Source organism: Dokdonia sp. PRO95 (assembly GCF_000355805.1).
In the GTDB taxonomy this organism is placed as follows: Bacteria; Bacteroidota; Bacteroidia; order Flavobacteriales; family Flavobacteriaceae; genus Dokdonia.
Window position 1 is genome coordinate 2655868 of sequence record NZ_CM001837.1, and the last position, 115343, is coordinate 2771210.

General features: G+C 37.2%; 115 protein-coding genes (1 of these 115 running past the window's edge). 49 read left to right on the plus strand and 66 right to left on the minus strand.

Translation table 11 applies throughout. From position 1 onward, the window contains the following. The first annotated feature begins 2 nt into the window (after positions 1 to 2). Positions 3 to 1808 carry an AraC family transcriptional regulator gene (locus D017_RS11990; protein WP_035336762.1) on the plus strand — a complete coding sequence of 602 codons (1806 nt, stop codon included), beginning with the start codon at positions 3 to 5 and terminating at the stop codon, positions 1806 to 1808. A 97-nt stretch (positions 1809 to 1905) separates the two neighbouring features. On the opposite strand, the gene D017_RS11995 is transcribed toward D017_RS11990, so the two are convergent. Then, positions 1906 to 3453, minus strand: coding sequence for a PglZ domain-containing protein (locus tag D017_RS11995; RefSeq protein WP_035336763.1), 1548 nt, complete (start codon positions 3451 to 3453; stop codon positions 1906 to 1908). 118 nt (positions 3454 to 3571) lie between these two features. Here D017_RS11995 and D017_RS12000 point away from each other — a divergent pair, with 118 nt between their 5' ends. The 12 genes from D017_RS12000 (at position 3572) to D017_RS12055 (ending at position 15569) form a co-directional block, all read left to right on the plus strand. Continuing rightward, the gene (locus tag D017_RS12000; protein WP_051583900.1) at positions 3572 to 4795 is read left to right on the plus strand and encodes an HD domain-containing protein; all 1224 of its coding nucleotides are present in this window, start codon (positions 3572 to 3574) and stop codon (positions 4793 to 4795) included. A 21-nt stretch (positions 4796 to 4816) separates the two neighbouring features. Next, a complete protein-coding gene (gene lpxD, locus D017_RS12005; RefSeq protein WP_035336764.1) occupies positions 4817 to 5842 on the plus strand; it encodes a UDP-3-O-(3-hydroxymyristoyl)glucosamine N-acyltransferase in 1026 nt (341 codons plus the stop codon). Beyond that, positions 5835 to 7241: a bifunctional UDP-3-O-[3-hydroxymyristoyl] N-acetylglucosamine deacetylase/3-hydroxyacyl-ACP dehydratase gene (locus tag D017_RS12010; RefSeq protein ID WP_035336765.1), complete on the plus strand. Its 1407-nt coding sequence runs from the start codon at positions 5835 to 5837 to the stop codon at positions 7239 to 7241. The genes lpxD and D017_RS12010 overlap by 8 nt, the downstream gene beginning before the upstream one ends. A 1-nt stretch (position 7242) precedes the next feature. Beyond that, positions 7243 to 8025, plus strand: a complete 783-nt coding sequence (gene lpxA / locus D017_RS12015; RefSeq protein WP_035336767.1) for an acyl-ACP--UDP-N-acetylglucosamine O-acyltransferase — start codon at positions 7243 to 7245, stop codon at positions 8023 to 8025. Between the two features lie 179 nt (positions 8026 to 8204). Further along, positions 8205 to 8771 carry an elongation factor P gene (efp, locus tag D017_RS12020; RefSeq protein ID WP_035336768.1) on the plus strand — a complete coding sequence of 189 codons (567 nt, stop codon included), beginning with the start codon at positions 8205 to 8207 and terminating at the stop codon, positions 8769 to 8771. A gap of 68 nt (positions 8772 to 8839) precedes the next feature. Continuing rightward, positions 8840 to 9775, plus strand: a complete 936-nt coding sequence (locus D017_RS12025) for a UDP-3-O-(3-hydroxymyristoyl)glucosamine N-acyltransferase (protein WP_035338247.1) — start codon at positions 8840 to 8842, stop codon at positions 9773 to 9775. Beyond that, positions 9775 to 10176, plus strand: a complete 402-nt coding sequence (locus D017_RS12030) for a nuclear transport factor 2 family protein (RefSeq protein ID WP_035336770.1) — start codon at positions 9775 to 9777, stop codon at positions 10174 to 10176. Before D017_RS12025 ends, D017_RS12030 begins: the two co-directional genes overlap by 1 nt. 72 nt (positions 10177 to 10248) lie before the next feature. Further along, a complete protein-coding gene (sucD, locus tag D017_RS12035; RefSeq protein WP_035336772.1) occupies positions 10249 to 11124 on the plus strand; it encodes a succinate--CoA ligase subunit alpha in 876 nt (291 codons plus the stop codon). A 213-nt stretch (positions 11125 to 11337) separates the two neighbouring features. After that, positions 11338 to 12084, plus strand: coding sequence for a 3-oxoacyl-[acyl-carrier-protein] reductase (fabG, locus tag D017_RS12040; protein ID WP_035336773.1), 747 nt, complete (start codon positions 11338 to 11340; stop codon positions 12082 to 12084). 62 nt (positions 12085 to 12146) lie between these two features. Then, positions 12147 to 14180, plus strand: a complete 2034-nt coding sequence (locus D017_RS12045) for a hypothetical protein (RefSeq protein WP_035336774.1) — start codon at positions 12147 to 12149, stop codon at positions 14178 to 14180. 20 nt (positions 14181 to 14200) lie between these two features. Continuing rightward, complete coding sequence (locus D017_RS12050) at positions 14201 to 15016, plus strand: prohibitin family protein (protein ID WP_035336775.1); 816 nt, start codon at positions 14201 to 14203, stop codon at positions 15014 to 15016. 103 nt (positions 15017 to 15119) lie between these two features. Beyond that, positions 15120 to 15569 carry a PepSY-like domain-containing protein gene (locus tag D017_RS12055; protein ID WP_035336776.1) on the plus strand — a complete coding sequence of 150 codons (450 nt, stop codon included), beginning with the start codon at positions 15120 to 15122 and terminating at the stop codon, positions 15567 to 15569. Positions 15570 to 15603: 34 nt separating this feature from the next. Here the strand turns inward: D017_RS12055 and D017_RS15025 are convergent, their stop codons facing one another. Further along, positions 15604 to 16227, minus strand: coding sequence for a hypothetical protein (locus tag D017_RS15025; RefSeq protein WP_051583901.1), 624 nt, complete (start codon positions 16225 to 16227; stop codon positions 15604 to 15606). Position 16228: 1 nt separating this feature from the next. Further along, positions 16229 to 16939: an OmpA family protein gene (locus tag D017_RS15030; RefSeq protein WP_051583902.1), complete on the minus strand. Its 711-nt coding sequence runs from the start codon at positions 16937 to 16939 to the stop codon at positions 16229 to 16231. Between the two features lie 284 nt (positions 16940 to 17223). On the opposite strand from D017_RS15030, the gene hisG reads away from it, so the two are divergent. From hisG to D017_RS12100, 7 genes are read left to right on the plus strand one after another with little or no spacing between them, the layout of a single operon-like run. Next, positions 17224 to 18084, plus strand: coding sequence for an ATP phosphoribosyltransferase (gene hisG / locus D017_RS12070; protein WP_035336777.1), 861 nt, complete (start codon positions 17224 to 17226; stop codon positions 18082 to 18084). A gap of 12 nt (positions 18085 to 18096) precedes the next feature. Next, on the plus strand, positions 18097 to 19380 hold the full coding sequence (hisD, locus tag D017_RS12075) for a histidinol dehydrogenase (RefSeq protein ID WP_035336779.1): 1284 nt from the start codon (positions 18097 to 18099) through the stop codon (positions 19378 to 19380). Positions 19381 to 19412: 32 nt separating this feature from the next. Next, the gene (gene hisC / locus D017_RS12080) at positions 19413 to 20459 is read left to right on the plus strand and encodes a histidinol-phosphate transaminase (RefSeq protein WP_035336780.1); all 1047 of its coding nucleotides are present in this window, start codon (positions 19413 to 19415) and stop codon (positions 20457 to 20459) included. Beyond that, positions 20459 to 21595, plus strand: a complete 1137-nt coding sequence (gene hisB / locus D017_RS12085) for a bifunctional histidinol-phosphatase/imidazoleglycerol-phosphate dehydratase HisB (RefSeq protein WP_035336781.1) — start codon at positions 20459 to 20461, stop codon at positions 21593 to 21595. The genes hisC and hisB overlap by 1 nt, the downstream gene beginning before the upstream one ends. Next, on the plus strand, positions 21595 to 22176 hold the full coding sequence (hisH, locus tag D017_RS12090; protein WP_021778957.1) for an imidazole glycerol phosphate synthase subunit HisH: 582 nt from the start codon (positions 21595 to 21597) through the stop codon (positions 22174 to 22176). The genes hisB and hisH overlap by 1 nt, the downstream gene beginning before the upstream one ends. After that, complete coding sequence (gene hisA / locus D017_RS12095; RefSeq protein ID WP_035324881.1) at positions 22173 to 22895, plus strand: 1-(5-phosphoribosyl)-5-[(5-phosphoribosylamino)methylideneamino]imidazole-4-carboxamide isomerase; 723 nt, start codon at positions 22173 to 22175, stop codon at positions 22893 to 22895. Before hisH ends, hisA begins: the two co-directional genes overlap by 4 nt. Before the next feature lie 11 nt (positions 22896 to 22906). Further along, entirely contained in the window at positions 22907 to 23422 is a 516-nt protein-coding gene (locus D017_RS12100; protein ID WP_035336782.1) for a DinB family protein, read from the plus strand. Here D017_RS12100 and D017_RS12105 read toward each other — a convergent pair. The 4 genes from D017_RS12105 to D017_RS12120 form a co-directional block, all read right to left on the minus strand. Continuing rightward, complete coding sequence (locus D017_RS12105; RefSeq protein WP_035336784.1) at positions 23419 to 24264, minus strand: alpha/beta hydrolase; 846 nt, start codon at positions 24262 to 24264, stop codon at positions 23419 to 23421. The genes D017_RS12100 and D017_RS12105 overlap by 4 nt on opposite strands. Before the next feature lie 5 nt (positions 24265 to 24269). Continuing rightward, complete coding sequence (locus D017_RS12110; RefSeq protein WP_035336785.1) at positions 24270 to 24629, minus strand: cupin domain-containing protein; 360 nt, start codon at positions 24627 to 24629, stop codon at positions 24270 to 24272. A gap of 1 nt (position 24630) precedes the next feature. Further along, positions 24631 to 25176, minus strand: a complete 546-nt coding sequence (locus D017_RS12115) for a hypothetical protein (protein WP_035336787.1) — start codon at positions 25174 to 25176, stop codon at positions 24631 to 24633. A gap of 91 nt (positions 25177 to 25267) precedes the next feature. Then, positions 25268 to 26803, minus strand: coding sequence for a helicase HerA-like domain-containing protein (locus tag D017_RS12120; protein WP_035336788.1), 1536 nt, complete (start codon positions 26801 to 26803; stop codon positions 25268 to 25270). 125 nt (positions 26804 to 26928) lie between these two features. Here D017_RS12120 and D017_RS12125 point away from each other — a divergent pair, with 125 nt between their 5' ends. Both D017_RS12125 and D017_RS12130 read left to right on the plus strand, forming a co-directional pair. Continuing rightward, positions 26929 to 27414, plus strand: coding sequence for a RidA family protein (locus D017_RS12125; RefSeq protein WP_035336790.1), 486 nt, complete (start codon positions 26929 to 26931; stop codon positions 27412 to 27414). A 21-nt stretch (positions 27415 to 27435) separates the two neighbouring features. After that, positions 27436 to 28563: a hypothetical protein gene (locus tag D017_RS12130; protein ID WP_035336791.1), complete on the plus strand. Its 1128-nt coding sequence runs from the start codon at positions 27436 to 27438 to the stop codon at positions 28561 to 28563. 61 nt (positions 28564 to 28624) lie between these two features. Here D017_RS12130 and D017_RS12135 read toward each other — a convergent pair whose 3' ends face one another. Further along, positions 28625 to 29026, minus strand: a complete 402-nt coding sequence (locus D017_RS12135; protein ID WP_035336792.1) for a PUR family DNA/RNA-binding protein — start codon at positions 29024 to 29026, stop codon at positions 28625 to 28627. A 73-nt stretch (positions 29027 to 29099) separates the two neighbouring features. Further along, on the minus strand, positions 29100 to 30857 hold the full coding sequence (locus tag D017_RS12140; RefSeq protein WP_035336793.1) for an ABC transporter ATP-binding protein: 1758 nt from the start codon (positions 30855 to 30857) through the stop codon (positions 29100 to 29102). Between the two features lie 214 nt (positions 30858 to 31071). Here D017_RS12140 and D017_RS12145 point away from each other — a divergent pair, with 214 nt between their 5' ends. The 3 genes from D017_RS12145 to yajC are packed head-to-tail and all read left to right on the plus strand — an operon-like array spanning position 31072 to position 32793. Continuing rightward, complete coding sequence (locus D017_RS12145; RefSeq protein ID WP_035336795.1) at positions 31072 to 31983, plus strand: transcription antitermination protein NusB; 912 nt, start codon at positions 31072 to 31074, stop codon at positions 31981 to 31983. A gap of 46 nt (positions 31984 to 32029) precedes the next feature. Then, positions 32030 to 32488, plus strand: coding sequence for a DUF1573 domain-containing protein (locus D017_RS12150; protein ID WP_035336796.1), 459 nt, complete (start codon positions 32030 to 32032; stop codon positions 32486 to 32488). 5 nt (positions 32489 to 32493) lie between these two features. Continuing rightward, positions 32494 to 32793 (plus strand): preprotein translocase subunit YajC, encoded by a 300-nt coding sequence (yajC, locus tag D017_RS12155; RefSeq protein ID WP_035336797.1) that lies wholly within the window; start codon positions 32494 to 32496, stop codon positions 32791 to 32793. Between the two features lie 367 nt (positions 32794 to 33160). Here the strand turns inward: yajC and D017_RS12160 are convergent, their stop codons facing one another. From D017_RS12160 to D017_RS12185, 7 genes are all read right to left on the minus strand, one after another. Further along, positions 33161 to 33742, minus strand: coding sequence for a superoxide dismutase family protein (locus D017_RS12160; RefSeq protein WP_035336798.1), 582 nt, complete (start codon positions 33740 to 33742; stop codon positions 33161 to 33163). An 81-nt stretch (positions 33743 to 33823) separates the two neighbouring features. Next, positions 33824 to 34570 (minus strand): hypothetical protein, encoded by a 747-nt coding sequence (locus D017_RS12165; RefSeq protein WP_035336799.1) that lies wholly within the window; start codon positions 34568 to 34570, stop codon positions 33824 to 33826. A 5-nt stretch (positions 34571 to 34575) separates the two neighbouring features. Continuing rightward, the gene (locus tag D017_RS12170) at positions 34576 to 35079 is read right to left on the minus strand and encodes a hypothetical protein (protein WP_035336801.1); all 504 of its coding nucleotides are present in this window, start codon (positions 35077 to 35079) and stop codon (positions 34576 to 34578) included. A 176-nt stretch (positions 35080 to 35255) separates the two neighbouring features. Then, entirely contained in the window at positions 35256 to 36470 is a 1215-nt protein-coding gene (locus D017_RS12175) for a bifunctional alpha/beta hydrolase/OsmC family protein (RefSeq protein WP_035336803.1), read from the minus strand. A gap of 227 nt (positions 36471 to 36697) precedes the next feature. Further along, positions 36698 to 36883, minus strand: coding sequence for a DUF2490 domain-containing protein (locus D017_RS15540; protein WP_343215436.1), 186 nt, complete (start codon positions 36881 to 36883; stop codon positions 36698 to 36700). Positions 36884 to 36897: 14 nt separating this feature from the next. Beyond that, complete coding sequence (locus D017_RS12180; RefSeq protein ID WP_262485444.1) at positions 36898 to 37380, minus strand: DUF2490 domain-containing protein; 483 nt, start codon at positions 37378 to 37380, stop codon at positions 36898 to 36900. Between the two features lie 2 nt (positions 37381 to 37382). Next, the gene (locus tag D017_RS12185; protein WP_035336805.1) at positions 37383 to 40577 is read right to left on the minus strand and encodes a hypothetical protein; all 3195 of its coding nucleotides are present in this window, start codon (positions 40575 to 40577) and stop codon (positions 37383 to 37385) included. Between the two features lie 249 nt (positions 40578 to 40826). Between D017_RS12185 and D017_RS12190 the strand changes: the two genes are divergently transcribed. The 3 genes from D017_RS12190 (at position 40827) to D017_RS12200 (ending at position 44153) form a co-directional block, all read left to right on the plus strand. Further along, positions 40827 to 41420 carry a fasciclin domain-containing protein gene (locus D017_RS12190; protein ID WP_035336806.1) on the plus strand — a complete coding sequence of 198 codons (594 nt, stop codon included), beginning with the start codon at positions 40827 to 40829 and terminating at the stop codon, positions 41418 to 41420. Between the two features lie 87 nt (positions 41421 to 41507). Beyond that, positions 41508 to 42629, plus strand: coding sequence for a VWA domain-containing protein (locus D017_RS12195; protein WP_035336807.1), 1122 nt, complete (start codon positions 41508 to 41510; stop codon positions 42627 to 42629). A gap of 57 nt (positions 42630 to 42686) precedes the next feature. Next, positions 42687 to 44153, plus strand: a complete 1467-nt coding sequence (locus D017_RS12200; RefSeq protein ID WP_035336808.1) for a sigma 54-interacting transcriptional regulator — start codon at positions 42687 to 42689, stop codon at positions 44151 to 44153. A 149-nt stretch (positions 44154 to 44302) separates the two neighbouring features. Here D017_RS12200 and D017_RS12205 read toward each other — a convergent pair whose 3' ends face one another. The 5 genes from D017_RS12205 to D017_RS12225 form a co-directional block, all read right to left on the minus strand. Continuing rightward, on the minus strand, positions 44303 to 44683 hold the full coding sequence (locus tag D017_RS12205) for a LysM peptidoglycan-binding domain-containing protein (protein WP_021778981.1): 381 nt from the start codon (positions 44681 to 44683) through the stop codon (positions 44303 to 44305). A gap of 61 nt (positions 44684 to 44744) precedes the next feature. Further along, entirely contained in the window at positions 44745 to 45554 is an 810-nt protein-coding gene (locus D017_RS12210; RefSeq protein WP_051583903.1) for a head GIN domain-containing protein, read from the minus strand. Beyond that, the gene (locus D017_RS12215) at positions 45551 to 46639 is read right to left on the minus strand and encodes an acyloxyacyl hydrolase (protein WP_035336812.1); all 1089 of its coding nucleotides are present in this window, start codon (positions 46637 to 46639) and stop codon (positions 45551 to 45553) included. Before D017_RS12215 ends, D017_RS12210 begins: the two co-directional genes overlap by 4 nt. Before the next feature lie 78 nt (positions 46640 to 46717). After that, positions 46718 to 47293 (minus strand): hypothetical protein, encoded by a 576-nt coding sequence (locus D017_RS12220; protein ID WP_035336813.1) that lies wholly within the window; start codon positions 47291 to 47293, stop codon positions 46718 to 46720. A gap of 3 nt (positions 47294 to 47296) precedes the next feature. Next, entirely contained in the window at positions 47297 to 47986 is a 690-nt protein-coding gene (locus D017_RS12225; protein WP_035336814.1) for a Sir2 family NAD-dependent protein deacetylase, read from the minus strand. A gap of 55 nt (positions 47987 to 48041) precedes the next feature. Here D017_RS12225 and D017_RS12230 point away from each other — a divergent pair, with 55 nt between their 5' ends. Together D017_RS12230 and D017_RS12235 are read left to right on the plus strand one after the other, a co-directional pair. Next, positions 48042 to 48701, plus strand: coding sequence for an RNA methyltransferase (locus tag D017_RS12230; protein WP_035336815.1), 660 nt, complete (start codon positions 48042 to 48044; stop codon positions 48699 to 48701). Positions 48702 to 48802: 101 nt separating this feature from the next. After that, complete coding sequence (locus D017_RS12235) at positions 48803 to 49438, plus strand: peroxiredoxin-like family protein (protein ID WP_035336816.1); 636 nt, start codon at positions 48803 to 48805, stop codon at positions 49436 to 49438. A 100-nt stretch (positions 49439 to 49538) separates the two neighbouring features. On the opposite strand, the gene D017_RS12240 is transcribed toward D017_RS12235, so the two are convergent. The 5 genes from D017_RS12240 to rlmH all read right to left on the minus strand — a co-directional run bounded on the left by D017_RS12240 (position 49539) and on the right by rlmH (position 54343). After that, positions 49539 to 50348, minus strand: a complete 810-nt coding sequence (locus D017_RS12240) for a carboxypeptidase-like regulatory domain-containing protein (protein ID WP_035336818.1) — start codon at positions 50346 to 50348, stop codon at positions 49539 to 49541. 86 nt (positions 50349 to 50434) lie between these two features. After that, entirely contained in the window at positions 50435 to 52351 is a 1917-nt protein-coding gene (locus D017_RS12245) for a DEAD/DEAH box helicase (RefSeq protein WP_035336819.1), read from the minus strand. Between the two features lie 168 nt (positions 52352 to 52519). Beyond that, positions 52520 to 53098 carry a non-canonical purine NTP diphosphatase gene (locus D017_RS12250; RefSeq protein ID WP_035336820.1) on the minus strand — a complete coding sequence of 193 codons (579 nt, stop codon included), beginning with the start codon at positions 53096 to 53098 and terminating at the stop codon, positions 52520 to 52522. Beyond that, on the minus strand, positions 53098 to 53718 hold the full coding sequence (locus tag D017_RS12255; RefSeq protein ID WP_035336823.1) for a short-chain dehydrogenase: 621 nt from the start codon (positions 53716 to 53718) through the stop codon (positions 53098 to 53100). The genes D017_RS12250 and D017_RS12255 overlap by 1 nt, the downstream gene beginning before the upstream one ends. A 151-nt stretch (positions 53719 to 53869) precedes the next feature. Then, on the minus strand, positions 53870 to 54343 hold the full coding sequence (gene rlmH, locus D017_RS12260) for a 23S rRNA (pseudouridine(1915)-N(3))-methyltransferase RlmH (protein ID WP_035336824.1): 474 nt from the start codon (positions 54341 to 54343) through the stop codon (positions 53870 to 53872). Between the two features lie 81 nt (positions 54344 to 54424). Between rlmH and nadC the strand changes: the two genes are divergently transcribed. The 5 genes from nadC (at position 54425) to priA (ending at position 59995) form a co-directional block, all read left to right on the plus strand. Further along, complete coding sequence (gene nadC, locus D017_RS12265; protein WP_035336825.1) at positions 54425 to 55285, plus strand: carboxylating nicotinate-nucleotide diphosphorylase; 861 nt, start codon at positions 54425 to 54427, stop codon at positions 55283 to 55285. Continuing rightward, the gene (locus tag D017_RS12270; protein WP_035336827.1) at positions 55285 to 56232 is read left to right on the plus strand and encodes a YihY/virulence factor BrkB family protein; all 948 of its coding nucleotides are present in this window, start codon (positions 55285 to 55287) and stop codon (positions 56230 to 56232) included. Before nadC ends, D017_RS12270 begins: the two co-directional genes overlap by 1 nt. A gap of 40 nt (positions 56233 to 56272) precedes the next feature. Further along, entirely contained in the window at positions 56273 to 56836 is a 564-nt protein-coding gene (locus D017_RS12275) for a chalcone isomerase family protein (RefSeq protein ID WP_035336829.1), read from the plus strand. A gap of 106 nt (positions 56837 to 56942) precedes the next feature. After that, positions 56943 to 57371 carry a DUF2147 domain-containing protein gene (locus D017_RS12280; protein ID WP_035336830.1) on the plus strand — a complete coding sequence of 143 codons (429 nt, stop codon included), beginning with the start codon at positions 56943 to 56945 and terminating at the stop codon, positions 57369 to 57371. A 167-nt stretch (positions 57372 to 57538) separates the two neighbouring features. Next, positions 57539 to 59995: a primosomal protein N' gene (priA, locus tag D017_RS12285; protein ID WP_035336831.1), complete on the plus strand. Its 2457-nt coding sequence runs from the start codon at positions 57539 to 57541 to the stop codon at positions 59993 to 59995. 8 nt (positions 59996 to 60003) lie between these two features. Here the strand turns inward: priA and D017_RS12290 are convergent, their stop codons facing one another. Next, positions 60004 to 60798 carry a hypothetical protein gene (locus D017_RS12290; RefSeq protein WP_051583904.1) on the minus strand — a complete coding sequence of 265 codons (795 nt, stop codon included), beginning with the start codon at positions 60796 to 60798 and terminating at the stop codon, positions 60004 to 60006. Positions 60799 to 60920: 122 nt separating this feature from the next. Next, positions 60921 to 61622 carry a LytTR family DNA-binding domain-containing protein gene (locus tag D017_RS12295; protein WP_035336832.1) on the minus strand — a complete coding sequence of 234 codons (702 nt, stop codon included), beginning with the start codon at positions 61620 to 61622 and terminating at the stop codon, positions 60921 to 60923. Positions 61623 to 62071: 449 nt separating this feature from the next. Between D017_RS12295 and rpsF the strand changes: the two genes are divergently transcribed. The 4 genes from rpsF (at position 62072) to D017_RS12315 (ending at position 63756) form a co-directional block, all read left to right on the plus strand. Next, entirely contained in the window at positions 62072 to 62413 is a 342-nt protein-coding gene (rpsF, locus tag D017_RS12300) for a 30S ribosomal protein S6 (protein ID WP_035336833.1), read from the plus strand. A gap of 3 nt (positions 62414 to 62416) precedes the next feature. After that, positions 62417 to 62713 (plus strand): 30S ribosomal protein S18, encoded by a 297-nt coding sequence (gene rpsR / locus D017_RS12305; protein ID WP_013752085.1) that lies wholly within the window; start codon positions 62417 to 62419, stop codon positions 62711 to 62713. A 14-nt stretch (positions 62714 to 62727) separates the two neighbouring features. Beyond that, complete coding sequence (gene rplI, locus D017_RS12310) at positions 62728 to 63180, plus strand: 50S ribosomal protein L9 (protein ID WP_035336834.1); 453 nt, start codon at positions 62728 to 62730, stop codon at positions 63178 to 63180. A gap of 99 nt (positions 63181 to 63279) precedes the next feature. Further along, positions 63280 to 63756 carry a DUF6495 family protein gene (locus D017_RS12315; RefSeq protein WP_035336835.1) on the plus strand — a complete coding sequence of 159 codons (477 nt, stop codon included), beginning with the start codon at positions 63280 to 63282 and terminating at the stop codon, positions 63754 to 63756. A 94-nt stretch (positions 63757 to 63850) separates the two neighbouring features. Here the strand turns inward: D017_RS12315 and D017_RS12320 are convergent, their stop codons facing one another. Continuing rightward, positions 63851 to 65161: a DEAD/DEAH box helicase gene (locus D017_RS12320; protein ID WP_035336836.1), complete on the minus strand. Its 1311-nt coding sequence runs from the start codon at positions 65159 to 65161 to the stop codon at positions 63851 to 63853. A gap of 280 nt (positions 65162 to 65441) precedes the next feature. Between D017_RS12320 and D017_RS12325 the strand changes: the two genes are divergently transcribed. Continuing rightward, on the plus strand, positions 65442 to 68663 hold the full coding sequence (locus D017_RS12325; protein WP_035336838.1) for a TonB-dependent receptor: 3222 nt from the start codon (positions 65442 to 65444) through the stop codon (positions 68661 to 68663). A gap of 79 nt (positions 68664 to 68742) precedes the next feature. On the opposite strand, the gene D017_RS12330 is transcribed toward D017_RS12325, so the two are convergent. The 9 genes from D017_RS12330 to clpB form a co-directional block, all read right to left on the minus strand. Beyond that, positions 68743 to 69390 (minus strand): hemolysin III family protein, encoded by a 648-nt coding sequence (locus D017_RS12330; protein WP_035336839.1) that lies wholly within the window; start codon positions 69388 to 69390, stop codon positions 68743 to 68745. After that, positions 69390 to 70118 (minus strand): TlpA disulfide reductase family protein, encoded by a 729-nt coding sequence (locus tag D017_RS15035; protein WP_225969304.1) that lies wholly within the window; start codon positions 70116 to 70118, stop codon positions 69390 to 69392. The genes D017_RS12330 and D017_RS15035 overlap by 1 nt, the downstream gene beginning before the upstream one ends. Positions 70119 to 70252: 134 nt before the next feature. Further along, positions 70253 to 70591: a DUF5713 family protein gene (locus tag D017_RS12340; RefSeq protein ID WP_035336841.1), complete on the minus strand. Its 339-nt coding sequence runs from the start codon at positions 70589 to 70591 to the stop codon at positions 70253 to 70255. A 330-nt stretch (positions 70592 to 70921) separates the two neighbouring features. Then, the gene (locus tag D017_RS12345; protein ID WP_035336842.1) at positions 70922 to 71224 is read right to left on the minus strand and encodes a type II toxin-antitoxin system RelE/ParE family toxin; all 303 of its coding nucleotides are present in this window, start codon (positions 71222 to 71224) and stop codon (positions 70922 to 70924) included. Continuing rightward, complete coding sequence (locus D017_RS12350) at positions 71224 to 71442, minus strand: hypothetical protein (protein WP_035336843.1); 219 nt, start codon at positions 71440 to 71442, stop codon at positions 71224 to 71226. The genes D017_RS12345 and D017_RS12350 overlap by 1 nt, the downstream gene beginning before the upstream one ends. A 314-nt stretch (positions 71443 to 71756) precedes the next feature. Then, entirely contained in the window at positions 71757 to 72023 is a 267-nt protein-coding gene (locus D017_RS12355; protein ID WP_035336844.1) for a nucleotidyltransferase domain-containing protein, read from the minus strand. Further along, positions 72016 to 72405, minus strand: coding sequence for a hypothetical protein (locus D017_RS12360; RefSeq protein WP_035336845.1), 390 nt, complete (start codon positions 72403 to 72405; stop codon positions 72016 to 72018). Before D017_RS12360 ends, D017_RS12355 begins: the two co-directional genes overlap by 8 nt. After that, positions 72402 to 73079, minus strand: coding sequence for an HNH endonuclease signature motif containing protein (locus D017_RS12365; RefSeq protein WP_035336846.1), 678 nt, complete (start codon positions 73077 to 73079; stop codon positions 72402 to 72404). The genes D017_RS12360 and D017_RS12365 overlap by 4 nt, the downstream gene beginning before the upstream one ends. Positions 73080 to 73302: 223 nt before the next feature. Beyond that, positions 73303 to 75909, minus strand: a complete 2607-nt coding sequence (gene clpB / locus D017_RS12370; RefSeq protein ID WP_035336848.1) for an ATP-dependent chaperone ClpB — start codon at positions 75907 to 75909, stop codon at positions 73303 to 73305. A gap of 231 nt (positions 75910 to 76140) precedes the next feature. On the opposite strand from clpB, the gene ytxJ reads away from it, so the two are divergent. Further along, positions 76141 to 76533, plus strand: coding sequence for a bacillithiol system redox-active protein YtxJ (gene ytxJ, locus D017_RS12375; RefSeq protein ID WP_021779014.1), 393 nt, complete (start codon positions 76141 to 76143; stop codon positions 76531 to 76533). On the opposite strand, the gene D017_RS15215 is transcribed toward ytxJ, so the two are convergent. The 13 genes from D017_RS15215 to uvrA all read right to left on the minus strand — a co-directional run bounded on the left by D017_RS15215 (position 76530) and on the right by uvrA (position 93352). After that, entirely contained in the window at positions 76530 to 76679 is a 150-nt protein-coding gene (locus D017_RS15215) for an SsrA-binding protein (RefSeq protein ID WP_081804690.1), read from the minus strand. The two genes, ytxJ and D017_RS15215, sit on opposite strands and share 4 nt — an antisense overlap. 68 nt (positions 76680 to 76747) lie before the next feature. Continuing rightward, positions 76748 to 77932 (minus strand): hypothetical protein, encoded by a 1185-nt coding sequence (locus D017_RS12380; protein WP_035336849.1) that lies wholly within the window; start codon positions 77930 to 77932, stop codon positions 76748 to 76750. Between the two features lie 534 nt (positions 77933 to 78466). Continuing rightward, complete coding sequence (locus D017_RS15545) at positions 78467 to 78592, minus strand: hypothetical protein (RefSeq protein WP_013752102.1); 126 nt, start codon at positions 78590 to 78592, stop codon at positions 78467 to 78469. Between the two features lie 400 nt (positions 78593 to 78992). Next, positions 78993 to 81392 (minus strand): M56 family metallopeptidase, encoded by a 2400-nt coding sequence (locus D017_RS12385; RefSeq protein WP_035336850.1) that lies wholly within the window; start codon positions 81390 to 81392, stop codon positions 78993 to 78995. Between the two features lie 4 nt (positions 81393 to 81396). Next, entirely contained in the window at positions 81397 to 81750 is a 354-nt protein-coding gene (locus D017_RS12390) for a BlaI/MecI/CopY family transcriptional regulator (protein ID WP_035336852.1), read from the minus strand. 215 nt (positions 81751 to 81965) lie between these two features. Further along, the gene (locus tag D017_RS12395) at positions 81966 to 83243 is read right to left on the minus strand and encodes an amidohydrolase (protein WP_035336853.1); all 1278 of its coding nucleotides are present in this window, start codon (positions 83241 to 83243) and stop codon (positions 81966 to 81968) included. A 16-nt stretch (positions 83244 to 83259) separates the two neighbouring features. Beyond that, the gene (locus D017_RS12400) at positions 83260 to 85089 is read right to left on the minus strand and encodes a Xaa-Pro dipeptidyl-peptidase (RefSeq protein WP_035336854.1); all 1830 of its coding nucleotides are present in this window, start codon (positions 85087 to 85089) and stop codon (positions 83260 to 83262) included. 13 nt (positions 85090 to 85102) lie between these two features. Continuing rightward, positions 85103 to 86380 (minus strand): amidohydrolase, encoded by a 1278-nt coding sequence (locus D017_RS12405; protein ID WP_035336855.1) that lies wholly within the window; start codon positions 86378 to 86380, stop codon positions 85103 to 85105. A gap of 39 nt (positions 86381 to 86419) precedes the next feature. Then, positions 86420 to 87739 (minus strand): M28 family metallopeptidase, encoded by a 1320-nt coding sequence (locus D017_RS12410; protein WP_035338257.1) that lies wholly within the window; start codon positions 87737 to 87739, stop codon positions 86420 to 86422. Between the two features lie 192 nt (positions 87740 to 87931). After that, complete coding sequence (locus D017_RS12415; RefSeq protein WP_035336856.1) at positions 87932 to 88726, minus strand: sugar-binding protein; 795 nt, start codon at positions 88724 to 88726, stop codon at positions 87932 to 87934. A 34-nt stretch (positions 88727 to 88760) separates the two neighbouring features. Next, complete coding sequence (locus tag D017_RS12420) at positions 88761 to 89621, minus strand: hypothetical protein (protein ID WP_035336858.1); 861 nt, start codon at positions 89619 to 89621, stop codon at positions 88761 to 88763. Positions 89622 to 89671: 50 nt separating this feature from the next. Next, positions 89672 to 90511, minus strand: coding sequence for a hypothetical protein (locus D017_RS12425; RefSeq protein WP_035336859.1), 840 nt, complete (start codon positions 90509 to 90511; stop codon positions 89672 to 89674). 45 nt (positions 90512 to 90556) lie between these two features. Next, positions 90557 to 93352, minus strand: coding sequence for an excinuclease ABC subunit UvrA (gene uvrA, locus D017_RS12430; RefSeq protein WP_035336861.1), 2796 nt, complete (start codon positions 93350 to 93352; stop codon positions 90557 to 90559). A gap of 249 nt (positions 93353 to 93601) precedes the next feature. On the opposite strand from uvrA, the gene D017_RS12435 reads away from it, so the two are divergent. Next, positions 93602 to 94186, plus strand: a complete 585-nt coding sequence (locus tag D017_RS12435; protein WP_035336862.1) for a sigma-70 family RNA polymerase sigma factor — start codon at positions 93602 to 93604, stop codon at positions 94184 to 94186. 238 nt (positions 94187 to 94424) lie between these two features. On the opposite strand, the gene nth is transcribed toward D017_RS12435, so the two are convergent. Then, positions 94425 to 95096 (minus strand): endonuclease III, encoded by a 672-nt coding sequence (nth, locus tag D017_RS12440; RefSeq protein ID WP_035338259.1) that lies wholly within the window; start codon positions 95094 to 95096, stop codon positions 94425 to 94427. A gap of 210 nt (positions 95097 to 95306) precedes the next feature. Between nth and bcp the strand changes: the two genes are divergently transcribed. Next, positions 95307 to 95762, plus strand: a complete 456-nt coding sequence (gene bcp / locus D017_RS12445) for a thioredoxin-dependent thiol peroxidase (protein ID WP_035336863.1) — start codon at positions 95307 to 95309, stop codon at positions 95760 to 95762. 75 nt (positions 95763 to 95837) lie between these two features. Here the strand turns inward: bcp and D017_RS12450 are convergent, their stop codons facing one another. Both D017_RS12450 and D017_RS12455 read right to left on the minus strand, forming a co-directional pair. Further along, on the minus strand, positions 95838 to 96263 hold the full coding sequence (locus D017_RS12450) for a hypothetical protein (protein ID WP_035336864.1): 426 nt from the start codon (positions 96261 to 96263) through the stop codon (positions 95838 to 95840). Next, positions 96263 to 97720, minus strand: a complete 1458-nt coding sequence (locus D017_RS12455; RefSeq protein ID WP_035336865.1) for a hypothetical protein — start codon at positions 97718 to 97720, stop codon at positions 96263 to 96265. The genes D017_RS12450 and D017_RS12455 overlap by 1 nt, the downstream gene beginning before the upstream one ends. A gap of 126 nt (positions 97721 to 97846) precedes the next feature. On the opposite strand from D017_RS12455, the gene D017_RS12460 reads away from it, so the two are divergent. Further along, on the plus strand, positions 97847 to 98638 hold the full coding sequence (locus tag D017_RS12460; protein ID WP_035336866.1) for an MBL fold metallo-hydrolase: 792 nt from the start codon (positions 97847 to 97849) through the stop codon (positions 98636 to 98638). Positions 98639 to 98641: 3 nt separating this feature from the next. Continuing rightward, the gene (locus D017_RS12465; RefSeq protein ID WP_035336867.1) at positions 98642 to 99133 is read left to right on the plus strand and encodes a hypothetical protein; all 492 of its coding nucleotides are present in this window, start codon (positions 98642 to 98644) and stop codon (positions 99131 to 99133) included. A gap of 74 nt (positions 99134 to 99207) precedes the next feature. Here the strand turns inward: D017_RS12465 and D017_RS12470 are convergent, their stop codons facing one another. From D017_RS12470 to D017_RS12505, 8 genes are all read right to left on the minus strand, one after another. Beyond that, entirely contained in the window at positions 99208 to 99849 is a 642-nt protein-coding gene (locus D017_RS12470) for an alpha/beta fold hydrolase (RefSeq protein ID WP_035336868.1), read from the minus strand. Between the two features lie 71 nt (positions 99850 to 99920). After that, complete coding sequence (locus D017_RS12475) at positions 99921 to 100250, minus strand: hypothetical protein (RefSeq protein ID WP_035336869.1); 330 nt, start codon at positions 100248 to 100250, stop codon at positions 99921 to 99923. Then, complete coding sequence (locus tag D017_RS12480; RefSeq protein WP_035336870.1) at positions 100250 to 101503, minus strand: dihydroorotase; 1254 nt, start codon at positions 101501 to 101503, stop codon at positions 100250 to 100252. Before D017_RS12480 ends, D017_RS12475 begins: the two co-directional genes overlap by 1 nt. Next, complete coding sequence (locus D017_RS12485; RefSeq protein WP_035336871.1) at positions 101500 to 103431, minus strand: BatA domain-containing protein; 1932 nt, start codon at positions 103429 to 103431, stop codon at positions 101500 to 101502. The genes D017_RS12480 and D017_RS12485 overlap by 4 nt, the downstream gene beginning before the upstream one ends. A 40-nt stretch (positions 103432 to 103471) precedes the next feature. Continuing rightward, positions 103472 to 104665, minus strand: a complete 1194-nt coding sequence (locus D017_RS12490) for a GAF domain-containing sensor histidine kinase (protein WP_035336873.1) — start codon at positions 104663 to 104665, stop codon at positions 103472 to 103474. A gap of 85 nt (positions 104666 to 104750) precedes the next feature. Beyond that, positions 104751 to 105515 carry a TIGR02757 family protein gene (locus D017_RS12495; protein ID WP_035336875.1) on the minus strand — a complete coding sequence of 255 codons (765 nt, stop codon included), beginning with the start codon at positions 105513 to 105515 and terminating at the stop codon, positions 104751 to 104753. Between the two features lie 58 nt (positions 105516 to 105573). Continuing rightward, positions 105574 to 106239 carry an ABC transporter ATP-binding protein gene (locus tag D017_RS12500; protein WP_035336876.1) on the minus strand — a complete coding sequence of 222 codons (666 nt, stop codon included), beginning with the start codon at positions 106237 to 106239 and terminating at the stop codon, positions 105574 to 105576. Between the two features lie 51 nt (positions 106240 to 106290). Next, the gene (locus D017_RS12505; protein WP_035336877.1) at positions 106291 to 108756 is read right to left on the minus strand and encodes a DUF5916 domain-containing protein; all 2466 of its coding nucleotides are present in this window, start codon (positions 108754 to 108756) and stop codon (positions 106291 to 106293) included. Positions 108757 to 108886: 130 nt separating this feature from the next. On the opposite strand from D017_RS12505, the gene folE reads away from it, so the two are divergent. Both folE and D017_RS12515 read left to right on the plus strand, forming a co-directional pair. Further along, positions 108887 to 109483 (plus strand): GTP cyclohydrolase I FolE, encoded by a 597-nt coding sequence (gene folE, locus D017_RS12510; RefSeq protein ID WP_035336878.1) that lies wholly within the window; start codon positions 108887 to 108889, stop codon positions 109481 to 109483. Positions 109484 to 109534: 51 nt separating this feature from the next. Further along, entirely contained in the window at positions 109535 to 109846 is a 312-nt protein-coding gene (locus D017_RS12515; protein WP_035336879.1) for a hypothetical protein, read from the plus strand. A gap of 94 nt (positions 109847 to 109940) precedes the next feature. Here the strand turns inward: D017_RS12515 and D017_RS12520 are convergent, their stop codons facing one another. Continuing rightward, on the minus strand, positions 109941 to 110324 hold the full coding sequence (locus D017_RS12520; RefSeq protein WP_013752154.1) for a hypothetical protein: 384 nt from the start codon (positions 110322 to 110324) through the stop codon (positions 109941 to 109943). A gap of 110 nt (positions 110325 to 110434) precedes the next feature. Here D017_RS12520 and D017_RS12525 point away from each other — a divergent pair, with 110 nt between their 5' ends. Both D017_RS12525 and D017_RS12530 read left to right on the plus strand, forming a co-directional pair. Continuing rightward, complete coding sequence (locus tag D017_RS12525) at positions 110435 to 110944, plus strand: DUF6155 family protein (RefSeq protein ID WP_035336881.1); 510 nt, start codon at positions 110435 to 110437, stop codon at positions 110942 to 110944. A 140-nt stretch (positions 110945 to 111084) separates the two neighbouring features. Then, positions 111085 to 112608 carry a DEAD/DEAH box helicase gene (locus D017_RS12530; protein ID WP_035336883.1) on the plus strand — a complete coding sequence of 508 codons (1524 nt, stop codon included), beginning with the start codon at positions 111085 to 111087 and terminating at the stop codon, positions 112606 to 112608. Positions 112609 to 112710: 102 nt separating this feature from the next. On the opposite strand, the gene D017_RS12535 is transcribed toward D017_RS12530, so the two are convergent. The 3 genes from D017_RS12535 to D017_RS12545 form a co-directional block, all read right to left on the minus strand. Beyond that, on the minus strand, positions 112711 to 114027 hold the full coding sequence (locus D017_RS12535; protein WP_035336884.1) for a dipeptidase: 1317 nt from the start codon (positions 114025 to 114027) through the stop codon (positions 112711 to 112713). A 73-nt stretch (positions 114028 to 114100) separates the two neighbouring features. Further along, the gene (locus tag D017_RS12540; RefSeq protein WP_051583906.1) at positions 114101 to 114589 is read right to left on the minus strand and encodes a CAP domain-containing protein; all 489 of its coding nucleotides are present in this window, start codon (positions 114587 to 114589) and stop codon (positions 114101 to 114103) included. Positions 114590 to 114693: 104 nt separating this feature from the next. After that, positions 114694 to 115343, minus strand: partial view of a hypothetical protein gene (locus D017_RS12545; protein ID WP_035336885.1) — the 3' portion only. 631 nt of this gene lie beyond the right edge of the window; only the last 650 of its 1281 coding nucleotides appear in the window; the start codon falls outside the window, past its right edge; its stop codon occupies positions 114694 to 114696.

The following is a 115343-nucleotide window of genomic DNA, read 5'->3' on the forward strand; positions in this document are numbered from 1 at the left end:
TTATGTGCTCTTTTTTCTCTATAAGTGCACAGGAGCTTCCATACCTATCAGATATTGCTGTACCCGACTCTATAACTGTAAAAAGTTATCCTGTCTTGAGAGCTGATTTTTTTGCTCTTTTTAAAGATGATATGACATCAGTTGATTCATTGGAGCTAGAATTAAAAGGGAAGGAGCTTATAAAACGAGCAGCACGAAGTAAGAATAAATCTGATGTTGTTAAAATTTATCTTGTTTTAGCTGAATTAAGAAATAATGATTTTGATTTATTTGATTATATATTAAATTTTACTGAAGAAAATAATTTGCTCGTTTTGTATGAAACAGCTCTGTTGAGTAAGGCAATATCATATTATTATAATGATCAAATCGATATGTCTTTGCAGTTAGCAGAAGAGGCGTATAAATATTCTGAAGAATCCGGAAATTTATCTAACAAATGGACTTTGAAGAATTTTATTGGGGTATTACAGATAAATTATGGAAATGTAAGTCGCGGTATTTCAAATTTAAAGGAAGTAGAGTCTATTTTCACAACTGGAAAAGTTAAGAATATTCACATCTACAATAGTGATTCTCAGAATAAGAATATTCTTGCTTCCGTTAGATATTCTATTGCATCTTCTTACTTTGATATAGATAGTCTAGATGCTGCAAGCGATTACATAGAAAAAGTGAAGATTTATGCTGATACTGATAATGATAAAGAGTATCAGAACACTTACTTAGGGCTTAAAGGGGCTATTTTAATCAAACAAAAAAAATACCTAGAAGGGTTAGATGTAACCAATCAATATATTTCTAATGACTATGAAAAGGGAGATGATGAGTTGTCACATTCTTATGCTATGAAAGGTATTGCATATGAAGGTTTGAATTTAGACGAAAAGGCAACTACTTCTTTCCTTAACGCTGATAGCCTTTTTGTAGCTGCAGGATCTGATTATCACTATGATGAGCTCAAGCATACGTTTAAATATTTGCTTAATCATTATAAGATAGAAGGAAACACCAACAAGCAAATAGAATATCTAAATAAACTGATTGTCTATGAGGAAACGGTAGGTAGTCTTAAAGAATCTGTGACTAACGGGGTTGCGTCTATGTATACTATCCCAGAGCTTACAGCTGAGAAGGAGCTTCTAATAAATAAACTAGAAAAGGAAAAGACAATAAGTAATGCAGGTATTATTCTATTTATAATCTTGAGTTGCATAGGAGTTATCGTAGCGATTTTTCAATACAGAAAAAGACTTATTTATAAAAAGAGATTTGATAATCTTAGAGTAACGCTTGAGGAGCGCATTAAAAACGAGGAGTCATCTCCTATAAATGATTCAAGTGCGACTGAGAAAATTATTAAAAACCTTGTACCAATATTAAAGTCTACACAAGCAGATAAAATTAAAGCTGGTCTCAAAAATTTTGAGGACACATTACTGTTCACAGAGGAAAACATCACACTTAAGAGTCTAGCTCTCCAAGTAGGTACTAATTCATCATATCTGTCTAAGTATATTAATGATGAGAAATCAGAGAACTTCTCTGTTTATATCAATGACTTGCGCATTAATCATGTGCTTAAACTGCTCTATAGTTCTCAGAAAATAAGAACGTACACAGTGAGTGCGCTAGCCAAAGAGGTTGGTTTTTCTAATCCAAAATCATTTTCAAACCACTTTAAACGTATCACTGGGCTTTCGGTGACCTACTTTATTAAAAATTTGGAGGAAATTAAAGAGAGTCCTTCAAAAGAAAAGGATGATAATGTGATAGATTTTTTAGAGCGAATTAATAAAACAGGCTAAGTAGCTTTTGTCTCCATACATAATCATAAAAAAACCACAGCTTATATTGCTGTGGTTTTTTTGTTTGTGTTTACGCTTTCGCGAAAGCGTAACATCTCTATTTAGGTTCAAGCACCACAAAAGGAATCACCATCTCCTCAAGGCTTACGCCTCCATGTTGATAGGTGTTTCTGTAATAACTTACGTAATGGTTAAAATTATTAGGGTAAGCAAAAAATAAATCTCCTTTTGCAAAAATGAATGAACTACTCATATTAATAGTAGGTAAGTGTATCGTGCGAGGATCTTCGGCAGCGAGTACGTCCTTATCTTCATATGTAAGACTTCTTCCGGTTTTGTATCGCAGGTTGAGGCTTGTATTTTTGTCCCCTATAACTTTTGATGGATTTTTGACATTAATGGTACCGTGATCTGTAGTAAGAATTAGTTTCATGCCTAACTCTTGCACCTGCTGTATCATCGTGAGGAGTGGTGAATTTTTAAACCAGCTCTCTGTGAGTGATCTATAAGCCTTGTCATTGCTAGCAAGCTCTTTAATTACCTCCATTTCCGTCTTAGAGTGCGATAGCATATCTACAAAGTTGTAAACGACTACCGTGAGATCATTGTCTTTTTGCGATTTAAAATTATCAGCTAGTTTTTTTCCATTTTTTAAATTGGTGATTTTGTGATATTCCCAGTTTAGGTCAAGACGTAGCCTTTTAAGTTGTGCCTCTAGAAAATCTGCTTCATGCATGTTTTTTCCTCCCTCATCTGTGTCATCAAGCCATAAGTCTGGATGCTTTTTTTTCATTTCTTCTGGCATAAGTCCAGAAAATATAGCATTACGCGCATACTGAGTTGCTGTAGGCAAAATACTATAATAAGGTTCTTCTTCTATTTTTTTATAATGAGCATTAAGGTGTGGCTCAAAAGCCTTCCATTGGTCATAACGCATGTTATCTATAACAATGAATAGGGTAGGAGTGTCTTTTGTAAGGTGTGGTTGTACTTTGTCTTTAAATAAGGTATGAGACATTGTAGGCCCTTCGTAGCCATTGAACCAATCTGGGTAATTTTTGTCTATAAATTTACAGAACTGATTATTTGCTTCAGATTTTTGAGATTCTAAAATCTCAAACATTCCCGTATCTTCTATTCCCTCAAGTTCCATCTCCCAGTAAATAAGCTTTTGGTAAAGCTCAGACCACTCTTCAAAACTATTTACCATAGATAAATCCATAGCAATCTTGCGAAATTCTTGCTGATACGAAGAGGTAGTTTTCTGACTTATTAATCTACTATGATCAAGATTTTTCTTTAAACTTAATAATATCTGGTTAGGATTTACGGGTTTGATAAGGTAGTCTACTATTTTAGAGCCTATTGCCTCTTCCATAATATACTCTTCCTCACTTTTTGTAATCATAACCACGGGTACATTCTCACGTTTATTCTTGATTTCGCTTAAAGTTTCTAGACCGGATAAGCCTGGCATATTTTCATCAAGAAAAATGATGTCAAAGTTTTGCTCATCTATCATTTCTACGGCTTCGGCGCCATTATCACAAGTTGTTACGCTATAATTCTTTTTCTCAAGAAATAAAATATGTGGTTTGAGTAAGTCAATTTCGTCATCTACCCAAAGTATTTGTATGTTGCTCATATAATTAGTTAAGTATGTTAGTCTTCAAGAGGCCCCTAGTTTGCAAGGCGAAACCTTATATTTGTACGTATTACGCTTTCGCGAAAGCGTAAATTATAGAAATCAAAAATTTTTAATATTGAAGTCTCCCAAAGTTACAATTATTAACGACCCTATTTATGGGTTTATTACTATACCTAATGGTGTAGTCTTTGATTTGATACAACACAAATACTTTCAGAGACTTCGACGTATTACACAGATGGGGTTATCATATCTTGTCTATCCTGGAGCACATCATACTCGTTTTCAACATGCGATAGGGTGTCTTGGTGTAATGCAAAAAGCCATAAAAGTCCTTGAAGACAAAGGCGTTGAGATATCAGCCGAAGAAAAAGAAGGCGTATTTATCGCAATCTTACTTCACGATATAGGTCATGGTCCTTTTTCTCATGCAATGGAACACAGCATTGTAGAAGGTGTGAGTCATGAGCATATTTCTACCTTATTTATGGAGGCGCTCAACAAGGAGTTTAACGGAAGTTTAACGCTAGCAATAGAAATTTTTAAGGGGTCTTATCACCGCTCATTTTTAAATCAGTTGGTTTCTGGTCAGTTAGATATGGATCGCACTGATTACTTAAAGCGTGATAGCTTCTATACTGGAATGGCTGAAGGCAATATAAACACTGAGCGTATAGTTGCAATGCTTAATGTGAAGGATAACAAGCTTGTAGTAGAAGAAAAAGGCGTGTATACCGTAGAGAAGTTTCTTGTAGCTAGAAGGCTCATGTACTGGCAGGTATACCTACATAAAACAGGGATTGTAGCAGAGCAGTTGATAACAAGGGTGCTTAAGCGCGCAAAAGAACTCTCCCATAATGGCACCGTGCTATCTTCAAGTAACGCTTTGCAGTATTTTTTACAACATAGAATAGACAGCGATACTATTAAAAATAGTCTTGATACGTTTGCCCAGCTAGATGATTATGACATTGTATCTGCTATGAAAGAATGGTGCTCCCATGATGATTTTGTGCTTTCTGAGTTGTCTAAGGCAATTATAAATAGAGATCTTTTGAATGTAAAAATTAAAAAGAAACCTTTTGCAGCATCTAAGCTTGAGCAACATAAGTCGTCGTTAATGCAAAAGTTTGAGATAACAGAACATGAGGCATCTTACTTTGTATTTACAGGTACGATATCAAACCAAGCTTATAATTATGAGAAGGGGGGAATTAATATTCTACTTAATAATGGTAAGATTGTAGATGTAGTGAAAGCTAGTGATCAATTGAGTTTAAAGTCACTTACTAAAGAAGTAGTTAAAAACTATCTCTGTTACCCAAAACCTAAACGTTAATTTTTCCTATTTTTGTCATCCATGAAATTTACCGCAAACCAAATCGCAGGAATACTAGAAGGAACTATAGAAGGTAATCCTGATGTAGAAGTATCAAAGCTCGCAAAAATAGAAGAAGGAATCCCAGGATCTCTTACGTTTCTTGCGAATCCTAAGTATACATCATTTATATATACTACCGAGGCAAGTATTGCCATTGTAGGAAATGATTTTGAAGCAGAACAACCTGTTAAGCCCACGCTTATACGAGTAGAAGATGCATACAAGTCATTTTCAAAACTACTAGAATATTATAATCAAGTAAAGCTTAATAAATCGGGAATAGAGCAGCCTTGTTTTATTTCTGAAACAGCCACTTATGGTGACGCACTTTATCTAGGTGCTTTTTCATACCTAGGAGAGAACGTAACTATAGGGAATAACGTAAAAATTTACCCTAACGTTTATATAGGAGATAATGTAACTATAGGAGACAATTGTGTGCTTTTTGCAGGATCAAAGGTGTATTCTGACAGTGTTATAGGTAACACGGTCTACATACACAGTGGTGCAATTGTAGGTGCAGATGGTTTTGGCTTTACGCCCAATGAAAAGGGAGAGTATAGTAAAGTGCCTCAAACAGGTAATGTGATTATAGAGGATCACGTAGATATAGGGGCAGGAACTACTATAGATCGCGCAACATTAGGATCTACGGTAATTAGAACAGGTGTTAAACTTGATAACCAGATTCAAATTGCACATAATGTAGAGATAGGTTCTCATACAGCTATTGCAGCACAAACAGGTGTTGCCGGTTCTACAAAAATAGGTAAGCATTGCCTTATAGGTGGTCAAGTAGGTATCTCTGGACACCTAACTATAGGAGATAATGTACGCATACAGGCACAATCTGGAATAGGAAGAAATATAAAAGATAACGAAGTGCTACAGGGATCTCCATCATTTAATTATTCTGATTGGAATCGTTCATACGTTCACTTCAAGAATTTACCAAAAATCGTACAAACGGTAAACGAATTAAAAAAACAACAAAATAATGAGTAACGCTAAAGCACAACAACGTACGATAGCTAAAGAAATAAGCTTACAAGGTGTGGGTCTGCATACAGGTGCAGATGTACTTATGACCTTTAAGCCAGCTCCAGAAAATCACGGCTATAAATTTAAACGCCTTGATCTTGAAGGAGAGCCAGTACTTAATGCAGATGCTTCTCTTGTAACTAATACACAACGAGGAACAAACCTTGAAAGAAACGGCGTTTCTATTCAGACCACAGAGCACGTACTTGCTGCTTGTGTAGGTCTTGAGATAGATAACCTTCTTATAGAACTTAACGCTTCTGAGCCTCCTATTATGGATGGTTCTTCTAAGTTTTTTGTAGAAGCACTTGAAGAAGCTGGTATTTTAGAGCAAGAAGCTGTACGTGATGAATATATCGTTAAGGAAATTATTACATATCTAGACGAAGAGTCTGGAAGTGAAATTATTTTAATGCCTGCAGATGAGTATCAAGTGACTACTATGGTGGACTTTGGTACTAAAGTGTTAGGTACTCAAAATGCAAGCATACAGCACATTTCAGAATTTAAGGAGGAAATTTCAGATAGTAGAACCTTTAGCTTTCTTCATGAAATAGAGATGTTACTTGAGCACGGCCTTATTAAAGGTGGAGATCTCAATAATGCGATTGTATATGTAGATAAGGAATTATCTCCTAGTACAATGGAAAAGTTGAAAGTAGCTTTTAACAAAGATGATATTGCGGTTAAACCTAATGGTATTTTAGATAACCTCACTTTACACCATGCTAATGAAGCGGCACGTCATAAATTACTTGACGTGATAGGTGATCTAGCACTTGCAGGAACGAGAATACGTGGTAAAATCATTGCAAATAAGCCTGGACACTTTGTAAACACCCAGTTTGCAAAGAAGCTTCAGAAAATTATTAAGAATGAACGTCGTAACTATTTTCCAGATGTAGATTTACACGCTACACCTGTAAAAGATGTAAATCAAATCATGGAGATGCTTCCACATAGGCCTCCATTCTTGCTCGTAGATAAAATTTTAGAGCTTACTAAAGAGCATGTGATAGGAGTGAAGAATGTCACAATGAATGAACCATTCTTTGTGGGTCACTTCCCTGGATCTCCAGTGATGCCTGGCGTACTTCAAATAGAAGCGATGGCTCAAACGGGAGGTATTTTAGTATTGAGTACCGTTCCAGATCCAGAAAACTACCTCACTTATTTGCTCAAAATAGATAAGGTAAGATATAAACATCAGGTGGTACCTGGTGATACCCTTATTTTCAAATTAGACCTAATGTCACCTATACGTAGAGGAATCTGCCAGATGCAAGCTCGCGCTTATGCAAATGGTAAACTTGTCTCAGAAGCCGAAATAATGGCACAAATAGTAAAAGTAAAAAATCTCTAGTATGAATCAGCCATTAGCATATGTGCACCCAGGTGCAAAAATTGCAAAGAATGTAGTTATAGAACCATTCACAACGATACATAATAACGTTGTAATAGGTGAGGGTAGCTGGATAGGGTCTAACGTGACCATTATGGAAGGCGCGCGCATAGGGAAGAACGTAAGTATCTTTCCTGGAGCAGTAATCTCTGCAGTGCCACAAGATAAAAAGTTTAATGACGAAGATACTGTTACCATTATAGGTGATAACACTACAATACGTGAGTGTGTGACTATTAATCGTGGTACCTCAGACCGTATGAAAACTCAAGTAGGAAACAATTGTTGGATTATGGCATATTGCCACATTGCACATGATTGTATCGTGGGTGATAATTGTATTTTTTCTAATAACAGTACACTCGCTGGTCACATTACCGTAGGTGATCACGTAGTGCTAGCTGGGATGGCTGCAATACAGCAGTTTTGTACGATAGGGAGCCATGCTTTTGTAACTGGTGGGTCTTTAGTGCGTAAGGATGTACCTCCTTTTGTAAAGGCAGGTCGTGAGCCGTTAAGTTATGTAGGTATTAACTCTATAGGACTACGTCGTCGCGGATTTACCACAGAGAAAATTCGTGAAATACAAGATATTTTCCGCATCTTGTATCAAAAGAATTACAATAACTCACAAGCGGTAGCTATTATAGAAGCAGAGATGGAAGCCACTCAGGAGCGAGATGAAATATTGCAATTTATACGCAACTCTCAACGTGGTATCATGAAAGGATACTTTAACTCATAAGTTTTCTTTTACGCTTTCGCGAAAATTTGACAACACGACAATCATGCTTTGACCAAACATAGGTCAAGCTGAGAAATTCATAAAACGGAGAGATTGATAATCTTTTCATATTTTCGCGAAAGCGAGATTAACTTTTAAATAAATAAGAATTCTGTATTTGCAGATACTTAACACTACATATGGCAACAACATCAGACATACGCAACGGACTTTGTATTAATTACAATCACGATATTTATAAAATCATCGAATTCTTACATGTGAAGCCAGGTAAGGGACCTGCTTTTGTAAGAACAAAAATGAAAAGTGTAACCTCAGGTAAAGTTCTTGATAATACATTTTCGGCTGGTCATAAGATTGATGAAGTACGTGTAGAAACACATAAATTCCAGTTTTTATATAATGATGCAGAGGGATATCACTTCATGAATACAGAAGATTATACGCAAATTGCTTTGCAAGAGACTGCGCTAGATCGTTCTAACTTATTGAAAGAAGGAGAAGTTGTTACTGTGTTAATTAATACAGAAGATAATGCACCACTTTCTGTAGATATGCCAGCATCTGTAATTCTTGAAGTAACACACACAGAACCTGGTGTGAAAGGAAATACGGCTACTAATGCGACAAAGCCAGCAACTGTTGAGACAGGAGCAGAAGTAAACGTTCCTTTGTTTATAAATGAAGGTGACAAGATAAAAATAGAAACCGACAAAGGGACCTATAAAGAACGCGTTAAGGAATAGATAATTTACCTACCAACTTATTATATAAATCCCGTCAAATGACGGGATTTTCTTTTATATTCGTAATCGTGAAATTTAAAAAACAACATACACTTCAAGAAATAGCAAATCTTCTTAACGTTACTTTTGTGGGTGATCCTTTGTTTCCAGTATTGGGCATGAATGAGATCCATGTAGTAACTCCAGGAGATATTGTTTTTGTAGATCATCCTAAGTATTATGATAAGGCACTGCAAAGTGCTGCGACTATTGTTCTTATAAACAAGGAGGTAGCTTGTCCAGAAGGCAAAGCACTCCTTATATCAGACGATCCTTTTAGGGATTTTAATAAGCTTACTGATCACTTTAAGCCTTTTAAAACTGCAGCAGCTGCCATTGCAGATACAGCAACTATAGGTGAAGGAACCGTCATACAGCCCAATGTTTTTGTAGGTAACCATGTAGTTATAGGTGATAATTGTACTATACATCCTAATGTATGTCTGTATGACAATACTATCATAGGAGATAACGTTACCATACATGCTGGAAGCATACTAGGTGCAGATGCTTTTTATTACAAGAAGCGTCCAGAAGGTTTTGACAAACTTAAATCTGGTGGTCGTGTTGTAATAGAAGATCATGTAGATATAGGAGCTGGGACAACTATAGACAAAGGCGTTACTGGTGATACTACTGTAAAGAAAGGGACGAAAATTGATAATCAAGTTCATGTAGGGCATGATACCGTTATAGGAGAACGTGTGTTGATTGCTGCTCAAACTACCATAGCTGGTTGTGTAGTCATAGAAGACGAAGTAACTTTATGGGGACAAGTGGGAGTTACCAGTGGTATATCCATAGGAAAGAAGGCAATCATCTCTGCTCAGAGTGGAGTAAGTAAATCTCTTGAAGGAGAAAAAAGTTATTTTGGGTCTCCAGCTGGAGACTTCAGAACAAAATATAAAGAGCTTGCAGCGTTGAGACAAGTGCAAGAATTATTAGAAAAACTAAAGCAACAATAATGGCTAAGAGTAATAAGAAAATCGTAAAAGAGTTTTATAGCTCAGACTTTTTTAATGACACATCTGCTTTTGATGAGTATATTCATCCTGATATGCAGCTTTTTTGGAATGCAAAGACTGGCTACAATCACATGGAAATAGCAGGTTTAAAGGAAATGGCAGCAGAGGCTGGTAAATCTTTTGACGCAGTACGTCCAGAGATTACACACCTTCTTTCTAAAGAAGATCAGGTAGTGATAAGGTTTACTTATTTTGTGACTACCATCGAGCAACCAGATACAGAGCAGCCTATGGCACATTTCATGGCTATATGGGAAATGAAGGATGGTTTGATGTACAGAGGGTATCAAATGAGCCAACCAGCAGAGGAAGCAAAAGAGAGCATGAAATCTTGGAAGTAAATTTCATTGTTTTTACTTCATAATACTTAACCAAACTGTTATTTTTGCAGTGCAAAATTTTAAAACAAACCGATGAGCGTTTTAGTTAATAAAGATTCGAAAATAATTGTTCAAGGATTCACAGGTAGCGAGGGAACTTTCCACGCGGGCCAGATGATTGATTATGGAACAAATGTAGTAGGTGGTGTAACTCCAGGAAAAGGAGGGCAAACACATCTTGATAAGCCTGTTTTTAATACCGTTCAAGAAGCAGTAGAAAAAGTAGGAGCAGATACTACTATTATTTTTGTACCGCCAGCATTTGCTGCAGATGCAATTATGGAAGCTGCAGATGCAGGTATCAAAGTGATTATTACAATTACAGAAGGTATTCCTGTTGCAGATATGATTAAAGCTTCAGATTATATTTCTACAAAAGAATGTCGCCTTATAGGGCCTAACTGTCCAGGAGTTATTACTCCAGGTGAGGCAAAAGTAGGTATCATGCCAGGTTTTGTATTTAAGGAAGGTAAAGTAGGTATTGTTTCAAAATCTGGAACACTTACTTATGAAGCTGCAGACCAAGTTGTAAAACAAGGTCTTGGTATTACAACAGCTATCGGTATAGGTGGTGATCCAATTATTGGGACAACTACAAAAGAAGCTGTAGAGTTACTTATAAATGACCCAGCAACAGAAGCTGTCGTAATGATAGGTGAGATAGGAGGTCAACTAGAAGGTGATGCTGCAAAGTGGTATAAAGAAAGCGGTAGCAAGAAGCCAGTAATAGGTTTTATCGCAGGTGAGACTGCACCAGCTGGACGTACTATGGGGCATGCAGGAGCAATTGTAGGTGGATCTGACGATACAGCACAAGCTAAAAAAGCAATTATGAGAGAATGTGGTATTCACGTTGTGGATAGCCCAGCAGAAATAGGTAAAAAAGTTGCCGAAGTTTTAGGTAAATAATTTTACGATACATTATAAAAAAACCTCCTTTTTTAGGGAGGTTTTTTTGTTTCTAGTCGGTGTCGTAATTCTTATATTTGAGTAAGGAAAATTAGGGTTCTATGCTTTCGCGAAAGCGTAAAGATTCAGCCTAACATTTAGACTAATTAGATCAATAAAAACAACCTGAGACAGTAATCTTAAAATTTATCTGTCCATTCATAGCATTTATATATGAAAATATTAGAAGGAAAAACCGCTATCATCACTGGTGCTAGCCGTGGAATAGGAAAAGGAATAGCAGAAGTATTTGCACAACATGGAGCAAATGTTGCTTTTACATACAGTTCGTCATCTGCAGCGGCAGATGAACTAGAGAAAAGTCTAGAAAATACAGGTGTAAAAATTAAAGGATATAAAAGTAACGCAGCAGATTTTGAGCAGGCTCAGGAGCTTGTGAAGAATGTACTTGAAGATTTTGGAACTATTGATATTCTTGTAAATAATGCAGGTATTACTAAGGATAATCTTCTTATGCGTATGTCTGAAGAGGATTTTGATAACGTTATAGAGGTGAACCTTAAGTCTATTTTTAATATGACTAAAGCGGTACAGCGCACGATGCTTAAAGCTCGTAAAGGAAGTATCATTAACATGAGTTCTGTAGTAGGCCTAAAAGGAAATGCCGGTCAAGCAAATTATGCTGCCTCAAAGGCTGGAATGATAGGTTTCTCTAAGTCTATGGCGCTTGAGCTAGGTTCTCGTAACATACGTACAAACGTGATTGCTCCTGGATTTATTGAGACGGAGATGACAGGAAAACTAGATGAAGCTACTGTAGATGGATGGAGACAGTCTATACCATTAAAACGTGGTGGAAGTCCAGAAGATATAGCAAACGCTTGCGTATTTCTTGCTAGTGATATGAGTGCATACATTACAGGTCAAGTTATCAATGTAGATGGAGGTATGCTTACGTAATTTACCAGCTAACTAAGCACTACTAATCATCAAGTATTTTGAGATAAGAATTACCACAACATTTGCAAAAAGAAACATTATTACTAATTATTGGAGCTGCTATTCTCGCCTTGGGAATAGCGGTCTTCCAGTACTTTTATAAGGCAAAATATAAGACCGGTCGGAATAAGGTTTATGGACTTATTAGGTTTTTATCTGTTTTTGGATTGCTTCTTCTTTTAATAAACCCAACCTATAAGCAGGTTACGTATGTTACTGTAAAGCCATCACTTGCGGTGGCCTTAGATAATACTTCAAGTATTAGACATTTGGGATATGATGATGAAAGTGAAGATTTAGTATCACGCTTTCGCGAAAGCGAATCTTTAAACAACACTTTTGACGTACAGTTTTATAGTTTTGGTCAAGAATTTAAACGTTTAGATACTTTAGATTTTAAAGAAAAGCAGACTAGTATTTCTAACGTTCTCCATAGTCTTGAGGACATTTACGGAACAGAAATAGCACCAGTAATCCTACTCACCGATGGAAATCAAACCTATGGTGAAGCTTATCAATACACTTCAAAAAACCTTAATCAGCAGATATATCCCGTAGTTTTAGGAGATACAGTTACCTATGATGATCTCAAACTGGGGCAGGTAAACGTAAATAGATATGCGTATATCAATAACAAGTTTCCGGTAGAGATTTTTGCCTCTTACAACGGTAACAATACTGTAAACTCGCAATTAACGGTAAGCTCTGGAGGTAAAGTACTGCATTCTGAGCGAGTTGCTTTTAGTCCACAAAGGAAATCACAGGTTTTTAATTTATTACTACCCGCAACCAGCGTAGGAGTGAGGCAATATAGTGTGCAGCTAACCGCTACTGCATCAGAAAAAAACACAAAAAACAATAGTAAGAATTTTGCAATTGAAGTTATTGATCAAAAGACAAATGTTCTTATTGTGAGTAACATTGTGCATCCAGATGTGGGTATGCTCAAAAAAAGTATAGAGAGTAACAGATTGCGCACGGTTACTTTTTCAAATGCAGTAGAAAGCATAAATAAGCTCAATGATTACGAGTTAGTAATATTGTACCAGCCAGATGCTAGTTTTAAAAACGTGTACGAGCAACTTGAAGGATTATCAAAAAATAGTATTACAATCGGTGGAGCAAATACAGAGTGGAATGCTGTAAATACCTTCCAGAATACCATTAATCAAGAGGTTACTGGACAGCAGGAAGAAGTCCAAGGAGCGCTCAATGTGAATTTTTCTGCTTTTGTGATAGAAGATATAGGATTCTCAGACTTTCCGCCGTTAAAGACAAGCTTTGGAGATGTTAACTTTAAGACAGAAGTAGATGTCGCACTGACCCAAACTATAGGATCTTTAAATACAGAAAATCCACTTATAGCAACTACTGATACAAATGGACATCGTGAAGTTTTTATTTTAGGTGAAGGATTATGGAGGTGGCGAGCACAAAGTTTTATAGATAATAGCAGCTTTGAAAAATTTGATAATCTTATTGATAACCTTGTACAGTATGCCGCGTCTAATAAGAAAAAAAGTCGCCTTAATATAGACTATGATTCTTTCTATTATGGTAACGGTGATGTTACTTTATACGCTCAATATTTTGATAAAAACTACACTTTTGATTCACGAGCGCGTCTATCAATACGTGTAATTCATGCGGATACTAAAAAAGTGACAGACATCCCTTTGTTACTTAAAAAGAACACGTACCAAGTAGCTATGAACAATCTCGAGCCTGGTAACTATAAGTTTACTGTATCTGTTATAGATCAAGGCCTAGCTCGTTCCGGAAGTTTTACGATTATTCCTTTTGATATAGAGCAACAATTTTTAAATGCAAATGTAACAGACCTACGTGCTTTAGCGTCTAATACAGAAGCAGCTCTTTATACGAGTGCAATGGGAGATCAGCTTATAGACAATCTCGTGCGAGATACTCGATACAAACCGGTACAGAAAAGCACAGAAAAAATTGTACCTTTAATTGACTGGAAATGGTTGTTATTTATGATAGCTTCACTACTTTCTATTGAGTGGTTTATGCGCAAGTATAACGGACTTACTTAAACAAAAATTCAAAAAAAAATATGGAAAAATTACCAAAGATTGGAGTGCCTATAGTGATAGGTATTATTATTTTATTAGTACTAATAACAAAATCTGCTGTAACTATAGATTCTGGAGAGGCAGGGGTGTTATTTAAAACATTTGGCAATGGTGTGGTAACAGATGAGCCTCCTATGAGTGAAGGTTTTCATCTAGTAGCGCCTTGGAATAAGGTATACGTCTATGAGGTAAGACAGCAAGAACTCTTTGAAAAAATGAAAGTGCTTTCTTCAAACGGATTAGAGATTCAAATTGATGCCTCTGCCTGGTATGAACCAGTATATGATCAATTAGGAAACTTACATCAATCTCTAGGACAAGATTATTTGCAAAGAGTAATACAGCCTGCTATTAGATCTGCTGCCCGTAGTGTGGTAGGTAGATATACTCCAGAGCAATTATACTCGAGTAAAAGAGATGCTATTCAAGACGAAATTTTTGCAGAAACTAAGACTATATTGTCAAAGCAGTATGTACAACTTAATGAGGTATTAGTAAGAGACGTAACGTTACCTATCACTATAAAAGAAGCTATTGAGCGTAAACTAAGACAAGAACAAGAATCTCTTGAGTATGAGTTTAGACTTGTAACAGCTTCAAAAGAAGCAGAGAAAGTACGTATTGAAGCGCAAGGTAAAGCAGATGCAAATAAGATTTTAAGTGCATCTTTAACAGATAAAATTCTTCAAGATAAAGGGATTGATGCTACTATCGAGTTATCTAAATCACCTAACTCTAAAGTGGTGGTTGTAGGATCTGGTGATTCTGGACTACCTTTAATTTTAGGAAATAATTAGAATACAACATAAAACTATAAGAAAGAGTTAAGAATACGCTTTCGCGAAAGCTTATATCTTTACAATCCACGCGAATTCACGTGTGGATTGTAAAGATTTTTTTATGTATAGATATCAGAAAATACTTTTCTTGTTTGGATTCATACTTGCTATAAGCTGTGGTCAAAACGTAGAAAGTCAAAATAGCAAAAAAGGTTATGCGCCTGAAGCAGTAAAGAAAACGTTTCAAGCAAAATATCCAGGAGAGAATGATCCAGACTGGCACGTTGATTCAAATGGGAATTATGAATCTAGGTTTAGAATTGATGGAGTACGTCACAGAGCAGACTTTAGTCCTAACGGTTTATGGATTGAGACAGAGGTAAGTATCGAGAAGGACGATTTACCTAAAGTTGTTCAAATAGCGATAGATGATAATTACTCAGACGAAGAAATAACAGAAATAGAACGCGTTCAAAGCGCCGAAAAAGGATTGTTTTACGATGTAGAGTTTAAGAGGAAAGGAAAGAATATGGATATTGAGTTTAATGAGTCAGGAGTTAAGATTAATTAAGACTAGACATCAATAGTAGTCATAAAAAAACCACCTAATAGGTGGTTTTTTTATATTTCATCTTTTTTTTTGAGTCGTTTGCATCGTCGGCCAACTGTTCCTTTAATCTGATGGCTTTGGCTACCCAGCGATCATTTTTAATTCTATCTGGGAAGAACTTAATGAGTTTAGTGATAATTTCAATATCTTCTTTAGTTAAGCGGCTTATTTGATCAAATGTATAAATCCCTAATTCATTTAATTTGGCTTCTGTATAAGGTCCAATACCTATTATTTTTTGAAGTTCATTTTTATCAGATGCTTGAGCCGTGCCTATTCTTTCAAAATTAATAAGGTCCGTGTAGTCTTTCTCTACTAGTTTCTCAGAAATTACTTCCTGAGAAAAGGCTCGACTTCTCACTTTTATGTGATCAAACTCTTCATCCATTCTGTCTTTTCTAAAAACACCATCAGCTTTACGATCTAACTCATCCTGTAAGCTATTAACAGTTTCTTTTAGAGTATTTATGCGCTCATTTTGAGCCTCGAGACTCTTTTTAAGAACAATTTTGCTATATAAATGAGAACCTATATACCCAATTAGAAAAGCAACAAGGGTCATCACAAACGTTTCTAAGTATGCAACAGGTATTGATATAGCGTCTTGTGATACTGTCATGTTAATCTACTATAATTTCTATTCTGTTATTTTCTTGTCTGCCAGATAAGGTTTTGTTAGTTGCAATTGGTTCTTCCTCACCTCGAGAAGTTGCTGTTATTTTGCGCCTTGGTATACCTCTTCTTGCTGTAAGGTACCATTTTACTTGTCTGGACATTTTGAGCCCTTGATTAAAATTGTCGACACTACTTCCCACATTATCAGTATGGCCTAGTATGGTAACTTTTTTATCTGGATTTTCTTTTAGAATCTTTTTAAGTTCTGTCGCATATACTACTAATTCCTTATCAAGTATAAGATCTGTATTATTATAACGAGGGTAAAAGACATTGCTAGAAAAAGAAGATCCCATAAATGAGTTAAGCTCTTTTTCTAACTCTAGTATAGGTTCGTCGCTAGTGATGTCTATCGTGTCACTAATTGCGATAGATTTTTGAATTTCTTCTGCAAGCAGGGAAGAGGTTTCGTGTTCAATTCCATATAGATCTAAACTGTCTCGAGCAAAACTGTTAGTAGGTGAGTCTGATTTTGTGGCAATAACAACGGGTGGTTCTTGATCTTTTGTTTTAGGGGTGTTTTTTTCTAAATTATCTTTCTCGTTAACAATTTGTTGTACAGAACTGTCACTCGTAGCCTCTCTAGTACTTACAAAGTAAATACAACCAGAAGTCCAAATTAAAAAAACGAAGAATGCCCCAAAAAATCCCTTCATTGATAATGTTAAGCAAGCGCTATTGTCTTTAATAAACGCTAACTTCAAAGTTACAGAAAAGTTGTCGATGTTAAGAAATAATTAAATCAGGTTATCCACTTGTTTTTAACAAAAGACTTCTTAAATTTGCTACAGAAATGAAATTGAACAAAACACATCATCACCACACTACAGCAATCGCTCAAGCGAGGTAGTTTGGTATGTAAATAAATCATATAAAACCCGTTTGAGATACTCAAACGGGTTTTTTCTTTTTTGGGTACTTTAAACACAAACCAACAAAAATGAGTCAAAAAATTAGAATTGCTATTCAAAAGTCTGGACGTCTTAATGAGGAATCACTACAACTATTAAAAAATTGTGGTGTTTCTATTGATAACGGTAAAGATCAACTCAAAGCAACTGCTAGAAATTTTCCGCTAGAAGTTTTATACTTACGTAATGGTGATATCCCACAATACCTAAGAGACGGAGTGGTAGATATCGCAATACTTGGAGAAAATACTCTTATAGAAAAAGGAAAGGATCTTCCTATTATAGAGAGACTAGGTTTTTCAAAATGCAAGGTGTCACTAGCAATCCCAAAAGGACAAGAATACAACTCTGTAAAAGATCTTGAAGGTAAGCGCATTGCAACTTCATACCCTAATACAGTAAGAGAATATCTAGCCGAAAAAGGTGTAAACGCAGAGCTACACATCATTAATGGTTCGGTAGAAATTGCTCCAAATATTGGACTTGCAGATGCTATCTGTGATATAGTTTCTAGTGGTAGTACATTATTTAAAAATAATCTTAAAGAAGTAGAGCAAATGCTCACTTCTGAGGCTGTTCTTACTGCATCACCTACTATTTCTGATGAGCGTAAGGAGCTATTAGAAACACTTAAATTCCGTATACAATCTGTACTTGCAGGACAACGTAGTAAGTATGTACTTATGAATGTGCCAGACGCAAAGCTTGATGATGTTATCGCAATGCTTCCAGGTATGAGAAGTCCTACGGTTTTACCACTAGCACAAGAAGGCTGGAGTAGTGTACACTCAGTGATAAATAAAGATAGCTTTTGGGATGTGATAGATAATCTCAAAAAAGCAGGTGCAGAAGGAATACTTGTATGCCCAATCGAAAAAATGGTGCTATAATTTTACGTTGCTATGAATAAGATTTATAATCCAGAAAGAAGTGAGTGGGCAGAAATTTTAAAAAGACCTACTCAAACTGTAGATGATATAGAAGCCACCGTTACCGATATTTTTAAGGAAGTAAAGGAAAAAGGAGATACTGCGGTAGCAAAGTACACAAGCATCTTTGATAATGTGACTCTTGAAAGCACTGCAGTGACTGATACAGAAATAGAGGAAGCGCAAGAGCTTATATCTACCGAGTTAAAGGAAGCCATACAACTTGCAAAAGGTAATATTGAACGTTTTCACACAGCTCAAAAAACAGAGAGAGTAGCTATTACTACTACAGAAGGTGTAGATTGCTGGCAAGAAAAAAGGCCTATTCAAAAAGTGGGTCTTTATATACCGGGAGGTACAGCGCCATTATTTTCTACTATCTTAATGCTTGCAACGCCAGCAAATATCGCTGGTTGTAAAGAGATAGTATTATGTACACCACCAGATAAAGAAGGAAAGGTAAACCCTGCCATTCTTTATACAGCAAAGCTGAGCGGAGTTACAAAAATATTTAAAGTAGGAGGTATTCAGGCTATTGCTGCGATGACCTTTGGTACAGAGAGCGTTCCTCAAGTTTATAAAATATTTGGACCAGGTAATCAGTTTGTGACTGTTGCAAAGCAGCTTGCTACAAAGCACGGTGTAGCTATAGATATGCCAGCAGGCCCATCAGAATTACTTGTTGTGGCAGATGATGCTGCTCAGGCAAGTTTTGTAGCTTCAGACTTATTAAGTCAGGCAGAGCACGGTGTTGATAGTCAGGTGATCTTGGTTTCTACATCAAAGGATTTGATAGACGAGGTAGAAAAAGAAGTAGAAGAGCAGATGAGTACGCTTTCGCGAAAGCGTATTGCTGAAAAAGCTATTGATAATAGCAAGCTCATTTATGTAAAAGATGATGAGACGGCACTCGCGCTGATAGATGAATACGGTCCAGAACACTTTATAGTTTGCACCTCAAATGATGACTACTATGTAGATAATATAGGGAATGCGGGGTCTGTTTTTATAGGCAACTATACGCCAGAAAGCGCTGGAGATTATGCATCTGGTACAAACCACACCTTACCTACAAACGGTTATGCTAAGCAGTACAGCGGTGTAAATCTAGATAGTTTTATGAAGTCTATGACATTTCAAAAAATATCTGAAACTGGAATAAAAAATATAGGTCGTGCTATAGAACTTATGGCAGAGGCAGAGGGTCTTGATGCTCATAAAAATGCGGTAACTCTTAGACTTAACGCAATAAAATAAAGCAGTAAAGATTATTAAGTACGTATAGCACAATGAACAAATTTGACATAAATAAGCTCGTAAGAGCAAATGTTGCAAGAATGAAACCGTACTCTTCTGCGCGAGATGAGTTTACAGATTTTGATAAAGAAATGGTTTTTCTAGATGCAAATGAAAATCCGTTTGATAATGGTGTAAACCGTTATCCAGACCCGCAACAGCGTAGTTTAAAGAGTTTGGTAGCCTCTCAAAAAAAGGTCTCAGAATCTCAGATTTTACTAGGTAACGGAAGCGACGAGGTGCTCGATCTTATTTTTAGAGCATTCTGTAATCCTGGAGTAGATGGTATTATTACGGTACCACCTACTTACGGTATGTATAATGTACTGGCAGGTACAAATGACGTAGCAAATACAGAGGTACTTCTTACCGAAGATTTCCAACTGGATACTAAAGGTATTCTGAATGCTGTGAGTGATACTACAAAGCTCATTTTTATATGCTCACCAAATAATCCTACGGGTAATATGATCAAACCTGATCTTATTATTGAGGTTTTAGAAAACTTTAATGGGTTAGTAGTTCTTGATGAGGCATATATAGATTTTGCAGCAGCAGAGAGTTGGATATCACAATTAGAAAATTATCCTAACCTGGTAATCACCCAAACGCTTTCTAAGGCTTACGGTCTTGCTGGTATACGCCTAGGTTTATGCTTTGCAAGTAAAGAAGTTATTGCGATTCTTAATAAAATCAAGCCTCCTTATAATGTAAATGCATTAACGCAAGATCGCGCTTATGATAGATTGAGCGATTTACGTATGATTTATAATGAGGTAGATATCTTAATTGATAATAGAAAAACACTAGCAGCTGTGCTTAAAGAGGTGGCTTTTGTAGAAAAAGTATATCCGTCTGACGCAAACTTTATTTTAACTAAAGTAGACGATGCAAACAAGCGTTATAACCAGCTTATAGAAAAAGGAATAGTTGTGCGCAATCGCAGCACACAGGCGCTTTGTGAGAACACACTACGTTTTACAGTAGGGACCAAAGAAGAAAATACAACACTAATAAACGCATTAAATACAATACAGTAATGGCAAAAAAAGTACTTTTTATCGACCGCGATGGTACAATGATTAAAGAAACGGTAGATGAACAAATCGATGCGTTTGAAAAAATGATTTTTTACCCTAAGTGTTTTACTTGGTTAGGTAAGATTGCTCAAGAGCTCGATTATGAGTTAGTGATGATTACAAATCAAGATGGTCTAGGTACAGATTCTTTTCCAGAAGATACATTCTGGCCAGTGCACAACTTCATTATGAAGTCTTTTGAAAATGAAGGTGTTGTTTTTGATAATGTATTTTTAGATAGAACTTTTCCGCACGAAAATAAAGACACTAGAAAGCCTGGGACCGGTTTACTTACACAATACTTTTCTGAGGAGTATGATCTCAAAAACTCTTTTGTAATAGGTGATAGACTTACAGATATGCAACTAGCGACAAATCTGGGAGCTAAAGGAATCTATATCAATGATAACACAAACCTCGGTACTGGTGAAATTACCATCTCTGAAGATGAGCTCAATAAAGACATTGCGCTAGAGACAAACGACTGGCAAAAAATATACGAGTTTTTAAAATTAGAAAGTCGTGTTGCTACGCTTACGCGAAAAACTAATGAGACAGACATAAACATAACCCTTAACCTAGATGGTACGGGTAAATCTAACATAGATACAGGTCTAGCTTTCTTTGACCATATGCTTGACCAGATAGCGCGTCACGGGCAAATGGACCTTGATATTCAAGTAAAAGGAGACCTAGAAGTAGATGAGCATCACACTATAGAAGACACGGCAATCGCACTAGGAGAAGTGTTTGCCATTGCTTTAGGTAATAAATTAGGAATAGAGCGTTACGGTTTTTGCTTGCCTATGGATGACTGTCTTGCACAAGTTGCTATAGATTTTGGCGGTAGAAACTGGCTCGTATGGGAAGCAGATTTTAACCGTGAGATGATAGGTAAAATGCCTACGGAGATGTTTTACCACTTCTTTAAATCATTTACAGATGGTGCAAAGGCAAACCTAAATATCAAAGCCGAAGGAACAAACGAGCACCACAAGATTGAAGCTATCTTTAAGGCATTTGCAAAAGCGATTAAAGTAGCTGTAAAGCGTGATGCAGATAAAATGATTCTTCCATCTACAAAAGGAATGTTATAATGAAAATTGTGATCATTAATTATGGCGCTGGAAACATCCAGAGCATAAAATTTGCGATAGAGCGTCTTGGTTATCAAGCCGTTTTAAGTGATAGTGAAGAAGAAATACGTAGTGCAGATAAAGTCATTTTTCCTGGAGTAGGAGAGGCGAGTAGCGCTATGAGTAAATTACGAGAGACTGGTCTTGATAAAGTGATTCCTACACTCACACAGCCTGTGCTGGGTATCTGTCTGGGTATGCAATTAATGTGTACAGGTTCAGAAGAAGGAGATACTATAGGACTTGATATTTTTAATGTAGATGTAGTACGCTTTCGCGAAAGCGTAAAAGTCCCACAAATACAGTGGAACACCATTAACAATCTATCATCACCACTTTTTAATCAAGTAGCCGAAGATTCTTTTATATATATGGTGCACAGTTTTTATGCTCCCGTAGTAGAAGATACAATTGCGACTACCACGTACGGACTTCCTTACAGTAGTGCTCTTGCCAAAAATAATTTTTATGGAACTCAGTTCCACCCAGAAAAAAGTAGCGCTGTAGGAGAGCAAATACTTAAAAACTTTTTAGAATTATGAGAATAATACCCGCTATAGATATCATAGATGGTAATTGTGTGCGTCTCTCAAAGGGAGATTATAACACAAAGAAAATATATAATGAAAATCCGCTGGAGGTTGCAAAGCAGTTTGAGGCACACGGTATCACGCATTTACACCTTGTAGATTTAGATGGTGCAAAAAGCAAGCACATTGTAAACCATAAAATCCTTGAGCAAATAGCTACAAAGACTGCTTTAAAAGTAGACTTTGGAGGAGGTCTTAAAACAGATGAAGATTTGCGTATAGCCTTTGAGAGTGGAGCTTCTCAAATAACAGGTGGTAGTATAGCTGTAAAAAATCCAGATACGTTTAAAAGTTGGTTGTCAAAATTTGGCAGTGATAAAATTATCTTGGGAGCAGATGCTCATCATCGTAAAATTGCTATTTCTGGCTGGCTAGAGGAGTCTGATGATGATGTGGTGGAGTTTATAAACGCTTATCAAAAAGAAGGTGTCTCTTATGTAATCTGTACAGATATAAGTAAAGATGGTATGCTAGAAGGGCCTAGTTTTGACTTATATCAAGAAATACTTGCTAGCACACCAGACTTAAAACTTATAGCTTCTGGAGGAATTTCTACCTTTGACGAGTTGCCAAAGCTTGCAGAGATGGGCTGTGAGGGAACCATTATAGGGAAGGCAATCTATGAGAATAGAATCTCATTAAAGCAACTAGAAGATTTTATACTAAGTTAGAACGTTTAGATATGATTAATACCTGGCATCAAGATTTTAAGGACAATGCTATTTTTAGACTAGAAGAGAATGTGCGTATGATAAGTATTGCGCTTTCTAAGGTGGTAGAAGAGGAGCTGTGGACAAAGCAAAACCAGAGTCTCAATACACTTGGTAACCAGTTATTACATATCTGTGGGAATATGACACAATATATCGTTTCTGGACTAGGCGGTAATCCAGATGAGCGTAATAGAGAAGAGGAGTTTAGTACTGAAGATGGTTTTACAAAAGATGAGTTGCTACAACGACTTTTACTTACGGTTCAAACTTCTACTACTATTATTGATGATGCTACACCAGAAAATCTTTTAAAAAAGAGAAACGTACAAGGTTTTGAGCTTTCTGGTACTGGTATCGTATTACACGCAGTTGAGCACTTCTCATATCACACGGGGCAGATCGCTATGCAAGTAAAACTTGTTATAGACCAGCCCCTTGGGTTTTATGAGGGAATGAACTTAAACACTCTTAATGAAGAAGATTAAAAATCTTTCTTTAAAAATTTAATAATTTCAGATCTTACTTCCTCTTGATAGAGTGAGTGACCAAAACCTTCGGTCTCAATGTAGGTGCTTCCTTTCCAGTTTTTATGAATGTTTTGTGAGGCAGATACAGGAGTGATTTTATCAAACTTATCGTGGATTATTAAAGCAGGTAGGGTAAGCTCTTTTGCAAAAGCTGCACCAGAAAAACCTTTAAAATCGAAACCAAATAACTCCTTTACGAGCTGTTCAAGAGAATTCATCGTTCTATTGTTGAGTCCAAGTATAGCTCTATAACCTACCATTATCTCACTAAGCTCTGATGCAGATCCTAGTATTACTGCAGATGTAAATTGTGTAGGTTTATAAGTATACTGATGAAAAACCGTAGCTAGCCCACCTATAGAGTGCCCTATAATATGGTCCGGTTGGTATCGTTGTACAGCTTCTTCTATCGCTTTTGCATAACGAGGGACATTGAGGAGCGTCCCTGTAGAGTTACCGTGAGCCGGTGCATCTATGGCATAGATGTCATAGTTTTCTTGCTGTAGTTCTTCCACTAGTTTAAACCAGCGATGCGTGTTGCTCTCCCAGCCGTGTATGAGAAGTACTTTTTTACCAGTGCCTTCCCAGCGATATGCTTGTAAATCGCACGATCCAGAAGTAAAGCGCTCATAGGTAGCCTTATTAAGGTAATCTATTTGCTCACCATAAGGTTTTCCTTTGCGCGGAGTACAAAATATATTAAAAGCTTGCTGTGCCGCAGCTTTAGGGTTTGTTATACTTAGTGCGTTGATTTTTGCTCCTATTAATTTAGGAATAAATCTTTGTAAAGTCTTTTTCAAAATTTTTATTCTTCTCGGTGAACAGAATCTGGTGAAAACGCAGGAGTACAAATAGCCATATACTCACACTCTGCATCAAAGGGATTGCTGTATTGCACTCTCGTGTTACGATCGATTTTGATACTTTGCCCTGCGTGCAGTACAATAGTGTCTCCGTCTATGATAAACTGTTTTTTACCTTTTATGATATACGTGTACTCATCAAACTCTGGAGTTTGAAATGGCTCACTCCACCCAGGTGGAGCAATCATATGAGCGATGCTTATATCATTATTACCATCTGTCGCTTTTCCCCAGTGCTCCTCTATGGTTTTACCATCTGTAGTAGGCACAATAAAAGGGCTTTTTTGAATCTTATAACTCATATTACCAGCTTATTTGGACATATTTGATAGGAGCGTCATCCGGAATTTGGGAGAGCTCTACTTTAGATTGTGTGTCAAACATAAGCTCAGATGGAAGGTGCTTTTTATCAATTGTAAAAAAGATGTCATTATCCTCGATAAGCACCACAATAGTAGAGATTAAGTTATCTATGCGTTTAATCTTATAACCGTCTTGAATATCCTTAAAGGTACTTTTGGTTGTAACGCCTTCAGTTGTTTTATAGCGCTCATCATATACTCGGATATAGTTAATGGTCGCATCACTTTCACTTGAGCTTGGACCTAGTTCGAGTAGCTTTTTACCTCCTTTTTCAAATACAGTTACATATCCTTGTGGCGTCCTAAAATCTGTACTTCCACTGGCATCTACAAGACTGTCATTTACAAAAGTTGTTTTTAGTTCGCTAACCTTCGTTGTTTTCGTAAGAGGTCCAACAGTCTCATTAGAGATACTGAAGTTGCCAGAATTGCTACAACTTGCTACAATAAGGCCTAATAGTGATAATGTTATAAAGTGTTTTTTCATAAAATATGGATGCACATTAAGTGCAATAAGTGATATTATTTATTTTAAAACTAACGTTAGATTAGTTTAAAACATTTTAAGAATTTGTAATTTATTTGAGCATTTTACCAAGTATACCAAATACTCCACGTATTACTGTAGCACTTGTAAGTACCTTGATTAACGCTTTTGCACCAGCGCTTTGTGTACTTTTTGAACTAGATGATCTCGAAGAGCTTTTCGTTGCTTTTGCTCGCTCTTTTTTTGCTTTTTCCTTTGCTTCAGATTCGTTTGCTTTATCAATCTTTTTCTGTAAAAGTTCGTAAGCACTCTCACGATCTGTGAGTTCGCTATACTTTTCTACAAGCTCAGATCTGTCGTTGAGACTATTAATTTCTTTTTGAGTAAGCACGTCCATACGGGACATAGGAGCACGTAACATGGTTGCCGCAAGTGGAGTAGGGCGACCTTTTTCATCAAGAGCAGATATTAATGCTTCACCTATACCTAACGATGTTAATACAGACTTGGTATCGTAATATGGAGAATCTGGATAGTTTTCGGCAGTAAGTTTTATTGCTTTTCTATCTTTTGCAGTAAAGGCACGTAAAGCATGTTGCACTTTTAGACCTAGCTGACTCAATACTCCATCTGGAATATCTGTTGGGTTTTGTGTTACAAAATAAATCCCAACTCCTTTAGAACGTATTAATTTTACAATACTCTCTATCTGGCTATGCAGTGCTTTTGAGGCTTCTTTAAAAATAAGATGCGCTTCGTCTATAAAAATTACAAGCTCTGGCTTACCGCTATCACCTTGCTCTGGAAAGGTAGAGTAAATCTCTGCTAGCAAACTTAACATAAATGTAGAAAACAGTTTAGGTCTATCTTGAATATCGGTAAGACGAATCACGTTTATAACGCCACGTCCATCCTCTGTTTTTCTTGTAAGATCATCTGTGTCAAAAGACTTCTCCCCAAAAAAGATATCTGCTCCTTGTTGTTCTAGTTCTACTATTTTACGCAAGATAGATCCAGAAGAAGCTGGAGATATTCTCCCATAATTTTCTTCTATTTCTGCTTTTCCTTCTTTAGTTGCGTATTGTAAGATTTTTTTGAAATCTTTTAAATCTAGTAAAGGCAATTTATTATCATCACTATATTTAAAAAGAATAGAGATGATACCAGATTGTGCCACCGTAGCATCAAGTATACGAGAGAACAGTACAGGTCCAAACTCACTTACCGTAGCTCTCAGGCGCACGCCATTTTGCTCAGATAGCGTGAGTAGTTCTACAGGAAAGTCTTTGGCCTCAAAGGGAACACCAATTTTAGCATGGCGCTCATCTATCTTTACGTGACCAGGACTTGCTTTTGCAATACCAGAGAGATCCCCCTTCATATCCATCAAAAGGACAGGGATACCTTTGTCAGATAAGTTTTCGGCTATTATTTGTAGTGTTTTCGTTTTACCAGTTCCGGTTGCTCCGGCTATAAGCCCGTGGCGGTTTAAAGTTTTGAGAGGCACTTTTACGTGCGCATTTGTAATAGTCTCGCCCTCTAGCATTGCAGCTCCCATCGTTATAAAGTCTCCCTTAAACGTGTTACCGGCATTTATAAATTCTAAAAATTCTTGTTTTTTATCCATATTGGTGGGTTGTTAGTGCGCTTTCGCGAAAGCGCACTACATCATGTACTCTAAAGCTTAAAAATACATAATCCTTAAAAAAGGTTCTCATCTATATGTACATTTATTGTCTAAAAACAATCTATATGAAAAGCCTTCTCTTAAGCGCCTTGAGTTTATTACTTCTAATATCTTGTCAAGAAAGACAATCTCTTATAAGACAAGTGCCAGAAACCAAAATTGAAATTAATGAAAAACCGGTCTTTCATAAATCTCATGAAATTACAAAGAAAGACGCACCTTTTTCTGACGTCGTACAAGTGGGCAGTATGTATTTTTTATCTGGTCAAATTGGTTTAAATCAAAAAAACCGAACATTAGTACCAGGAGGAATAACAGCCGAAACAACCCAAACTTTAGAGAACATAAAAGAGGTGTTAGCACAACACGATATGGATATGACTAATGTGGTTAAGGCACTCGTGATACTTGATAATATAGAAGATTTCAAAGCCTTTAATGAAGTATATACATCTTATTTTCCTCAAAAGCCTGCTAGAACAACCTTTGCTGCCGAAGCTCTTGCGCTAGGGGCAAAAATTGAAATAGAGGTGGTTGCTGTTAAAAAATAATAAGTACCTTTTAGAAAAAAAATGAAGTTATTAGCCAGGTTCTCTTCCATACTCATATGTCTCACATTCTTGAACTGTGATAATGACGATTCGTTTTCTTCAAATAATATAGATGAGCGAGTAATACTACCTGAGATTGCAATAATAGGGGATGACCTCACTACTGGAGAAAATTTTAATCTTGTAGAATGGACCGCATCTTATGAAGATATGACTACTAAAGATCTTCAGGAAACGATTGGGTTTGAGTTTGGCTTCTTGCAAAGTACCATAGGGACAGAATTTGCATTTGCATTAGATTTTCCAACAACATCCTATGTGTTTTATGATATTGTTACAGGTGGTATGAGAAGTGTAACAGATTTTTTTAACCCTGAGAATGCTACAAATAATTTTTATACTGTAAATACTGGTCAAAGTTTGCTCACCTATTATCTCGATGCTACGAGTAGTTGTTGTGACATTTATATACAGAGCTTTAATCAAATATCTGGTGCAAGTTCTGAGTCTTATTTGGGTAATGCAGATGTTGCGCCTGTGCAGTTTAATGTTTTTGCTGGTGGTGATAAATCTTTTGCCATAGGAGTAGATACTTTTACGGGAATACGTAAATTATTTGTAACTAGCGCCATAGATGGAGAGCGCCTAGGTGTTATAGATGTGAGTGAGTATGGTGGATTTATGTATAATGATGTGCGAGATGAGATGTACCTCTTTAGTTTTAACGAGGACGTGTTAACTCATGTTGTTCTTGACGTGAGCACCTTTATAACAAGTGAACTTTCTTCCTTTCCTTTAGGATTAAGCATAAGTGAAGGCTATAATGAAGCCCAGTTCTCTCAAAATGAAATGGTTTTTAAGGAGTTTGACGGGATTACGTCTAGCATTTACACTTATGACACCAATACCATAGAAACTTATGACAGTACGGATTTAATAAACAGAATTTTTGAAGAAACAGGTCGAGGGATCAATATTGTAAATACGTCAATAGATATTAATACAAGCACCTACGTGGTGATGGGAACCTATACTGAGGACAATAGTACACACGGTATGGTGGTATTGATGAGCTTAGATAAGGATGTGTTACTCACGTTAGATACAGGTAATGTGAGACCTCAACAAGTGATTTTCTTAAGAGATTAATAAAAAAAACACCACTTCGTGAGAAGTGGTGTTTTTACTGTATAACTACTTTAGTAATTTATTAAATATCATCAAAGCTTACATCTGTAAACTTCTCCGGGCTCATGTGGCTAGGTTTCTCTGAAGAAACAGCTCCTGAGTCTACAACTTCTGTTGGCTCTGGGCGTGAGTAATCATTCTGGTGACGGTCTGATATTACTTCTTCTCCTTTTTCATCAAGAATGTATGAAGTCATATCATTTAAGTTTTCTGTAAAACCAGCAAAATCTTCTTTGTATAAGTAGATTTTATGCTTCTTAAAATGGAAAGAACCATCGTCATTTGTAAACTTCTTGCTCTCTGTAATGGTAAGGTAATAATCTCCTGCCTTCGTAGATCTTACATCAAAAAAGTAAGTGCGTCTTCCAGCTCTTAAAACTTTTGAGAAAATCTCTTCATTGTCACGTCCTTCGTAATCACTCATAATATTCCTTATTGTTTGGATTGTGTTTATCTACTTCAAAAATGATAAAAAATTAGCCATTGCCCAATTATTTCTACATTTCTTTTTCGTCTAGTTGTTTTACGTAAAGTTCTTTATAGTAGCCTTCTCGCTCTATTAGTTGATTATGAGAACCTTGCTGTGTGATTTTCCCATCTTCTATGATAAGAATTTGATCGGCATTTTTTGCAGATGATATTCTGTGACTTACGATAATTGTAGTTGTATCGGTCGTTAGTTTCTCAAGATTATTAAGAATTTCTTCTTCAGTCTCTGTATCTACTGCGCTTAAACAGTCATCTAGAAGTAATATTTTTGGGTTTCCTATAAGAGCTCTGGCAATGGATACACGCTGCTTTTGGCCTCCAGAAAGTGTGATTCCACGCTCTCCTAAAATAGTGTCATACCCATTTTTAAAATCAATGATGTTGTGGTGTACAGATGCCGCTTTCGCGAAAGCGTAAACCTGTTCATCACTAGCGTCTGTATCGCCAAACTTGATATTCTCACCTATGGTATCAGAAAACAAGAACGCATCTTGAGGTACATATCCTATTTCTGAACGCAAATCATCAAGATTAACGTTTTTCATAGCATAGCCGTCTATTTGAATTACACCGCCTGTGACGTCATATAACCTCCCTATAAGTTCTAGAATAGTTGACTTTCCAGAGCCTGTAGGACCTATAATCGCTAGAGTTTTTCCAGGTTTTATTGAGAATGAAACATCTTTTAATGCTGTGATATTAGTGTCATCATAGGTGAATGTAACCTCTTTAAACTCGATAGCGCCAGTAATAGGTGTGTGGCTACTTACATTATTCTGAATTTCAGGTGCTATTTCTAAAAATTCATTAATACGTATTTGTGAAGCTTCGGCTGCTTTAATTATAGAGGTTACCCATCCTACGGTTGCTACTGGCCACGTAAGCATGTTTACATACATGATAAATTCTACTAGCGTACCTAAATCTTTTATGGTACCGTCTATATATTGTTGTCCTCCCACAAAGATCACTATGAGATTACTAGCACCTATTAACCCTATCATAAGAGGGAAAAAGAAAGCTTGTACTTTTACGAGATCTAAGTTTTTCTCTTTGCTATCTTCACTAAGCTGTGCAAAATCTTTAAAAGTATTTGCCTCTAGCGTGTAAGCTTTAATCACAGAAATCCCGCTAAAGGATTCTTGAGTAAACGTTGTAAGTTTTGAGAGATACTCTTGAACGATAGTACTCCTTACGTGTATCGCGCGACTTAGTTTATATATAGCAATAGACAGTATAGGTAAAGGAATAAGAGTGTAAGCGGCTAGGGAAGGAGCCATTCTTACCATATAAGGTATTACAACAGCAAATAAAACGAGTGCTTGCAAGAGGTACATGATTGCAGGACCTACATACATACGTACTTTAGTCACATCTTCAGAGATGCGATTCATGAGGTCTCCGGTTCTGTTCTGCTTGTAAAAGCCTAAGCTTAGTCTCTGGTATTGCTGGTATACATCATTTTTAAGATCGGCTTCTATAAAACGAGAAACTACAATAATAAGCTGTCTCATTAAGAAGGTAAAAAAACCAGATAGCACGGCTGCTCCTAATAATAGGCCCAATTTAAAGAGCATAGATTTTTTTAGACCAGCGAGATTATTTTCTCCAGCATTGATGTAAGTCTCTACGTCGTTTACAATGTCACCTACGATATCCACATTAAAAACGGCAAAGACACGAGCCGCGATCACTATAAAGAAACCGGCTATAAGACGCCATTTATATCGTAAAAAATACTTGTTAAGAGATTTTAATGCACCCATCGCCGTACTGCAATTTTTTTGAAGCGCTAAGGTCGGTTTTTTTTAAGACCTATGCGAGCCAAATTTTACTACAACATAATCGATAAAACATGGAGATACTTTTAGAAATACTGTATTTTTGCACCGATTTTAAAAATGATCTTTTTTCATTTTATAACTATATTAAAAGTTCTTTGTCGCTATGTTAAACAGACGCCATATCCGTGTCAAAGTAATGCAAACCATCTACGCACTAAGTAGTAAGGAGCATTTTGATCTTCAACAAGAAGATAAATTTACAGTGGAGAGTATGAACCAGATGTATAATCTGTATCTCTTAATGCTAGATTTGATGGTGGAGGTTCACGCTTTCGCGAAAGCGGAACAAGAAAAATTCTCTAAAAAGATTCTAGCAACCGAAGAAGAAAAAAATCCCAACACAAAGTTTATCCAAAACCAAGTGCTTGTCAAACTATCTGACAATGCAGAGTTGCGCGATGAAATAAGTAAGCGCAAACTGAAAAACTGGAGAATAAACGATGAGTATGTAACACTTATTTATAACGAACTTATAAATAGTGAGTTATATGCCTCTTATATGGAACAAGAAGAGTCTGATTTTAAATTAGATAAAAAGTTCCTTGTTGCTGCCTACACAGAGATCATTGCTCCTAATGATAAGCTATATGATTATATAGAGGATGCTCGTCTTACTTGGATAGATGATATACCTATGGTAAACATGGCTGTATTAAAGCGTATAGGGAAGATGAAACCTGCATCTCCAGAATCTATGTTGCTTCCAGTACTCTTTAAGAATGATGAGGATTTACTATTTGGAACTACCTTACTAGAGAAAACCGTTGCCAATGAGGAGTTTTTATCTTCTGAAATTTCTGCAAACACACCTAATTGGGATAAAGAACGTATCGCAGATGTAGATATGGTATTGATAAAAATGGCACTTTGCGAATTTTTGAAATTCCCTACCATTCCTGTGAAAGTAACTATCAATGAGTACCTTGAGATTGCAAAGGAATACTCAACACCTAAGAGTAGCATTTTTATAAACGGAATCCTTGACAAGCTCGTAAAACAGTATGAGTCAGAAAAAAGGTTAAAGAAAGAGGGTAGAGGTTTGAAATAACTAAATTTTCTTATTTTTACATATCATTATTTAATAAAAAACAACAATGAAAAAAGGTTTATTAGTATTAGGAGTACTTTCGGCTATGTTATTTACTTCATGTAAGGAAGATGCGGCTAGCAAAGTAAAAGAAGAAAATGTAGAAGTTGCTGCAGCAAGAGATGCACAGGCTACTGTTTATCCAGTTATAGCTTTTGATGAATCTGAATTTGATTTTGGAAACATTGAAAAAGGAACAACTGTAGAGCACAAATTTACATTTACAAACACTGGTAAAGCACCATTAGTAATTGTAGATGCAAAGAGCTCTTGTGGTTGTACTATACCAGAATATTCTAAAAATCCAGTAGCTCCAGGAGAAAAAGGAGAATTACTTGTAAAATATAACGGTAGTGGTGCAAACCAGGTAACTAAAACCGTTACAATCAAAGCAAACACTGAGAAAGGTACAGAAACTGTACTTATCAAAGCATTTGTAAACCCTGCTGCAGGAGCAGCTAAATAAGCAATATGGGCGAAGGAATGCAGGGCATACTAGGCCCACTTTTACTCTTTACGGTATTTATAGTATTTTTTATTGTATTGCCACAGCGTAAAAAAATTAAACAAGAAAAGAACTTTGATAAAGATCTTAAGAAAGGAGATCGCGTGATCACTAAAAGTGGTTTACATGGTAAAATTCTTGAGCTTAACGATAACGGTACTTGTGTATTAGAAACAATGTCAGGTAAGATGAAATTTGAGAGATCTGCACTATCTATTGAGATGAGTCAGGCCTTAAATAAACCTGCTGGAGAAGTTAAGAAGTAATCTTATCAAAAGAACTTATTATAAAAAAAGCCCTCGCATTTGCGAGGGCTTTTTTGTTTTTAGAGTCGCGTCCTTAAAAAAGTGAAAAGTTATCCTTAGAATAAGAACAACTTTTTGAAAATCAAGATGTATTTGACTCACCTAAAAAGGCAATGTTCTGTACTTTGAGTTTATGAGGAAATGAGATAAGTCATATCATTAAAGTTCGTGCTTATTAAAAATGCAGTATACAATTAGCAAATGGAGCTTAATTAAGGTTTTAAAACATGATGATATGTGACATTCTTAGATATGCCCTCGCAATTGCGCATAAAAAAGCCTCACCATGATGGTGAGGCTCTTAATATAACTTTGTGAGTGACCTTTCTTATTTAATAATCCCTCCACAAGAGATGCGCTTACCTGCAGCACCACTAGGTTGCGATGTAAAGTCATCTGTACCTTGGTGTACAATAATTGCTTTACCTACGATATCTTTTTTTGGATCTCCACAACCTATACACCACTGGTCTGTGCTCATTGTGATGGTTCCATTTCCGCTTTCATCGGCAGGGAAGTTTCCTATATCACCTTTATGATATCCCTCTGTTGCGCCCCACTTACCGTGTTGCTCGTTTGTAGGATTCCAGTGTCCTCCTGTAGATTTTCCATTTTCGCTAGAGCAATCTGCACTCTCGTGTATGTGTATTGCGTGCATACCCTCGTCAAGACCACCTATAACGGCTGTAAAATTTACTTGGCCGTCTTCTTCTTTAAACACTACGCTACCTGTAGCTTTGCTGCCACTTTTAGGTTCAAGTTTCATTATAACTTTTTGAGCTACGGGTGCAGCAGGAGCTTCTACTTCGACAGCTACTTCTTCTACTTCTTCCACTTTCTTTGCATCTTTCTTACAACTTGCTAGGGTAGCAGTAGCTAGTATTGCTAGAGTAATATACTTCAATTTCATAATTTTAGATTTTGTGATTAGTATTTATAACCTCTAAGATACCAAGGCTAGCTTAGAAATACTAAACATTTATAAAACCTTTTAGATACTTATAGTACTCAGTGCTGGTGTATCGGTAATATTCTGAGGGTTTAGTGCATATTGAAATACACCGCTTTCACCTACTGCAATAAGCAAGTCACCTTGAATGATTACATCAAATGCCAGTTTATCAATACTATGCACTAGTACAGATTCTGCAGGGTTTGAAACATCAAATATTTTAATTTCATCATCACATACGATAAGGTAATCACCATAAAGGCCTAATCCTTTTGGGAATGTGAGCTGGCGAACGTTAACAAGCATAGGATTGAGCACATCAGATACGTCATAAACCTCTAGCTGATTTACAAAACCATTGCAACCTAAGTCACTCCATAAGGTTACAAATGCATATTGGTCATTTGCTACCACGGGATCACAAGAAGTGAAGTGCTGTACAGAAGATAATTGTTCTGGAAACTCTGGATTATTTACACTATAAATAAACATCCCATTACGAGAACCTATATAAAGATAATCCCTGTAGCTGAATAGTGTTTCAATATCAAAACCTATGCGTACCGTATTAACCAGTACTGGCTCTGTGGTATTTGCAATATTAAATACATTAAGATCTTCATTATCTACCGTATAGAGGTAGTTGCCTTTTATAACAAAGGTTGCAAGTGAGCCGCCTTGACCTACACTATCTGCTGTGCTCAAAGATTCACCACTGCTATTTCCGTCAGAACTACATCCTAATGCAACTATCACTAGGGCAATTATGTATATATACTTTTTCATCTTATTTAATCTTCAAGTTCGTAATCAATGATAATTTCTCCATCTGGGATGTCGTGTATAAATCCATCTGGAGATATTTTAGGAGGAAATACCTCTCTAATGCGCTTTGTTACTTGCAAGTTTGCTGTTTGTTTATCATAAGTAGCCGCAATAAGGTCTACAGCTTGATTGATGTAATACACATTATTTTTAATTGCGAGATCTGTTGCTCCAGGTGCCTTTATATAGGCAAGAGCAATAGGTGAAGATGGATTTTCATTATCAAAAATGTGAAAACCCTTGTTCTTTTCGTTTACAAATAGTAAACCATTAAGAACATAAATTTTACCTGAGTTTACAATGGTTCTAGCGTCTTCAAGAGTGACGCTTGCTTCAAACGTAGGGCGATCAAGTGTAATCGCATCATAGTTTGTTAATAGGTCAATGGTATCTACATCATCACTGTTTCTGTCTGTTACACAGCTCAGTAGTGAGAAAGATACGAGTAGTAGGATACATACGTGTTTCATATAATATAGTTTTGCATAAGATGCAGTAACTATCTATACGTTGCGTGTGCTAAGTAATAGTTTACAATTTAGTAACCTATGTGGTAAAAAAGTTCGAAATGAACTTGAGATTCTTTTCGAACTTTTGGCATAATTAATATTGGTTTACGTGAATACGCTTTCGCGAAAGCGTAATTCTAACTAAGCGTTGTTATTACCTGTGTCTCGCTATGAAGGGTTTTGTGTACTGGGCATTTGTCTGCAATTTGTAAAAGACGATTGAGCTGCTTCTCATCAAGATCTGACGTTATTTTAATCTCACGATGAAAGGTATCAATCTTTGCCGAAGGGTTATCTTCACAAGCAACACAATCTTGAGCGTGCGTTTTACTGTAACTGGTGTGTACCTCAACGTTTTCTACAAGCCACTTTTTGCGCTTTGCATACATCTGTATGGTCATTGCGGTACAGGCAGAAAGACTACCTGCGAGTAACTCATACGGGGTAGGACCATAGTCGTTTCCGCCTACGCGTACCGGCTCATCTGCCTTCATATGGTGATTACCTAATTTTAGTAAGGTTGTAAAGCCCTCCTCGTCATCTAGGCTTGCCACCACTTGAAAGGTGGTTTTTATGGTTTCTTGAACAGGTTGCGGTATATATCTCGCGGCCCATCCAGCAATTATTTTACCTACGTAAGCTGCATTTTCTTTATCAATAAGTAAGTGCTCAGATCCATCTAGGGTTACAAAGCTCTTAGGGTGATGAGCGGCGTGGTATATTTCTTCGGCATTTTTTATAGAAACGGTATCGTCTTGAGGTGAGTGGAGTATAAGTAAGGCTTCGTGAAGGTTACGAGCAGCTTCTACACAAGAGTTTTCTTCTAGATTATCTATAAACTGCTTTTTAAAAGTAAAGTCACGCCCTGCGAGTTTTACATTAGCCTGACCTTTATCTTTTATTACTGAAAGCTGAGAGCCTAGTTGCTTTTGTACGTGTACTGGGTTGCTAGGAGCCCCTATAGTTGCGACAGCCTTTATCGTATCAATCTTACCACCTGCAAAAATTGCTGCAGCACCACCTAGCGAGTGTCCCACAAGTAAAGAGGGCGCTTTGTATTCTTTGGCAAGAAAATCTGCAGCGCTTATAAGATCATCTACATTACTGGAGAAGTTTGTATCTGCAAAGTCACCATCACTGTCACCTAAACCCGTAAAATCAAAGCGTAACACGCCAAAACCTTGAGAGGCAAGTGCTCTACTTACATTGCGCACAGCACTAAAATCTTTTGTACAGGTAAAGCAATGTGCAAAAATGGCAAAGTTATGTGGGTCTTGATTTGCAGGTAGATCTAATCTTCCAGCCAATACTTCTCCGTGTGCATTTGTAAAGTTTATTTTACTCGATCTCATAATACGTAATATGTTTAATGGTTGTAGCTCTTCTGTCGAAGGAAAAAGGGCAACCTATCTTTAAAGAATTTAATGTACGATTATTACGTGTAATTAATATACAATAAAGGTTATCCTTCTTGTTTTTTACACAATTATCATATTTTTCTATTCCGCTTTCGCGAAAGCTTAAAAAAAGAAAACCCCAATCATAAGATTGAGGTTTTTTAATCGTTATAGGTATGTTATCATCCTTTTTTATTTCGCCAGTCTGTTTTTATAAAAACAGCGAGTTGAAACCTGTCATAGGTGTCTACCGCAAAATCATTTTTGAGATATCCAATTTGTGCACTTAGGTTCTCGCTAAAGTTGTAGCCTAAAGCGCCGTAGAGTCTATTCTGTCCAAAAAAGTCATTCTGCAGATTTATAAAAATCTCATCATATGCGGTTAGAAACCATTGTCATTAAGAGGGTAGGTTACTCGTAAAAAGTAACGTGCTCTATGCTCTGTTGTGTTCTCACCAGCAGGTCTATTTATAAAACGTTGCTCTAGTCGATATCTATGGCTAAAGTTAAACTTGCCAAGACTATTTTTAAGAACAAACTGCTCATACAGACGATTTTCATTTACATTCTCTTCACCTGCAAACTCAAGAAAGTTTGTGTCTGTGGTGATGTTACCATACCCAAAAGAAGCCATAGCCTTATCTGATATATGGTAGTTAAGAGCCGTACGCAGGAGTAGCTGATTAAAGTTACTCCCAAACTCATACGTTCTATATTGTGCCTCTGCGTGTATGCTTAGCTTTTCTGATATTCTATTATTTGTAAATATCATTGCCCACGCGCCTAGATCATCTTCGCCACGGTCTTGGGCTTGTAATGATACAAGAGATGAGAATAATAGTAATAAGGCTAAAAGCTTTTTCATACTTAGTCTAATTTAAACGTTTTTATCTCTTTAAAGCTACTTACATCCATAGCTTTTAGCGTAGTTTCAAATGGCGCCCACTCCGTGCTAAAGAATGTATTAGTCTTCTCTAGAGCGCTCTGTAGCTCATTACGTGCGTGTGACATAAGAGTAGTCTCTGTCGTAGTAAGTCCGTTAGGGCGACTACGTACATAACCACTGGCAGCACCTATACGATTCATCACTGTGATTTCTGGATTACGTGTGATACCTTGCCTTTTATCTACCTTACCTATGTATAATGCGATTACCTCATCTATGCGCTTATCCATATCTTTTATAGAGGCTAGCTCATCTTTATACGCCTTTTTATCATCAAGTTTGTTAATCATTTTCTTGTAATCATTTGCAAGGTTCTTGCTCTCTACAAGTTGTTTTACAGCATCTGCGGCTACTTGAGTCATCGCTTCAAGATCTTTGGCAGCATTGTAACTATCGTCTATTGCTTTTTGCGGAACATCATACCTTGGGTCGCTCTCTACTGTGATAGCGCTCTCGCTTGTTTGATCTCCATATTGCATTACAAGCTTGTAAGTTCCTGGTTTAACAGAAACTCCTCTAGGTTCATTCTTACGTTTTCTTATGCGTCTAGATGGGCGATCACCACCAGACTCATTCATATACCAAGTAGTTTTATAAATACCTGTACTGTCTGGAGTTTTCCACTTGAGGTGACGTATCTGTCTAGCACCATCATATATTTTAAGGTGGATAGAATCCCAAGTTACTTTTACCTCATCTGCTTCTTCGGCAGCTTTATCATCGCCTTTTTTCTTTTTATCTACTTTTTGTTTAGTTACATAGTAAGCGATTTGCGCACCGCTTTTTCTGTTCTCACCGTTATAAATGGCATCTGCTCCAAAACGACTTCCCGTAGGTTGCTGGTATGATGCGTCATATGCAGTAGGAGGGGTGAAGAGTTGTAGCTTTCGCGAAAGCGTACTTCTATCACTCGCTATCTTACGCAGTGGTCTTATATCATCAAGAACCCAGGCTGCACGCCCAAAGGTTCCAATCACAAGATCCTGCTCTCTAGGGTGAATTACTAAATCTTTTACCGAAGTAGTAGGGAATCCTTTAGTCCATTTCTGCCAGTTGTTACCTGCATCAATAGACACATAAAGACCGTCATCTGTACCTAAGAACAAAAGATTCTTTTCTTCTGGATCTTCTATAATTGATAACGCATAACTCTGCACATCATTCTCATCTACAATGCGCGTCCAGCTTTTACCATAATTTGTGGTTCTGTAGGCATAAGGAGTGTAGTTAAAGCGTCTATAGTCGTTTGCAACTAGAAGCGCTTCACCTTTATTCTTATCACTTGCTTTAATTTGTACTATCCAGCTTCCTTTTGGTAAACCTTTTAAGTTATTAGACACTTCTGTGTAAGAAGCTCCGCCATTTGTAGTATAATGTACACGGCCATCGTCTGTACCTACCCAAAACATATCTTTTTCAAGCGGAGAAGGTTCTATAACAAGAATGGTAGTGTGATTTTCTGCACCAGTGGCATCCATAGTAAGACCGCCAGATTCAGATTGCTTCTGTTTCTCTGGGTCGTTTGTTGTAAGGTCTGGAGAGATTACTTCCCAAGTGAGTCCCTTATCTGTAGACTTATGTACAAACTGACTACCAAAGTATATAGTACTGTTATCAAAAGGATCAATATTAATAGCACTGTTCCAGTTAAAACGAAGTTTTACATCTGCATCTGGGTGCGTAGGCTTTACACCATAGTTATTTCCTGTTTTGTAATCATAACGGCTCACAAACCCCTGCTGACTCATAGACCACCCGTACTGGCTATCATCGCGATCTGGCACTACGTCAAAACCATCTCCAAAAGAGATTTCTTGCCAGTAATCGTTACGTATACCTTGAGCTTTCCATACATAGGCAGGTCCTCTCCACGATCCATTATCTTGCATACCTCCATATACATTATAAGGAAACTCATTATCTACATTAATGTGATAAAACTGAGCTACAGGTAAGTTACCTATAAAACGCCACGTCTTACCACCGTCTTTTGTGATGTTAAGACCGCCGTCATTACCGTCCATCATAAACTTCCCATTATTAGGGTGTATCCACCAGGCGTGGTGATCTGGGTGTACACCGTTATCTACACCGTAAGCGCCCATAAGTTGGTCAAAATTCTTCCCACCATCTTCAGACACGTTTACATAGGTAAATACAGAAAACACACGATTTTCATTTTGTGGATCTACGTGTATATCACTATAGTAAAATGGTCTGTTGCCTATGTCACTCTTGTCATTAATCTTTTTCCAGTTAAAGCCGCCATCATTAGAGCGGTACAATGCATTCTTCTTTGCTTCTACAAGCGCATAAACCACGTTAGGGCTTCCAGGCGCAATAGAGAGACCTATGCGACCTAGTTCTCCTTTAGGAAGTCCATCTTGATCTGTAAGCTCTTTCCAAGTGTCACCACCATCGTGCGTCATATACATACCAGAACCTTCACCACCAGACTTAAAGAACCAAGGGTCACGTTTGTGCTCCCACATTGCTACAATAAGTTTATTAGGATTTGTAGGGTCCATAACCATATCTGCCACACCAGACTTGATGTTTGTAAATAAAACCTTGTTCCAAGTTTTACCACCATCTGTAGTTTTAAAAACACCACGTTCTGGGTGTTCTCCCCAAGGAGAACCTATAGCACCCACATAAACCACATCTGGATTAGTAGGGTCTATAATAACACGGTGTATGTGACGAGTTTTTTCTAATCCCATAGATTGCCACGTCTTACCGCCATCTAGTGATTTATAAACACCATAACCACCATTAAGGGAGTTACGTGGGTTTCCTTCACCTGTACCTACCCATATCACAGATGGGTTAGATTGCTGTATCGCTACCGCTCCTATAGATGCTGTGAGCTCGTTTTCAAAAACAGGATCCCATTTTATTCCTCCAGAAGTAGATTTCCATAAACCTCCAGAAGCTGTACCTACGTACATTACATCTGGATTATCTGTAACCACATCTATAGCAGTCACACGACCAGACATACCGCCTGGGCCTATGTTACGGGGTTGTACATCCTTGAGCAAGGACATATCAAGTTTTTGAGCAGATACTACTGTGCAGATGCATAGCAGTAGGAGTGAGAAGAGTTGTTTCATTATAAAATTTTGGTTGAATTATAATGACCTTTCGGTCAAGGGACTAAAGTTAATTAAAAGACAATCTTAATTTCTTAAATAGTTGTTAATGGATGCGCTATGTTTTAAAGGTTTTATTCACGCTTTCGCGAAAGCGTAATTGTATCCCTAATAAGGTCTTATGAAATAATTAACAAGACATTGGTATAACATTAGCTTTTTGTTTAAGAATATGAACATATCTTTGAACAAATAAAAAAACCAATTGTTATGAAAAAGATTTTATTAATGGCAGCAACAGCAGGATTATTATTTGCTTCTTGCGCCGAAGGAACTAAAGAAAAAGCAACAGAAACAAATGAGGAAGTTGCACAAGCAGTAGTAGAACTAGAAGAGCCTGTGGTAGAAGAGCCAGGTACAATAGTAGATATCGCTGTGGGTAATGAAAATTTTACAACACTAGTAACAGCTGTAAAAGCAGCAGGACTTGTAGAAACTTTGGCTAGTACGGGACCATTTACTGTATTTGCACCTACAAATGATGCTTTTGCAAAACTACCAGAAAGAACTGTAGGTACTCTAGTAAAGCCAGAAAACAAAGCAATGTTAACAGATATCTTAACCTACCACGTAGTAGCTGGTGAGTATATGGCTGGAGACGTAGTTGCCGCTATTAAAAAGAACAATGGTTCTTTTAGTACAAACACAGTGATGGGAGAGCAAATTACTTTAATGATGGACGGAGAAAATGTTGTTATTAAAGATGCAAAAGGTGGGACATCTGTAATTATTATGACAGATGTAGATGCTTCAAACGGAGTGATACACGCTATAGACACCGTAATTATGCCTAAAGGGAAGTAATTACCACTCACTTTTAATAAAGAATTAAGAAGCGCCTCTGTCGAGGCGCTTTTTTATTGACCTATTAGGTAGTAATTTTATACAGCTATGAGAAAACAACAAAATAGGAGCGGTTTTGTATTCAAAACCTATCACGCTCCGCAAAAACCCCTTTTTGATCAGCTGCTTGATATATTTCAAGAGCTCATCACCCACACCTCTGGTGATTTTGACGAGGCGATGGACTGGCTAAAAGAGCTTGATAAAGAATATAAACTCACAAATGATGAGTATACCTTAGACGACTTTGTACAAGAGCTTAAAGACAAAGGCTACATACGAGAAGAAGTTAAGCCAGACGGTAATAACGGCACGGCTATCACAGAAAAGACAGAGCGCGCCATACGTAAGAGAGCCCTAGATCAAATTTTTGGTAAGCTTAAAAAGAGCTCTCAGGGTAACCATAGGTCAAAACTTAACGGTAGAGGAGATGAGCATACTGGTGATTATCGCGAGTATCGTTTTGGTGATGGGCTAGAGCGTATCTCTATGACAGAAAGTTTGCGTAATGCCCAAATTAATAATGGTGCAGAAGATTTCCGCTTACGCGAAAGCGACCTCGTGGTAGAAGAAACCCACTTTAAGGCACAGATGAGTACCGTACTTATGATAGATATATCGCATAGTATGATACTCTATGGAGAAGATCGTATTACTCCAGCCAAAAAGGTAGCGATGGCACTTGCACAGCTTATCACAACGAGGTATCCAAAAGACTCTTTAGATATAATTGTATATGGGAACGATGCCTGGCCTATTAAAATTAAGGATTTACCGTATTTACAAGTGGGGCCTTATCACACTAACACAGTAGCAGGTCTTAATCTCGCTATGGATATCTTGAGACGTAAGCGTAACTCAAATAAACAGATCTTTAATATTACAGATGGTAAGCCATCTTGTATAAAGCTTAAAGACGGGCGCTACTATAAAAACCCAAATGGACTAGACGAGTATATTGTAAACAAGTGTTACAGTATGGCTAGACAAGCACGTAAGCTTCATATACCTATCACAACATTTATGATTGCAAATGATCCTTACCTGCAACAGTTTGTAGATAATTTTACTGAGGCAAACCAAGGAAAAGCGTTCTATACAGGACTGCAAGGTCTAGGGGAGATGATCTTTCAAGATTATGAAAGCAACAGAAAGAAAAGAATAAAATAATTGTAAAAAAAAAAGAATAGATACCTCATTGTGAGATGAGGTAAAACAAGAATAGCTATGAATCATACAGAAATAAAAACACTTGGAGCTCTTAAAAAAGCATCGTGGACATCTAGAAGTATAAAAGAAGAGTTGCGCGAGCACCTTATATCAAAATTACAAGCCGGTACACCTACATTTACAGGTATACACGGTTATGAGCATACGGTTATACCAGAACTAGAAAGAGCCATATTAAGTAAACATAATATCAATTTATTAGGGCTACGTGGTCAAGCAAAAACTAGACTTGCACGTCAAATGGTAAATCTCCTTGACGAATGGATGCCTGTAGTAGCAGGATCAGAAATTAATGATGATCCGCTTAATCCTATCTCGAGGTTTGCTACAGAGCTTATAAAGGAAAAAGGAGATGACACACCTATCGATTGGGTACATAGATCTGAGCGCTTTGCAGAGAAGCTCGCAACACCAGATGTAACTGTGGCAGATATAGTAGGTGACGTAGATCCTATAAAGGCAGCAAACCTTAAATTAAGCTATGCAGATGATCGTGTGATACACTACGGAATGATTCCTCGTGCAAACAGGTCAATTTTTGTAATCAACGAGTTGCCAGATTTACAAGCACGTATACAAGTGGCTTTGTTTAATATTCTACAAGAAGGTGATATTCAAATACGCGGCTTTAAATTGAGACTACCGCTTGATATGCAGTTTGTATTCACTGCAAATCCAGAGGATTATACAAATAGAGGTAGCATAGTTACACCGCTTAAAGACCGTATAGGCTCTCAAATACTCACTCACTATCCAGAAACAGTAGCTATCGCGCGTACTATAACAGATCAAGAAGCAAATCTTGACGAGCGCCAGAAAACTAAAGTACACGTACCTAATCTAGTAAAAGATCTTATAGAAGAGATAGGTTTTGTGGCTAGAGAGAGCGAGTATATAGATGAGAAGAGTGGTATAAGTGCACGTATGAGTATAACTGCATTTGAAAACTTAATGAGTACAGCAGAGCGTCGTATGCTATTATCTGGAGATACAACTACTACAATACGATATTCTGATCTTATGGGTATAATTCCTGCGATTACCGGAAAGGTAGAATTAGTATATGAAGGAGAACAAGAGGGAGCAGATGAGGTTGCAAAAATTCTTATAGGTGATGCAACGCGTTCACTTTTTGATGATTATTTCCCAAAGATCGAAAAGCTTGTAAAGGATAATCAAGAAGATCCTTATGGTGATGTCTTGGCTTGGTTCTTTGAGCAAAGTGGTTTTGAACTTGAAGATAATTTGACTGACAAAGAATACAAATTAATGCTAGACAGCATTACTCCTTTAGAAGAACTCGTAAATAAATATCAGCCCGAAACAGTAGAGGAGGACCGCTATTTCTTAAAAGAGTTTATCCTTTTTGGACTTGTAGAATATAAGAAACTGAGCAAATATAAACTCACCACAGGGATGCGTTTTAATGATCTTTATGGAAATTACATCTCAGGATTAGGATAATTTTAGAATATAAACTATTGATTTATATAATCATTGTAAGTATTTGATTTTAAATACTTAGTGTAGAATTTTTAGATTAGACTAAAATGCAAAAAGCTCCCGAATTGGGAGCTTTTTTTATGATTGTAATTCAATGTTGTTATTGAATATTATCCTAGATTAGGAATCACAAGATTCTGATCTGGATGTATAACATCTGGGTTTTTAAGGATGTCTTTATTTGCTTCAAAAATCTCTTTGTACTTCATTGCATCTCCATAATAATGCTTTGCAATCTTGCCTAGTGTGTCTCCACTCGCAACTGTATGACGTGCATAAACAGATGTGTCTGCAACTTTAATGTCTGCTACAATGTCACCTGGATTTTCTCCTCCAGCCGCTTTTATAGCATCCCAAAGTTGGTTTTTCTCATATTGATTTGTTGCAGTACCTGTTACGTGAAGTACTCCATTTTCTTCTTTTACATCTCCGTTCTGGATGTTAAGTTTTTCTCCTAGGTCAAGAACGTTTTGATATTTTGCTTTTACCATTATTTAAGTTTATTGTTATTACTGATTAAAAGATACAATGTTTTCTACAATTAAATACTTTTTAGTCTTCAAAGATAAGTTGTCCCGTAAATAGCACTTCTACCTCGACTAAAGGTGGTTCCTTTAAAGCAATTACATCACCTGTGGCGTGTATGGTGCCTTTGAGACTGTTTATGGGGTTAAACACCATCGTTGCGGCGCTTGTGTGTCTAAACTGGATATCATCCACTAGAAAGTCTCTCCCATCAAACTGTGGAAACTCATCACTAAAGTTGATATTCATTTGATCTGCTCTACCAGATATTTTAAAGTTGCTAGAACCATTTGCAGATATTGTTAATGACGATACATCAAGATTCAGATAGATGTTCCCACTTTTATTAGGATCGTCTATATTGATACCGTTTGGGCTTGTATTACTCCATATCGTGAGAGATGGGTAGGTCAGAAGTCCTTCACTTTCTATGTCAAAGGAGGATGCTTGCCTTATAAAATTAATGTTAGGGGACGTTATTGTAACTAACGTTCGTCCATACTCTCTTAAAATATTGCAACTATTATTATTTTGTAATACGAGTGTTTCCTCGGTCACTTCAAAATATAGGTCTGATACAAGATTTTCGCCTGTTTCAATAACTACTTGTTGTTCAGATCCTTGTTTTAGGATCACACGAATGTCATCTTCCATTTGGATTTTTGTGAACACAGGTAATTCAATTTCATAAGTGATGATATCACCATCCGTTTGTAAGCAATCATTTGCATTTTCTGTATCACAAGAGAATAGCAGTGCGATATGAAGGAGTAGGATGAGGTTGCGCTTTCGCGAAAGCGTACTTAAAAAATGTACTATTTGTCTTTGTAAACTCATAATCTTATGCCTAATCCAAATTCTATTGCTTCTGCCTTTCCTCCATGGGTTTTTACAGACACGCTACCAAAGTATTTTTTGCCAAAGGTGCGTTTAAGTCCTACGCGTTGATAAAATCTTCCCTCAAAATCATATGGATAATAAAGGTAATATCCCGCATGTGTTATTAATGCTGTATTGTTGAGGTGTAGCTCATGACCAATAAAGACTCCTGCGCGTTTCCAGTCTTGGTCTCGGGTGACCCCACGGTTAGGAAAGGCCACAGATAAGAATTCAATTTCATTATCGAGAAACTTCGAAAAGAAAGCCTCTACACCAGCAAGAACAGTGCTTTTTTTGCTCAATCTCTTATCTGCATACGCAGAGATTATTACAAATGGCTCTCTATCTAAGCCTATAAAATCACTTTCATTGACTCCAGCGCTTATGGCTAGATTATAGTGAATAGGCTCTCTGTATGATACTTTTTTTCCTTTAGGAATCAATTCTGGAACAGCTTGATCTTTGTAAATGAATCCTGCATTAAAAGCGAGGGTATTTGTACTGGTGTTGGGTGCTCGTAAGTTTCCGTTAGAGCCGTGCAAGAAAGTAAGTCCCGTTTGAAAAGAAAGTGCAGGGGTGATAGCTTGTTTGTAATTAAGCATTACGAGTGTTGCGCTAAACAAACGAGAGCCATATGCGTTATTCTCTACATTAGTTTTCAAATCAAAAGGATTTGTAGTGTACCCAATTCCTTGGCCTATTCTAAACATGAGCTTGCGATTCAAGAAATAGAAATTGTAGTGAGCCAGAGCATTATAGGTATCTCCTAGACTTTCGTTTTTTAGGTCTTGATATGCAAATGTGAATCCCCAGTCTGGATAATTATACAGCCTTTCCCACTCCTTCAGTCCATAAGTCTTTCTATTATAGCTGAGAATGAGTCCTTCTGGATGCCCGGTGATAAGGGAGGAGACATCTTTATTATGTCTTAATATACTGCCGTAAAAATAGTTAGCTTCTAGTTCGTAAGGTTGTACATCCTGAGCCTTTACTTTTATTATGGTAAGTAAAGTGATGGTAGCGATAAGTAGTTTGTGCGTCATAGCGTGGCTTTGCGAAAATATCAATAAATTATTGAGATATCTTTTATTTTATAGACATCGCTTATGTCTCAGCGGGATTTAATTTTTTTTACGCTTACTTATCCATGAGCTTACATGTCTGCATCTTGCCTTGAAAGCTGCACTACCAGTGGCATACCCATCTTCCATGATGCGTTTTAAATCTCTGTGAACCCAGTCAATTTCTGTTCCTAAATGATATAATGTAGTCATAGAATACGCTTTAATAGCGACTTTCTGATCAGTTATTAACCAATCAAAAGCAGTGGTAACCATGCGCTCTCTTTGAATTCTGGCTAGGGAGGCTCTCGTTTGTGGGTTCTTCATTTTATAGTAGGAGATAGCGAGCTCCTCACAGATTTTACTCACAGGTCGCAGTGCAGCATCTTGATAAACAGTATGCATCTTAGTTGTAAATAACTCAAGATGTGGAAGAATGGTTGTGATGTCTTCTTTGGTTGCAAACTCCGCTATCCATCCTGCTTTGGGAGATCTAGTGTCATCTACCATAAATAGAATTTCTAGAACGAGCTCCATAAGACCAGGTTCATTTGTGATTAATTGTGCGTAATATGCGCGTTTCTCTCGCGAGTGATTTACATACGCTAGTTCATCATAAAGTTCGGATAAGGTCATTGGTTAAGTTAGATTCATTAAGGTTTCAACAACCTTCTTTATTCCTGTTGAAGCTATTTCTGGTACGATTGTAAGGCGATCTCTTTGACTTATTGCGGGTTTGGGGTCTATGAAATAAATTTGAGCATTAGCTTTTGCAAAGTCTATGAGTCCAGCCGCAGGATATACTTGCATAGAAGTTCCTACAATGATTATATAGTCCGCTTTACTGACAACTTCTGCTGCTTTGTCTAGAAGAGGTACTTCTTCACCAAACCAAACAATATGGGGTCGCAACTGTGAGCCTTTTTTACACAAATCTCCCTTATGCAAATCGGTTGTCCATGATTTTACATTGCTTTTATCCTTGGTGCTACGCACTTTGAGCAGCTCTCCGTGGAGGTGCATCACATTTGTGCTGCCTGCGCGTTCATGCAGGTCGTCTACATTCTGAGTGATAATTGTCACATTGTAATCTTTCTCTAGTAGTACAAGATCTTTATGCGCATCATTAGGTGTGACTTCAAGAAGCTGTCTTCTTCTATCGTTATAGAAGCGCAATACTAGTTCTTGATTATTGCGCCATCCTTCTGGGGTAGCGACCTCCATCACATCATGACCTTCCCAGAGACCATTTGCATCTCTAAAGGTTTTGAGTCCGCTTTCGGCACTTATTCCTGCTCCAGAGAGTACAGCTATTTGTTGTTTAGACATGCTTGTTTGTTTTGCATTTTAAAAGTACAGTATCTTTGGCGTGTAAACAACAATCATGGATCAAGAGCTTCTAGCATATTTACAATCATTTCTTACAGAAAGACGTGTTCAATTATTTGATAAGGTGCTCAAAGAGCGCACAAATCATTTTACCGTTGCGGTAGAGGATGTATATCAATTACATAATACTAGTGCTGTAATACGCAGCTGTGAGTCATTTGGGGTGCAAGAGTTGCATGTGATTGAGGAGGTTAATGTAAAGAGGATAGATCGTGAGATTGCAATGGGGGCTCAAAAGTGGGTAGATGTACAACGTCACAGTAGTGCTAAGCAATGTATACATAGCTTAAAAGAGCAAGGTTATAAAATTGTTGCTACATCACCTCATAAAGATGCTCACCGTCTAGAAGATTTTGATGTTACCCAGAAGTCGGCAATTTTCTTTGGTCGCGAGACAGAGGGGCTTAGTGAGGCTGTACTTGATATGGCAGACGACTTTATTTATATTCCTATGGTGGGATTTACAGAAAGTCTCAATATCTCTGTCTCTGCAGCAATAACCCTGCAGCATATTATGACAAAACTTAAGCAATCAAACATGGGCTGGCAGTTTACAGAACAAGAGCTCTTTGATAAAAAACTAGCGTGGACGCGCAAGATGATTAAGGATGTGGAGGGGATTGAGCAGCGATTTCTTGAGGCAAGAGGGGAGTGATACGCTTTCGCGAAAATTTGAATTACAAATACATTAGCTGTCAATAAGTGTAAAGTTGATCTATTTTTATAGAACAACAGAGAAATTTAAAACATCATAGTATGAAACTTACTGAATCACTAAAAGAGCTAGCAGATAATAGCGTAAAACGTCACCCTGGCGCTGCTCAGGATATAATGAGAAAAGCCATTGAAGATCTCAAGGCTACAAATATGTTGGAGCATGCGGTAAAGACAGGAGATCAATTTCCAGACTTTGAGTTGCCAAATGCACAAGGTGAAACTGTTAGTCTGAGTGAGCAATTACAAAAAGGTAAGGTAGTGCTTACTTTTTATAGAGGTGGCTGGTGTCCTTACTGTAATTTAGAACTTAAAGCTTTTCAGGAAGTATTGCCGCAAATTAAAGAGAAAGGTGCAACGCTTATTGCAATCACACCAGAAACACCAGATAATTCTTTATCTACTAAGGAGAAAAATCAGCTAGATTTTGAAGTCCTTACCAGTGAAAATAACGAATTAGCAAGATCACTCAATTTGGTTTTTAAACTTCCAGAGGCGCTTGCAGAATTATATGGAAAATTTGGTATTGATCTTTTAGAGAGTCAAGGTAATGATGAAAATGAGCTTCCTATAGCGGCAACATATATTATTGAGCAAAGTGGAAAGATTTCTTATCACTTTCTTGCAGAAGATTATAAGCTTAGAGCAGACCCAGAATTAGTGTTAGCTGCATTGTAGAGTCACGTTTTCGCGAAAGCGTAGTAAATACACATCGCAGTATAAAACAATTAAGCCCGCTATAGAGCGGGCTTAATTGTTTATTTATATAAAATGATTGTTAATCTCTTTTCTGAAGCACTCTGTACTCCTCATAACATTCACTTATTGCATCGAGGATTTGAAGATCATTTGCGCTCATGATAAAATTATCTGAGTAGCTACAATTTTTAAGTATGGCGTCTATATCAACACGATCTATCTGTAAAAGAGCACTCAGGGTTTCTCGATCAAATTTACGTTCTAGTAAGTTGCGCACTTTGTCATCTTCCTTCATTTGCCTAAGCTTGCGAAGTTGACCTTTCTTTCTGCTAAAAATATTATAAAGAAAATCTGCGGGATTAAAAATAGAACTTAAGACTCGTGATATCGCGCCTGGCTGACTTTTGCCTACCTCATAACCAGAGTTTAATCCAGATATACTGTATCGCTGATTGCTATAAATAGGGACTTTCTTTGCGTCAATTTCTAGATATCCAGTAAGCTCTAATTCTTGAACGACAACTTCTTCTAGTGCAATTCCTATTTCGGTCATTTGGATTTTTACATCCCCATACTTAATCCAGTCACCGCTTACGCGTACTTTGAGAGATTTGTATCCTAGGTAAGAGAAGTATAAGGTGTCATTAACTTCAGCTTTAATTTCAAACTTACCGTACTTATCTGTAGTTGCTCCTTTAAAATTAGAGAGGTTGAGGATATTTACGTTCTGTAAGGTAATATCTGTGCTACTGCTCAATACTTTTCCATCTATATACCCATCCTCTAGTTCTGTTGAAGCTTCGGGTGGTGTAGATGTGTTATCTATTTCTTGAGCATATCCTACTGCCACGGCAGCGAATAAAAGTAGGTTTAGTATGATCTTCTTCATATGGTAAGGCAATTTATACAATCCATAGGGAAAATCATACCAAATCTATTTTTTTACAATAATTCTAACATATAATAAGCGGTAGACTAGCTTCTACGGCGTCTTTTGCCAGAAAATGGGCTCTTGTTTCCTTCAGACCTGTTGTCTGGAGTGCGAGTAGATGGTCTACGCTCTGATCTGTCTGATCTGTCTGATCTACTTCTAGAGCGACCTCCTTGATCATCACCATAGCTAGATTTACGGTCATTGCGTTTTCTGTCTGAAGATCCTCCGCCACTACGACGACGATCACCGCCACCGCTACGACCACTAGATCTAAATCCATCATCACCGCCACGACGACGATCTCTACCACCGCTGCGACCTCGGCCACCGCCACCATTACGTCTTCTGTCTCCGCCACCGCTGCGGCCACCGCCACCTTGAGTTTCCTCAACGCTTACACGACGTCCGTCAAGCTCATAGTTTTCAAAGTGAGCTAGAATACGTGCTTTGTGCTCAGTATCTGTATTAAAAAATGAGAAGGCATCTTTACAGTCTACACGGTAAACACCGTCTTGACCTAATCCTAATTCTTCCTTTAAGAAGTCTTTAAGCTTCATCCAGTCAAAATCATCTTTGCTACCTACGTTTATAAAGTAACGAGTAGAGTCTCCAGATTGCTCTCTAGCTGCTCCAATGGCATTTTGATTAAGATCTTTTGATTTCTTGTAGTAATTAAAGAAACGTGTAAACTCAACAGAAAATACTTTTTTGATAAGTTCTTCTTTTGTGTTGTCTTTTAATACTTCTTCTATTTCTGGAAGATAAGCATCAATCTCGTCGTTAATCTCTGTAGTGTTGATGCTATTTGCAAGGTGAAATAATTGTACTTGCGTGATTTCCTTTCCGTCTGGAATGGTTTTTTGTTCAAACTTCTTACCTAAGATTTTCTCAAGTTGTTTGATTTTACGCATTTCGCTTTTAGTTACAATAACTAGCGAAGTACCAGTTTTACCAGCACGACCAGTACGACCAGAACGGTGTGTGTATGTTTCTATTTCGTCAGGTAATTGGTAATTTACAACGTGTGTAATATCATCTACATCAATACCACGTGCAGCCACGTCTGTAGCTACTAGCATTTGTATCTGGCGATTTCTAAAACTCTTCATTACCAGATCACGCTGGTTCTGACTTAAATCTCCGTGCAATGCTCCAGCGTTATATCCATCTTCTATAAGCTGCTCGGCAACTTTTTGGGTATCACGTTTTGTACGACAAAAGATTACCGCAAAAATATCTGGGTTTGCGTCAGAAAGTCTTTTAAGTGCTTGATAACGATCTCTAGTGTGCACTACAAAGTACTCATGAGAAACATTTTTTGCACCTTCGTTTTTATGTCCTACCGTTATTTCTAACGGGTTTACCATAAATTCTTTGGCTATACGTGCGACTTCTCTAGGCATGGTTGCACTAAAAAGCCATGTAAGTTTATCTTCTGGTGTATCTGCAAGGATATTTGTAATATCTTCATAGAACCCCATGTTAAGCATCTCATCTGCTTCATCAAGTACACAGTAGCTTAATTTTGTAATATCTACCATACGACGACGCATCATGTCTTGCATACGTCCAGGTGTAGCTACTACAATTTGTGCTCCGCGAGAAATCTCACGTGCTTGTTCTTGTATGTTTGCTCCTCCATAAACTGCAACAACGCGCACACCTTTCATGTGTTTTGCATACAGTTTCATCTCGTTTGTAATTTGTAAACAAAGTTCACGAGTAGGAGCTATAATAAGACCTTGTGTAGTCTTACTTGTAGCGTCAATGTTTTGTAATAGTGGAAAACCAAAAGCAGCTGTCTTTCCTGTTCCTGTTTGAGCAAGAGCAACCATATCGCGATCTTCGGCGAGTAGTTGTGGGATAGCTTCTTCTTGGATTTTTGATGGGGTTTCAAATCCCATATCGGCAATAGCCTGGAGTAAAGGCGCATTTAGGCCTAGTTCATCAAATGTCATATGACAATAGTATTTATAAGTGTTAGCGTGTATAGGAAGCGCAACGACTTATAAACCAATTGCTTCGATCAACACGTGCCAAAATTGTGGCAATACCTCACCCTGAGGTTTTACAAGCTGCAAAAGTACTATATAAATCTATATGATGATAGGTAATCAGTAAAAATGTTATTTCTGATTATGGAGAAATTCTAGAAACGCTGCAACAGCAAGGCCTCTGTGGCTTATTTTTCCTTTGAGAGATGGTGCCATTTGAGCAAATGTAGCGTTATAGCCCTCAGGTTTGAAGATAGGGTCGTAGCCAAAACCTCCATCACCGTGACGTTCTTTAGTAATATGACCTCTGCATATTCCTGTAAAAGTTTCTGTTTTGTTTGCTTTCGCGAAAGCGATAACTGTTTTAAACTGTGCTCCACGTTCCTGCTTTGTAGCAAGATTGATCAAGAGCTTGTTCATGTTATCTGAGTCATTTTTTTGCTCACCAGCATATCTAGCCGAATAAACTCCAGGCGCGCCGTCTAGTGCATCTACTTCAAGACCTGTGTCATCTGCAAAGCAATCATACCCATAATTTGAAAGGACATAATTTGCTTTAAGCAAGGCATTGCCTTCTATAGTGTCGGCGTCCTCTATAATTTCTTCTGTACACCCTATGTCTGTTAAAGAGAGTAAGGTAATATGGTCGGGAACTAAAGCTTGAACTTCGCGAAGCTTATTACTGTTATGAGTGGCAAAAACAAGTTTCATTAAGATACAAGGCTAAAGATTGCTGCCCCATATATTGCATATCTTACAAAACGAGCAAGGCCAAACAAAGCCCAATATTTAAACTCAAAACGAATCATACCTGCAGCAAGACTGGCCACTGCAAAAGGAAGCGGGAGTAAAGCGCCTACGAGAATTAAAAATCCTCCCCATTTACGAGCGTTTTTTAAGTGCTTTTCCATTCTTACTTCTAGGTAGTTGTGAACAGATGGGATCTTTAAAGCAGCTCTTCCAGTAAAGTAGGACACCGCACCTCCGGCATATGATAATATTGCGATGAGACTTAAATATAGAATAGGGTTGCTAGTCTTATCACTCCAGGCAATAAATAATTCTGGTGGAATGATACCGAGTATCGATTCTGAAACAAAGAATAAGGTAAGCACGAGCACATTAGAGTAATTGTCTATTACATATTGTAGTGCCGTATTAAGGTCGATTACAAAGTAGTGTATAATTATGATAGCGGCTACTACAAATAGAATAGGCGGGAGCGCTTTTTTAAGAGCATCTTTTAAAAAAGTGTAAAAACCAGTGTACACATAGTACTGGTGCAGTAATTGCAGCCTGTTTTTCTTTTTTGTACCTGATTGTGATCCCATTAAACTGTATTCGTATTTTAACTGCAAAAATAACATCTAGCAGCAATAATATTGCTACATATGCTCATAAATATAGGTTAAACCCGTTTTATAATTAACGTTATTAACTCAGGCTAATTGTGGGGGGTCATTCTAATTCTATAGATTGTTCTTATTGATGATGATAGGGCTCTCCTTTTAAAATAGTAAAACCTCTATAGATTTGCTCAGTAATAAATAGTCGTACCATCTGGTGAGAAAAAGTCATAGATGACAGCGATACTTTACCTTGAGCTTTTGTATACACCTCTTGAGAAAATCCATAAGGCCCACCTATGACAAAGACGAGTGTCTTGATACCGCTATTCATTTTCTTTTGTAAAAATTTTGAAAAGCCAACGCTTGAAAAGGTCTTGCCATTTTCATCAAAGAGTATTAGGTGGTCATAAGGTCCTATTTTAGATAAAATAAGGTCGCCCTCCTTGTTTTTTTGTTCTTGCTCACTAAGATTCTTGACATTTTTAATATCTGGGAGAATTTCGATAGTGTATTTTACATAAAAATTGAGACGCTTAGTATAGGTGTCTATCAGTGCTTGCAACTGTTTATTATCGGTCTTGCCTACGCAGAGAAGTTTAATATTCATGTGGTAAAAATACAAAACTAGCTTACAGAACTAAGAAGCTTTACCTTTTGCTTATTTTTACATAAAAGGAATAAAAGATTTATGATTTCAGAAGCACAATTTCAGATTGAGATAGAGGGTATAATTGCAAATGCTATACGAGAGGATGTAGGCGATGGGGACCATAGTTCGCTAGCATGTATACCAGCCAGCGCCACTGGAAAAGCAAAACTACTTGTAAAGGATGAAGGTATTCTTGCAGGTTGCGCTTTCGCGAAAGCGGTATTTGCCTACGTAGACCCATCATTACAAGTTGAGGATGTCTTAACAGATGGAGACGCTGTAAAATATGGAGATATAGCATTTTATGTCACTGGATCAAGCCAAAGCATTCTAAAAGCTGAACGATTAGTACTGAATGCTATGCAGCGTATGAGTGCTATAGCAACAAAGACCAAGTTTTTTGTAAACCTCTTGGAAGGAACAGATACTAAAATTCTAGATACAAGGAAAACTACACCAGGAATAAGAGCACTAGAGAAGTGGGCTGTAAAAATAGGTGGTGGTGAGAATCATCGTTTTGCGTTGTATGATATGATTATGCTTAAAGATAATCACATCGATTTTGCAGGTGGGGTAACAAAAGCTATTCTTAAAACAGTTGATTATCTAAAGGAAGAGCAACGAGATCTCAAGATTATAGTAGAAGCTAGAAGTCTAGAAGAGATTAAAGAAATACTTGAAAATCATGAGCATGTATATCGTATTCTAATAGATAACTTTAATTATGAAGATACTCGTACTGCAGTTGCATTGATAGGTGATAAATGTCTTACAGAATCCTCTGGTGGTATTAATGAGGAGACGATACGTGATTACGCTCTTTGCGGTGTAGATTATATTTCTAGTGGAGCGCTCACGCACTCTGTTTACAACTTAGATCTTAGTCTGAAAGCAGTTTAATGGCATCAGATAAGACAATAGAACAACGTTTAATGAGGTTCAAGCCTTTCTGCTGGCTTGTAAGTATGCTGGATAGTATTGTAATTCCTGGTTTTGAAGGGATGACGCTGCTATACTTGCTACGTGCTTATTTTAACGGGATTATTAAGGGGGCTCTAGGGTCTCGTGCAAGTTCTATTGCTTATAGTTTTTTTATGGCCATTTTCCCAGCATTACTATTTTTACTCAATTTAGTGCCGTACGTACCCATAGAAAATTTTGATATTAAGTTTATGGCTTTTATCTACGAGCTTATCCCCGCACAATCATTAGATTTCTTTAAGCCTATAATTATAGATATCTCTCAAAATGAGAGGGCGGGTCTTGCTTCCTTTGCTGGTTTACTTGCTTTGTTCTTAACTGCAAATGGTGTTAATGCTATTTTTAGCGGTTTTGAGGGTTCTCATTACAATGAGATTAGCCGCAATTTCTTTAGGCAGTATGCGGTGGCTTTAGGTACTTCAATTATTTTGGCATTGTTGTTGGTTACTACTATATCAGTAGTGATATATTTTGAATTATTACTTAACTCCTTGAAAGAGCGGGATTTTATGAGTAATGATATGGATATCGCACTTTTACGAATAGGTAAGAATCTATTTTTAATCATAATGATCTATTCGGTGATTGCTACGCTCTATTATTTTGGAACTAAAGAAGGCCGTAAAAGCCGCTTTTTTTCACCAGGAGCATTGATGACAACAATATTATTTATGATAACTACTTATTTATTTGGTATTTATATTGATAATTTTGGCACATATAATGAGTTGTACGGCTCTATTGGTGCATTATTAATAATGATGCTTTATATTTGGTTAAATTCAAATTTGATTTTATTGGGCTATGAGCTTAACGCTACCCTTCAAAAATTACGAATTTTACATAAAAACCCTAATTCAAATTAAGTAACACACACACACACACACACACACACACACACAAATTATGAAAAAGTATTTATTAGCTTTAGTAGCAGTATGTAGTCTTACAGTTAGTCAGGCACAAACAGTAGTAGGAGATGCAACCTTACCTAACTCTGTAACCATGGGCGGTACAGAACTTGCACTTAATGGTGCTGGCATGAGGGAGAAAGTCGTATTTGATCTTTATGCTGGTGGACTGTACTTAGTGTCAAAAAATAGTGATGCTGCAGCAATTATTAATGCAGATGAGACTATGGCCCTTAAATTACACATCGTTTCTGGGATGGTTTCTAGTAAGAAAATGATAGGAGCTGTAGATGACGGCTTTGACGCTTCAATGGACGGAAATACTAGTTCGCTAGATGCAAAAATCGAGCAGTTCAAAGGATTTTTTAGTGATAAGATTGTAAAAACAAACGTTTTTGATATCGCTTATATCAAAGGAAAAGGAACAGTAGTTTACAAAAACGGAAAAGAAGTAGGATCTATTGCAGGTCTTGATTTTAAGAAAGCTCTTTTCGGGATCTGGTTAGGTAACGACCCAGCAGATGATGATCTTAAAGAGGCGATGTTAGGTAAAAACTAATTATCACAATCATATTAAAAATGGCGATCACTTGTGATTCGCCATTTTTTATGCATTATAATCTCTCTATAAGTCACATTAATTTTAGAACCTTAAAACTTGAATTATGAAAAAACACATAACCCTACTTATCCTGCTATTTTTTGCAGTGAGCACACAAGCGCAACAGGGAACTATCTTTGGACAATGGAAAACTATAGATGATGAGACCGGTGAGGCGATGTCTATTATAGAAATCTATAAAAAGGATGGAAAAGTGTTTGGTAAGATTATAGATATATTAAATCCTGCAGACCGCGATAAGACCTGTATTTACTGTAAAGGTGAGGACTACAACAAGCCGCTCATAGGTCTTGATATCATTAAGAATTTAGAAAAAGATGATGATGAATATGAGGGCGGAACTATCTTTGATCCAGAAAAAGGAAAGGAATACAAGGCCAAACTGTGGATTGACGAGGATGATAAAAACATCTTAAACGTACGAGGATATATTGCATTCTTATTTAGAACACAGCAGTGGATAAGAAGCTAGAAATCTAGCTGTCTAAAATTGAAAGCCGTTTCTTTGAGAAGCGGCTTTTTTTATGCTTTCGCGAAAGCGTATGTACAAACATACTATTCTTTTTATCTACGATTAGCTCTTACGTTTGATCTGCTTCTGTAACTTTGTATATTCATACTTTCTTATCACAATTTACTATGTCTTATTTTATTGATGTTATACTTCCTATCCCTGTAGAGAATACGTTTACGTACCTCGTCTCTGAGGCAGAGTATAACTATATTCAAAAAGGGATGCGGGTTGCTGTGCCATTTGGTAAAAAGAAAGTGTATGCCTCTATTGTAAAAAATAAGCATCAGGTGGCTCCTACAATTTATGAAGCCAAGGAAATCCAGCAAATTCTAGATGAGGACCCAATAGTCACTGAGGAACAGCTCAAATTCTGGAGTTGGATTGCAGATTACTATATGTGTACCGAAGGAGAGGTGATGCGTGCGGCACTCCCTAAGGCTTTTTTGTTAGAAAGTGAGACGGTGATAAGGCTTAAGGAAGATGGACTTGTTATTGATGAGGCAGCACTTAAGGATGATGAATTTCTTATATATGAAGCATTGCAGCATCGTTCAGAATTAAAGGTTCATGAGGTGATGGATATTCTAGATAAGAAAAAGATCCTTCCTTCTATACAGCGTTTAATTGATCAAGGGGTGATTGAGATGCAAGAAGAGATTTATGAGCAATACGTACCTAAGCTTGTAAAATTTATCACTATTGCGCCAGCATATGAAGGCGAGCAGGGGCTTACTACCGTGCTAGAAGAATTATCCCGAGCTCCAAAACAAAGAGAGATGGTGCTCACATTTTTTTCGCTTAAAGCGAAAACAAACAAACCTATCTCATCTCAGGATTTACAAAAAGCATCTGGCGCTACTGCTAGTCAGCTCAAGGCGCTTGTAGATAAAGGAATTTTTCAAACCTATCAGAAGCGTCAAGACCGTATAGGATTTGATGGTGAAGTTTTTGAAACCAAGATTCTTAATCAGTATCAGCAGGCGGCTTATGAGGAGATAAAAAGTCATTTTGAAGTTAAAGATGTAACGTTATTACATGGCGTTACTGCTTCTGGGAAGACAGAAATCTATGTACAGCTTATTGAGGAGATGCTAGAGTCTGGTGATCAAATACTTTATCTACTCCCAGAGATAGCATTAACCACGCAGTTGATTGCCAGGTTGCAAACATATTTTGGTGAGCGTGTAGCTATTTTTCACTCCAAGTACTCCGTAAACGAGCGAGTAGAGGTGTGGAATAATGTATTAAAAAAGCTTGATAAAGCTCAAATTATTATAGGAGCCCGTAGTGCACTTTTATTACCCTTTAGGGATTTAAAATTTATCGTAGTAGATGAGGAGCATGAGAGTAGTTTTAAGCAATACGATCCTGCACCTAGATATCACGCTCGTGATGCTGCAATTGTGCTAGGCGCAATGTTTAAAGCAAAAGTATTGCTAGGATCTGCAACACCATCTATAGAAACAGTATATAACGCACAGCAGGCAAAGTATGGTTACGTGTCTTTAAAACAAAGACATGGAGGTATTTTAATGCCTGAGATTAATCTTGTAGACATTAAGGAGAAAAGCAAGAAGCGTGAGATGACGGGTCACTTTTCTGATACGTTAATACGTGCAATTACAGATGCGCTAGCACTTGGAGAGCAGGTAATTCTCTTTCAAAACCGTAGAGGTTTTTCACCTATATTAGAATGTACCACATGTGGTCATGCGCCACAATGTCCTAATTGTGATGTAAGTCTTACCTATCATAAATACAGGTCACAGTTGCGTTGCCATTACTGTGGTTACAATATTGCCTTACAGCAAAAATGTATGGCTTGTGGTAGCGCAGAGCTTACCACCAAGGGGTTTGGGACAGAGCAGATAGAACTAGAACTTAAAGAGTTGTATCCAGATAAATCTATTGCAAGAATGGATTCTGACACTACTAGGGGGAAGTATGGATTTGAAAAACTTATCACAGCTTTCGAGCAAGAGCAAATTGATATTCTCGTGGGTACACAAATGCTTACTAAAGGCCTTGATTTTAGAAATGTCACTCTTGTGGGGATTATGAATGCAGATAGCATGCTCAATTTTCCTGATTTTAGAGCGCATGAACGCAGCTATCAACTCATAGCACAAGTGTCGGGTAGGGCAGGGAGAACAGAAAAGCAAGGGAAGGTGCTTGTGCAGACGTATAATCCTTACCATCAAATCTTACAGCAGGTCTCTGCAAATAAGTTTGAGGAGATGTACAAAGAGCAATTAGAAGAGCGTCGTAACTTTAAGTATCCACCTTTTCATAGGTTGATACGTATAACTTTAAAGCACAGGGATTATCAAAAAATAGAAGAGGCTAGTATCTGGCTCGCAAAAGCACTAAGGCAAACGCTGGGCTCGGATGCTGTTCTAGGGCCTGAGACCCCTTCTGTAGCGCGAATACGTAATCAGTATAGACGTAATGTGCTAATAAAAATAAGTCGTAGGCAGAAACTTTTAGAGACTAAGAAAGCTATAAGACGCGTGGTTACCAGCTTTAATGCGATAGGGCCTTACAGAAGCGTCCGACTTGTAATTGATGTAGATTGTTATTAACGGCTTGACTATTTTATTTGAATATGAATATGGTCATCATGCCTAACAGCGCCACAGCCGTGAAATCTTATTTTGTTATTAGAGAGGTTTAATCGGCTTTTGAGGTGAGGCTCAATAAATACTTTGCTCAGGTTTTTGTTTTTTAGGAATTCAACAACTAGATTTCTGGTGCCATTATTTGAGAATGTAATGTCTTTATTTATAGTTCCCAAGGTTAGGTATTTAGGGAAATCATATTGCCAATATCCACGTTGTTGGCAGATTAAAGTTTGATTATGCTCTTTTATTGTGGGGTTTTCAAATACACCATATCCACTTATTGACGGTTTTTTATTGGTGAGCTCTCCCTTAGCGTCTAGGTAAACGAGAGAGATATCTATCTTTTTTCCATCGTTATGACTTAAATGAGGTAGTAATGGAAATTTATTAAAAAATGGAAAGCTGGCGTCTAGATGAATGAGCTTCATATTTTTATTGTTCTTAGTATAGTTCTTTGAGGTTTTATCAAGTAACTCTTGCAGCTCTGGCTTGACGTAGTTTCTATTAGCAAATTTGTAGAAGAAGGAATGTGCTTCTAGAACAGCTGTTTCTTTAATCTTTTCTCGGCCAAAAATCGGCGCAAGAGTAGGTGTAACAATGAAGGTGGCGATGGAATACAGGAAAATAAATAGGGTAGAGCCTTTTAAAAATGTTTTGTTCTTTGCTTTTTGAAATACTAATAGCGTGAGTATATAAACTATACCGCCTATTTGGGTAATAACTGTAAGACCTATTATCAATAATAAATGGAAGAGAATTTTCAAAAATAAAATGTGTTTTTTGTAGAACGCTATGAACACTTGATAATTATCATAGATCACAAAAAAAAATCCCACTCATAGAGCGGGATTCTTCATTTAAAATATAAATTTCGTTCACCATCCGCTTACGCCGAAAGTGCATCTATAAGGTCAGATTTTTTATGCCTTGATAAAGGGATTTTTTCTCCATCTATCTCAATATTTCTACTGTTATATTTATCTACCTTGTCTATATTAATAATATAGGATTTATGGATACGCATAAAGCGTTCTGGCGGTAATTGTGCTACAAATGATTTCATTGTTGCAAGTACAACAATAGGGTCGTGCACTGTAACCAGCTTTACATAATCTCCAAGAGCTGTGATATATTTAAGCTCATTGAGCATCACTTTCTTTTTCTTAAGGTTACTCTTTACAAAGATATAATCATCATCTTCTACAGCGCCTTCAGTTTTAAGTTTGTGTAAGCTTATGGCTTTATAAACCGCATTTGTAAAACGATCCTTAGTGAGGGGTTTACGTAAGTAATCGATTGCGTTATAGTTGAAAGCCTTGTAAGCGTATTTTGTTTTTCCTGTCACAAATATAATTTGTGGCTTATGTATAAGATCATCCAGTAAGTCAAATCCAGATAGAATAGGCATCTCTATATCAAGAAAAAGTAAATCTACTTTAGTCTCTATGAGTCCATTTTTCGTTTCTATGGCATTGTTATATTCGGCAACTAAGCGTAAGTTGGGATGATCATTGATCATCTTTACGATAGCTAGACGTTGCAAACTTGAATCGTCTACAACTGCGCAGTCTAATAGTACTCCTTCCACAGCAATTAATATTTAGTTAAGGTTAAGAATATCAATATTAGGCAAAAATAACCTATTTACCAACAAAAACATGACTTTCATCGGTTATTTGTGCGATTGGTCGAATGATTTTTCCTGTATTCTCATAAGAAGAAGTGATTTTAACTATTTAAACGGTAAAAATTTAACTATTGACGATTAGTTAGGTGGTAAAGAAGCTAAAATCCGATGTAAGTATTTGATTTGCAGACTACAAAGTTAAATTTTTTAAGATATATTTTGTTGCTGAGAACTATTATAATTGTCCTTATTATGTACTAGTTTTATGTCCAAATTTTAGCGAAAGCTATATCTAGAAATTAATTGCTCTATGTAATGTCATTTTTTTTACAATTTATAAACAATATGCTGTTTGAATATTAAAAGTAAATCATTACTTTTGCACTCATTTTTAATTTAACTCATATTATATGAACCATTACGAAACTGTTTTCATCTTGAATCCCGTTTTATCTGATGATCAGATAAAGGAAACAGTAAAGAAGTACGAAGGACTTCTTAAAGAAAAGGGTGCTAAGATGATTAGTAAAGAGGATTGGGGCTTAAAAAAGCTTGCATATCCTATCCAAAACAAGAAAAGTGGTTTTTACCACTTACTTGAATTTACTGTTGATGGACAAGCTATCAATGATTACGAACTAGCTTTTCGCCGTGACGAACGTGTGATGCGTTACTTAACGGTAGCACTTGATAAGCACGCGATCTCGTGGGCTGAAAGAAGACGTGAAAAACTAAAAAAGCAAAAAGCGTAAGTTATGGCATCTTTACAACAACAAGCAAAAGGAAAGAAGGACGGAGATATCAGATATCTTACGCCTCTTAACATTGAAACTAACAAAGCAAAGAAGTACTGTCGCTTTAAGAAGTCTGGTATCAAGTATGTAGATTACAAAGATGCAGACTGGCTAGCAGGTTTTGTAAACGAGCAAGGTAAATTGTTACCACGTCGTCTTACAGGAACTTCTTTAAAGTACCAACGTAAAGTGTCTGTAGCTGTAAAAAGAGCTCGTCACCTTGCATTGATGCCTTATGTAACTGATTTATACAAATAGAAACTAGATAACAGATGGAACTTATATTAAAGAAGGACGTTGAGAATCTAGGATTTGCAGACGATCTAGTAGAAGTAAAAAACGGATACGGTAGAAACTACCTAATCCCTAACGGTCATGCTGTACTTGCTACGCCTAGCGCAAAGAAAGTACTTGCAGAAAACCTTAAGCAACGCGCTCACAAAGAACAAAAATTTGTGGACGATGCACAGAAGCAAGCAGATAAACTTAACGGACTTGAAGTTAAGATTAGTGCAAAAACTGGTGATGGAGACAAACTTTTTGGATCTATTAACAACGCAGACGTTGCAGAATACCTAGCAAAAGAAGGTATCTCTATCGATAAGAAATTTATTTCTATCGCTGGAAATACTGTAAAGCGCTTAGGTAACTATGAAGCAAAAGTACGTTTCCACAAGAATGTGGTAGCTACACTTCCTTTTGACGTAGTAGCAGAGGCTAACTAAGTCATTAGATAGTATATAAAAAGCCGTTCTTACAACCGTAAGGACGGCTTTTTTATGAAATACAATTTTTAATACGCTTACGCGAAAAAGTGATTAACAATGAAATACGCTCGCCTTACAAAAGAACAACTAGAAGAACTAAAGCCAGAGTTTATAAACTTTCTAGCCACGCAATCTATAACTGGAGAAGAATGGGCAACAATTAAAGAAAAGCAACCTAAAGTAGCCGAAGAGGAAATTGATGTTTTTTCAGATCTCGTTTGGGAAGGCGTGCTTACTAAAGCACAGTACCTAGAGCACATATCTCCTAACCAGATGCATTTATTTTTACTAGGAGAGAATAATATGTCACTTATTGCTGTAAAAATCAATAAGGAAGATATAGACATCACAACTGCTGAGGGCTATGCATGGCTCAAAGAAAACTTAGGAGATGATGATGTTGTCTTTATGAGTGCAAGCAAAGATTACAGTGCAGATCGTAATGCAGATAAGTTTAAACTTATAAGCGAGGGTGCTGTGATCACTAGAGGTGATCTTTATAAATGGTTTGCTCGCTTTGTAGAAGTGAAGTAATTCTCATAACCTAAGGGTTACAAATAACAATGGATTGTAAAGACTAGTTATTAAACGTAGTTTTTACAATCCTTTTCTATTTTAAAATGCTTCTCTAGGCGTGTTGTATTCTTAATTTTGCCTTTTTTAGTCGCTTGTTATCAAGTTTTCTTATCATTTCTTCTGCGATACTTTTGTGTACGGCTACAAATGATTGCAAATTTTTAACCTCTATAGTTCCTAGGTGTGCTCTATCTATATTTCCTTCTTTAAAAAAGAAACCAGCAATATCACCTTTAGAAATCTTATCCTTACGTCCTCCAGAAAGTTCTAAAGTTCGCCACTGTGATCCATCAGGAATTCCTTTATCGTGTATGAACTCTTCATCCATTTGTGGCATAAACTCTGGAAGTTTCTCATCTTTCCAGTGTAATACGTATGCTGTACCTTCAGACTGCATACGAGCTGTACGACCATTACGGTGCGTAAACTCTTCTGCATGAATAGGTAAGTGGTAGTGAAGTATAAATTTTATTTCTGGCACATCAATACCACGGGCTGCAAGATCTGTAGCAAGTAGTAATTGGTGTGTACCGTTACGAAACTTAAGTAACGACAGCTCACGCTCTCTTTGTTCCATACCACCATAAAAAGTCCCATGAGCAATACCGCGATCACTAAGGTATTCACTTATACGTGCGATAGTTCCTTTAAAATTGCAAAATATAATCCCTGGCTGATCGCCTAGGTGACACAAGGCCTTTACAAGCATATCAAGCTTATCCTTTTCTGGCGATACAATTGCTTTTAATTCAAGTTTAGATCCACCTTGATGCAGGTAATCCACTTCTACAGGAGAAGTAAGACCTACAAACTTAGGGATGTTTATTCCTTGCGTAGCAGAGGTAAGTACTTTCTTTTCTAAAGCTGGGAGAAAACTAAGTATTTCTGTCATTTCTCCTTCAAAGCCTACTTCTAGTGATTTGTCAAATTCATCTAAAACTAGCGTTTTAATATGATTTGTAGGAAATGTTTCTCTTCTTAAATGGTCTGCGAGTCTTCCTGGGGTGCCTATTAAAATGGCTGGGCGATGTTTTATGGCTTGTCTATCTGTATTAAAGCTTTGCCCACCATAAGCTGCATGAATTTTATAACCAGTTCCCATATTGCGAGCTACATTTTCTATTTGGATAGCAAGTTCTCGAGAAGGTACTACTATAAGTAATTGCACTTCTTCACAATTAGGATCAAGAGCCTCTATTACAGGTAATAAAAAAGCGAGTGTTTTACCAGTACCCGTAGGAGATAGTAATATCACCTCGTTTGCAGATTGTATTGCGAGTTGAGCTGCTTCTTGCATCTCATTGAGCGTCTTAATCCCTAGCTTGGCAAGGATTTGTTTTTGCGTTTTTTGGTTACTTGTCATAGACTGCAAAGATAATTATTCATTCATGAGTTATCATCTTTTATAGAGTACATGTGTAATTGTTGTTTGTGAATTAAATAAGTTTTTTTAGAATATTTTGGATTGATAACATGTTGGTAATGAGGTTTTATCGATATTGTTTGTGATGATTTTACGCTTTCGCGAAAGCGCACCTAAAAAGTATTTAACAATTGTTAAGAAAATGCTAAAGAAATGTTACTAAAATGAGCGTCTACCTTGATTTACTCTAGTATTTTTACGGGAAACAAATTCAAACTTTATGTTCAAAAATTTTTTCTTTTTAATCGTAGTACTTGGCGCTTTTAGTTTGCAGGCACAAGTAACTACTTCCTCTATTTCGGGAGTAGTAAATGGAGGTAGCGAGACTTTGCCGGGAGCAAACGTTCTTGCAGTACACACTCCTACAGGTACAAGGTATGGTGCTATTACAGACTTCGACGGTCGTTTTAGTCTATTAAACTTACGTGTGGGTGGACCATACACAATCACCATGAGTTATGTAGGTTTCCAAAGTCAAGAGTTTACAGGTGTAAATCTTAACTTAGGTGAAACGTACAACGTTGAAGTAACTCTTAGTGAAGATAGCAATGCGCTAGAAGAAGTAGTAATTACAGGTTCTCGTAATAACACATTTAGTGATGGCCGTACAGGTGCAGCGACTAATGTAGGTGAGAGACAATTAAAGTCACTTCCTACAATATCGAGATCTGCAGCAGATTTTTACCGTCTAGAGCCTAGTGCTTCTAGTAACGGATCTTTTGGAGGTCGTAATGATCAGTATAACAACTTTAGTCTTGATGGGGCGGTTTTTAACAACCCATTTGGACTTGATGCAGCAACGCCAGGAGGGCAAACAGGTTCTCAACCTATATCTCTTGATGCTATTGAGCAAATTCAAGTAAGTACTGCTCCTTATGATGTAACATTATCTGGATTTACAGGAGCTTCTGTAAACGCTGTTACAAAAAGTGGTACTAATGAAGTAAAAGGAACTGTTTACGGTTTTTACAGAAATGAAGATCTCACAGGAGGTAAAGTTGCTGGAGATGATGTTTTTGTAGCAGATCAGAGCCAGAATACTTACGGTATCTCTATAGGAGGACCAATCATCAAAAACAAATTATTTTTCTTTGCAAACTTTGAAAAGGAATCTAGATCAGATCTTGGAGCTCCATGGGCACCTAACAGAAATACTGGGGCTATTAATGAGTCACGTGTATTACCAGCAGATCTTGATGCTGTTTCTGCGGCACTAGGAAGTATCCAGTATGCAGACGGTTCTTTTTATGAGCCAGGAAGATATGAAGGTTTTAACTTTGATGCAGGTTCTACAAAAGCACTTTTTAAATTAGATTGGAACGTGAATGACAAGAACCGTGTGGCACTTGTTTACAATTTACTACGTTCTTCTAAGGAAAATCCAGCAAACCCAAATGCTATCGCATTACGTGGGCCAAGCCAGTCTACATTGCAGTTTGAAAATGCAGGATATGAAATTAATAACAACATAGATTCTTTCCAGTTTGAGTGGAACAGCGATATTGCTAGTAACATCTCAAATAAATTACAAGTAGGTTATACGTTCTTTGATGATTTTAGAAAGCCTTTTTCTACTCCAGGTCCATCTATAAACATTACAAAAGGAGGTCAAAACTATATCATAGCTGGTCATGAGCCATTCTCAATTTCAAATGTACTTGAGCAACAAGTTTTTCAAATCACAAACAACTTGAATATTGTTTCTGGAAGTCACACATTTACTTTAGGAACGTCATTTGAGAAGTTTAGCTTTTACAACTCATTTAACCTAACTGGATATGGTTTTGATTTATTTGGAAGTGTATCAATTGATCAAGATATGGATTTTGATGGTGATGGAGTACTAGATACAGATTATGTAAATGATACAACTGGAGAAACTGATCTTGTAGCTTTTCAAGATTTCTTAGTAAACCAATATCAAGGAACTTTCTTATCTGCAGAGGAAACGTTCAATGATAATAATGGTTTAGCTATTGGTGATCCACAGGGTTGGGCACTTGCTGAGACTAACGTAGGGCAATTCTCTCTATATGGACAAGATCAATGGAAAGCAACAGAAGATTTAACGCTTACATTAGGACTACGTCTTGACAAGCCATTATATTTTGACACAGAAGATAAGATTCAAGAGAATATCGAAAGAAAAATACAAGATTATCAACCAGATAACGTTTATGTAGATCCATCAACTGGAGAAGATGTTCTTCTAGATAGTACAGTACTTCCAGACAATGGATTCTTATTCTCACCTAGATTAGGTTTTAACTGGGATGTAGAAGGAGATAAGACTTTCCAAATACGTGGAGGAACAGGGATATTTACAGGTCGTTTTCCTTTTGTATGGTTAGGTAACCAAGTACAAGGAGTTGACTTTTTCTTTTACCAGACGGTAGATCAAGATTTCAAATGGCCACAAGTATGGAGATCTAACATAGGTGTAGATTACCGCCTAGATAATGGTGTGGTACTTACAGGAGACTTCTCTTACACAAAAGATCTTAATGCTGCACACGTTCAGAACTGGGCACTTGATAATCCATCTGCGACATTACAAGGTGTAGATAACAGACCTATCTATCAAGCTTCAGATTTTTCTACTAATGCTTTTGGAGGACCTACAAATGCGTATGTATTTACAAACTCTGATAATGGTCGTACCATTAATGCTACGTTAAAAGCAGAAAAATCATTTGGTAACGGACTTTATGCAAGTCTTGCTTACAACTACCTAGATTCTAAAAATGTAAACTCTATTGATGCAGAGATTACAGGTGATGCTTTTAATGCAAATGCAATACGTGGTAATGCAAATGACGCGGTGTTATCAAACTCACGTTATGGAGATCAGCACAGAGTTATTGCTGTAGCTTCAAAGAAGTTCGAGTATGGTGATGGCAAGTTTGCTACGACCATTTCTACATTTGCAGAGTGGGCTAGAGGAGGACGTTTTAACTATACATATGCTGGTGATATCAACGGTGACGGAAGTAACTTTAACGATCTTATTTACATCCCAACTGCTGGAGAAGTAGCACAGCAAAATTTTGCTACACCAGAACAAGCAGCAGCATTTAACCAGTACATCGAGCAGGATGATTACCTGAGCGAAAACAGAGGTGGATATGCAGAGCGTTATGGAGCACTAGCACCATGGAGAAGCCGTGTTGACTTCCGTTTATTACAAGATTTCAATTTTGATGTAAAAGGAAAGAAAAACACAATCCAGTTTAGTGTAGACGTTCTTAACTTAGGAAACTTTATCAATTCTGATTGGGGACTTGTTGAGCAACCTAACAGCGTACAGCCAGTAAGTGTAAGTGTTGCAGACGGTGTACCAACATACACGTTCAACGAAGAGCTTACACAAACATTTGGAACAGATGCAAGTCTTTTAAACAGATGGCAAGCACAACTAGGACTACGTTATATCTTTAACTAGGCTATTGTAGATCCCTTACTATTAACAATCAAAATGCCCCTCATTGAGGGGCATTTTTTATTATATGATTTTGAAAGGTTTAAACTCCTACGTAATTGTACACTGCAATAAAGTGAGAGGCTGTACCTACCAAGACAAATACATGAAAAATAGCATGGTTATAAGGTATACGAGAAATACTGTAAAGAATAGCACCTATCGTATATAAAATACCTCCTGTAAATAGCCATTGTACACCCGCTGGATCAAGGTTTGCTAGTAATGGTTTGTATGCAAAAACAATAAGCCAACCCATCGCTACATAAAGGATTGTAGAAAGGATATCAAATCGACCTGTAAAGAAGAGTTTTAATATTGTTCCGAATAAAGCAATAGACCAAGCAATCCCAAAAATCCACCATCCAGTACTTCCTTCTAGAGTTACAAGTGTAAATGGTGTATATGTCCCTGCTATGAGTACGTAGATAGCCGCATGATCAAAAATCTTTAATCTAGCTCTACGTATAGGTTTTACGGCGCTGTGGTAAGCTGTAGAGGCAAAATATAACACAGACATACTAACTCCAAAAATGATAAGACTAACGGTTGCTGTGGTTGAGACGCTTTCGCGAAAGCATAAAAAACCCAAACCAATAATACTTGCTACAAAACCAAAACCATGCGTCCAAATGTTGAGTTTTTCTTCAAGTGGGGAATAATCTGGAGTTGGTTCTACAGTGTTTTCCATTAGTTATCTGCGAGTAAGTAATCTAGGTGTTCCTTAAGGATTTCTGTAACCTCTGCGGCTGGACCTCTTCCTTGAGCCATTACAGCATTTTCTACAAAACGTACGGTACCACTACGATCCATAAATACAAGTTTAGGATAGGTATTTGTTTTTAAATCTTGCTTTAAATAGCTGGCACCATCTACTAGGTGCTCAAAATCAAAAGGTTTCTTAGTTAAAAAAGCGTCGATTTTGCTTTTTGGCTCAAAAGTGATGGCTACAAAATTTACGCGATCCTCATATTGCTTTTTAAGGTCATTGAGATATGGAATCTCTGCGATACAAGGAGGGCAGCTTGTAAACCACAAGTTAATGAGTGTGATTTTATCATTATAACTCTCCTTAGACTTAAGCCCGTTTGCAAGATCTTGCAACTGAAAGTCGGGTAGGGGTTTATTGATTAAACCATTTACTCCTACATTGATATCTAAAGGAGCACTATTAGATTGCGAAAGCATTACCTCGACCTCTTGTATAATTGAGTCTTGTCGCACACGAGAATGGCGAACTTTAAAGTTGGCTTTAGTGTATTTCCAGCTTCCTTGCGCACCATAAACCTCCTCAATAGATTTTAGTTTGGCTTGAAAAGCCTCCTCATTATAGGTGTCACCTTGAAAAACGTAGTAGTTGTCTTGCGCGTTAAGCGCTAGCGCAAAGAAGAGTATAAATAAGCATTGTATTTTTTTCATCATCATAGGTATGTGTTACAAAGATAGCTATTGCTATCAAACACGCACCTATATACATTTATCGTGCCTTAATAGGGGTTAGGGTTGATTTTAGGTTTTATACCAATAATGAAGTCAGATACTTACATATTAGATTACCAATCTCTAGTTGCAATTAAATCTTCAATATCAGCTTCAAAACCGTATGATCTAGAGATGAACTGAAAATCTATAGCGATACATTCTCTTGCAGCAGTTTCTATTTCACTATCATTTTCGTAAAACTCTTCTTGTAATTCGTTAAATCTATCCGTTGCCTTATGAGTCAAAGCATATAGTTCTTCAAGAGTTTGTGGTTTTTTAATTTCGATCTCCTTACATAAATCAATCAGAATATCTTTTCCTTTATCAACAAGGTAATTTGGAAAATATTCATCCTCATACATTTCTTTCAAAAATGAATATTCAGCCATTTGTTTATTCACTAATTTCATTTGTTTAATGTTTTTAGAATGACAAGAAAGCAGAGTTAGAATCAAAATTAATTGATATTTTAATATTTTCTTCATATTACTTCCAACAGACCACTACATAAAGCAAATGCAACTCCAGTAATTATCGGAACTGCTAGTAAGCCTGTTTTTATTTTTAATTAATTTAAACTTATTTGTGTAAGTGTGCATCATACAGTTTTCAATTTTCGGTGTAATCGGGACGCTTCATCCATTGTTCTGTCGGTTGCAACCAATATTAAACTCTCTATAATTGAGACGTGCGCTTTTTGGCGATTAGCCGCAGCAGTTCGATGTATGGTGAGTTGTTTTTTAAATATCCTTTCTTAGTTTGTCAGGATTTTGTCTTGTATCAACAATTGTAATGATTTCAATTTCGTCTAGTCCTGTCGAAATTCTATAATAAAAGGTAGTTTGTTTTGTTACAACACACTTATACAAGCCTTTGAGTTCTGAGGATTGAGGGCAGCTTTCTGGTTGAAAAGATATCTGTTTAATTTTTTCAGTTAGCTTTTCAATAAACTGATCACGTGTTTTTGAATTCCAATTTTCTAAAAGATATTCGGATAGTATCAGGAGTTTTCTTTCTGCTAATTCAGATAAGAATACCTTCATTAAGAAATCCTTTTCAAGAATGAATCAAAAGAAACTCGTTTTCCACTATCAAGCTGATTAATTCCTTCTTTAATTTCACTTTGTTCAGAAGTAGTTAATTCATTCCAAAAATCAACTTTTTCAGCATTTACAAAGTCAGCTACTTTTTGAATAAAATCACTATTTTCTATCGCTAAGATAGTTTTTACTAATTCTATTTTTGTTGATTGAATATCCATATTAATTGAGTTAACTCATCAAATATACAAAAAGAGTTTTTATCAGTTTGCTGAGTGATTATGCATCCCAACATGATACTACATAAAGCAAGGGCATCTCCCGATAGTTATCGGAACTTCTAATATTCCTATTTTATTATTTTTTAATTGATTGTTTATTTACAAGTATTTAAGAAAGATGACGCTTTCGCGAAAGGGTAATTTGGAGAGGACTCTGCGATGTGAATTATAAATCAAAATTAGCTTAAAAGCTTGTGCTAAGCGTAGCCGAAGTAGACTTGTTTTTTAACTCAGAACTTTGTTGGTGGTAGTTTTTATAATTTTTTATGTTTTGCGTTTGACAGGAATTCTGTCTCTATTTCCTCTTCTTTTGAAAGAAGAATAGTGTCAATTTTTATTTCTAATTCAGTATTTAAATAAATTAATATTTCAGAACGATAGTTTAATGCCTGTTTAATATCTATAAATTTTTTATCGTAAATGATAGCTATGTCAATATCAGATGGTGTATCTGAATATAATGATGAACCAAAAAGGTATAAATCAAAATGTTCTTTGCGCTTTATGTTTAAATCAATCATCTTTTTTCTTCTTTTTCTCGTAATTGACTAAAGCTTTTCCTGTAAAATTAACTGCTCCAAAAAAATCTCTATTGTCAAAAAGTCCAACATTCATAGATTTAGCTAAATCTTTTGCAGCTAATGAATATCGGTTGTAGAATCCTACTAATACAATACAATCAATTTCTTGTAAGTTTGGGTTTATTCCGTGAACTTCTGCCTCACCAGCTATATAAATGTCAGCAACTATAATTTTTAAATCAGACCTATTTCCAGTTCGTTTAATTATGTATAAATCACTTCCTAAATCAGTTAAACTAGCTACTGCATTATGACCTTTCATTCCATTTTCAAAGAATATTTTACTTGAAGTAGCAACTGCCTGTTTATTTTTATCTCTCATCTAAATATGTTTTCAAATCCATTAGGAAAAGTAGGAACAGTTGAATTCACATCTCCTGAAATTTTATTGTACTCAAACCCATCTCTATGTAGTTTATATTCTATGAATAACCCGAACTCGTTACCTTCTAGTAAATCTTGATTTAGTTCAATAAATGCTTCGATTTTTCTGTTATTCGGCAATATTTTTTGGATGGCAAGCTTTTCCCACATTATTTCGGTTGCCATCTGGTTTATTATTGCATTTTCAGAATGTGGTCCAAACTTATCAAAAATTGCTTTATTTTCAGCTTGTAATGGTTTTAAGTACCTATTTGCTTCATCTCGTGAGTTTAGTTTTGGAACTTTAAAAATATTAGCAATACTTTTTTCGTGATTAGATTTCCATTGCTTGATAGTATCATTTGGGAATAACATTGGATTTTTATCAACGATTGTATGACAGGTTGGACATAACAATATTATATTATCAAATTCATCACGTTCATCAAGTGGTAGAGAATTATCTCCTCTTGGACCTTTTTCTTTTTGTCCAATGATGTGAGCTAATTCTTCTATGTTGGTTATTTTACCACTTTCAAAAAATGGAAATAAATCAGAATGACAGTCAGGTTTTCCGCAGAAGCCTCCTGAAGATGCCCAAAGTTTTCGTTTAACTATTGTTCTTATTGACATTCTGTTTTCTCAAATTATGGCCAAAAGGTCACCACACAAAGCGAGTGCTCTATTTTATGATGTGCCTATTTTGATTGTTTTTTAATTGATTGTTTAAATATACACTTATTAGTGTATTCGTCACCGCACAAACAACCTTAAAAACTTATCACTCAGGCCACAAAAAAAAAGTGGATACCTATTGCTAGATATCCACTTTATATAATCATCAATCAATCAATCTTTATTCTTCTTCTCCTGTGCGTTCTCCTTCGTTTCTAAAGACGAGTTTGTCGTCAAAGGAATCTACGAGTATCACACTGTCTGATGCTACTTTACCGCTCAAAATTTCTTTTGATAACTGGTTAAGCACCTCGCGCTGCATTGCTCGTTTTACAGGTCTTGCACCATATTCTGGCTGGAAACCTGCTTCGGCAAGGAAGTCTATAGCTTGCTTTGTTGCGTCTAGCGTGATATTCTGCTGTGAGAGCATCTTTCTAATGCCCTTGAACTGCAGTTTTACAATATCACGTATATCTTTTCGCGTAAGCGGACTAAACATTACAATGTCATCTATTCTATTTAAGAACTCTGGACGTATGTTTTGTTTTAATAATCCTAGCACATCTACCTTTGCAGACTCCATTGCAGCATCTACATCTGGAATAGCCTCAAAACGCTCTTTTATAATATGACTACCCATATTTGAAGTCATAATGATAATGGCATTTCTAAAGTCGGCAGTGCGGCCTTTGTTATCTGTAAGTCTACCTTCATCAAGCACCTGTAATAATACGTTAAACGTATCTGGGTGTGCCTTCTCAATCTCATCTAGCAATACCACAGAGTAGGGGCGACGTCGCACGGCCTCCGTAAGCTGGCCACCTTCATCATAGCCCACATATCCTGGAGGCGCTCCCACCAGACGGCTCACACTGTGACGCTCTTGATACTCACTCATATCTATGCGCGTCATCGCATTCTCATCATCAAAAAGATACTCTGCCAGTGCCTTTGCAAGTTCTGTTTTACCTACACCGGTTGTTCCTAAAAATAAGAACGAACCAATTGGCTTCTTTTGATCTTGTAAACCTGCACGGCTGCGTCGTACGGCATCACTTACGGCAACAATAGCCTCACGTTGTCCCACCACACGTTTGTGCAACTCGTCTTCTAGCTTGAGTAGCTTCTCACGTTCACCCTGTAGCATTTTTTGTACTGGGATTCCCGTCCATTTTGCAACCACCTCTGCAATGTCTTCGCTGGTTACTTCTTCCTTAATAAGCGAAGTATCTGCTTGACTTGCAAGATCCTTTTGTAGCTCCTCAAGATGCTCTTGAGCTTCTTTTATTTTACCATAGCGTAGCTCTGCTACCAGGCCATAGTTTCCTTCGCGCTCTGCTTTTTCGGCTTCTAGCTTGTAGTTTTCTATGTCTTGTTTTGCATTTTGTACTCTCTCTACAATATCCTTTTCAGATTGCCACTGCGCGTTAAGATCGTTGCGCTCCTCTTTGAGGTTTGCTAGATCTGCACGTAGGCTTTTGAGCTTATCTTCATCTTTCTCACGTTTTATCGCCTCAATCTCAATCTCTAGTTGCATCACACGACGGTCTAACACATCGAGTTCTTCTGGCTTAGAGTTAATTTCCATTCGCATTTTTGCGGCAGCTTCATCCATTAAGTCAATCGCCTTGTCTGGTAAAAATCTGCTCGTGATATAGCGCTGTGATAACTTTACAGCAGCAATGATAGCATCATCCTTAATACGCACCTTGTGGTGTGTCTCATACTTGTCTTTGATACCACGTAAGATAGAAATCGCACTCTCTGTATCTGGCTCATCTACGGTTACCTTCTGGAATCTACGCTCGAGGGCCTTATCTGCTTCAAAGTATTTTTGATACTCATCAAGCGTGGTAGCACCTATGGCGCGCAGCTCCCCACGAGCAAGGGCAGGTTTTAAGATGTTTGCCGCATCCATCGCTCCTTGTCCGCCACCAGCACCTACCAGTGTGTGTATCTCATCTATAAAGAGTACGATATCGCCATCACTTTCTGTTACTTCTTTAATAACCGCTTTAAGACGTTCTTCAAATTCTCCTTTAAATTTTGCTCCAGCAATAAGAGCTCCCATATCCAGGGCAAATATTTGCTTGTTCTGTAAGTTTTCTGGGATATCACCATCTACAATTCTATGCGCAAGACCTTCGGCAATGGCGGTTTTACCAGTACCTGGCTCTCCTACAAGTATAGGATTGTTCTTCGTACGACGCGTTAAGATTTGTAATATGCGTCGTATCTCTTCATCTCTACCTATTACTGGATCTAGCTTGCCTGTGCGTGCTAGTTCGTTAAGGTTTTTTGCATACTTGCTTAGTGAGTTATATGTCTCTTCTGCACTTTGTGAGGTCACACGGTTACCTTTGCGCACTTCTGTAATAGCAGCTTGTAGGTGCTTCTCAGTCACTCCTTGATCCTTTAAGATCTGGGCTACTTTACTTTTTGTCCCGAAAATAGCGAGTATGAGATGCTCGATAGAGACATACTCATCATTCATATTTTTGGCAATAATATTAGCCTGAGTGATTGCTTTATTTGCTTCTCTCCCTAACATTATATCACCACCAGACACCTTAGGATAACTCTCAAGGGTGCTGTCTAAAATTTGCTGTAATAAAGGCACATTTACATCAAGTTTTTGAAGCAAGAAAGGCGTTACGTGCTCATCTACTTCAAAAATTGCTTTGAAAATATGCTCATTTTCTATTTGCTGGTGGCCTAGCTCTTGAGCAATTTGCTGTGCTCGCTGTATGGCCTCCTGCGACTTTATCGTAAAATTGTTAATATTCATTTCATATGTTTTAAGAGACCATTACTTGCTGTTAAGAGCTTGTATATGGTTTCTGGTTGTACTTTTTTTGAGAGACAATAGTCAAGTATTGTTCCAAGACGGTATTGCGACATAATGTCCTGTGAAGGCTTGAATTAACTGACTTTATGACTTATTTAAGAACTATTTTACGCTTTCGCGAAAGCGTAACACAGACACAACGACTACCTTTGTATAAAAGCATATTGAAGAATGGGAATATTTAATTCGATTTTTGGAGGAGATAAAGAACCTCAAGAGGAAAAAACACCAATGCCGTGGAAGCAACTTACCACACTCGAGCAACTGGATCAAATTGCAAAAGATTCTGAAACGAAGCCACAGGCGATATTTAAGCACTCTACAACTTGCGGTATAAGCCGTATGGCAATACGCCAGCTAGAGGCACAATATGATATAGACCCAAACCAGCTAGATATCTATTACTTAGATCTTAAGGCGTACAGAGAAGTGTCTAATGAAGTGGGATATAAATTTCAGGTAATGCACCAAAGCCCGCAGATTATATTGATTAAGAATGGAACCGCTGTGTATTCTGACAGCCACGGAGCGATAAGCGCACAAGCACTTGCCGAAAAGATTTAATCTAACGCTCTCTTTGTAACCCAGATTCTATACCCGATAATCGCAAGCTGAAACTTTGTAGCTTGTGTAAGGTCAAGACCACGTTTTGAATAGGAGGGAAGTACTGCCTTATTAACTTTGGCAAGAAATTTATAGAGTGTTTGCATACCGTCAAAAGTAGCTAAAAAACAAAGCCGTAACGCATTGCGTTACGGCTTTTATCTGTTTATAAAGACTAGTTGTTATTTCTTAAAATAATATCCTTAATGCGATTTTTAATGTCTTCACCAGCGTCGTACACCATTTGCTCATTAGTAGGAAACGGGACTGCTCTATTACGAGTACGATCATAAAGCTCATCTTCCAGTGCTCTTCTATCACCTCTGTAGGTCGCATATCTGTGATCAAAAATAAACTCAGATGCTAGCGGAAGCGATTGTAGAACCTGATTTGTATTACTATCAGAATAGCGCACGCGGCCTACTACATTTACAGCTTTGTTCTGGATAAACTCAAAGTACGTGCAACGTACCGTAATCATATTATCTACCAGTACTTTCTCTCCATCCTCATCATAAACCACATTACCATCTTCATCCTTTAGAACGATGGTACCGTCTTTAATGAGTTTTTCTTGTTGCACCTCTCTTTCTTTGATGCGCTCTGGAGAAATATTAATCTCTGTAAAAGCAACTTCCATATTGTAGTCGTAGGATACCTCATTAAGCGGATTGCTATGATACACGGTCCAGAAATCGTTAAGGCCATAAGTAGAAAAGTCTAACAGCTCGTTTTCTAATTGTACTGGTAACGCTATATTACTATCATTAAATAACGTCACGGCAACAAAGTCTGTCCCTTTAAGATGTACAGATTCCATCATATTTTTGATGTCCTTATAACCTGGCTTAAGCGTATTTAAGTAGGCGAGATCCTCATAGATAGTACGATAATCCTCTTTTGAAGATGCTGTAGTGATAGCGTCAAGGCTACTGTTATATAAGGAAGCAGCTAGCTTTTCCTTAGAAGATATAAGTTTATCGGTGTAGTTTACAAAGTCAAAACGAGCAGTTCTGTTTTCGTCAATTACTTGCAAAGGTAAGATAGGTCTTATGCGATCTTGACGTCTTTGTAACGACACATAGGTCTCATAAATTTCCTCAAGATTTGTTTCCTGATTTTCTTTTACGAGAAATGAAATACGATCTGCATCGCGCGCAGATGCTTTTGCAAACGCATCTTCAAGAAGCAGCACAAAGTCTTGCTTATTTTTTTTATCTGGATTGCGTTGCAACTTTTTAAGAGTAATCGCGATGGCATCATCATAATTACCGCTGTTAAGCGTTGCAGTAGTCTTTTTTACCGAATTGCAGCTTACTACAAATACGGTAGTAAGGATTGCGAGAAATAAATTTTTCATCGTACAATGGGTATTGATTGGTGATGACAACTCCAACGAGCGTGCCAAAATTATAAAAGCCCAAATGTAGCTGAAAATATACTATTGAAATGAATGGAAGGGATGTGATTAATACGCTTTCGCGAAAACGTGCTATATCTAAAGTAAGTTTTTTAAAAAACACACACAGAGCAGGCCTTAACTCGGCGGTGTGAAGAGGTCAATTATTTATCCGAAGATAAGTTCTAATGCAGTGATGATAATTTGGATCATTTTTGATTGTTTTTAATTGATTGATAAAGATTGATGAATGTTGATTGATGAATGTCGGAGTGATTAATTCCCTAATTGTAAAAAAGGGTAGTAACTATATAAGAGATGCTAAGGCTTACCATAAATACGGTATAGATTCCTAATACTTTGTTCGTTTTTACTTGCGGCTTGTTGTTTGCTTGCGTTTTCATAATGGATGGTTTTTGATGGATTAGTAATGATTAATGATTGATGATTGATGAATGATGATTGATAAATGATGATTGATGAATGTCGGAGTGATTAATTCCCTAATTGTAAAAAAGTAGTAACTATATAAGAGATGCTAAGGCTTACCATAAATACGGTATAGATTCCTAAAACTTTGTTTGTTTTTACTTGCGGCTTGTTGTTTGCTTGCGTTTTCATAATAGATTTTTTTGATTGTTACTAGATGCGTTGTTTGTTATTGATGAAGCAAAGAAGTCATCTTGAACGCAGTAAAACAAATCGAAAAGAAGTTTTTAATGAAATTAGCGTGAATGTTATAACTAAATTAATGACATAGGTTAAAATGTGTAATCCTTATGTCTTAAAAGTGGTTAATATATGTTAGCCTACATACTATTAACCATTCATTGTGTTAGTTCTGTAGAGACATTTTGAGCTATTTAGAATTTTTGTAGGCAAATTATGGCTCATTTTAACCATATTAATCCGATTTCATCATTTTGTAGCGAATTATCACAAGTGGAAGTTGAAAAAAACAGCGCATAAAAAAAGTCCGCTTTCTGATGGAAAGCGGACTTTTAAAATTATGTGATTGTAGTTAATCTTTGGTTTTAACAAGTATTACTCCGTTTTTTCCTGCCTGCCCATAGAGTTCAATTGCTTTTTCCTCTTTTACAATAGAAATGCTTTCGATATCATTTGGATTTAAGTTTTTCATTTGTCCAGAGGTATGCAATTTACCATTGATATAGATAATAGGTTTATCGGAGGAGTCAGATTTCAAAATATCTTCTTCAGGTAATTGTTCCATTAACTTATTCTGTGATAAACTAGATACAGTCGAGGAAGCTTCATCCAATAGCTTTTGATAAAGAGGAGTATCTTCTTTAATTTGTTTTCCCCATCTATTATAGAAACTCTTAGACCCTTCAGGGCTAACAACAGAGTAGTAAGTTTCTTCATCGAGTGTTACGTAGCGCATGTCTCTTTGTTGCCTGCTATTTTTATAGTTTTCTCTATCGCTTTTTAAATTCTCACGTCGCTCCTTCATTTGCATTTTCATGCTGTCACGGCGTGATAGCATATCTTGTCTCATAGAGTCTACCTGAGCTCTTCCTTGTAGGCTTCTGCGTTCTTCCATACGAGCTCGCATATCCTGCTTGCGAGCTTCCATGTTTGTACGCATACTGTCTCTGCTATTTATCATTGATTTGCGACGTTTTTCCAAGCTGGCTCTCCTGTTGTCATAAGCTTTTCTCTGATCATTCTCCATATTAACATTCCCCATGCCTGTACTGCCGTCAGCATTGCGATATATGTAAATGTCGTTGATAGGATTAGAGCTCTTTAAGGTGTAATTCTTGTTATTCCCATTATCATCTTTAAGATTGACTGAAATTTTTTCTATTTCTAGATTTCTATTTCTCTTAATGCCACTTACCTTCAGAGTAGCGTTGTGCTTATCTTTCATTACTTTAATAAGTGCATCAATCTCGTTATCCGTTGTGTTTTTAGTAATGATATAGCTATAAGTTTCTTGAGAATTTAAAACCTTAGGCGCTCTTAGAGTATCTTTTATCTGGATTTTAGGACTTTGGCTTAAAAGTGTTGTGTCTTTAACCACAACGGGTGGGTTATATGATGCTCTTGGATAATTTCCTTTATTTTCTTCCTCATAGCTGTCCCCATTTTTAATAAGTGCTCTGTCATATACGGTGCCAAGCAAGTTTAAGAACTCAAGTTTATCTACATCAATGCGAAATGAAGTTCCTTTTTCTCCATTTTCTATAACATTAATACCTTTTTCATTAAAACTAATTTGATACCCTTCCCAAGTTTTAGAGATATCTTTGGCGCGTTTAAAACGTGTATGGAAAACACGGTCTCCAGCAAACTTAGTTTGAAAGTCAAAACGTTTTATAATTCCATTTTCGGCTATTCTTCGATTTGAAAAGCGTATTAAGCTCTGCGGAAATCTTTCGGCAACTTCTTTTTCAATATTATCTAAATCTAGGGCTGTGCTATTTCTTGTAATTGTAAATTCATTGTTGCGTACTGGCTTAATAGAAGGTGTTTCCGCTTTCGCGAAAGCGATATTATCCTCCTCCACATAATTAGTCACTTCTTTTACATTAAAAGAGTACATAAAGAGCGCAAGCACGGGAATGATAAGTGATAACCTCCAAAGATTGTTTTTGTGGGATTGTGGTGTATTGATCATAACGATTCGTTTTTTGATAAATGATTGATAAAATTGATTAGTAAGTGCTGGGGCAAATGAGGGGGATGAGACCTGTACCAGCGTGCGTTGATATTGTTTTGGATTCTTAATTTCTTGTATAGCTTGGTGATCTGCTAGGTATTCTAGATTTTGCTCAAGACTGTTTTTATACATCCAGGCAAAGGGGTTACACCATTGTATCACAAGCGTTATTTGAGATAAGAGCATATCTAGAGAGTGCCTTTGCTGTGCGTGTACTTTTTCGTGAGCGATAATCATCTCAAGTTCTTCTGGCGTGTGAAACGCAGGATTGTAAACAATTTTTGAAAAGAAAGAAAACGGACTTATCGCTTTTGTAACTGCTACAAATGTATAGCGCCCTTTTGTACTGCGACTGCCAGATGCAATGAGCTGTCTTAAGGATATATATTGCGCACAAAGCCTACAGAGCATTATACAGATACCTATTATATATATTATGAAAAGTACCTGCCACCAGTTTACAGCTTGTTCTACAGGTTGCGATGTTACAGCGATGGGTGCAGTTTTTACGGAGCTTATATCCAGAGAGGTCATCACAAGCGGTTGCGAGGGTATAATCACCTCAATCTCACGTGTAAATTCTATAAAAGGAAGGGTAATAGCAGCAATGATACCGGCTATAAAGTAATGCCTTTTTGCGGTAAACAAGGTGTTTTTATAAAGTACGGTTAGGTAGATTACATAGAAGAGCCCGAGTATGGAGGCGCTTTTTGTAAGGAGTATGAGCGTTTCCATAAGCTTATTTTTTTTCTATGATTGCTAGTATTTCTCTAAGCTCATCTGCAGAGATCTTTTCTTCTTTGGCAAAAAAGGAAACCATATTCTTATACGAGTTACCAAAATACTTTTGAGTAGTCGTCTCCATAAACTCCTTACGATAGGATTCTAAAGATACGGTAGGGAAGTACTGGTGTGTTTTTCCAAAGGCTTGATGCCCTACATATCCTTTATCTGCCAGATTTCTTATAATGGTAGAAACTGTATTGTAATGATTGCCTTCTGGTAATGCGGCTACGACCTCTTTTACAAAGGCGCGCTCAAGCTTCCATAGAGAGTGCATAACCTGTTCTTCTTTATTTGTGAGTTTATCCATAAGAAACAATTTTATAGTATCGCTTTGCAAGCGATTGTATACGAGTGATTTGATTGATGATTCAAACATACAACGAAAAATATAGTTAAACAACTATTTTTGTAGTTATACAACGAATTTTATAGTTTACGAGGGATTTGGGTTTAAAAAAACCGTAAATAACTTATAGCTATTTACGGTCTAATGTATAACGATCTATTATGCTAGAGTAGGGGTTATTGCCCTAGATAGTCTTGTGTCATTTGTACAAACGTTTTTACACCTAGAAGCATCCCACTTTCATCTATATAAAAGTCTGGTGTGTGGTGCGGGAACGCCTCTGTGGTGCCTGGAGTTTTACCCCCTAAGAAAAAATAAAGCCCAGGAACTTCTTTCTGAAAGAATGAAAAGTCTTCTGCACCAGTAATTGCTTTTATCACGTGTACGTTTTCTTTACCAGCTGCCTTCTCTAGTGAAGGTACCATCTGGCTCGTAAGATTTTCATCATTATATGTAATAGGATACCCTTCAGGTATTGTAATGGTCGCTTCTGTGCGGTAAGCCGCAGCAATAGCCGGTACCATTTCCTTCATACGGTTATTAATATAAGTTTGCATATCATAATCTAGTGTACGTAATGTACCTACTATATGTGTTTCTTCTGGTATAATATTACTACGTACGCCCGCATTAATTTTACCTATAGATAATACTGCAGCCTCGTCTGTGAGGGGAATCTCACGAGATATGATGGTTTGTAAGCCATCTATAATCTTTACGGCTGCCATAATAGGGTCACGACTTGTCCACGGGGTTGAGCCGTGGCTTTGTTTTCCTTTTATATGTATCTCAAAGCTCTGTGAAGCGGCCATAATTCCGCCTGGCTTATAGGCAATAGTATTTACATCTTGCCCAGACCCTATGTGAAGGCCAAAAATGGCATCTACATCTGGGTTTTTAAGCACATTTTCTTTTACCATAAGTTCTGCACCACCTTCTTCGCCAGGAGGCGCACCTTCCTCGGCTGGTTGAAAGATAAATTTTACGGTTCCTGCAAAGTCATTATTTTTTGCAAGTATCTCTGCCACGCCCATAAGAATTGCGATGTGTGTATCGTGACCACAAGCGTGCATTACAGGCACGGCCTCACCACGATATTCTCCCATTGCTTCAGATTTAAACGGTAAGTCTGCACGTTCTTTTACGGGTAATCCATCTATATCTGCTCGTAGTGCGAGTACTTTTCCTTTACGCTTTCCTTCTAGTATGCCTACAACTCCAGTTTTGGCAACAACGGTTTGTACCTTCATACCTAGGGATTTGAGGTGTGTAGCTATTTTTTCGGCAGTTTTAAACTCTCTGTTTCCTAGTTCTGGATTTTGATGAAAGTCACGACGCCATTCTATGACCTTAGATTCTATATCATTAATTTGTTGCTCTAGATTGTTTTGCGCTTTCGCGAAAGCGGTAAAAAGTAACACACTAGAAAATAATAAGGTTGTTGTATACTTCATTTATGTAATGATATTTTTAATTAATCGTATTGCTGAATGCCGTTTCGCCACCTACAATTGGTAGGGTAAGTTTAGTTTTTGATAGATCTACTGTTAGCTCTGTTCCAGGATTAGGAAGTACTGTAAACTCGCTATCACTAGAGAAAATCATTAAGCCAATTTGCTGTCCTTTTCTTATAATTTGATCATCTGGCATTAGGTCAAATGTCACTTCATAAAACTCACCTTTCTTAAGAGGTTCACTTTTACGTATGGAGGCATAATTTTGAGGATCTGCCCATCCACGAGTGATAAGATTATCTGTTATTTTAATCTCTTTCCCTTCTTCATAAGGTAATGAAACAAGGTAGACGCTCAAGTTTGCTGCTTCCTTACTACTAGAGACACTAATAGTTACATTAGGTGTTCCAGAAATATGTAACTCATCCTTAAGAGTAGGAGTGAGGTACAACAATCTGTTTTGAGATGCAGAAGCCTTCATCATATCTTTAGCACTCACAGTAGCGTCATCTACTAGTGTTTCCTTAGCTAGTTTCTTTGCTTTTTGAGTAGATAACGTTCCTGCTCCATTAGTACTTTTTCCTAAGTATAATGTAATATCCTTTGCTTGTGGGTTTGGATAGTTTTCATAAGCTGTAGGCTGATCTCTAGCGTCGTTTTCTCTTACAATTTGTGCTTTGGGATCATTTTCAACGCCATTATCTATTCCGTGTAAATACTTTGTAAACCATCGGTTCATCATCTTCATAGGTGGAGGACCTCCATGACCATTCTGATGATAAAAAATCTGACTAGGGATACCCATTTCTTGGGCTCGCTTGTAGATGCGGTAGCTATGTTCTGGCATTACATTCCAGTCATTAAAACCATGGGACATTAATAATGCTGCTTTCATAGGCTTCATATCATTAAGATAATCTCTACCTGCCCAGAAATCATTGTAATCCCCTGTTGCACGATCCATCCCGTTTTTAAGCTCAATATCTCTCACAAGACTATCTGCATACGCTCTTTTTGATTCGTCTCCACTATGTATAAAGTTGTACAATACATCGATATCTTCACCTAGATACCCTCCAGGAGAACGCACTAGTCCGTTAGATCTGTAGTAATGATAATATGAAGTATTAGGAGCTATAGGAATAATAGCCTCAAGACCATCAACTCCAGTTGTTGCAGCAGCTAGTGGTAGGGTGCCATTGTAAGATGTTCCGGTCATCCCAACTTTACCTGTAGACCAGAATGCTTTTACCTCTTCATTACTGTCAATTTCTTTATAACCTTTTGCTCTACCGTTGAGCCAGTCTACAACAGCTTTAGGTGCAAGTGATTCATTATCACCACCTACCGTAGGAGAACCTTCTGATAGTCCAGTTCCTGGAGAAGATGAGTGTACCACAATATAACCCCTAGGAATCCAAGTCTTAATGAGCGAATTTGAAATTACGGGACGTTTTCCTCTACGTACGACAACTCCGTTTGCTATTGGTTTTTCTTGAGCTCCTATTTCATGTTTTACATCATAAAATAAATTGGGATCATTTGCTGCAACGCCTGCATAATAAGGGCTTGTCTCATAAATAACGGGCAGTTTTAGTCCGCTTTCGGTTTGTAGGGGTCTTGTTACATCTACGTGCATACGATCTAGCTTGCCATCACCATCTGTGTCAAATTCTGTCTCAACCCATAAATCCTCTCGAATCCAACTAGACGGTATATCAAATGCAGGAACTATTTGCGCTTCTCCATCTTTAAATATTGGTTGGTCAATCTGTTGTGAATGTAAGGTGGTAGCCGCCATTGCAGTAACTGCAAACGGCATTAATGTTTTAAAAAATATCTTCATAGGGATCTAATTTTTATTTACCGTTTAAGTAATCAATACTCATTTGGCTTAGTGCTTTAACGCCTAGTTGAAATCCAGCTTCATCAATCACAAAATCAGGTGTGTGATGAGGAAAAGCTTCAGTACTGCCAGCGGTCATACCGCCTAAAAAGAAATAGAAGCCAGGTACTTTCTCTTGGAAGAAAGAAAAGTCTTCTCCACCAGTTACCGCTTTCTGTAGCGACACATTTTCTATACCACCTACTTTTTGTAAGGTAGGGAGCATTTGTGCAGTAAGATCAAGATCATTGTAAGTTACGACAGTCATGTTTTGCCAGTCTATCGTAGCCTCACCGCCATAAGCCTTTGCAATACCAGCAGCCATTTCATCCATACGGCGTATGATTTTCTCACGCATATCTGGATCCAGTGTACGTACTGTACCTATCATTTCGGCACTTTCTGGGATGATGTTAAAGCGTGTTCCAGATGTAATCTTACCTACGGTAATTACTGCAGCTTCCTCGGTTAATTCACTTTCACGAGAGATAATACTCTGGAAACCGTTGATAATCTGTGCAGATATTAAAATAGGGTCCACTCCAGACCAAGGCTGACTGCCATGAGATTGCTTTCCTTTTACATTTACTACAAAACGCTCTGTAGCTGCCATTGTTCCACCTGGTTTATATTTTATAGTATTTACAGGAGTAGCACTATTAATGTGTAAACCAAAAATAGCATCCACTTTAGGATTATCAAGTACACCTTCTTTTACCATAAGTTTTGCACCGCCTTCTTCACCTGGAGGAGGTCCTTCTTCTGATGGTTGAAAAATGAATTTTACAGAACCTTTGATTTTGTCTTTGTTTTTTGACAGTACTTCTGCCACACCCATAAGGATAGCAGTGTGTGTATCATGACCACAAGCATGCATCACACCAGTTTCTGTTCCTAAAAATGAAGTAACTACCTCAGATTTGAAAGGAAGGTCATTACGTTCTGTAACGGGAAGGGCGTCTATATCTGCTCTTAAAGCAACCACTTTACCTGGCATGTCTCCTTTAAGTAAGCCTACGACTCCAGTTTTGGCAACTCCTGTTTGTACTTCAATCCCCAAAGATTCGAGGTGTTTTGCTATTTTTTCGGCAGTTTTGAATTCGCGATTTCCTAGTTCTGGATTTTGATGAAAATCTCTGCGCCATTCTATGACCTTTTCTTCTACAGCGGCAATGTCTTTGTCAAAAGAGGTTTGCGCTTTCGCGAAAGCGGTACCAGCAATAAGGGCACTTAGTATTAATACTTTTTTCATAAGGTATATGTTGTGATGATTTAAAATCAATATGTATTGTTATCTAATAATCTGGCTAGGGAAAGCAACAGGACTTTCATGACCATCTTTACCTACAGCAGCAACGCCAAAGAAAAAGTTGTCAATCACAATCCCTTTTAATGTCGCCGAAGTTCCATCTGTAATAAGACGTGCATTGTCCCAAGTAGGTGAAGTAGTATCTCTCCAGTACACTTTATAAGCAACAGCACCATCTACGGCATCCCATTGTAATCTTGCGTTTGCCTCAACGATACCGCCTATTCCTACATTCTTAGGAGTAGGAGGAGCCCAAGCAATACTAGCAAGGTTAATTGCATTTACTGCAGTAAGCTTTGCGTTATATGGGAAGTTTACATGCTCAAATGTATCTCCGTAATTAATGCCATTTTCTGTACGGATATCTTGATGTTGTTGTGTGTAGTTCTCATGAGCTTCCATGATACGTATACCAGCAAAACCAGCGTCATTAAAAGGTCTGTGGTGACCACCACGACCAAAACGATCTAAACGATACACCATCATAGGGTTCATTTCTGGCATGTAGTCTTGGGTAGTTTTGTATATAAATCTTGCTAGCTGGCGAGAGATTCCATCCACTTCACCACCATAAAAACGGCGTGCTCTACGCTGCTGCTCAGTTTCTGTAGGCGGTACAGGCTCAGAAAATATTCTAAACGTACGGTTATCAATAACACCATCTACACCTTCAATGTTACCTATCATATCATTATTCATAATCCCAATGATTTCCCATCCTTTTTCTTTAGCATGAGCAGCAAGTCCTTTTCCACCATAAAGGCCCTGTTCTTCACCAGAAAGACCTACGTAGATAATACTGTTTTCAAAAGAATATTTAGAAAGTACTCTTGCAGCTTCCATCGTTCCAGCCATTCCGCTCGCATTGTCATTTGCTCCTGGCGCGTCATCTGTATAATTATTAGGATCAGATATACGGCTGTCTATATCACCACTCATAATTACATAGCGATTAGGATATTTAGTTCCTTTTTGAATAGCGACCACATTAACAACCATGACATCCTTTGTGATACGGTTATTATCTCCTTTTTTTACAAGATTACTTTGATAAAATACATCGAGACAGTTATTACAGTTTTGTGAAGTCTTTTCAAATTCGCTTTTTATCCATCTTCTCGCAGCTCCTATTCCTCTTGTATTTGAAACCGTGTCGCTTAGTGTATGACGTGTCCCAAAATCTGCTAGTTTTTTAACATCTGCCCGTAGTCGATCTTCAGATACTGCATCTATGATTTCGTAGATTCTCTCATCGGTTTGTGCATTTACTGTTGCTACAGAAAAAAGCAGGATAACCACCATAAAACCTAAGGTTGCGGTTAGTCTTTTAGTAGCTCTAAATAGGGTAGGAGTATGCGTGTTTAACATTATAAAGTGTTTAATAAATTGTTATGTTTTAAAGATACTAAAACAATGTATGTGCTAGAAGTACGCTTTCGCGAAAGCAAAAAAAAATCCCAAACCTATGTTTGGGATTTTCATTGTCTCATTTTATTACTCAACTAGCTCTATGGTGCCAAAGATTCCAGCGTCTATCCAGCCTCTATTTTTGTCTTCACCAGGCACAGCTACAGAACCTATGAAGTTTTCTCGTTCTGCACTTGTGTCGTTATCACAATAAGCAAGCGCAAAACCTAGTTTCTGATTTACATCCAGAATTTTTGGTTCATTAACACCACCATCTTTGTAGGTATCATTATAAATGGTCATCTTACATTCCCAAATCATTGTGTTTTCTCCTGTTTTTACAATTTTAGACTCCACGTGATTATTATATAGCGTAGGGACTTGACCAGGAGCAACGTCTACCACATTTCCATCTAGGGCAACGTGGTAAGCAAAAGCATTGTGTGTAAACTGGTGCCCACCACCAGAATTATCTGCATCTATAAAGATCTCAAGACAATCATCATCCCACCATAATGTAAGCGGATCTTTTTCCTTGTCATAAATAACATCATCTGTAATCTCAGCAATGATATATAGAGCTTCTGGTGTCCAAGTGAGCTTGTATTTACCAGAAAAATCCTCTGCTGTATAGTCTTCTCCTAACCATTTTTGATCAAGGGGTTGCCATGCTATATCTTGCCAAGCAGGATCTGTCGCTAGTCCGTCTAATTCTGGTGTGATGGTCGCCTTTGTCACTTGGCGTAACTGGTGATCTGTTTTTGAGTTAGGTATTTCTGAGGTGTCCTCAATGAGATTTGATGATTTTTGTTGTTGGTGTGAGTTGTTTTTGCAGCTAGTAAAAACGAGTAATAATAGGCTTAATGACCAAAAATATTTCATTGATATGTGTTGGTTTAGTTGATTAGTGAGATTGTTATTTCTTATCCTTTCTGGCAGCGACTATGGCTATTTGCGTACCATTAGGGGAGATGGCAAATCTTGAAATATCTTGAAGCTCCTCGTCTTCAAAAGTTTGATAGACTTCCCATGCTGATTTTTTAGTTTTACTGAGCAGTGTATTTCCTTTTGCAGCTAGTAGCGTACCATCTGGTAACCAGTTAATATCTTCAACACCTTCTGGAAGCTCTGTAATACTCTTTATTTTTTTAGTGTCTGGGTTGATAGATTTTACAATCCATTGATCTGTAGATTTGTCAATAAAACTAATGAGATTTGTATCTGGTATGTTGTGAAATGATCTACCAACAGGGATTTTCAAGTCATCAGATGTTTGATTCTTTACATTATGAATCACGAGGTGTAAATTACTCTCAACAATATCGGCTCCCACGATATAGTCTTCATTTGCCCATGTATAGTATGCAACCACAGCATCTTTAATTAACACGGGTGCTTTGTCTTGTCTAGGTAAGTAGGAGTAAAGACGTTGTAGTCCATCAGGATCTAGTCTTACGGCCGATATTCCTCGTTTTCCTTTCATAAACTGTGGTGAATACTCTCCACCAGATGTAGCTTTGTTAAACTGTCTTGTAGTGCCACGTGTGTATTGAATAATTTCTGTTTGACCATCACGAGCTCCTGCATAAATAATAATGTCATTAGCTAAAAATTGCGGCTGACTATCATATCCGGGATTATTACTTATGTTTCGCTTGTTTGTGAGCGTATCTCCGTTATCGGCTTTATTAATGTCAAGTAGAAAAATTTCTGTTTCTGTTTGGGCTGTTGCAAACTGTGTCGTAATCATAAGTAGTATTAGCAGTAGTTTTTTCATAAAATTGTGGATGAGTTATTTTTGTTACGCTTTCGCGAAAGCGTACTTAATTACATTTTTCTTGGTTTTGTTGAGTCGTAATCTTCATTAAGATCCTCAACTATTACTTCTTTCCTAGCATAAGTCGTTGAATTACTGTCATAACTTCCTTGTAGCTCGTCGTTACCAACATTGTCTCGTTCAAGGCTGTCATAGGCTCTTGTAGTATCAATATTCTTAGAAAAATAAGTAGTAGCAGTCATCTTATTCCAAACAGGAACACCAAGAAAATCACCAAGAGCAACGGCATCTTCTTCTATGCTCTTACGATGGCCATGGTCTACCACGTTGTAACGCGCGCCATCTTCAAAAACGAGATTAATCTCGTAGCTAGTGTACGAACTTTTATCGCCGCGAACTCTTTCAGGCAAGATTTGGAGTGCCTTTATGGTGTCTAGTTTAAAGGTATTTGCATCTTCTGTGATAGTAAGGCTTTTGATTTGTTGCTTTTTGCCTTTGTGAAAATATCCTGTAGACTTATTAAAAGTAATTATCGTGTGTAATTTTTTTAATAAGAATATGCCTACACCGATAAATACTAAAGGAAACAGCGCAAAAAGTATAGATTCTATGCTAAAACCGTCACTAATAGTGGTTGTGATGCCTACTCCAACAAATATGAGTGGAAATAAAATAAATATCCCGCTAAAAATTTTACCGAAGGATGAGGCTTTATAGCGCAACTCATTATCTGAAACTACTTCTAGTGTTTTGGTTTTAAAATTTGCACCACCACCTGCCTTTGGAGACCAGCTTGTTTTTGAGGCAAGCTCATGGTTAAACACCGATGGATCAAATGCCGGAGTACTCGTAGATTGTACAAGTTTTTTAAAAAATGAAGAAAGTCCCATTGTACTAAAATAGGACTTTCGAGAGAATTATATGTTTGAGAATGACTAGAGTTTTTCTTTCAAGTATTTTCCTGTAAAGGACTTCTTGTTTTTTGCTACCTCTTCCGGAGTTCCAGAAGCGACTAGAATACCACCGTGTTTACCACCCTCTGGCCCCATGTCGATAACATGGTCTGCACATTTTACAAGATCCATATTGTGTTCTACCACAATAATAGAATGACCCTTTGCAATAAGTGCCTCAAAGGAAGCCAAAAGCTTTTTAATATCATGAAAATGTAAACCTGTCGTAGGCTCATCAAAAATGAATAAGGTCTTATCTTTTGTTGTTCCCTTTACTAAGAAACTTGCAAGTTTAATACGCTGCGCTTCACCTCCAGATAGGGTAGAGGAGCTTTGACCTAGTGTTACATACCCTAGACCTACGTCTTGTAATGGTTTAAGTTTACGAGTGATTTTTGCTTCATTATGTGCTGTAAAAAATGCCACGGCATCATCAATAGTCATCGTAAGAATATCATCAATATTCTTATCGTTGAAATGCACTTCGAGTACCTCTTTCTTAAAACGCTTACCCTTACAAGTTTCACATTCTAAGTGTACGTCTGCCATGAATTGCATCTCAATTGTTACTTCACCTTCACCTTTACAAGTCTCACATCTCCCGCCATCTACGTTAAAAGAAAAGTGTTTTGCTTTATAGTTTCTTATTTTACTAAGCTTCTGACTTTCAAATAATTTACGAATGTCATCGTAAGCTTTAATATAAGTCACAGGATTAGATCTAGAAGATCTCCCAATTGGGTTTTGATCTACAAATTCTATGGTTTTAATGTTCTCATAGTTGCCTTTAAGTTCTGTAAACTGGCCTGCTTTTTCCCCATATCCGCCTATTGCTTTAAGCATGGCAGGATATAATATTTTTCTAACTAATGTAGATTTTCCACTTCCAGAAACACCGGTTACAGCGGTAAATACACCAAGTGGAAAACGGACGTTTACGTTCTGTAAGTTGTTTTCTCGAGCGCCAATAACTTCGGCATAATATTTTGAAGTTCTACGCTTCTTAGGAACTTCAATTTCTAGATTTCCATTAAGGTATCCTGCAGTTAACGAATCACTTTTTAAAATCTCATCATAATCACCTACGGCCACCACATCTCCTCCAAAGGTTCCTGCTTCTGGGCCTATATCAATGATAAAATCTGCTTTTTTCATGATGTCCTCATCATGTTCAACAACGATAACGGTATTACCAAGGTCACGGAGAGATTGTAGTACCTCTATAAGTTTTTCTGTGTCTTTAGGGTGCAATCCTATACTTGGTTCGTCAAGTATATACATTGATCCCACGAGACTACTACCAAGAGAAGTTGCAAGATTGATGCGCTGTGACTCACCACCAGAGAGAGTATTAGACTTTCTGTTGAGCGTAAGGTAGTTGAGTCCTACTTTGTCTAGAAAGCTAAGCCTACTTGTGATCTCTGTAAGTAATCTTTTTGCTACCGTAGTATCATACTCATTAAGCGTTAAACTGTTGAAGAAAGCTGCTACTTCGTCTAGTGGTAACTCTACTAGATCTACAATGTTTTTGCCGCCTATTTTTACATAGGTTGCTTCTGGACGTAGGCGTTTACCCTTACAAGTGTTACACTTTGTTTTACCACGGTAACGCGATAGCATTACTCTGTTTTGAATTTTATATGCCTTAGATTCTAAGAATTTAAAGAACTTATTGAGCCCATCAAATTCTTTATTACCATCCCAAACAAGCTGTTGTTGCTCTGGAGTTAACTCAAACCAAGGTTTGTGTATAGGAAAATCAAATTTATAGGCACGATTAACTAGCTGATCGCGGTAATGGCTCATACTATCACCACGCCATGGGAACACGGCATTCTCGTAGATTGATAGTCCAGTATTAGGTATTACAAGATCTTCATCTATTCCTATTACATCACCATAACCTTCACAAGTAGGGCATGCACCGTATGGATTATTAAAAGAAAATAAATGAACATTAGGCTCTAAAAAAGTCATTCCATCAAGCTCAAACTTATTTGAAAACTGACGGCGAGAATTATCTACTAGCTTTTCTATAAAAAGTTCGCCCTTTCCTTCAAAGAATGCCGTCTGTACAGCATCTGAAAGTCGGTTTATAAAATCTTCATCTTCTGGATTGTTTATAATTCTATCTACAACGAGGAGTATGTCTTTGGCTTTGAGTTTGCTTCCTATTTCGGCAACTTCATCAAGACGTTTTACTTCCCCTTTTACTTGTATACGTGCATAGCCTTGTTGTAATAAGGCCTGCAGTTTGGATTCTATTTTTCTGCCTTTTTCTAAATGAATAGGTGCGAGTAGGAGTAGTTTTTCTCTTTTCGCGAAAGCGGAAACATAAGCAACCACATCTGTTACGGTATCCTTTTTAACTTCGTTTCCAGAAATAGGGGAGTAGGTCTTACCGATACGGGCAAAAAGTAGCTTTAAATAATCGTAAATCTCGGTTGTTGTTCCTACTGTAGATCTTGGGTTTGTGCTATTTACCTTTTGCTCAATGGCAATGGCAGGAGCAATTCCTTTTATGTAATCTACCTTAGGTTTATCAAGTCTGCCTAAGAACTGGCGTGCGTAGGAGGAAAGACTCTCAACGTACCTGCGCTGTCCCTCTGCATAAAGGGTGTCAAATGCAAGAGAAGATTTACCAGATCCAGAAAGTCCCGTGATAACAACGAGCTTGTTACGAGGGATTACTGCATTAATATTTTTAAGATTGTGCAGTTTGGCACCCTTAATGATAATATTCTTCTTAGGATTTACATCCTTAACGTCTATAAGCATCGCAATTCTTTAGTTCTATTACAAAGATACCGAAAGTGCAGTGCTATTGAAACCAAGTGCTGGCAGCATTTTGAACGTTATTTTTGATTTATTGTGCAAAATGAATGTTTTTTTGCAAATGTTAACAGATTTATTATATATTTACCAAAATATCCACAAACAAATACACTGCGTATAGTATAGAACTACTTTATAAAATTTTGGGCTAAGGGAATTCCTCTAGCAATTTTAACCTACAAAGTAGTACTTATGAAAAGTGTATTAATAGACGATGCTACACTCGTTAGCAATTACATCAAAGGAGACGAAAAATCACTAGCTATGCTCATTGCGAGACATAAGCAACGTATATATAGTTTTATATACTCGAAGGTATATGATCGCGATATTTCTGAAGATATTTTTCAAGACACGTTTATTAAGGTCATCAAAACACTCAAGAAGGGCAAGTATAATGAAGAAGGTAAATTTTTACCATGGACGATGCGTATTGCGCATAACCTAGTTATTGACCACTTCCGTCGTAATAATAGGATGCCTAAGTTTGATAATGCAGGTGAGTTTTCTATTTTTTCTGTGTTAAGTGATAATAGCCTTAATGCTGAAAAGCAAATGGTGCGAGATCAAGTAAACAGAGACGTTAAGCGTATCATTGAAGAGCTGCCAGATGACCAGAAAGAGGTGCTCAAAATGCGTATTTATCAAGAGATGAGCTTTAAAGAAATCTCTGAGCGTACTGGTGTAAGTATCAATACAGCGCTGGGTAGAATGCGTTATGCGCTTATCAATTTGAGAAAAGTAATTGACACCAATAATATAATTCTAACAGATTGATATAATATGCTGTGCATTTTTGCGTTCTTGATAAGAATCAAACAAAAACCGCATGGCAAAACTTTACACTACACCCTCGTCAGGTCACAATAAGACGAACCAATTTGAACCTAAACAAGAGACTGTAGATTTTCTCTTGAATTTTTCTAAGGCTTTAAGTGTTATGCATTATAAATCGATGAAATTTGAAGCATTCATCAACTAAACTTTGATAAAACCTCGACCAGTCATCGAGGTTTTATTTTTTCTTCCTTTTTGCCATCATTTTCTCATAGTCGGCTATGACTGTTTTACGTCCTATGGTCTTTGTGATAATATCTTTCTCTAGGTCCCATCCTCTGGCTGGTGAGTAATCTCTTCCATACCATATAATTTGAAGATGTAAATCATTCCAAATATGTTCTGGAAAAAGGCGCTTTGCATCCTTTTCTGTTTGTACGACATTCTTTCCATTTGTAAAGCCCCAGCGGTACATTAACCTATGTATGTGAGTGTCTACAGGAAATGCAGGAATACCAAAAGCTTGCGCCACAACCACACTAGCTGTTTTATGGCCCACTGCTGGAAACTCCGTAAGCTTCTCTATGCTAGCAGGTACCACGCCATCATACTTATCTATAAGCATATGTGACAAGCCATGAATACCTTTTGCTTTCATAGGCGATAGTCCTACAGGCTTTATGATATCTCGTATATCTTCTACTGTGAGCTTGATCATATCATACGGATTATCTGCCACCTCAAATAGGAGTGGAGTGATTTGATTAACCTTCACATCTGTACTTTGAGCACTCATTAATACTGCAATAAGAAGCGTGTATGGGTCTTTATGATCTAGAGGAATTGGTATCTGAGGATATAGTTCTTGTAATGTTTTTATAGTAAAGTCTACCTTTTCTTGTTTATTCATAGGGTAAGCATAATTATTCTTTATGGTGTAATCCATAAACCTTAAACGTATTTCTTTATAGTAATACGGAGAACTCGTAACTTTATAATATTATGTTTTTGCTAGGTGTAATAATTTACGCTTTCGCGAAAGCATAACATTGCTATGTAAAGATAATTAACTACAATCAATGATGGATGAGATTTCCGGCATTGCCAAAACTAAAAAAGGATGAACACATTAAAAGTGGGCGATAAAGTCCCAGATTTTACAACAGTCGATCAGGATGGAAATGAGGTGAAGCTTGCGGATTTTAAAGGTAAGAAGCTCATCGTATTTTTTTACCCAAAAGCAAGCACGCCAGGCTGTACCGCAGAGGCGTGTAATCTAAGAGATAACTACAAGGAATTACAGGCGCAAGGATATCACTTACTAGGGGTGAGCGCAGATTCTCAAAAACGCCAAAAGAATTTTGCAACCAAATATGAGTTCCCTTTCCAGCTGCTTGCAGATGAGGATAAAACAGTAATCAACGCCTTTGGTGTTTGGGGTCTGAAAAAGTTTATGGGTAAGGAATACGATGGTATTCACCGTATGACTTTTAAAGTAGACGAAGAAGGCGTGGTGAGCGATGTGATACAAAAGGTTAAGACTAAAGATCACGCTGCCCAGTTACTAGACGCGTAGTTCTCGAAGCTTATATAAAGTACAAAGGGCGATACATTTAATGTATCGCCCTTTGTATTATAAGTACTTATGTGATTATTGCTTTTCATAAACCAGTAGAGGCCCATCGCACATCATCCAGCTATTCTGTAGCTTTCCATCCTTGCGTACTAACAACTCTTCATTGTCATTTCCAGTGCAACTACCCACTATCTGTAAACCTTCTGTGTATTTTAAAGTATAAAAAACACCTTCGCTAGTTTTCTTTGTAGTGTAAGTTCCAGAGGCTTCTATGGTAAACGCATCTTTAGTTTGATTCTTAGTAAATTTCATCTCTGGAGTAAAAACATAGGACTGACTCATAGGAAGCTCTTCTTCTTCACTAGATGGCGATACCATACCGCTTTTCATCTCAATAAGTTGCCACGTTTCTCCTTGTGGTTTACTTGTAGCATTCTTCTCTGCGCAAGCAAATACCATAAAGAGTATAGCGGCGATAGCTATGTAATTAAGAGAATTCATTATTTATCTGCCTCTAAAAGTGCTTGAGACTGGTAACCAAAAAGATTGCGAGACTTTATAAGCTCTGCAACACCTTCTGGAAGCATACCTTCCCAGCCCTTTTCGCCATCATTAATCATTCTTAATACTTCTCTTGAGAAAATATCTGTAATTGCTGGGTCATAGTTTTCAATATCAAGTACTTTACCATTAAGTTTAAAGAACTTATAAAGCTCTTTCATACGTGGGTGTACTTTTAAGTTATCACTATTTGTGTATTCTCCAGTTTTTGGATCCTTCATAGGGTATAAGAATACCTTGAGATCTTTAAAGAATAATTTTCCAAATGCTTCTAGAATACCTCCACTTAAGTGACGGTAGTAGCTAGTATCAAAGATGTCAATAAGGTTATTTACACCCATAACAAGCCCCATGCGCTCCTTGGTATAGTTTGAGAAATACTCAACAACGCGGTAATACTCCTTAAAGTTTGAGATCATTACAGTTTGTCCAAGAGAACCTAGTAATCGAGCTCTTGCCATGAAATCTTCTTCATCAATATCACCTTCGGCGCGAAGGTTAGATAGTGTGATTTCAAATATAGCTTCTGTCTTTTTCTCGTTTACACGATTTGCCTCTACAAACATTTTATATGCTTTTTCAAACATATCCATGTTCACTTTAGTTACAGGGCGAAAACTACCACGAAGCGCTAAAACGTTTTTCTTGTATAGTAATGCTGCTGGGAGGATGTTATTTCCTTTTGCGTCAAACATTACGGCCTCTGTCATTCCGTTTTTAACAAGTTGTAAACTCATTAAACGGTTATCTACGTGCTCAAATTGAGGTCCAGAGAAGTTTATAGTATCAATCTCTATCTGATCTTGATCGATGTGATCGTATAGATAGCGAAGTAAGTTTTTAGGATTGTCATGCTTATAGAAAGCACCATAAATAAGGTTTACACCAAGTGTTCCTAGGGTTAATTGTTGTAAACGAGCGTCGTTTTCATGAAAACGAACATGTAGTATAATCTCGTTAAACTCTCCTTCTGGAGTAATCTGGAATCTAATTCCAACCCATCCGTGACCTTTATATTTTTTTGCAAAATCTATGGTAGCTACCGTATTTGCATAGGTGAAGAAGATTTTATCTGGCTGCTTGTAACGTGAGATACGATCTTCAATAAGTTTCATCTCATGAGAAAGCATTTTCTTGAGACGTTTTTCTGTCACATATCGTCCATCATCTTCAACGCCATAAATAGCGTCAGAAAAATCTTTATCATATGCACTCATTGCCTTTGCTATGGTACCACTTGCGCCGCCAGCTCTAAAAAAATGACGAACCGTTTCTTGTCCAGCACCTATTTCGGCAAAAGTTCCATATATGTTTGCGTTTAGATTTACGCGAAGTACCTTGTTCTTGAGAGGAGGTACTTTTTCAAAGTCTTTATCTCCTAAAATTGTAACAGCCATAGTATGTATTTTTCCATCAATTAATGGTTAACCAAAGATACTAAAAGGTTGTAGTAGCCAAAAAAATAACTGTATTTTTGTTAGACAATTAATGGCGTAATTAACGCACTTTCATCTTACTCATTAATGAAAATCACCTTTCTCGGTACTGGCACATCTCAAGGAATTCCTGTAATAGGAAGTACACATCCCGTGTGCTTAAGTACAGATGCTAGAGATAAAAGATTAAGAGTTTCTGTTCTAATTGAGTGGGAAGGCTATAATTATGTGATAGATTGCGGTCCAGATTTTAGACAACAAATGCTTAATACGCTTTCGCGAAAGCGTACCACCGCAGGAGATCCTGCACCTTTGCATGGTATATTATTAACGCATGAACATGCAGATCACGTTGCTGGACTAGATGATATAAGACCTTTTGTTTTTAGACAAGGTGATATGCCTATTTATGCTCATAAGCGAGTATTGAAAACTCTCGCCGAACGTTTTGATTATATCTTTACAACAGAAAATAGATACCCAGGAGCTCCAAGCGTTGCTTCAAAAGAGGTAGTAAATGGTGTTCCTATCAAATTAGGAAACATCGAAGTGCAGCCTATCGAGGCCTACCACGGATCATTGCAAGTCTTTGGATATCGTTTTCAAAATATAGCGTATCTAACAGATGTAAAAACTATCGCAGATGAGGAGATTGAAAAATTGCAAGGATTAGATATTCTTGTGTTGAATTGCTTAAGGGAAGAAGCTCATTATACACATTTAAACGTAGAGGAAGCGCTTGCTCTGGTTGCCAAAATTAAACCTAAACGCACATATCTAACACACATAAGCCATCACCTTGGTTTTCATGCAGAAGCCGAACAAAAATTACCAAAAAATGTCTTTCTCGCTTACGACGGACTTACTTTAACTACATAATTTATGAGACGTAATATTTTTTTATACTTATTCCTTTTTGCTGCATTATATATCATTTTTCAGTACATCAATAGCAGTAAGGGTCTAGAATACCAAGGGAAGCAGATTGAAAAGCTAGAAAGAAAACTAGCAGACAAAGATTCTATTGCAGGAATGTATCAAGAACGCCTTGCAAATGTGGAATACTTTACGCTGTTAGGTAATGACAATGCAAAGGAGTATTTTGACAATGATGATCTAGACTTAGCTATAATTAAACCAGCTATAGAAGATGGATTATATGCAAAAAATACAGCTCAAGGTAACGAGCTTATCACTTTTGTAGGTGATGGAAGACCTTTTCAAATTAATAAAGTACAGATCTTAAACCATCGCTGGATCATCGCTGACTTTTCTGACGGCAAGAAATGGGGAGAAATGCTGGTTGAGTATTTTGTAAATGAGGATGGAACGGTAGATTATAAAACTGTGGAGAGTTTAGTGTATCCTAATTAAGAAATAATATTTAGGTGATTTTATATAACGATTAGACATAAAAAAACAGGCGTAAAGCCTGTTTTTTTATGTCTCTATCTACTTTGTAACCACTCTTTGAACTCATAGAAGTTGGTCGGGTGAACTCCATGGCCTACAGGAAACTCACTTAGTGTGGATTCAATCCCTATATTTTTGAGATAGCCAGGTGTTTTGCGAGCAGCATCTATAGGTATCACTTGGTCTACAGTTCCATGTGAGTTATAAATATTAAGATGCGCATATGACGGATTACTTTTTAAATCAATAATCTCTTCATTGATATAACCACTCAAGCCTATTACATTCTTAACCTTTTCTGGGTAGGTGAGTGCTACTGCATAGCTTAAAATGGTTCCTTGACTAAAACCTAGTAAGGTTACATTATGCTTGTCCACATCATACTCCGCTACAATCTCATCGATAAATTTTGCAATGATATCTCTAGATTTACGAGCACCTTCATTATCTGAGGTTTTTACACCATCTCCATCTATAGTAATATGATACCAAGCATTACCATAAGGCTGCATTGCGATAGGGGCCTTTGCAGACACTATAAAGTATTCTTCAGGAATTTCTTCTGCAAAGCTAAAAAGGTCTTCCTCATTACTTCCATAACCATGAAGGAGAATTATTAATGGAGCTTTACCCGTAGAAGGTTGTGATGGTTTACGTGTGATATATTCTAATAACATATAATTGAAATAGTAGACATTACATGGCAAGTAAAGTCCTGATGTATAATTGTTGCTTGCTCTTAGGGAGACTAGTTGTTTCCTCCGAAAACGTTTTGATAAAACGCACCTACTAAAGGGACAAGTTGGCGTTTTCCTTGAAAAGCCGAAATAATTCCAAAAAGCCAAAGCGCAAAGAATAGTACTAAAAATCCCATTGATGCCATAGGTATGTCAAGATAGCTAAGCGGCATCATTATTAGGAAGTAGCTCAAGGTTAAACCTAATGACTGTCTTAGGTGAAAAGCGGCAAACTCATTTTTTGACTCACTATTCATAAAATAGGCTATTATTAATCCTACGAAGGTAATGTAGCTTAAGACTGCGGCTGTTTTTCCTTCAAAAACGGTATTTTCATCCATTAGTTAAGTACTATTTGGTTATTTGCAATAACTCCATAAACTTCCCCTTTCATTTTTTGATTAAGGAATATGGCGTTATTTGATGTTGATTTGATGTGTTCTTGAGTAAATGTAGCCGTGCCTTTTGTTGTAAATAAGGTAATATCTGCAGGGCTATTTTCTTGTATTGTGCTACTGGTGCCTATAAATCTACGTCTCCCAGCAGTAAGTAGCGTAACTGCGCGCTTCTCACTCACAATGGTAAGTAACGCTTTAAATGTAGCTTCTTGGGATATCGCGCCATACATGGCATTATCAAACTCGACGTGCTTGCGCTCAACATCTAGGGGATTATGATCACTGGTCACCATATCGATAGTACCATCTTTTACACCCTCTATCAAGGCATCTACGTGCTCTTGGTTTCTTAGTGGTGGTAAGACTTTATAACGCGTGTCAAAATCATCTATAATAGTATCTAGTAGGTACAAGTTATGTATTGCTACACTACAAGTAACGTCTAATCCTTTCGTTTTAGCTTGTTTTATAAGTTCCACACTTGCCTTTGTGGAAATTGTAGGTATATGAAGGCTTCCTCCAGCATATTCTAAAATGTGTAAGTCTCTTGCTACTTGAAGACTTTCGGCTATAGCGGGAATTCCTTTGAGTCCTACTCGGGTGCTTATTTCTCCTTCATTTACCATTCCTTTTCCAGCAATTTTCTGCTCTTGAGGAAATGATAAAACAAGTCCGTTGAATCCTTGAGTGTATTGCAGTGCAATTTTAAGCAAATTAGGATTTGCGATAGGCTGTTGATAATCACCAAAAGCCACAGCTCCAGCTTGCTGCATATCGTATAATTCTGCTAGGTCTACGCTTTCACTATTTCGCGTAAGCGCACCTATAGGAAAAAGAGAAGTTGCATGTCCTTCTGCCATTTTTTTTACAAAGGTAACATCAGAGCTTGTGTCAATAATAGGGTAGGTGTTTGGATTGAGTGCTACTGCTGTAAAGCCACTTGAGGCTGCCACTTGTAATCCGTGATCTATAGTTTCTCGTTCCTCAAATCCGGGTTGCCCCATACTCACGCTACTATCAAACCAACCTTGTGATATATGGAGATTATCGCGCTCTATAAGCGTCTCTCCTTTTGTATTTTCTAGATGTTCTCCTATTTCTATAATGAGGCCATCCTTAATTCTAACATCTTTTGTACTACCGTGATGTGGGCTATCACTGTCTACAATTATGGCGTTCTTTATGAGTGCTTTCATTTATAGAATTTTAAAATCAAGATTTCTAGTACTAGGAATAACAGGGCAAAAATAACAAACCATTTCCAAAGCGATTGGACACTATCTGCTGTTTTGAATTCGTCAAAAAGGTCTTCTACAGAGGTGTTATAGTGATCTGTAGCACCGTTGTTTAATGCTGCATACCGCAAAGTGCTTTCACTACGACTGTAATTATAACTAACTTGCTGTATTGTGTTATCTGCTAGCTTAATATTATAGATACTTGCTCTAGATGGCGAGTCACTTGTAGTAATTTGCACTTTATTCCCTTTAGATTGTTGCAAAGGAATAAGTGTATTTGAGGGATCTGACATGTCTTCTAGACTCAAAATATCATCTTCTTGAAGGGCGACAGATATGTCGTATGTTACGTTCTTCCCAATAGGCATATATAATCGTGGCAACTGCAAGCTCTGTCGCGACATATTGTAAAATGTAGGGACTATGAGCGGCGAACTTTGGAGATTCGAATTTGCCACGTCTATACCTCCAGAGATTACAAAGAAATTTGAAGCATAAGAGAGAAAAGGACTTCCATCTTCAAAACGAAGTAATGCATCTCCACCTTGTAATGCAAAGGATTTTGAAACTGACGGGTATTGAAAATTCTTTATCCTTGCATCAAACACATCTTTATAAACGGGATGGTCATAGTTTATGGTGGTTACTAATCGTTTGGTAGTTTCACTCTTTGAAATCTCAAAGTTCCCTAAATTTCTTAAAGCACCGTTATAACTAGCGGCATCTGCATTTGAATCTAAAATAATGGTGGTGATTCCTCCCGCTTTCGCGAAAGCGTTCAAAGCACCACTAAGAGCTACGCCTATTTCTGAAACTTGATTTACAACAATATAATTAAACTCTGGTATGCTGCTATAATCAAGGTTCTTAATGTTTGTACTTTCATACTCAAACTCTGGAGCCGTAAAAATACGTGACAAATAATCTGAGTTTGCACCATTTATTGCAAGCACTTTAATGGGCTGACTTTTATTAATGTTAAAAAACATGGTGTTATCAAAAGCGAGTAGGGGATCTTCAATTACGATACGCCCTGCGATTTCTTCTTTTGCGTCTATATCAAAAACAACGGTAGTTCCTAGTTCGCTATCAAAAGACGCCGTACCCTTAGCTAGCAATTGTTCGCCGTTGTATAGAGAAACGGCAGTATTTATATCTTTCTTTTCACCTGCTGAAAGTGCTACAGTAAGTACAATACTTCCTGCTTTTCTTTTTGATATGAAAACAGAATCTATACTTACATTGTTTTTTATCACTGGCTGGAGCTGCACGTAGTGTTTTTCTACACCATCAGTTTGTAGCTGATACGTCTCACCATTATCCTGAAAATCCGAAATCATAATGAGCCTCTTATCCTTTGATTGGTCTCTAGAAAATTCTTTCTGTGCTCTGAGTGTTACGGCAGTTTCAGATAACTGTGTTGCTGCATACGGTAGTTGTAGCAGCTCGTTACGCATGTTTTTAACAGTGGTGTTTCTATACGTATCCGTATTTGTAATTAAAGTGAAGGTTTGATCCTCGGGAATATGAGTAATGATATCTTGAGTTGCCGTGCGTAGCAATTGTCCAGAAGGACCTTTTGCTTGCATACTGAACGAGTTATCCAAGTAAATAATAGTTTCCTTTTCTCGCGTGGCACTATCTGATTGTGTAATAAATGGTTGAGCAAATGCTAGCACAATTGCAGCAATTGCTGCCATACGAGATAGTAATACGAGCCATTTTTTTATAGAATTACTCTTACGCGTTTGGATATTAAGCTTTTGAAGAAAGGCAACGTTTGTAAACGCTTCTGTTTTAAACTTACGCAGTTGGAATAAGTGAACGAGAATAGGGATAAGCAGTAAGAACAGTGCGTAAAGTAGTTCTGGATGTCTAAACTGCATGTGTGTTTTTGAGTTTGTTCAAAAATACTTAAAACGGACTTTATCGCCTAATGGTAAAAGTGAAAATACTCCCTTCACCTACCACAGAAGAAACACTAATAGTACCACCCAACCCTTCCACAAGTTTGCGCACGGTTGCAAGACCCATTCCAGACCCTTGTCTACCATTGCGATCCTTTGTACCTGTAGTTTTAAAGAGGTCAAAAATGATTTCTTGTTTATCTTCAGGAATCCCAGTACCGTTATCTTTTAAGGAGATAGTGTAGTATTCTATTGATTCCTTGCCGCTTATTTGGATTGTTGGTTTTTCTTTATCGTTGTACTTGGTGGCATTGTCTACTAGATTTGATAATATCTGGTCTATAGCAATTGCAGAAACAGCTACTAGTTTTAAATCTTCTTCAATCTTAATAGCTACGTTACTAGATTTATGTAAATCTGCGACATCCTTAACAAGTGTAAAAAGAGTAGTGTCTTCCTTTGTTGCAAGTAGTGTATCTGCTTTATAATATTCCAAGAGCCCATCTATGTAATCTCTCATAGACTTAGCCGAAGTATCTAAATGCTTGATATATGTACCAAATTCTTCATCATTATCTTCTAGATAGTCTTCCTTTAAAAGGTTAAGTAACCCTTCAATACTTGCCAATGGTGACTTAAGATCATGTGCAACTAATCGAGCAAAATCTTCTAAACGGTCATTGCGCTGTGTTGTTTCATTTTGTGCTTCTTTAAGCTCAATATTACGCTTGCGAGCTTCAAATAGCAATACTGTTTGCTTTGCAAGACCACGTAGTGCATCTTGTTCTTCTAATGATAACGTTCTTGGTTTATGATCATATACACATAAGGTACCTAAGGCATAACCATCACTTGTACGTAATGGAACACCGGCGTAAAAAATTGCTTTAAAATCTTTTACAAGTGGGTTGTCTTGAAATCGTTCATCCAGGCGTGCATCTTCTACGATAAATACAGGTTCTTCTGTAAGGATAGCGTGACCACAAAAAGAAATATCTCTAGGTGACTCAGCGATATCTATCCCACGTCTTGATTTTAAAAAATTACGATCTGCATCTAGTAAAGTCACCAGTGATATAGGTGTGTTGCAGATGTGAGAAGCGAGCTCTGTGATAGTATCATAAGCATCTTCTGGGAGTGTGTCCAGAAGGTTGTACGACTTTAAAACTTCGAGGCGTTTTTTTTCGTTAGTAGGCTTTTGAGGTGCTATCACAATTTAATTTTAATCAAAAATAGTCTTTCTAAAATACAGCTTATCATATTCTATATAAATAATGCTTATAGTGCATAGAGAATAATTAAAACTTCTCAAAGGCACCTAATCCAAATAAAGCAAAATCATATTTAACAGGATCATTTGGATCCATCTTTCGTAGTGCTTTGTCAAGCTCTAATAATGTTTTTGCATCGTTTTGCTTTCTCTTAAGCAGCTTAAGTTTTCTAGCTACATTGCTTGTATGTACATCGAGAGGACAAGAAAGTAAACTAGGGGAAATTGTTTTCCAGATCCCAAAATCTACTCCCGCATTTGCATCACGTACCATCCATCTCAGGAACATATTGATACGTTTTGCAGCAGAGTTCTTGAGTGGGTCACTCACGTGTTTTTGTGTTCTTGGTAAATGTTCAACCTCAAAAAATAATTTTTTAAAATTAGAAATAGCAGGCTGTAGGCCTTCACTTGTGATGCCTTTCTTAAAAGCATTTTCTAGTCCGCCATGGTTGAGATAAATGTGCTGTAATGCCCTTATGAAAGTCTCTAAATCTCCGCTATTAAAGGTGCGGTGTACAAATCCATCAAAAAGGTGCGCTTGTTCCGAATCGTAGTTGATGATAAAATCATAAGGTGCATTCCCCATGATATCCATCATTTTTGTTGCATTAGATATAATACTCTTACGATTTCCCCAAGCAATGGTTGCTGTTAAAAAAGCGGCAATCTCTATATCTTTTTTTAGTTCAAATCGATGAGGGATTTGAATAGGATCATGTGGAATAAAATCGCCATTCTCATATTGAATCGCTTTTTCATCCAAGAAGATTTTAAGATCCTTTTTATTCATGCAATACTTTGTTTTATGTAGTAGGGGTGTGGTGCGCTTTCGCGAAAGCGTACCTAAATTAACTGTTTACAAACTCGCCGTCTTTCATAACAAGTTTGCGGTCTGCCATGTCTGCTAGCTCTTCATTGTGGGTCACAATAATAAGCGTTTGATTAAATTCATCTCGCAGCCTGAAAAACAGTTTATGAAGATGATCTGCACTTTCTGTATCTAGATTACCAGAAGGCTCATCTGCTAGTATGAGCGCAGGATTATTAATAAGTGCTCTCGCTACTGCGACACGCTGTTGCTCACCTCCTGAAAGTTCGTTAGGTTTATGGTTATAGCGATGGGATAGGCCTAAAAAGTCAAGAAGCTCTTTTGCTCGAGCCTCTGTAGGTGCTTTATCTTTTTTGGCGATAAATGCAGGAATGCACACATTTTCCATAGCTGTAAACTCTGGAAGAAGTTGGTGAAACTGAAATATAAAGCCAATATGCTCATTACGAAAGGCACTTAGCAGTTTAGATTTGAGTCCGGTTAGTGATTTTCCGTTTATGGTAAGTTGCGTTTGGGCATTATGATCAGGCATATCTAGTGTGCCTAGAATTTGTAATAGTGTAGTTTTACCAGCACCACTTTGCCCTACAATAGAAACTACTTCTCCTTTTTTTACTTCTAAAGCAACGTCTTTAAGGACTTGTAAGTTTCCAAAAGTTTTTGATATGTGTTCTGCCTTTACCATAATACATTATTAACTGTGAAAGTACTATAATGCCTGCTTTTTACCAACGTACTAAGCGGTCTTTTTAAAGATGCCTTTTACATTATTGTAGTCTATAAAATAGGTAACTCTAAGGGATAGTGTGTGGTTGAGAGGCTCATTAAACAAGTTGCCTAGGCTCTCGCCATAACCTAAGGTGGATTGCTCGTCAAAGTTAGAAATCTGATGGCGGTAGAGTAGGGATGCTTCGCTTCCTGGAGCAAAACGCCAGCGATAACTCACATCTAGGTTCCAGATATTAAAGTTTGCATTAGGGTCACGCTGTACTGTTGTGTCATAATTATCTATTTGAGTTCTTGAGCCGTCATTGTTAAGAATGTAATAGATATTACTGCTGTGATCTGATACTGCCCAAAAGTTACGTAGGCTTAGATTGAGTGCCTTGTACGGGTCAAAATTGAAATTTACGTTAACTCTGTTTTCTAGAGAGACTACATCTCTTAGGCCTAAAAACACCTCTGTATCTGTGTTATCAACCCAACCAAAGTTGTCTTTTCGGCTAGAGTAATTTGATGATAAAATAACTAGCAATTTATCTGAAAATCTATAGCGAGGAGAGAAATTAATACTGTGATTAAATTGTTCTTGATTTCCAAACCAAGAGCGCACAGAACCTCTTAAATCAAAAGCAAATTTCTTTCTAAAATCTGTTGAGATAAAGGCGCTACTACCTAAGTTAGACTCAAATGTTACAAATCTTCCTTCTACTCTGGGCTCAAAATAATCCTGATCCTTACCGTTAAGACTCATGTCAAGCCCAAATGCGAGGCGTTCTGTTGTTGAGAAAAAAGAATCAAAACGTATACTGTTTCTTGTTTTTATACTAGGTTCATATAAACGTCTATGTCGTACAGTTACATTAAAACGATACCTGTTGAATTTGCCTTTGGGTTGTATTAACTCATATGAACCACCTACTGCAAAGTTGTTGAAATTATTTCTAAAGTTTAAACCGAGATCATTAATATTGAGCTTAGTGTCTGCAAAGTCATGCCCGAAGCGGTAACGCCAGTTTCCTTGAATTTTTCTAAAGTCAAATTCTGATAAAAATCCGCTAGTAGTCTCTCCAGCTTCTCTGACATTACTAAAAATAGCACGTCCAGAGGCTCTAAAGTTATTTCCTTTATCTGCTATATCAAATACACCACCAGTAACATTTGCATTTCTAAATTTACTGCCGCTTCTTGTTACATTCGTATTGATAAGCGATACAGAAGAGTTTTGATTAAACTGTTGGTCTAGTACAAATACATTGTAGTTTGTAAGAGGTTCTATCACTTCTTCTCGTCTGCTTTTTTCAATGACTTCAAAACCATTAACTTCTATAGTTGTCGTATTTTCAATAGTAGCAAAGGTTTTTTGTCCTACAGAATTTAAAAATCCTATACCTAAGCCTCCTTTTGTACGTCCAGATATTTTTACAGAATTTGCAAGCTTTACGGTAGAAGGTGAAGTTATTACTTCTTCAGTATCTAATAGCTCAAGACTTCCAGATGGAGTACCACCTATTCGTCTTGAGAAGAAAATTCTACCTTTATTAAATAAATCTATTCCTTCTGTAAAGAATGCTCTATTCTCACCAAATGTTTGCTCAAAAGGCCCCAAGTTAAGCTCTACGTTATCAAAAGCTACCTGACCAAAGTCAGGAATTAGCTGGGCATCAAGTGTAAAACTATCTGTAAGACCGTATTTTATGTCTAGACCTCCCGCAAAGTTGGTTTCACTATTTCCATCAAAGAAATTAGTGGAGGTTTGTGCAAAAGGAAAAAAAGTAAGCCTTACCGGAGGATTTATGTCGCGCACACCTGTTACGGTGCCATTGTATTGGGTATCTCTACCAACACCACGTTCAATAAAATTCCACGTATGTGTTTCATTCTTTTTTACCAGTCTTCTATAAAAGTTTACGCTCCAGTCTTGAACAGCTACTTCTGGAAAACGCAATGCGTTATAAGGAATGCGGTACTCGGCGTACCAGCCTTTATCATCTCTTGAAACTTTACATTCAAACACTACGTTAAATCCAAAATCTCGGTTATTCTGTGTAATACGTTGATCACCTATTGTTCCAGCGCTAGTTACATAAAAACGTGTTTCATTGATACCATCGTTATAAGTGTTTAGTGCGACTACAAAGTGATCTGCTTGTGAAAAAACCTGATCGCGCTGACTGAATTGACTAGGGATATTTTCTGGGTCTGGATCAAACAAGTAGGCTGCTATGTATACGGCCTTATCATCATATGCCATTTTAATTTCTGTGCGCTGGTTTTCTTCAATTGTTCCAACGTTACCAGGTTCAAACATGTGAAAATCATCGTAGGTAGCAAGGGATTTCCATACAGCATCATCAAGTACACCGTCTATTTTAGGTGGCGTAGTGATACGCTCTGCATTAAGCGTTTTAGTTTGCTGAGCTTGAAGTAAATGGGGTAATAGTAAAAACAGGGAGAATATCCCAAATAGAAAAATGCGCATAGCATGTGTTTGATTGGCTTGACAAATCTAACCGTGACATTCTAAGAAAACTCTAAATAAAAAGTTAAATAGAGAAATAATAATGTTTAATAAATAGTATCTTTGATTAAACAAAAATAAAATATCTCCTATGCCTTATAGAAGTTTTGAAGAATACAATATTGAAGTTACTGACGAAATAAAAGATAATTTTACGTCAATCATTAAAAACTTAGGAGAAGATACCGACAGAGAAGGAATCGTTAAGACACCGGAAAGAGCAGCAAAAGCTATGCAGTTCCTTACTTCTGGATATGAAATGGATCCTAGTGCTATCTTGAAAGGTGCTATGTTTAAAGAGGATTATGATGACATGGTTATCGTAAAGAATATAGAATTGTATTCATTATGTGAGCATCATATGTTGCCTTTCTTTGGAAAAGCTCATATCGCTTACATCCCTAATGGACACATTGTAGGTCTCAGTAAATTGCCTCGTATAGTAGATGTTTTTTCAAGAAGACTGCAGGTACAAGAAAGACTTACACATGATATTCTAGAGTGCATTAACTCAACCTTAAATCCCAAAGGTGTTGCTGTGGTAATTGAGGCATCTCATATGTGTATGATGATGAGAGGTGTGCAAAAGCAAAACTCAACAACAACGACGTCTGGTTTTAGAGGGCAATTTGAAAAGCAAGAAACGCGTAATGAATTTCTTAAATTAATTTCATCTAGTTTAGATTAATAATTTTGGAATGTTATTTGATTAACTAAAAGTATTACTTTTAATACACTTATGGATAATCAAACTAACAAATACAAATTATTAATCTTCGGTCTAATTATAGACGTTTTAGGCATTGTAACCTCAAGTTGGGTATTACCAGTTTTAGGAGACATGTCTGATGTGGTCTGGGCACCACTATCTGCTTATCTTATGACACGTATGTACAAGGGCACGGCAGGAAAAGTAGGGGGTGTTATTACGTTTATAGAAGAGGTGGTGCCTGGGCTAGACATTATACCTTCATTTACGTTAATGTGGCTGTATACTTTCATATTTAAAGACTCGGCAATTGGAAAAACCATCGAAAAGAAATTAGACTAGTCCAATTTTAATTTTACACATAAAATTAGATTACATAAAAAAGCCACTCGATTGAGTGGCTTTTTTATATGAAATTTACTAGAAGTCTTAATATCTAGTACTCTCTTAATGCTTTTACGTATTCACGTAATTCATCTTCATTAGTTTTTTTATCTACATCTCTAATTAGGCAAAAGAAGTAGTGTAAGCTTTCTTCAGGAGTGCTTTCGGCAGGATCTGCAGCTGCAATAATCTCCTCGTTTTCATCTTCAATGTCATCATCTGCAGGAATAGGTATTGCAAAAGTTCCTGTTTCCTCTATATGTTCAGCAGCAAGGCGTGTAGCTTTGGCTAATAATGGTAGCTGCTCAGTAATAGTATGAGGGCGAAGTGCTTTAAGGTCTTCAACCACTGTATTTGTTATAATTCCGTTTTGAGCAACATCTCCTATGAGTTTTTTGATCAAGTTTACGGCTTTACTATCTTGAAGTGTATTCATTGTAAAATGATGATTTATATATGAAGTTGGTATTGTTGCAAAAATAGGTTTTTGATTCGCTTTTTACGACTATTTTTTATTATAAATTCGCAATAACTTATCAATTAGCAATGAGTAAACGGGCATTAAAAAAGCAAATTTCCACACTGAGTAATGTAGAGCTTCAAGAGCAAATTATGGAGCTTTACGAGCGTATACCTGAGGTGAAGACCTATTATGACTTTGTTTTTAACCCCAAAGAAGATAAACTCGTAGACGAGGCAAAAATTAAAATAAGTAACGAGTATTTCCCTACCCGACGTAAACGCCCTAGAAAAAGACGTTCTATTGCTCAGAAGTATATTAAACACTTTAAAACACTGGGCATGAACCCGCTATTACTTTCTGATGTGATGATTTTTAATATTGAAATCGCTCAGACGTTTGAACAGTCTAGTCCGGGACAACCAGAAGCATTTTATAAAAGTATGCTCAACTCATTTAAGGAACTCATGCAGTATGCTACTTATCATCATTTATTAGAAGAACTAGGAGAGAGAATAGAGCGCATCGTTTCTCTAGCAGAAGAAAGTAAATGGCCTAATGCCGATATGTTTGACGAGGCAGCAGACCCATCTTAAAGCATACTCTTTTACCTATTTTAATTAAATATGACATAATTTTTAAAATTGTGTTAAGAATTCTTGCAGTACGCTTTCGCGAAAGCATAAAAATCCCTTAGTTTTGCAAGATTCACTTTTAACCGAAGAAACCTACACTTTTGAGCGACGCTATTCAAGAAAAAGAAACTCCAGAAAAAGAATTATACGACTACCAACTCAAGGATCTTGAGGCTGTTTTTAGCGTAATGGATCGTACATCAGAAGATTATAACTTGTTATATCAACTACCTACTGGTGGTGGAAAAACGGTTATTTTCTCTGAGATAGTGCGTAATTATATAAAAAGAGCAAATAAAAAAGTAGTAATCCTCACGCACCGTATTGAGCTTTCTAACCAAACATCAAGAATGCTTAACGAGTTTATGGTCCCTAACATGATCATAAGCAGTGATGTAAAGACGCTAGATGATAGCGAGGACTACATGTGTTATGTGGCGATGGTAGAAACGCTTACAAACAGATTGCAAGAGGAACAGATGAACATGGAAGATGTGGGTCTTGTCATAATTGATGAGGCGCACTATAACTCTTTTAGAAAACTTTTTAGCTACTTTGAAAAGGCTTTTATTTTAGGGGTAACCGCAACTCCACTAAGTTCTAATATTAAGTTGCCTATGAAAGACAACTATAGCGAACTGTTAATAGGGGAGAGTATACCTGCTTTGATAAAGAGAGGCTTTTTATCTAAAGCAAAAACTATAAGCTATAACGTAGGTTTGAGTTCGCTTAAACTTGGTATTAATGGTGATTATACAGTAAAGTCTTCAGACATACTGTACACAGATACCGCCATGCAGCAAAAGCTGTTAAGTGCCTATGAAGAGGAATCTAAAGGAAAGAAAACATTAATATTTAATAACGGGATTAATACCTCGCGCTATGTCTATGAGACTTTTAAAATGGCAGGGTATGATATACGTCACTTAGATAACACAAACAGCGCAAAGGAAAGAACAGAAATACTTGACTGGTTTAAAAATACGCCAGATGCAATTCTTACATCAGTAAGTATTCTTACTACTGGTTTTGATGAACCTACGGTAGATACTATTATCTTAAATAGAGCCACAAAATCACTTACGCTATATTTCCAGATGATAGGTCGTGGATCGCGTATTGCACCAGGTAAAACTACATTCAAGGTTCTTGATTTAGGAAATAATGCTGCACGTTTTGGACTTTGGGAAGCACCAATAGACTGGAAAGAGATTTTTGCATACCCAGATTTCTATCTTGAAAACCTAATTGCAGATGAGGAGATTGAGCGTAACTTTACTTACGTGATGCCTCCAGATTTACGTAAGGAATTTGCAAATACTGAGAATGTTTATTTTGATATCAAGAAGGAATATAAGCGTGTAATCAAAGAAGGGCTCAAGGCAAAAACAGCCTTAGAAAATGCTATCGAGCAACATGCAGAAATGGTGATTGAAAATAGTGAGGATGTTTTTGATGCGAGAATCCTTGCACGTAAGTTAAAAGATGATATCGCTTACCGTGTACGTTTATATTCATACAGTATTATGAATAACACTAAAAACTATAGAGACTGGTTACAAGAGGATTACGAGCGTAAGTTAAAGCTTAGAGTTAATCAGATTTGTAGAGAGCGAGATATGTAATCTCTTGAAGAAATTATAACTATTTACCTATAAAAAGAGCCCAGAAGTTTAAACTTCTGGGCTCTTTTATTTTTGAGAATGATTAATTTCTATAATTAGAACTTAGCTTTTCTGCTCTGCGGCATATGCTTGTACTTCATCAAGAACACGTAGTAAATTACCACTCCACAGTTGTTCGATTTCTTGTTGTGTATAACCACGGCGCACAAGCTCTATAGTTACATTCATAGTTTCTGATGCGTCACTCCATCCTTCAACGCCGCCGCCGCCATCAAAGTCTGATGAGATACCTACGTGATCAATACCTATCTTTTCTACGAGGTAATCGATGTGATCTATAAAGTCTGTGACATCTACGGCAGGAGGAAGATCTGTGCGTTGTGCTAGTTTCTTCTTCTGTGCTGGAAGTAATACGTTTGTATAGGTCTCATAGTAAGCCTTTCTTTCAGCTTCAGGTAGTGCTCTCGCTTCTTTGCGATCGAGCCACGTTACACCTAGAGAATCTGCGATATTTTTTATTATTTGATTTGCTTCGGCTTGGTAGGCGTCATTTTTTTCTGTGTTTAAGTAGCTTTTAAATGCAACTGTTTGCACAACACCACCGTTATCCTGCATCCATTGCAATTGCTCATCATCAAGATTACGGCTATGGTTACATAATGCCCTGGCAGAAGAGTGAGAAGCTATAATAGGAGTCTCACTTAGCTCAATCATCTGGCGCATGGCTTCCTTGCTAGGGTGTGATACATCTATCATCATGCCTACACGGTTCATCTCTGCAATAACTTCTTTTCCTAAGTCACTTAGTCCATTGTGCAGCCATACATCGTCGGCTTCACCGGTGTTACTATCACTTAGCTGACTGTGTCCATTATGGGCTAGAGACATGTAACGACCTCCTAGGTTATAAAACTTCTCTACATTAGAAACATCTGTTCCTACTGGATATCCATTTTCTATACCTATCATGGCTACTTTTTTACCAGATTTCCAGATATCTCTTGCTTCTTGAGAAGTCGTAGCTAGTTGGATTTGCTCTGGAGCAATCTCTTCACATAGTTTATGAATGGCGTCAAACTTTGACATCGCATTCTCATAAGCGGCTTTATAACCTTCTTCGTTAAGTTCTCCTTGACCAGTATAGACTACAAACCACGGCACGTCTAGACCACCTTCTTTCATTTTAGGTAAGTTTACCTGTGATGCCAGATTTTGTGTATAGTTTACGGTGTCTGTAAAGTTATCTACGTTTATATCACAATGCGTGTCTAGCGTCATCACGTTGCTGTGTATTTCTTTGGCTTTTGCTAGTACTTCGGCCTCCGTCATTTCTTTGGGTGGTGCTACTACTTTTTTCTTTGATTCTTGACAAGAAAACATCGCTAGTATACAAGCGGTAATGGTAAGGGATCTAATCATTGGTTATTATGGTTTTTGAAGTTCCTAAGATACTGAAATTGAGTGTTCACATTTTCGCGAAAGCGCAATTATATCAAAAGTCTATAAAAAGCTGCGTGTCGTACCATATACCGTTTGCATCTTGTATGGACGCAATGCTGGTATGTGTGGCATCACTTTCTATAGCTGCTTTGTGCTTGGGGCTATTGAGCCATCCTCTTACAACTCCTTGTGCTGTTCGGTAACCTTTACCTACGTTTTCACTCACATACTTGGCGCCTTTATTCTTTAAGTAATCACTTCGCTTAAAGAAGTTATCGTGACTCATAAGCCGCTTGTCTACCATATAATTAGTATGATCACGGGCTTGGGCTTGAGATAGGGTAGTGGTTCTCAAGGTACTGATACCAAGAGAGTCTCGGTAGTCATTTACGAGCTGTAAGATGGCAGCTTCTCTAGCGCTATCACTAGGTCTGTTGCTTGTAGAAGTAATGGGTGGACTAGTGGTGGTGTTAGATTTCTTTTTCTTTTTACAACTGGCAGTAAGCACTACCAGAACAAGTAATACGTTTAAAATTCTCATATTTAGACACTTATGGTTAATAGTAGCTAAGTTATAAAAAAAAGAAGACCCTAGCGCTTATAGCAACTAGGGTCTACCAAACTAACCAACCAAAAATCTAATTCTTATCCTCTTCTAGATCTCGTAGATGTGCTTCTACTTGACTTGCTATTTGAGCTTCTGCTCGTGCGCTGCGGTGCAGCTTTACGAGATGAAGATCGCTGAGTGTTTACTTTACTTGAGCTTCTACTCTTAGTAGATACCGCTCTTTTTTGTGAGGTACGAGGTGCAGCTTTAGACTGTGTACGTGATCCTCTATTTGTTGCTACAGACTTAGTACTTCTGTTTGTAGTACGCGTTGTAGGTCTTATTGTTCTAGGAGTACTTTTACGTACGCTATTACCAGATCTAGAAGATGCCGTAGGGCGTTGTCTAGGTGTAGTAGCTACTGTAGGTCTTCCTCGTTGTGTTTCATTACGATTAGAGATTACAGCACGCTTGTTTGTACTTCTTCTTGACGTTGTAGTAGCAGTACCTCTCTGTGCACCATTACGGCTAGTAGATTGTGCTACACGACCATTTCTACTTGATGTATTTGCGCTAGATGTTCTACGTGCAGAAGTATTATTCCTTCTTGTAGTAGTAGTGTTAGCACGACTTGCAACGCGTCCTGTGTTTGCTCTTGTAAAGCGAGCGTTATTACGGTCTACATTATCGCGTCTACCATTATTGTGAGCTACACGACCTCTATCTGGACGTCTAAAGTCACGGCGAG

Coding starts and splice junctions, on each gene's coding strand:
- D017_RS12525 (WP_035336881.1), top strand. CDS start 110,435: ATGAGTAAACGGGCATTAAAAAAGCAAATTTCCACACTGAGTAATGTA.
- D017_RS12485 (WP_035336871.1), bottom strand. CDS start 103,431: ATGCAGTTTAGACATCCAGAACTACTTTACGCACTGTTCTTACTGCTT.
- D017_RS12170 (WP_035336801.1), bottom strand. CDS start 35,079: ATGAAACACGTATGTATCCTACTACTCGTATCTTTCTCACTACTGAGC.
- yajC (WP_035336797.1), top strand. CDS start 32,494: ATGGGCGAAGGAATGCAGGGCATACTAGGCCCACTTTTACTCTTTACG.
- D017_RS15030 (WP_051583902.1), bottom strand. CDS start 16,939: ATGAAGGGATTTTTTGGGGCATTCTTCGTTTTTTTAATTTGGACTTCT.
- lpxA (WP_035336767.1), top strand. CDS start 7,243: ATGAATCAGCCATTAGCATATGTGCACCCAGGTGCAAAAATTGCAAAG.
- D017_RS12455 (WP_035336865.1), bottom strand. CDS start 97,720: ATGGCTGTTACAATTTTAGGAGATAAAGACTTTGAAAAAGTACCTCCT.
- D017_RS12540 (WP_051583906.1), bottom strand. CDS start 114,589: ATGAGAATTTTAAACGTATTACTTGTTCTGGTAGTGCTTACTGCCAGT.
- D017_RS12100 (WP_035336782.1), top strand. CDS start 22,907: ATGATTAATACCTGGCATCAAGATTTTAAGGACAATGCTATTTTTAGA.
- D017_RS12115 (WP_035336787.1), bottom strand. CDS start 25,176: ATGAAAAAACACTTTATAACATTATCACTATTAGGCCTTATTGTAGCA.
- D017_RS12195 (WP_035336807.1), top strand. CDS start 41,508: ATGAGAAAACAACAAAATAGGAGCGGTTTTGTATTCAAAACCTATCAC.
- D017_RS12280 (WP_035336830.1), top strand. CDS start 56,943: ATGAAAAAACACATAACCCTACTTATCCTGCTATTTTTTGCAGTGAGC.
- D017_RS12055 (WP_035336776.1), top strand. CDS start 15,120: ATGTATAGATATCAGAAAATACTTTTCTTGTTTGGATTCATACTTGCT.
- efp (WP_035336768.1), top strand. CDS start 8,205: ATGGCAACAACATCAGACATACGCAACGGACTTTGTATTAATTACAAT.
- D017_RS12210 (WP_051583903.1), bottom strand. CDS start 45,554: ATGAGTTTACAAAGACAAATAGTACATTTTTTAAGTACGCTTTCGCGA.
- D017_RS12250 (WP_035336820.1), bottom strand. CDS start 53,098: ATGAAACTTGTTTTTGCCACTCATAACAGTAATAAGCTTCGCGAAGTT.
- D017_RS15545 (WP_013752102.1), bottom strand. CDS start 78,592: ATGAAAACGCAAGCAAACAACAAGCCGCAAGTAAAAACAAACAAAGTT.
- D017_RS15215 (WP_081804690.1), bottom strand. CDS start 76,679: ATGCAAACACTCTATAAATTTCTTGCCAAAGTTAATAAGGCAGTACTT.
- D017_RS12400 (WP_035336854.1), bottom strand. CDS start 85,089: ATGAAGATATTTTTTAAAACATTAATGCCGTTTGCAGTTACTGCAATG.
- D017_RS12275 (WP_035336829.1), top strand. CDS start 56,273: ATGAAAAAGTATTTATTAGCTTTAGTAGCAGTATGTAGTCTTACAGTT.
- D017_RS12050 (WP_035336775.1), top strand. CDS start 14,201: ATGGAAAAATTACCAAAGATTGGAGTGCCTATAGTGATAGGTATTATT.
- D017_RS12415 (WP_035336856.1), bottom strand. CDS start 88,726: ATGAAATATTTTTGGTCATTAAGCCTATTATTACTCGTTTTTACTAGC.
- D017_RS12330 (WP_035336839.1), bottom strand. CDS start 69,390: ATGGAAAACACTGTAGAACCAACTCCAGATTATTCCCCACTTGAAGAA.
- clpB (WP_035336848.1), bottom strand. CDS start 75,909: ATGAATATTAACAATTTTACGATAAAGTCGCAGGAGGCCATACAGCGA.
- priA (WP_035336831.1), top strand. CDS start 57,539: ATGTCTTATTTTATTGATGTTATACTTCCTATCCCTGTAGAGAATACG.
- nth (WP_035338259.1), bottom strand. CDS start 95,096: ATGAATAAACAAGAAAAGGTAGACTTTACTATAAAAACATTACAAGAA.
- hisG (WP_035336777.1), top strand. CDS start 17,224: ATGAGTCAAAAAATTAGAATTGCTATTCAAAAGTCTGGACGTCTTAAT.
- D017_RS12505 (WP_035336877.1), bottom strand. CDS start 108,756: ATGCGCATTTTTCTATTTGGGATATTCTCCCTGTTTTTACTATTACCC.
- D017_RS12325 (WP_035336838.1), top strand. CDS start 65,442: ATGTTCAAAAATTTTTTCTTTTTAATCGTAGTACTTGGCGCTTTTAGT.
- D017_RS12500 (WP_035336876.1), bottom strand. CDS start 106,239: ATGGTAAAGGCAGAACACATATCAAAAACTTTTGGAAACTTACAAGTC.
- D017_RS12110 (WP_035336785.1), bottom strand. CDS start 24,629: ATGAGTTATAAGATTCAAAAAAGCCCTTTTATTGTGCCTACTACAGAT.
- D017_RS12450 (WP_035336864.1), bottom strand. CDS start 96,263: ATGAATTCTCTTAATTACATAGCTATCGCCGCTATACTCTTTATGGTA.
- hisD (WP_035336779.1), top strand. CDS start 18,097: ATGAATAAGATTTATAATCCAGAAAGAAGTGAGTGGGCAGAAATTTTA.
- D017_RS12245 (WP_035336819.1), bottom strand. CDS start 52,351: ATGACATTTGATGAACTAGGCCTAAATGCGCCTTTACTCCAGGCTATT.
- D017_RS12125 (WP_035336790.1), top strand. CDS start 26,929: ATGAAAAGCCTTCTCTTAAGCGCCTTGAGTTTATTACTTCTAATATCT.
- rpsR (WP_013752085.1), top strand. CDS start 62,417: ATGGCATCTTTACAACAACAAGCAAAAGGAAAGAAGGACGGAGATATC.
- D017_RS12535 (WP_035336884.1), bottom strand. CDS start 114,027: ATGATTAGATCCCTTACCATTACCGCTTGTATACTAGCGATGTTTTCT.
- D017_RS12140 (WP_035336793.1), bottom strand. CDS start 30,857: ATGGGTGCATTAAAATCTCTTAACAAGTATTTTTTACGATATAAATGG.
- D017_RS15025 (WP_051583901.1), bottom strand. CDS start 16,227: ATGACAGTATCACAAGACGCTATATCAATACCTGTTGCATACTTAGAA.
- folE (WP_035336878.1), top strand. CDS start 108,887: ATGCCTTATAGAAGTTTTGAAGAATACAATATTGAAGTTACTGACGAA.
- D017_RS12010 (WP_035336765.1), top strand. CDS start 5,835: ATGAGTAACGCTAAAGCACAACAACGTACGATAGCTAAAGAAATAAGC.
- D017_RS12355 (WP_035336844.1), bottom strand. CDS start 72,023: ATGATTGATTTAAACATAAAGCGCAAAGAACATTTTGATTTATACCTT.
- D017_RS12410 (WP_035338257.1), bottom strand. CDS start 87,739: ATGGTGGTTATCCTGCTTTTTTCTGTAGCAACAGTAAATGCACAAACC.
- uvrA (WP_035336861.1), bottom strand. CDS start 93,352: ATGCTTATAGACGTTAAGGATGTAAATCCTAAGAAGAATATTATCATT.
- D017_RS12135 (WP_035336792.1), bottom strand. CDS start 29,026: ATGAGTGATTACGAAGGACGTGACAATGAAGAGATTTTCTCAAAAGTT.
- nadC (WP_035336825.1), top strand. CDS start 54,425: ATGATTTCAGAAGCACAATTTCAGATTGAGATAGAGGGTATAATTGCA.
- D017_RS11995 (WP_035336763.1), bottom strand. CDS start 3,453: ATGAGCAACATACAAATACTTTGGGTAGATGACGAAATTGACTTACTC.
- D017_RS12130 (WP_035336791.1), top strand. CDS start 27,436: ATGAAGTTATTAGCCAGGTTCTCTTCCATACTCATATGTCTCACATTC.
- D017_RS12120 (WP_035336788.1), bottom strand. CDS start 26,803: ATGGATAAAAAACAAGAATTTTTAGAATTTATAAATGCCGGTAACACG.
- D017_RS12215 (WP_035336812.1), bottom strand. CDS start 46,639: ATGACGCACAAACTACTTATCGCTACCATCACTTTACTTACCATAATA.
- D017_RS12235 (WP_035336816.1), top strand. CDS start 48,803: ATGAAACTTACTGAATCACTAAAAGAGCTAGCAGATAATAGCGTAAAA.
- D017_RS12425 (WP_035336859.1), bottom strand. CDS start 90,511: ATGGGACTTTCTTCATTTTTTAAAAAACTTGTACAATCTACGAGTACT.
- D017_RS12365 (WP_035336846.1), bottom strand. CDS start 73,079: ATGTCAATAAGAACAATAGTTAAACGAAAACTTTGGGCATCTTCAGGA.
- D017_RS12340 (WP_035336841.1), bottom strand. CDS start 70,591: ATGAAATTAGTGAATAAACAAATGGCTGAATATTCATTTTTGAAAGAA.
- rplI (WP_035336834.1), top strand. CDS start 62,728: ATGGAACTTATATTAAAGAAGGACGTTGAGAATCTAGGATTTGCAGAC.
- D017_RS12190 (WP_035336806.1), top strand. CDS start 40,827: ATGAAAAAGATTTTATTAATGGCAGCAACAGCAGGATTATTATTTGCT.
- D017_RS12345 (WP_035336842.1), bottom strand. CDS start 71,224: ATGAAGGTATTCTTATCTGAATTAGCAGAAAGAAAACTCCTGATACTA.
- D017_RS12520 (WP_013752154.1), bottom strand. CDS start 110,324: ATGAATACACTTCAAGATAGTAAAGCCGTAAACTTGATCAAAAAACTC.
- D017_RS12470 (WP_035336868.1), bottom strand. CDS start 99,849: ATGTTATTAGAATATATCACACGTAAACCATCACAACCTTCTACGGGT.
- D017_RS12200 (WP_035336808.1), top strand. CDS start 42,687: ATGAATCATACAGAAATAAAAACACTTGGAGCTCTTAAAAAAGCATCG.
- hisB (WP_035336781.1), top strand. CDS start 20,459: ATGGCAAAAAAAGTACTTTTTATCGACCGCGATGGTACAATGATTAAA.
- D017_RS12145 (WP_035336795.1), top strand. CDS start 31,072: ATGCAAACCATCTACGCACTAAGTAGTAAGGAGCATTTTGATCTTCAA.
- D017_RS12480 (WP_035336870.1), bottom strand. CDS start 101,503: ATGAAAGCACTCATAAAGAACGCCATAATTGTAGACAGTGATAGCCCA.
- D017_RS12390 (WP_035336852.1), bottom strand. CDS start 81,750: ATGGATAAACTCACAAATAAAGAAGAACAGGTTATGCACTCTCTATGG.
- D017_RS11990 (WP_035336762.1), top strand. CDS start 3: ATGTGCTCTTTTTTCTCTATAAGTGCACAGGAGCTTCCATACCTATCA.
- lpxD (WP_035336764.1), top strand. CDS start 4,817: ATGAAATTTACCGCAAACCAAATCGCAGGAATACTAGAAGGAACTATA.
- D017_RS12270 (WP_035336827.1), top strand. CDS start 55,285: ATGGCATCAGATAAGACAATAGAACAACGTTTAATGAGGTTCAAGCCT.
- D017_RS12350 (WP_035336843.1), bottom strand. CDS start 71,442: ATGGATATTCAATCAACAAAAATAGAATTAGTAAAAACTATCTTAGCG.
- D017_RS12255 (WP_035336823.1), bottom strand. CDS start 53,718: ATGGGATCACAATCAGGTACAAAAAAGAAAAACAGGCTGCAATTACTG.
- D017_RS12240 (WP_035336818.1), bottom strand. CDS start 50,348: ATGAAGAAGATCATACTAAACCTACTTTTATTCGCTGCCGTGGCAGTA.
- ytxJ (WP_021779014.1), top strand. CDS start 76,141: ATGGGAATATTTAATTCGATTTTTGGAGGAGATAAAGAACCTCAAGAG.
- hisH (WP_021778957.1), top strand. CDS start 21,595: ATGAAAATTGTGATCATTAATTATGGCGCTGGAAACATCCAGAGCATA.
- D017_RS12225 (WP_035336814.1), bottom strand. CDS start 47,986: ATGTCTAAACAACAAATAGCTGTACTCTCTGGAGCAGGAATAAGTGCC.
- D017_RS12165 (WP_035336799.1), bottom strand. CDS start 34,570: ATGAAAAAGTATATATACATAATTGCCCTAGTGATAGTTGCATTAGGA.
- D017_RS12230 (WP_035336815.1), top strand. CDS start 48,042: ATGGATCAAGAGCTTCTAGCATATTTACAATCATTTCTTACAGAAAGA.
- D017_RS12380 (WP_035336849.1), bottom strand. CDS start 77,932: ATGAAAAATTTATTTCTCGCAATCCTTACTACCGTATTTGTAGTAAGC.
- hisA (WP_035324881.1), top strand. CDS start 22,173: ATGAGAATAATACCCGCTATAGATATCATAGATGGTAATTGTGTGCGT.
- D017_RS12465 (WP_035336867.1), top strand. CDS start 98,642: ATGAGACGTAATATTTTTTTATACTTATTCCTTTTTGCTGCATTATAT.
- D017_RS12475 (WP_035336869.1), bottom strand. CDS start 100,250: ATGGATGAAAATACCGTTTTTGAAGGAAAAACAGCCGCAGTCTTAAGC.
- D017_RS12160 (WP_035336798.1), bottom strand. CDS start 33,742: ATGAAATTGAAGTATATTACTCTAGCAATACTAGCTACTGCTACCCTA.
- D017_RS12395 (WP_035336853.1), bottom strand. CDS start 83,243: ATGAAGTATACAACAACCTTATTATTTTCTAGTGTGTTACTTTTTACC.
- D017_RS12205 (WP_021778981.1), bottom strand. CDS start 44,683: ATGGTAAAAGCAAAATATCAAAACGTTCTTGACCTAGGAGAAAAACTT.
- D017_RS12515 (WP_035336879.1), top strand. CDS start 109,535: ATGGATAATCAAACTAACAAATACAAATTATTAATCTTCGGTCTAATT.
- D017_RS12030 (WP_035336770.1), top strand. CDS start 9,775: ATGGCTAAGAGTAATAAGAAAATCGTAAAAGAGTTTTATAGCTCAGAC.
- rpsF (WP_035336833.1), top strand. CDS start 62,072: ATGAACCATTACGAAACTGTTTTCATCTTGAATCCCGTTTTATCTGAT.
- D017_RS12495 (WP_035336875.1), bottom strand. CDS start 105,515: ATGAATAAAAAGGATCTTAAAATCTTCTTGGATGAAAAAGCGATTCAA.
- D017_RS12435 (WP_035336862.1), top strand. CDS start 93,602: ATGAAAAGTGTATTAATAGACGATGCTACACTCGTTAGCAATTACATC.
- D017_RS12460 (WP_035336866.1), top strand. CDS start 97,847: ATGAAAATCACCTTTCTCGGTACTGGCACATCTCAAGGAATTCCTGTA.
- fabG (WP_035336773.1), top strand. CDS start 11,338: ATGAAAATATTAGAAGGAAAAACCGCTATCATCACTGGTGCTAGCCGT.
- D017_RS12175 (WP_035336803.1), bottom strand. CDS start 36,470: ATGAGATCGAGTAAAATAAACTTTACAAATGCACACGGAGAAGTATTG.
- bcp (WP_035336863.1), top strand. CDS start 95,307: ATGAACACATTAAAAGTGGGCGATAAAGTCCCAGATTTTACAACAGTC.
- D017_RS12385 (WP_035336850.1), bottom strand. CDS start 81,392: ATGGAAACGCTCATACTCCTTACAAAAAGCGCCTCCATACTCGGGCTC.
- D017_RS12185 (WP_035336805.1), bottom strand. CDS start 40,577: ATGAAACAACTCTTCTCACTCCTACTGCTATGCATCTGCACAGTAGTA.
- rlmH (WP_035336824.1), bottom strand. CDS start 54,343: ATGAATATTAAACTTCTCTGCGTAGGCAAGACCGATAATAAACAGTTG.
- sucD (WP_035336772.1), top strand. CDS start 10,249: ATGAGCGTTTTAGTTAATAAAGATTCGAAAATAATTGTTCAAGGATTC.
- D017_RS12315 (WP_035336835.1), top strand. CDS start 63,280: ATGAAATACGCTCGCCTTACAAAAGAACAACTAGAAGAACTAAAGCCA.
- D017_RS15035 (WP_225969304.1), bottom strand. CDS start 70,118: ATGAAAAAAATACAATGCTTATTTATACTCTTCTTTGCGCTAGCGCTT.
- D017_RS12405 (WP_035336855.1), bottom strand. CDS start 86,380: ATGAAAAAAGTATTAATACTAAGTGCCCTTATTGCTGGTACCGCTTTC.
- D017_RS12180 (WP_262485444.1), bottom strand. CDS start 37,380: ATGAAAAAGCTTTTAGCCTTATTACTATTATTCTCATCTCTTGTATCA.
- D017_RS12360 (WP_035336845.1), bottom strand. CDS start 72,405: ATGAGAGATAAAAATAAACAGGCAGTTGCTACTTCAAGTAAAATATTC.
- D017_RS12220 (WP_035336813.1), bottom strand. CDS start 47,293: ATGACCTTATCCGAACTTTATGATGAACTAGCGTATGTAAATCACTCG.
- hisC (WP_035336780.1), top strand. CDS start 19,413: ATGAACAAATTTGACATAAATAAGCTCGTAAGAGCAAATGTTGCAAGA.
- D017_RS12420 (WP_035336858.1), bottom strand. CDS start 89,621: ATGAAAAAACTACTGCTAATACTACTTATGATTACGACACAGTTTGCA.
- D017_RS12150 (WP_035336796.1), top strand. CDS start 32,030: ATGAAAAAAGGTTTATTAGTATTAGGAGTACTTTCGGCTATGTTATTT.
- D017_RS12320 (WP_035336836.1), bottom strand. CDS start 65,161: ATGACAAGTAACCAAAAAACGCAAAAACAAATCCTTGCCAAGCTAGGG.